The organism is Mycolicibacter virginiensis (genome assembly GCF_022374935.2).
GTDB classification, from domain to species: domain Bacteria; phylum Actinomycetota; class Actinomycetes; order Mycobacteriales; family Mycobacteriaceae; genus Mycobacterium; species Mycobacterium virginiense.
In genome coordinates, this window is the sequence record NZ_CP092430.2 from 4219204 (window position 1) to 4334546 (window position 115343).

Annotated in this window: 97 protein-coding genes (3 of these 97 cut by a window edge); 45 read left to right on the forward strand and 52 right to left on the reverse strand. The window is 67.1% G+C overall.

All coding sequences use genetic code 11. From position 1 onward, the window contains the following. Position 1: a 1-nt sliver of an MCE family protein gene (locus MJO54_RS20510; RefSeq protein ID WP_047320551.1), read on the reverse strand. It extends 1187 nt beyond the left edge of the window; a 1-nt sliver of its 1188-nt coding sequence is all that appears in the window; the start codon is cut by the window's left edge — 1 of its three bases falls inside, at position 1; its stop codon lies beyond the left edge, outside the window. After that, positions 1-1332, reverse strand: the 5' portion of a protein-coding gene (locus tag MJO54_RS20515) for an MCE family protein (RefSeq protein ID WP_047320552.1). 3 nt of this gene lie to the left of the window's left edge; 1332 of the gene's 1335 nt are visible here — the first part of the coding sequence; its start codon is at positions 1330-1332; its stop codon lies off the left edge, out of view. The genes MJO54_RS20510 and MJO54_RS20515 overlap by 4 nt, the downstream gene beginning before the upstream one ends. Continuing rightward, on the reverse strand, positions 1329-2387 hold the full coding sequence (locus MJO54_RS20520) for a virulence factor Mce family protein (protein ID WP_047320620.1): 1059 nt from the start codon (positions 2385-2387) through the stop codon (positions 1329-1331). Before MJO54_RS20520 ends, MJO54_RS20515 begins: the two co-directional genes overlap by 4 nt. Further along, positions 2374-3411, reverse strand: a complete 1038-nt coding sequence (locus tag MJO54_RS20525; RefSeq protein WP_047320553.1) for an MCE family protein — start codon at positions 3409-3411, stop codon at positions 2374-2376. The genes MJO54_RS20520 and MJO54_RS20525 overlap by 14 nt, the downstream gene beginning before the upstream one ends. Further along, positions 3411-4583: an MCE family protein gene (locus MJO54_RS20530; protein WP_275564473.1), complete on the reverse strand. Its 1173-nt coding sequence runs from the start codon at positions 4581-4583 to the stop codon at positions 3411-3413. Before MJO54_RS20530 ends, MJO54_RS20525 begins: the two co-directional genes overlap by 1 nt. A gap of 40 nt (positions 4584-4623) precedes the next feature. Continuing rightward, positions 4624-5466: an MlaE family ABC transporter permease gene (locus MJO54_RS20535; RefSeq protein WP_240175394.1), complete on the reverse strand. Its 843-nt coding sequence runs from the start codon at positions 5464-5466 to the stop codon at positions 4624-4626. Further along, a complete protein-coding gene (locus MJO54_RS20540; RefSeq protein WP_046286802.1) occupies positions 5463-6227 on the reverse strand; it encodes an MlaE family ABC transporter permease in 765 nt (254 codons plus the stop codon). Before MJO54_RS20540 ends, MJO54_RS20535 begins: the two co-directional genes overlap by 4 nt. 241 nt (positions 6228-6468) lie before the next feature. Next, a complete protein-coding gene (locus MJO54_RS20545) occupies positions 6469-7389 on the reverse strand; it encodes a 3-oxoacyl-ACP reductase (protein ID WP_085264624.1) in 921 nt (306 codons plus the stop codon). A gap of 80 nt (positions 7390-7469) precedes the next feature. Further along, entirely contained in the window at positions 7470-7664 is a 195-nt protein-coding gene (locus MJO54_RS20550) for a ferredoxin (RefSeq protein ID WP_024442226.1), read from the reverse strand. Between the two features lie 193 nt (positions 7665-7857). On the opposite strand from MJO54_RS20550, the gene MJO54_RS20555 reads away from it, so the two are divergent. After that, positions 7858-9036 carry an acyl-CoA dehydrogenase family protein gene (locus MJO54_RS20555; RefSeq protein WP_046286804.1) on the forward strand — a complete coding sequence of 393 codons (1179 nt, stop codon included), beginning with the start codon at positions 7858-7860 and terminating at the stop codon, positions 9034-9036. A 33-nt stretch (positions 9037-9069) separates the two neighbouring features. Continuing rightward, positions 9070-10167, forward strand: a complete 1098-nt coding sequence (locus MJO54_RS20560) for an acyl-CoA dehydrogenase family protein (RefSeq protein WP_046286805.1) — start codon at positions 9070-9072, stop codon at positions 10165-10167. 128 nt (positions 10168-10295) lie between these two features. Here MJO54_RS20560 and MJO54_RS20565 read toward each other — a convergent pair whose 3' ends face one another. Next, a complete protein-coding gene (locus MJO54_RS20565) occupies positions 10296-10760 on the reverse strand; it encodes a nuclear transport factor 2 family protein (protein ID WP_046286807.1) in 465 nt (154 codons plus the stop codon). Between the two features lie 74 nt (positions 10761-10834). On the opposite strand from MJO54_RS20565, the gene fadD17 reads away from it, so the two are divergent. After that, positions 10835-12352, forward strand: a complete 1518-nt coding sequence (fadD17, locus tag MJO54_RS20570) for a long-chain-fatty-acid--CoA ligase FadD17 (protein ID WP_105295677.1) — start codon at positions 10835-10837, stop codon at positions 12350-12352. Between the two features lie 12 nt (positions 12353-12364). On the opposite strand, the gene MJO54_RS20575 is transcribed toward fadD17, so the two are convergent. Beyond that, positions 12365-12853 carry an Rv1419 family lectin gene (locus tag MJO54_RS20575; RefSeq protein ID WP_240175395.1) on the reverse strand — a complete coding sequence of 163 codons (489 nt, stop codon included), beginning with the start codon at positions 12851-12853 and terminating at the stop codon, positions 12365-12367. Positions 12854-13090: 237 nt separating this feature from the next. Between MJO54_RS20575 and MJO54_RS20580 the strand changes: the two genes are divergently transcribed. Both MJO54_RS20580 and MJO54_RS20585 read left to right on the forward strand, forming a co-directional pair. Then, positions 13091-13822 carry a hypothetical protein gene (locus MJO54_RS20580; RefSeq protein WP_046283419.1) on the forward strand — a complete coding sequence of 244 codons (732 nt, stop codon included), beginning with the start codon at positions 13091-13093 and terminating at the stop codon, positions 13820-13822. Between the two features lie 43 nt (positions 13823-13865). Then, the gene (locus MJO54_RS20585) at positions 13866-15419 is read left to right on the forward strand and encodes a succinic semialdehyde dehydrogenase (RefSeq protein ID WP_046283376.1); all 1554 of its coding nucleotides are present in this window, start codon (positions 13866-13868) and stop codon (positions 15417-15419) included. A gap of 3 nt (positions 15420-15422) precedes the next feature. Here the strand turns inward: MJO54_RS20585 and MJO54_RS20590 are convergent, their stop codons facing one another. Both MJO54_RS20590 and MJO54_RS20595 read right to left on the reverse strand, forming a co-directional pair. Beyond that, a complete protein-coding gene (locus tag MJO54_RS20590; protein ID WP_046283377.1) occupies positions 15423-16838 on the reverse strand; it encodes a WS/DGAT/MGAT family O-acyltransferase in 1416 nt (471 codons plus the stop codon). A gap of 63 nt (positions 16839-16901) precedes the next feature. Then, complete coding sequence (locus tag MJO54_RS20595) at positions 16902-18554, reverse strand: medium/long-chain-fatty-acid--CoA/3-oxocholest-4-en-26-oate--CoA ligase (protein WP_046283378.1); 1653 nt, start codon at positions 18552-18554, stop codon at positions 16902-16904. Between the two features lie 69 nt (positions 18555-18623). Here MJO54_RS20595 and MJO54_RS20600 point away from each other — a divergent pair, with 69 nt between their 5' ends. From MJO54_RS20600 to MJO54_RS20610, 3 genes are all read left to right on the forward strand, one after another. Then, a complete protein-coding gene (locus tag MJO54_RS20600) occupies positions 18624-19424 on the forward strand; it encodes a crotonase/enoyl-CoA hydratase family protein (RefSeq protein WP_046283379.1) in 801 nt (266 codons plus the stop codon). Continuing rightward, positions 19424-20419, forward strand: coding sequence for an NAD-dependent epimerase/dehydratase family protein (locus MJO54_RS20605; protein ID WP_064889689.1), 996 nt, complete (start codon positions 19424-19426; stop codon positions 20417-20419). Before MJO54_RS20600 ends, MJO54_RS20605 begins: the two co-directional genes overlap by 1 nt. A gap of 107 nt (positions 20420-20526) precedes the next feature. Continuing rightward, on the forward strand, positions 20527-21405 hold the full coding sequence (locus MJO54_RS20610) for a type IV toxin-antitoxin system AbiEi family antitoxin (protein WP_240175396.1): 879 nt from the start codon (positions 20527-20529) through the stop codon (positions 21403-21405). 21 nt (positions 21406-21426) lie between these two features. Here MJO54_RS20610 and MJO54_RS20615 read toward each other — a convergent pair whose 3' ends face one another. After that, on the reverse strand, positions 21427-22656 hold the full coding sequence (locus MJO54_RS20615) for a cytochrome P450 (protein WP_105295670.1): 1230 nt from the start codon (positions 22654-22656) through the stop codon (positions 21427-21429). Between the two features lie 28 nt (positions 22657-22684). Here MJO54_RS20615 and MJO54_RS20620 point away from each other — a divergent pair, with 28 nt between their 5' ends. From MJO54_RS20620 to MJO54_RS20635, 4 genes are all read left to right on the forward strand, one after another. Next, the gene (locus MJO54_RS20620) at positions 22685-23410 is read left to right on the forward strand and encodes an acetoacetate decarboxylase family protein (RefSeq protein ID WP_064889683.1); all 726 of its coding nucleotides are present in this window, start codon (positions 22685-22687) and stop codon (positions 23408-23410) included. Positions 23411-23505: 95 nt separating this feature from the next. Continuing rightward, positions 23506-23820, forward strand: a complete 315-nt coding sequence (locus MJO54_RS20625; protein ID WP_064889681.1) for a DUF2563 family protein — start codon at positions 23506-23508, stop codon at positions 23818-23820. Next, the gene (locus MJO54_RS20630) at positions 23802-25634 is read left to right on the forward strand and encodes a putative alpha/beta hydrolase (RefSeq protein ID WP_240175397.1); all 1833 of its coding nucleotides are present in this window, start codon (positions 23802-23804) and stop codon (positions 25632-25634) included. The genes MJO54_RS20625 and MJO54_RS20630 overlap by 19 nt, the downstream gene beginning before the upstream one ends. A gap of 1 nt (position 25635) precedes the next feature. Continuing rightward, positions 25636-26049: a hypothetical protein gene (locus MJO54_RS20635; protein ID WP_082957398.1), complete on the forward strand. Its 414-nt coding sequence runs from the start codon at positions 25636-25638 to the stop codon at positions 26047-26049. A 529-nt stretch (positions 26050-26578) separates the two neighbouring features. Here the strand turns inward: MJO54_RS20635 and MJO54_RS20640 are convergent. Beyond that, positions 26579-28129, reverse strand: coding sequence for an acyl-CoA synthetase (locus tag MJO54_RS20640; protein ID WP_064889675.1), 1551 nt, complete (start codon positions 28127-28129; stop codon positions 26579-26581). A 66-nt stretch (positions 28130-28195) separates the two neighbouring features. Beyond that, positions 28196-29227 carry an LLM class F420-dependent oxidoreductase gene (locus tag MJO54_RS20645; RefSeq protein ID WP_046283388.1) on the reverse strand — a complete coding sequence of 344 codons (1032 nt, stop codon included), beginning with the start codon at positions 29225-29227 and terminating at the stop codon, positions 28196-28198. Positions 29228-29285: 58 nt separating this feature from the next. On the opposite strand from MJO54_RS20645, the gene MJO54_RS20650 reads away from it, so the two are divergent. The 4 genes from MJO54_RS20650 to MJO54_RS20665 are packed head-to-tail and all read left to right on the forward strand — an operon-like array spanning position 29286 to position 32959. Then, on the forward strand, positions 29286-30278 hold the full coding sequence (locus MJO54_RS20650) for a Zn-ribbon domain-containing OB-fold protein (protein WP_064889290.1): 993 nt from the start codon (positions 29286-29288) through the stop codon (positions 30276-30278). Positions 30279-30286: 8 nt separating this feature from the next. Next, positions 30287-31351, forward strand: coding sequence for a thiolase family protein (locus MJO54_RS20655; protein ID WP_064889291.1), 1065 nt, complete (start codon positions 30287-30289; stop codon positions 31349-31351). Beyond that, positions 31351-32535: a thiolase family protein gene (locus MJO54_RS20660; RefSeq protein WP_046283391.1), complete on the forward strand. Its 1185-nt coding sequence runs from the start codon at positions 31351-31353 to the stop codon at positions 32533-32535. The genes MJO54_RS20655 and MJO54_RS20660 overlap by 1 nt, the downstream gene beginning before the upstream one ends. Positions 32536-32548: 13 nt before the next feature. Continuing rightward, positions 32549-32959, forward strand: coding sequence for a nuclear transport factor 2 family protein (locus MJO54_RS20665; protein ID WP_046283392.1), 411 nt, complete (start codon positions 32549-32551; stop codon positions 32957-32959). Between the two features lie 114 nt (positions 32960-33073). Here MJO54_RS20665 and MJO54_RS20670 read toward each other — a convergent pair whose 3' ends face one another. After that, positions 33074-33607, reverse strand: coding sequence for a gamma carbonic anhydrase family protein (locus MJO54_RS20670; RefSeq protein ID WP_046283393.1), 534 nt, complete (start codon positions 33605-33607; stop codon positions 33074-33076). Between the two features lie 112 nt (positions 33608-33719). Here MJO54_RS20670 and MJO54_RS20675 point away from each other — a divergent pair, with 112 nt between their 5' ends. Both MJO54_RS20675 and MJO54_RS20680 read left to right on the forward strand, forming a co-directional pair. Beyond that, positions 33720-34892 (forward strand): 3-ketosteroid-9-alpha-monooxygenase, oxygenase component, encoded by a 1173-nt coding sequence (locus MJO54_RS20675; RefSeq protein ID WP_046283394.1) that lies wholly within the window; start codon positions 33720-33722, stop codon positions 34890-34892. A gap of 10 nt (positions 34893-34902) precedes the next feature. Then, complete coding sequence (locus tag MJO54_RS20680; protein ID WP_046283395.1) at positions 34903-35370, forward strand: hypothetical protein; 468 nt, start codon at positions 34903-34905, stop codon at positions 35368-35370. 55 nt (positions 35371-35425) lie between these two features. Here MJO54_RS20680 and MJO54_RS20685 read toward each other — a convergent pair whose 3' ends face one another. The 3 genes from MJO54_RS20685 to MJO54_RS20695 are packed head-to-tail and all read right to left on the reverse strand — an operon-like array spanning position 35426 to position 38483. Next, the gene (locus MJO54_RS20685; RefSeq protein WP_046283396.1) at positions 35426-36571 is read right to left on the reverse strand and encodes a sulfotransferase family protein; all 1146 of its coding nucleotides are present in this window, start codon (positions 36569-36571) and stop codon (positions 35426-35428) included. After that, positions 36571-37353: an SDR family oxidoreductase gene (locus MJO54_RS20690; RefSeq protein ID WP_046283397.1), complete on the reverse strand. Its 783-nt coding sequence runs from the start codon at positions 37351-37353 to the stop codon at positions 36571-36573. Before MJO54_RS20690 ends, MJO54_RS20685 begins: the two co-directional genes overlap by 1 nt. 2 nt (positions 37354-37355) lie before the next feature. Next, entirely contained in the window at positions 37356-38483 is a 1128-nt protein-coding gene (locus MJO54_RS20695) for a hypothetical protein (protein WP_240175398.1), read from the reverse strand. Positions 38484-38579: 96 nt separating this feature from the next. Here MJO54_RS20695 and MJO54_RS20700 point away from each other — a divergent pair, with 96 nt between their 5' ends. The 4 genes from MJO54_RS20700 to MJO54_RS20715 are packed head-to-tail and all read left to right on the forward strand — an operon-like array spanning position 38580 to position 41647. Continuing rightward, positions 38580-39515, forward strand: coding sequence for an IclR family transcriptional regulator (locus MJO54_RS20700; RefSeq protein ID WP_046283399.1), 936 nt, complete (start codon positions 38580-38582; stop codon positions 39513-39515). Then, positions 39512-39979: a nuclear transport factor 2 family protein gene (locus tag MJO54_RS20705; RefSeq protein ID WP_205843460.1), complete on the forward strand. Its 468-nt coding sequence runs from the start codon at positions 39512-39514 to the stop codon at positions 39977-39979. The genes MJO54_RS20700 and MJO54_RS20705 overlap by 4 nt, the downstream gene beginning before the upstream one ends. Continuing rightward, positions 39976-40917 (forward strand): TIGR03619 family F420-dependent LLM class oxidoreductase, encoded by a 942-nt coding sequence (locus tag MJO54_RS20710; RefSeq protein ID WP_240175399.1) that lies wholly within the window; start codon positions 39976-39978, stop codon positions 40915-40917. The genes MJO54_RS20705 and MJO54_RS20710 overlap by 4 nt, the downstream gene beginning before the upstream one ends. Before the next feature lie 10 nt (positions 40918-40927). Further along, entirely contained in the window at positions 40928-41647 is a 720-nt protein-coding gene (locus tag MJO54_RS20715) for an EthD domain-containing protein (RefSeq protein ID WP_240175400.1), read from the forward strand. Here MJO54_RS20715 and MJO54_RS20720 read toward each other — a convergent pair. The 6 genes from MJO54_RS20720 to MJO54_RS20745 all read right to left on the reverse strand — a co-directional run bounded on the left by MJO54_RS20720 (position 41622) and on the right by MJO54_RS20745 (position 48221). Beyond that, positions 41622-41891, reverse strand: a complete 270-nt coding sequence (locus MJO54_RS20720; RefSeq protein WP_046283402.1) for a hypothetical protein — start codon at positions 41889-41891, stop codon at positions 41622-41624. The genes MJO54_RS20715 and MJO54_RS20720 overlap by 26 nt on opposite strands. Before the next feature lie 21 nt (positions 41892-41912). Continuing rightward, on the reverse strand, positions 41913-43988 hold the full coding sequence (locus tag MJO54_RS20725; protein WP_240175401.1) for a RecQ family ATP-dependent DNA helicase: 2076 nt from the start codon (positions 43986-43988) through the stop codon (positions 41913-41915). A 52-nt stretch (positions 43989-44040) separates the two neighbouring features. Continuing rightward, positions 44041-45069 carry a 4-hydroxy-2-oxovalerate aldolase gene (gene dmpG, locus MJO54_RS20730; protein WP_240175402.1) on the reverse strand — a complete coding sequence of 343 codons (1029 nt, stop codon included), beginning with the start codon at positions 45067-45069 and terminating at the stop codon, positions 44041-44043. After that, on the reverse strand, positions 45069-45998 hold the full coding sequence (locus MJO54_RS20735; RefSeq protein ID WP_065153197.1) for an acetaldehyde dehydrogenase (acetylating): 930 nt from the start codon (positions 45996-45998) through the stop codon (positions 45069-45071). Before MJO54_RS20735 ends, dmpG begins: the two co-directional genes overlap by 1 nt. 20 nt (positions 45999-46018) lie before the next feature. Further along, positions 46019-46804: a 2-keto-4-pentenoate hydratase gene (locus tag MJO54_RS20740; protein ID WP_064889299.1), complete on the reverse strand. Its 786-nt coding sequence runs from the start codon at positions 46802-46804 to the stop codon at positions 46019-46021. Positions 46805-46961: 157 nt separating this feature from the next. Further along, on the reverse strand, positions 46962-48221 hold the full coding sequence (locus tag MJO54_RS20745) for a cytochrome P450 (protein ID WP_082108119.1): 1260 nt from the start codon (positions 48219-48221) through the stop codon (positions 46962-46964). Positions 48222-48476: 255 nt separating this feature from the next. Between MJO54_RS20745 and kstD the strand changes: the two genes are divergently transcribed. The 3 genes from kstD to MJO54_RS20760 all read left to right on the forward strand — a co-directional run bounded on the left by kstD (position 48477) and on the right by MJO54_RS20760 (position 52594). Next, positions 48477-50168: a 3-oxosteroid 1-dehydrogenase gene (kstD, locus tag MJO54_RS20750; protein WP_205843459.1), complete on the forward strand. Its 1692-nt coding sequence runs from the start codon at positions 48477-48479 to the stop codon at positions 50166-50168. A gap of 2 nt (positions 50169-50170) precedes the next feature. Beyond that, positions 50171-51031 carry an enoyl-CoA hydratase ChsH3 gene (locus tag MJO54_RS20755; RefSeq protein ID WP_240175403.1) on the forward strand — a complete coding sequence of 287 codons (861 nt, stop codon included), beginning with the start codon at positions 50171-50173 and terminating at the stop codon, positions 51029-51031. 81 nt (positions 51032-51112) lie between these two features. Continuing rightward, the gene (locus MJO54_RS20760; RefSeq protein WP_240175404.1) at positions 51113-52594 is read left to right on the forward strand and encodes a PPE family protein; all 1482 of its coding nucleotides are present in this window, start codon (positions 51113-51115) and stop codon (positions 52592-52594) included. A 70-nt stretch (positions 52595-52664) separates the two neighbouring features. On the opposite strand, the gene ltp2 is transcribed toward MJO54_RS20760, so the two are convergent. From ltp2 to MJO54_RS20790, 6 genes are read right to left on the reverse strand one after another with little or no spacing between them, the layout of a single operon-like run. After that, a complete protein-coding gene (gene ltp2 / locus MJO54_RS20765; protein WP_046283408.1) occupies positions 52665-53822 on the reverse strand; it encodes a 17-hydroxy-3-oxo-4-pregnene-20-carboxyl-CoA lyase in 1158 nt (385 codons plus the stop codon). Continuing rightward, entirely contained in the window at positions 53822-54223 is a 402-nt protein-coding gene (locus tag MJO54_RS20770) for a MaoC family dehydratase (protein WP_046283409.1), read from the reverse strand. The genes ltp2 and MJO54_RS20770 overlap by 1 nt, the downstream gene beginning before the upstream one ends. Further along, on the reverse strand, positions 54220-55203 hold the full coding sequence (locus tag MJO54_RS20775; protein ID WP_240175405.1) for a bifunctional MaoC family dehydratase N-terminal/OB-fold nucleic acid binding domain-containing protein: 984 nt from the start codon (positions 55201-55203) through the stop codon (positions 54220-54222). Before MJO54_RS20775 ends, MJO54_RS20770 begins: the two co-directional genes overlap by 4 nt. Positions 55204-55217: 14 nt before the next feature. Further along, positions 55218-56381: an acyl-CoA dehydrogenase FadE29 gene (fadE29, locus tag MJO54_RS20780; RefSeq protein WP_240175406.1), complete on the reverse strand. Its 1164-nt coding sequence runs from the start codon at positions 56379-56381 to the stop codon at positions 55218-55220. After that, positions 56382-57386, reverse strand: a complete 1005-nt coding sequence (locus MJO54_RS20785) for an acyl-CoA dehydrogenase family protein (RefSeq protein ID WP_046283412.1) — start codon at positions 57384-57386, stop codon at positions 56382-56384. 37 nt (positions 57387-57423) lie between these two features. Continuing rightward, a complete protein-coding gene (locus MJO54_RS20790) occupies positions 57424-58674 on the reverse strand; it encodes a cytochrome P450 (RefSeq protein WP_046283413.1) in 1251 nt (416 codons plus the stop codon). A gap of 179 nt (positions 58675-58853) precedes the next feature. Here MJO54_RS20790 and MJO54_RS20795 point away from each other — a divergent pair, with 179 nt between their 5' ends. From MJO54_RS20795 to MJO54_RS20805, 3 genes are read left to right on the forward strand one after another with little or no spacing between them, the layout of a single operon-like run. Further along, on the forward strand, positions 58854-60005 hold the full coding sequence (locus tag MJO54_RS20795; RefSeq protein WP_065153194.1) for a steroid 3-ketoacyl-CoA thiolase: 1152 nt from the start codon (positions 58854-58856) through the stop codon (positions 60003-60005). Continuing rightward, positions 60005-60394: a DUF8021 domain-containing protein gene (locus MJO54_RS20800; protein ID WP_064889302.1), complete on the forward strand. Its 390-nt coding sequence runs from the start codon at positions 60005-60007 to the stop codon at positions 60392-60394. Before MJO54_RS20795 ends, MJO54_RS20800 begins: the two co-directional genes overlap by 1 nt. 9 nt (positions 60395-60403) lie before the next feature. Beyond that, complete coding sequence (locus tag MJO54_RS20805; protein ID WP_046283416.1) at positions 60404-60892, forward strand: nitroreductase family deazaflavin-dependent oxidoreductase; 489 nt, start codon at positions 60404-60406, stop codon at positions 60890-60892. Between the two features lie 87 nt (positions 60893-60979). Here the strand turns inward: MJO54_RS20805 and MJO54_RS20810 are convergent, their stop codons facing one another. Continuing rightward, positions 60980-72202 carry a hypothetical protein gene (locus MJO54_RS20810; protein ID WP_240175407.1) on the reverse strand — a complete coding sequence of 3741 codons (11223 nt, stop codon included), beginning with the start codon at positions 72200-72202 and terminating at the stop codon, positions 60980-60982. Positions 72203-72954: 752 nt separating this feature from the next. Between MJO54_RS20810 and MJO54_RS20815 the strand changes: the two genes are divergently transcribed. Next, the gene (locus MJO54_RS20815) at positions 72955-76206 is read left to right on the forward strand and encodes a helix-turn-helix transcriptional regulator (protein WP_434085453.1); all 3252 of its coding nucleotides are present in this window, start codon (positions 72955-72957) and stop codon (positions 76204-76206) included. A 9-nt stretch (positions 76207-76215) separates the two neighbouring features. Here MJO54_RS20815 and MJO54_RS20820 read toward each other — a convergent pair whose 3' ends face one another. The 3 genes from MJO54_RS20820 to MJO54_RS20830 form a co-directional block, all read right to left on the reverse strand. Beyond that, positions 76216-77181, reverse strand: coding sequence for a fatty acid desaturase (locus tag MJO54_RS20820; protein ID WP_064888538.1), 966 nt, complete (start codon positions 77179-77181; stop codon positions 76216-76218). 401 nt (positions 77182-77582) lie between these two features. Beyond that, the gene (locus tag MJO54_RS20825) at positions 77583-78488 is read right to left on the reverse strand and encodes an SDR family oxidoreductase (RefSeq protein ID WP_064888539.1); all 906 of its coding nucleotides are present in this window, start codon (positions 78486-78488) and stop codon (positions 77583-77585) included. Between the two features lie 17 nt (positions 78489-78505). Then, positions 78506-79270 (reverse strand): SDR family oxidoreductase, encoded by a 765-nt coding sequence (locus tag MJO54_RS20830; RefSeq protein WP_064888540.1) that lies wholly within the window; start codon positions 79268-79270, stop codon positions 78506-78508. A gap of 79 nt (positions 79271-79349) precedes the next feature. On the opposite strand from MJO54_RS20830, the gene echA20 reads away from it, so the two are divergent. From echA20 to ipdC, 4 genes are read left to right on the forward strand one after another with little or no spacing between them, the layout of a single operon-like run. Continuing rightward, a complete protein-coding gene (gene echA20, locus MJO54_RS20835; RefSeq protein ID WP_046286003.1) occupies positions 79350-80108 on the forward strand; it encodes a (7aS)-7a-methyl-1,5-dioxo-2,3,5,6,7,7a-hexahydro-1H-indene-carboxyl-CoA hydrolase in 759 nt (252 codons plus the stop codon). Beyond that, a complete protein-coding gene (gene ipdA, locus MJO54_RS20840; RefSeq protein ID WP_240175409.1) occupies positions 80105-80983 on the forward strand; it encodes a cholesterol ring-cleaving hydrolase subunit IpdA in 879 nt (292 codons plus the stop codon). Before echA20 ends, ipdA begins: the two co-directional genes overlap by 4 nt. After that, positions 80980-81732 carry a cholesterol ring-cleaving hydrolase subunit IpdB gene (gene ipdB, locus MJO54_RS20845; RefSeq protein ID WP_240175410.1) on the forward strand — a complete coding sequence of 251 codons (753 nt, stop codon included), beginning with the start codon at positions 80980-80982 and terminating at the stop codon, positions 81730-81732. The genes ipdA and ipdB overlap by 4 nt, the downstream gene beginning before the upstream one ends. Beyond that, a complete protein-coding gene (ipdC, locus tag MJO54_RS20850) occupies positions 81729-82799 on the forward strand; it encodes a (3aS,4S,5R,7aS)-5-hydroxy-7a-methyl-1-oxo-octahydro-1H-indene-4-carboxyl-CoA dehydrogenase (protein ID WP_240175411.1) in 1071 nt (356 codons plus the stop codon). Before ipdB ends, ipdC begins: the two co-directional genes overlap by 4 nt. Positions 82800-82808: 9 nt before the next feature. Here the strand turns inward: ipdC and MJO54_RS20855 are convergent, their stop codons facing one another. The 3 genes from MJO54_RS20855 to MJO54_RS20865 all read right to left on the reverse strand — a co-directional run bounded on the left by MJO54_RS20855 (position 82809) and on the right by MJO54_RS20865 (position 84976). Next, entirely contained in the window at positions 82809-83726 is a 918-nt protein-coding gene (locus tag MJO54_RS20855) for a type IV toxin-antitoxin system AbiEi family antitoxin (RefSeq protein ID WP_240175412.1), read from the reverse strand. 139 nt (positions 83727-83865) lie between these two features. Next, a complete protein-coding gene (locus tag MJO54_RS20860; RefSeq protein ID WP_350355693.1) occupies positions 83866-84255 on the reverse strand; it encodes a VOC family protein in 390 nt (129 codons plus the stop codon). 34 nt (positions 84256-84289) lie between these two features. Further along, on the reverse strand, positions 84290-84976 hold the full coding sequence (locus MJO54_RS20865; RefSeq protein ID WP_064889280.1) for a DUF899 domain-containing protein: 687 nt from the start codon (positions 84974-84976) through the stop codon (positions 84290-84292). An 86-nt stretch (positions 84977-85062) separates the two neighbouring features. On the opposite strand from MJO54_RS20865, the gene MJO54_RS20870 reads away from it, so the two are divergent. After that, a complete protein-coding gene (locus MJO54_RS20870; RefSeq protein ID WP_105295067.1) occupies positions 85063-85668 on the forward strand; it encodes a TetR/AcrR family transcriptional regulator in 606 nt (201 codons plus the stop codon). A gap of 18 nt (positions 85669-85686) precedes the next feature. Here the strand turns inward: MJO54_RS20870 and MJO54_RS20875 are convergent, their stop codons facing one another. From MJO54_RS20875 to ipdE1, 5 genes are read right to left on the reverse strand one after another with little or no spacing between them, the layout of a single operon-like run. After that, complete coding sequence (locus MJO54_RS20875; RefSeq protein ID WP_064889278.1) at positions 85687-86361, reverse strand: TetR/AcrR family transcriptional regulator; 675 nt, start codon at positions 86359-86361, stop codon at positions 85687-85689. Positions 86362-86372: 11 nt separating this feature from the next. Beyond that, entirely contained in the window at positions 86373-87551 is a 1179-nt protein-coding gene (gene fadA6 / locus MJO54_RS20880) for a steroid 3-ketoacyl-CoA thiolase FadA6 (RefSeq protein ID WP_064889277.1), read from the reverse strand. 1 nt (position 87552) lies between these two features. Then, the gene (gene kstR2, locus MJO54_RS20885) at positions 87553-88131 is read right to left on the reverse strand and encodes a TetR family transcriptional regulator KstR2 (protein ID WP_046285774.1); all 579 of its coding nucleotides are present in this window, start codon (positions 88129-88131) and stop codon (positions 87553-87555) included. Positions 88132-88135: 4 nt separating this feature from the next. Then, positions 88136-88924, reverse strand: a complete 789-nt coding sequence (gene ipdF / locus MJO54_RS20890; RefSeq protein WP_046285773.1) for a (5R,7aS)-5-hydroxy-7a-methyl-1-oxo-2,3,5,6,7,7a-hexahydro-1H-indene-carboxyl-CoA reductase — start codon at positions 88922-88924, stop codon at positions 88136-88138. Beyond that, positions 88921-90075 carry an acyl-CoA dehydrogenase IpdE1 gene (gene ipdE1, locus MJO54_RS20895; RefSeq protein ID WP_046285772.1) on the reverse strand — a complete coding sequence of 385 codons (1155 nt, stop codon included), beginning with the start codon at positions 90073-90075 and terminating at the stop codon, positions 88921-88923. The genes ipdF and ipdE1 overlap by 4 nt, the downstream gene beginning before the upstream one ends. A 106-nt stretch (positions 90076-90181) precedes the next feature. On the opposite strand from ipdE1, the gene fadD3 reads away from it, so the two are divergent. Genes fadD3 through MJO54_RS20940 form a run of 9 tightly spaced genes read left to right on the forward strand, consistent with a single transcriptional unit; the run spans position 90182 to position 99874 of the window. Next, positions 90182-91726, forward strand: coding sequence for a 3-((3aS,4S,7aS)-7a-methyl-1,5-dioxo-octahydro-1H-inden-4-yl)propanoate--CoA ligase FadD3 (fadD3, locus tag MJO54_RS20900; protein WP_240175414.1), 1545 nt, complete (start codon positions 90182-90184; stop codon positions 91724-91726). Then, the gene (locus MJO54_RS20905; protein WP_046285770.1) at positions 91727-92860 is read left to right on the forward strand and encodes an acyl-CoA dehydrogenase family protein; all 1134 of its coding nucleotides are present in this window, start codon (positions 91727-91729) and stop codon (positions 92858-92860) included. Then, entirely contained in the window at positions 92857-93822 is a 966-nt protein-coding gene (locus MJO54_RS20910; RefSeq protein WP_046285769.1) for an acyl-CoA dehydrogenase family protein, read from the forward strand. The genes MJO54_RS20905 and MJO54_RS20910 overlap by 4 nt, the downstream gene beginning before the upstream one ends. Continuing rightward, positions 93823-94770, forward strand: coding sequence for an acyl-CoA dehydrogenase IpdE2 (ipdE2, locus tag MJO54_RS20915; RefSeq protein ID WP_046285768.1), 948 nt, complete (start codon positions 93823-93825; stop codon positions 94768-94770). A 19-nt stretch (positions 94771-94789) separates the two neighbouring features. Continuing rightward, complete coding sequence (locus tag MJO54_RS20920) at positions 94790-95776, forward strand: bile salt hydrolase (protein WP_046285767.1); 987 nt, start codon at positions 94790-94792, stop codon at positions 95774-95776. Further along, positions 95773-96969, forward strand: a complete 1197-nt coding sequence (locus MJO54_RS20925) for an alpha/beta hydrolase family protein (RefSeq protein WP_082108366.1) — start codon at positions 95773-95775, stop codon at positions 96967-96969. Before MJO54_RS20920 ends, MJO54_RS20925 begins: the two co-directional genes overlap by 4 nt. A 4-nt stretch (positions 96970-96973) precedes the next feature. Continuing rightward, a complete protein-coding gene (locus MJO54_RS20930) occupies positions 96974-98149 on the forward strand; it encodes a pyridoxal phosphate-dependent aminotransferase (protein ID WP_240175415.1) in 1176 nt (391 codons plus the stop codon). 45 nt (positions 98150-98194) lie between these two features. After that, positions 98195-98590 carry a heme-binding protein gene (locus MJO54_RS20935; protein ID WP_046285765.1) on the forward strand — a complete coding sequence of 132 codons (396 nt, stop codon included), beginning with the start codon at positions 98195-98197 and terminating at the stop codon, positions 98588-98590. A 9-nt stretch (positions 98591-98599) separates the two neighbouring features. Continuing rightward, positions 98600-99874: a hypothetical protein gene (locus MJO54_RS20940; RefSeq protein WP_046285764.1), complete on the forward strand. Its 1275-nt coding sequence runs from the start codon at positions 98600-98602 to the stop codon at positions 99872-99874. Here MJO54_RS20940 and MJO54_RS20945 read toward each other — a convergent pair. The 4 genes from MJO54_RS20945 to hsaA form a co-directional block, all read right to left on the reverse strand. After that, a complete protein-coding gene (locus tag MJO54_RS20945) occupies positions 99869-100339 on the reverse strand; it encodes a hypothetical protein (protein ID WP_065153019.1) in 471 nt (156 codons plus the stop codon). The genes MJO54_RS20940 and MJO54_RS20945 overlap by 6 nt on opposite strands. Before the next feature lie 96 nt (positions 100340-100435). Further along, entirely contained in the window at positions 100436-100987 is a 552-nt protein-coding gene (hsaB, locus tag MJO54_RS20950) for a 3-hydroxy-9,10-secoandrosta-1,3,5(10)-triene-9,17-dione monooxygenase reductase subunit (protein ID WP_174549777.1), read from the reverse strand. A gap of 20 nt (positions 100988-101007) precedes the next feature. Next, positions 101008-101907 (reverse strand): iron-dependent extradiol dioxygenase HsaC, encoded by a 900-nt coding sequence (gene hsaC / locus MJO54_RS20955; RefSeq protein WP_046285761.1) that lies wholly within the window; start codon positions 101905-101907, stop codon positions 101008-101010. 15 nt (positions 101908-101922) lie between these two features. Further along, positions 101923-103113 carry a 3-hydroxy-9,10-secoandrosta-1,3,5(10)-triene-9,17-dione monooxygenase oxygenase subunit gene (gene hsaA, locus MJO54_RS20960; RefSeq protein WP_046285760.1) on the reverse strand — a complete coding sequence of 397 codons (1191 nt, stop codon included), beginning with the start codon at positions 103111-103113 and terminating at the stop codon, positions 101923-101925. A 173-nt stretch (positions 103114-103286) separates the two neighbouring features. On the opposite strand from hsaA, the gene MJO54_RS20965 reads away from it, so the two are divergent. Continuing rightward, positions 103287-104375 (forward strand): ferredoxin--NADP reductase, encoded by a 1089-nt coding sequence (locus tag MJO54_RS20965; protein WP_240176015.1) that lies wholly within the window; start codon positions 103287-103289, stop codon positions 104373-104375. Between the two features lie 23 nt (positions 104376-104398). Then, positions 104399-104956, forward strand: a complete 558-nt coding sequence (locus MJO54_RS20970) for a hypothetical protein (RefSeq protein WP_046283509.1) — start codon at positions 104399-104401, stop codon at positions 104954-104956. On the opposite strand, the gene MJO54_RS20975 is transcribed toward MJO54_RS20970, so the two are convergent. From MJO54_RS20975 to glgX, 4 genes are all read right to left on the reverse strand, one after another. Further along, a complete protein-coding gene (locus MJO54_RS20975; RefSeq protein WP_240175416.1) occupies positions 104953-109107 on the reverse strand; it encodes a bifunctional nitrate reductase/sulfite reductase flavoprotein subunit alpha in 4155 nt (1384 codons plus the stop codon). The two genes, MJO54_RS20970 and MJO54_RS20975, sit on opposite strands and share 4 nt — an antisense overlap. Positions 109108-109282: 175 nt before the next feature. Further along, positions 109283-111004, reverse strand: a complete 1722-nt coding sequence (gene treZ, locus MJO54_RS20980) for a malto-oligosyltrehalose trehalohydrolase (protein WP_065153016.1) — start codon at positions 111002-111004, stop codon at positions 109283-109285. Further along, on the reverse strand, positions 110997-113294 hold the full coding sequence (gene treY, locus MJO54_RS20985) for a malto-oligosyltrehalose synthase (RefSeq protein WP_046283512.1): 2298 nt from the start codon (positions 113292-113294) through the stop codon (positions 110997-110999). The genes treZ and treY overlap by 8 nt, the downstream gene beginning before the upstream one ends. A gap of 3 nt (positions 113295-113297) precedes the next feature. Further along, positions 113298-115343: the 3' portion of a glycogen debranching protein GlgX gene (gene glgX / locus MJO54_RS20990; RefSeq protein WP_434085420.1), read on the reverse strand. The gene runs 87 nt beyond the window's last position; 2046 of the gene's 2133 nt are visible here — the last part of the coding sequence; its start codon lies beyond the right edge, outside the window; its stop codon occupies positions 113298-113300.

Below are 115343 nucleotides of genomic sequence, written 5' to 3' on the forward strand. Positions count from 1 at the left end.
TCCGCCCTCCCGTGGTGCACCGGCACCGGGCTGAGCCGGACCCGTCGGGCCGGGCGCCTTGCCCAGCTGCCCCGGCGCGGGCGGCGGCAGGAACAGGGCCGCGACATCTTCGGTGCTCGGCGGCGTGACACCGGGAGCCGGCAGCCACTTCAGGTACGGCACCGGCGTCTGAGACTTCGCCTCGGTGGCCGGGGTGTCGTAGATGATCTGGCCCTTGTAGGCGGTGATCGAGTTGACCGGGTGGAACAAAAACGGGATAAAGTTCATAGACCAGCGCCGCATGACCGGTCCCATCCGCTCCTTGCAGATCTCCGCCCGCTTGAAGTTGTCGGGCACCGAACCGACGTCGAAGACGCCGCCGCAGATGAACTGCACCGGATTGGCGAAGTCGGGCAGCGACAGGAGCCCGCTCAAGGTCCCCTGCGCAGGATTGTAGATGTTGTAGAAGTTCACCAGGCCGTGCGGGGTGATGTGCAGCGCCTGTTCGAGGTTGTCGCTCTGGTCGGACAGCACCTTGGTGAACTCCGCCAGCTTATTGACCTGGGCGATCAACGCGTCATTGTTGTTGTGCAGGAAACCGCGAACGTCGCGCAGTGCCTGGCTCAGCGTGCCCAGCGTGACATCCAGGTCGACCGAACTCTCGGCCAGCACTGCCGACACCGCCGCGACATGGTCGGTGAACTGCACGATCTGCTCGTTGCTGCCGGAGAGCGCATCGACCAGTACCTGCAGGTTCTTCACGGTGCCGAACAGGTCGGTGCGCGAGTCCCCGAGGCGCCCGGTGATCGCCGACAGTTCACGCAGCGCGTTGCGGAACGAGTCGCCGTTGCCGTCGAAGGTGTCGGCGGCCTGGTTGACGAAGGCGCTCAGTGCCCCGTTGAGCTTGCCCTGCTCGGGTGCCAACTGGGAGCTGAGCTGGGTCAGCTCCTGCTTGACCTCGTCCCATTCGACCGGGACCGCGGTGCGGTCTTCACTCAGTACCGATCCGTCGGCGAGCTTGTCACCTTCGGTGTAGGCCGGGGCCAGCTGAATGACCCGCGCGGAGACGATGTTCGGTGCCATGAGCACCGCATGCACGTCGGCCGGCAGCGGCACATCCTTGCTCACCGACATGGTGATCTTGACGTTCTCGGCACGCGGCTCGATGGACTCGATGCGGCCGACCGGAACCCCGACCACCCGGACGTCGTCACCCGGGTAGAGGCCCACCGCCGAGGCGAAGTAGCCGGTGATGCGGTAGCTGCGCTGCGCGGGCAGCACCACGTATGCCGCGGCGGCCAACAGTACCGCCAGCAGGCCGGCGAGGACGAGGCGTGAAGTTCGGCGTGTCATGGTGACTTCGGCTTAATGATCGTGCGCTCGGAGATCATCCCGCGCAGGTAATCGGCCAAGCTGTCGGGCAGCTTGCCCGGCTGGAAGAACATGTCGACCATGACCTCCGACATCGTGGGCGGCGGTAGGCCGTACAGGTTGATCTGGAAGCCCGGACCCGAGGCCACCACCTCACCGAGTGTGGTGGCGTATCCGGGCAGCCGCTCCAGGGCGCCGGCGATCCGATCCTTGCGCTCGATCACGTTGTCCAGCACCAGGTTCAGCTTCTTCAAGGTCGGACCGATCCCTTTCTCGTTATCGGTCACGACTCCGGAAAGCTGTTGCGACACATCGTCGATGCCGCCGATCAGCGCGCCGAGCGCCTGCCGGCGCTCATCAAGCGCAGCGAAGAGCTGGTTACCGTCGAGCACCAGCCTGTTCACCTGGGCAGCGCGCTGGTTGAGCACACCGGTGACAACCTGGGCGTGCGACAACAACTGGCCCAACGCCTCATCGCGACGGTTGAGGCTGCGCGACAGGGAAGCCACCCCGTCCAGCGCTCCGCGCAGCTGCGGGGTCGCCTCGCGCATGGAGTCGGTGAGCACCTGCAGCGCTTCCTCGAAGCGCGGCTTGTCCAGATCGCGGACGTTGCCGCCGAGGTCCTGCAGTGCGTTGTTGAGGGTGTACGGGGCACGCGTGCGCTCGAGCGGGATCGAGGTCACCGAACCGCCGCCGGCAGGAGTGATCGACAGGGCCTTCTCACCCAGCACGGTGTCGGTGCGGATGGCGGCCAGCGACTGGTCCCCCACCCGGACCTTGCGGTCGACGGTGAAATCCACTTTCGCGCTGGCTCCGGCCAGTCCCACCGATTTGACCTTGCCCACCCGGATACCGGAGACCGTCACGTCGCTACCGGGGATGATGCCGCCGGCGTCGGCGAAGTAGGCGTGGTAGTTCTTGCCCTGGGGCCAGAACGGCAGGCTGGTGTAACCGAAGGACACCAAGACCAGGCATGCCACCAGTGCGATGCCCAACGTACCCGTGCGAACCGGGTTTACGCCGTCAATTTTTGACAGGAGAGCACCTCCCCTTGCTCGTGTCGTTCTGGCCGCCCATGGGCAAGGTGATGTCACTGCCGGCGGGGCCGTTGAGCTTCAGGGCGACGGTGCAGTAGTTGATGTTGAAGAAGGAGCCGTAGGCGCCAAGTGCGTTGAGCCGCAGGTAGTTCTCTTCCAGCGGGTCGATGACGTCGTTCAGCTCCTGCCTGCGCTTGTCCAGCACGGTGGCCAGCGGCCGCGCGTTCTCGAGCACGCCCTGCAGTGGCCGACGGGTGCGGCGCAGCGTGTCGGTGAGGTCGTTCTCCACCGAGGCCAGCGGCCCGATCGCGCCGGCGATCGCATCCTTGCCCAGGGCCAGGCCGGTGATCAGCTGCTGTAGCCGGTCGACGGTGGCGTCGAACTGTTCGCTCTTGTCGTCGACTGTGGTCAGCACCGTGTTCAGGTTGTTGATCACGTCGCCGATGAGCTGGTCGCGGGAGGCCAGCGTGGTGGTGAACGAGCTGGTGCTGGCCAGCATCTGCGACAGCGCACCGCCCTGGCCCTGCAGCAGCTCGATGAGGGCGTTGCTGATCTCGTTGATCTTTCCGCCGTCCAAGCCCTTGAGCAGCGGGCGCATCCCGCCCAACAGTGCATCCAGGTCCAGGGCGGGCTGAGTGTGGTCGCGGGCGATGGTGCCGCCGGGCGGCAGCTTGTGCAGTTCCCCGGCGCCCGAGGCGATCTCGAGATACCGGTCGCCGACCAGGTTTTCGTAGCGGATGAGCGCGCGGGTCGAGTCGTAGATCTGGTAGCGCTTGTCCACGTCGAAGGTGACACTGACGTTGTTGTCCGGCGTCAACTCGACGCGTTTCACCGTACCCACCGGAATACCGGCGATCCTCACGTCCTCGCCGCCTTTGAGCCGGGAAGCGCTGGCGAAATCGGCGTGGTAGGTGTGGTTCGAGGCAAACCGGAATTCGCCGAACACCACCACCAGACCGGCCGATACCAACAGCATGGCGACGGCGAAGATGGTGACCTTGACCAGGGTGCTGCGCGGACTCATCAGTATTCATCCCGTTCCGCGAAGGCGCCGTTGAAGAGGAACTGCGCGGTGGAGGGTGCGTCGAACTGGACCTCGGTGTTGGGCTGGAACGGGATGTAGGCGCTGTCGGTCACCAGGAACGGTGAGCGGAACCAGGAGCCGCCGTACTGCTTGCTGGGGATGTCCGGCAAGCCGCGGCAGTTCGGTCCGCCGGTCGCGTTGGCCACCGGTAGGCTCTCCGGGTAGGTGTAGGCCGGTACGCCCGGGATGAAGCTGGACTGCACATACAAAGCCGGCTTGGTGCCGCCCAGCGACGGACCGAATCGCTCCATGGCATTTTGAATTCCCTTGAACAGGCAGCCGAACTCCGGCGAGTATTCGGCGAGCAGGCTGGTCATGGCGCGGAAGCGCTGGATCCCGGCGATGAAGTCGTCGGCGGCCGGGGCGAAGGTGTCGTAGCCGTTGTTGGCCAGCCCGGTGGTCGCCAGCAATGCCTTGTTCAGGTTCTCCCGCTGATCGACCAGGGTCTTACTGATCGCCGGGACGTTGTCGATGGTCGTCGCCAGGTCCGGGGCGGCATCTCCGTAGATGTTGCCGACGACCGCGGTCTTGGCGAAGCCCGACTGCAACTGGGGCAGTTTCGGATTGAACTTTCCGAGGTAGCTGTTCAGCCCGGAGAGCAGCCCGCCCAGGTTGTCACCGTTGCCCCGCAGGCCCTCGGCCAGCGCGCTGACCGACCCGTTGAGCTGAACCGGGTCGATCTTGTCCAGCACGTCGGTCAGCTTCTGGAACAGGGTGTTGACTTCCAGCTGCACGTCGGATGCCTGCACGTTCGCGCCGTTGCGCAGCGTCGCACCCGAGGGCACCGGCGGCGGAACGAACTCCACCGACTTGGCCCCGAAGATGGTGTTGCCGGCGATATGCACCGCCGCGTTCGACGGGATCTGGCGCATCGCGGAGCTGTCGATGGCCAGGAACAGCTTGGCCTGGTCGCCGGAGTACTTGATCGACTTGACCTTGCCGACCTGAATACCGCGGTACTTGACCTTGGCGTCCTGTTCCATCACCAGGCCGGCGCGCGGCGAGGTGACGGTGACCTTATCGGTGGAGCTGAACACCGACACATACGACAGGTAGGTGAAGACGGTGGCGGCAAGCAGGATCGCACCAAGGACTGCCGCGGCAATCCGCACCTGGGTACGCCTCGAACCCGTTTGCACGTCCACTTCCTTGCTATCCCGAGAGGTTGAAGTTGCCGGACCCGCCGTAGACGGCGAGTGAAACGAACAGCGTAATGACTACGACCACAACCAGCGACGTGCGGACGGCCTGACCGACCGCGATGCCGACCCCGACGGGACCGCCGGCAGCGTTGAAGCCGTAGTTGGTGTGCACCAGCATCACCGCGACCGACATGATGATCGCTTGCAGGAAGGACCACAGTAGATCTGTGGGGATCAGGAACGTGTCGAAGTAGTGGTCGTAGAGGCCCGGTGACTGCGAGTTGATGAACACCGTGGTGGACCGGGCAGCGAAGAACGCGGCCAGCACTGACAGGGAATACAGCGGGATGATCGCGATCAGGCCGGCCACCAGTCGAGTGGACACCAAATACGACACCGCATGGACGGCCATCGATTCGACGGCATCGATCTCCTCGGCCACGCGCATGGCGCCGAGCTGGGCGGTGGTGCCGGCTCCGATGGTGGCGGCCAGGGCGATCCCGGCAACCACGGGTGCCACGATTCGCACGTTAAGGAAAGCGGACAGGAAGCCGGTCAACGCCTCGATTCCAATGTTGCCCAGCGAGGAGAAGCCCTGGACCGCGATCACGCCACCGGAGGCCAGGGTGAGGAAGGTGGCCACGCCGACCGTGCCGCCGATGATGGCCAGCGCGCCGGTGCCCATGGTGATTTCGGCGATCAGCCGGACGGTTTCCTTGCGGTATCGGGTCAGCGCGTTGGGGACGTAGCGGATCGATTCGGCGTAGAACAGGGCCTGCTCACCGAAGTTGTCGACAGCCTTGGGCACCCCGCGGAATATCCGCCGGAACCGCAACGTGGCGTCGTAGCTCATTTGACCAACACCCGGACGCTGATCGCGGTCATGACGACGTTGATGACGAACAGACAAATAAAGGCGTAGACGACGGTCTCGTTGACCGCGTTGCCCACGCCCTGGGGGCCGCCCTTGGCGGTCAGTCCGCGGTAACACCCGATCAGGCCGGCCGCCGTGCCGAACAGCAGCGCCTTGATCTCGGCCATCACCAGCTCGCCGAGCCCGGTGAGGACGGTGAGCCCGTTGATGAAGGCCCCTGGGTTGACACCCTGCAGAAAGACTGAGAACACATAGCCGCCGACCAGGCCGATCGCACACACCAGGCCGTTGAGCAGCAACGCGACGAACGTCGACGCCAGGGCTCGCGGCACCACCAGGCGCTGAATCGGGTCGATGCCGAGCACCCGCATCGCGTCGATCTCTTCGCGGATGGTTCGGGCGCCCAGGTCTGCGCAGATGGCGGTCGCGCCTGCGCCGGCGACCACGAGCACGGTCACCACCGGGCCCAGCTGGGTGATGGTGCCGAACGCGGTTCCGGCGCCGGACAGGTCGGCAGCACCGATCTCGCGCAACAGGATATTGAGGGTGAACGCCACCAGCACGGTGAACGGGATCGCGACCAACACCGTTGGCAGCAGCGACACCCGGGCGATCATCCAGGTCTGGTCGAGGAATTCGCGGTACTGGAACGGCCGGCGGAACATCGCCCGGAACGTCTCCAGGGACATCTCTACGAAACCGCCCACGGCCCGAGCCGGAACCGTGAGTTGTTCGATCAAGACGCGTCCTTCCCTCAGGTCGAGCTAGCAGGGGCATCGGTGGTCGCAAAACTGTATCCGGCAACCTCGCGCGAACGGCGTCATCCGTGCAATTCAGACGCCGCCCCACGTGAGCCGGATCATATTAACTAGAACACGTTCTCAGTGTCAAAGAACACGTTTCAGCGAGATTCCTGAGATATCCGCCCTGGTCACAACACATTGTGACCTACGCCTCGCTGTAACGCGTTCTAATTTTGTTCTAATCGCCGGACATCAGTTCGGACGCGGAGAAAGTCCGGGCCGGGTCCCGGCCGGCGAAGTAATTCGCCAGCGTGTCCGACAGCCCGGCCGGGTCCCAAGCCTGCCCATCGGCGCTGAACTTACGTTCCACCGTCGGCGCGGCCATCAGGGTTACCTCAGGTCCGTAGACCACGAAAACCTGACCGCTGACAGCAGCCGAGGCCGGGGATGCCAAGAACCGGACCAACGTCACCACGTGCTCGGGCGACAGCGGGTCGATCTCGCCCTCACCGACCTTGGCCTCACCGAACACATCGGCGGTCATCGCGGTGCGGGCCCGCGGGCAGATGGCATTGGCGGACACGCCGTAGCGGCTCAGCGCCCGGCTGGCCGACAGCGTCAGCGCGGTGATTCCCGCCTTGGCCGCTCCATAGTTGGCCTGTCCGACCGGGCCCATCAGGCCGGCCTCCGACGAGGTGTTGATGATGCGGCCGTACACGGCGTTTTCGCCGCCCTCTGTGCCACTCTTGGCCTTCTGCCGCCAGTAAGCGGCCGCGTTGCGGGTCAACAGGAAGTGTCCACGAAGGTGGACCGCGATCACGGCGTCGAAGTCGTCGTCGGACATGTTGAACAACATCCGGTCGCGGGTGATCCCGGCATTGTTGACGACGATGTTCAGCCCGCCCAGGCCGTCGGCGGTGCTGACGAGTTCGTCGGCGGTGGACCGCTGACTGATGTCGCCGGCCGCCGGCACACCCTTGCCGCCGGCCGCGGCGATCTCGTCGATGACGTCGGAGGACTCCAGCGCCGGCGCGATGTCGTTGACGACCACCGTCGCCCCGGAGCGGGCCAACCCGATCGCCTCTGCTCGGCCCAGGCCGGCGGCCGCGCCGGTCACCACTGCGACCTTGCCGGTCAGGTCGATCGTGTTGTCAGTCATTTACGCCGCTCCTTATGCATCACCGGCGCACTCGTCGTCACCGGCGGTTATGAATACCTCTAGTCGTTGCCCGTGGGAGGCTAGTCGTCGACGCGGCGCAGCGCGGCCCGCGGGCACTCGGCGATGGCCTGCTCGGCGTGGGCTTCCCGGTCGGCCGGGACGGGGGCGAGCTTGACCTCTGCCTGCTCGTCATCGTTCAGATCGAACAGGTCGGGGTCGATTCCGACGCAAATCGCGTTGCCCTCGCAACGATCCAGATCTACCTCAACTCGCATGACATTCTCCTGTAAAAGCCCTGCGCCGACCGAGCGTTTCCGGCCGTCGTCATCCACTAGTGTCACCATACGATCCGACAGCTTCCCCACACGAGCCGCTAGGGCCGTTGGACCCCGGGACTAGAACGTGTTACAACGGGCTGTCGAACCAGAATCTTATCGTGACACCGATCACCAGCGAAGGACTCCCCCGATGCAGATCAGCTACACGCCGGCCCAAGAAGAGCTGCGCAGCGAACTGAGGTCCTACTTCACCACGCTGATGACGCCGGAGCGTCGTGAGGCCCTCAGCTCGACCCAGGGCGAGTACGGCACGGGCAACGTTTACCGGGAGACCGTGGCCCAGATGGGCAAGGACGGCTGGCTGACGCTGAGCTGGCCGAAGGAGTACGGCGGCCAGGCGCGTTCGCCGATGGAACAGCTGATCTTCACCGACGAGGCCGCGATCGCCGGCGCCCCGGTGCCGTTCCTGACCATCAACAGCGTCGCCCCGACGATCATGGCGTTCGGCACCGAAGAGCAGAAGAAGTTCTTCCTGCCCAAGATCGCCGCCGGCGAGCTGCACTTCGCGATCGGCTACTCGGAGCCGGGCGCAGGCACCGACCTGGCCTCGCTGCGTACCACCGCGGTCCGTGACGGCGACGACTACGTGATCAACGGCCAGAAGATGTGGACGTCGCTGATCGCCTACGCCGACTACGTGTGGCTGGCGGCCCGGACCAACCCGGAGGCCAAGAAGCACCGCGGGATCTCGATGCTGATCGTGCCGACCACCGCCGAGGGCTTCTCCTGGACCCCGGTGCACACCATGGCCGGCCCGGACACCAGCGCTACCTACTACCAGGACGTGCGGGTGCCGGTGACCAGCCTGGTCGGCGAGGAGCACGCGGGCTGGAAGCTGGTGACCAACCAGCTCAACCACGAGCGCGTTGCCCTGGTCTCGGCGCAGCCGATCCTCCTGGCCCTCGAAGAGGTCCGCGAGTGGGCGCAGAACACCAAGGATGCTCACGGCAACCGGATCATCGACTCGCAGTGGGTGCAGCTCAACCTGGCCCGGGTGCTGGCCAAGGCCGAAGTGCTCAAGCTGATCAACTGGGAGCTGGCCTCCACTGACAAGGCCGCCCCGTCTCCGGCGGACGCCTCGGCGGCGAAGGTGTTCGGCACCGAGCTGGCCACCGAGGCCTACCGCCTGCTCATGGAGGTGCTCGGCACCGCCGCCACGGTGCGCCAGGACTCTCCCGGCGCACTGCTGCGCGGTCGGGTGGAGCGGATGCATCGGGCCTGCCTGATCCTGACCTTCGGCGGCGGCACCAACGAGGTGCAGCGCGACATCATCGGCATGGTCGCCCTGGGCCTGCCCCGGAACCGCTGACCACACACCCAAGGACTTTGGAGGCAAGGACTCATGGACTTCACCACTACCGAAGCATCTGACGACCTTTCGGGTCTGGTCGGCACCATCGTGGACGCGGTGTGCACACCGGAGCGTCAGCGTGAGCTCGACGCGTTGGAGCAGCGCTTCGACACCGAGCTGTGGCGCAAGCTGATCGACGCGGACGTCGTGTCCAGCGCGGCGAGCGAGACGCTGGGCGGCGGCGGGTTCGGCGTGCTGGAGCAGACGGCGATTCTGACCGCTCTCGGCCGCCAGCTAGCCGCGGTGCCCTACCTCGAGTCGGTGGTGCTGGCCGCCGAGACGCTGGCCAAGTTCGGCTCGGCCGAGCTGCAGCAGGCCTGGGGTGCCCCTGCCGCGGCCGGCGAGAAGATCCTCACCATCGCCCTCGACGGCGAGATGGGCGAAGGCCCGGTTCGGGCTGCCGCCGCTGGTGATGGCTTCCGCCTCACCGGTACTCGCACCCAGGTCGGTTTCGCTTCGGTGGCTGACGCGTTCCTGGTGGCTGCCGAAACCGATTCGGGCGCAGCGGTGTTCCTGGTCGCAGCCTCCGACCCCGGCGTGACGGTGACGTCGCTGGCCACCACCGGACGGGGCAGCGTGGGTCACCTGGAGCTCTCCGGGGTCGAGGTGGAGGCCGGCCGCCTGGTCGGTGGCGCCGACGTGCTCGACCACCTGGTCAGCGTGGCGGCCCTGGGCCACAGCGCCTACCAGCTGGGAGTGTTGGAGCGCGGCCTGGCCATGACCGCCGAATACGCCCGCGAGCGTGAGCAGTTCGACAAGCCGATCGGCAGCTTCCAGGCGGTGTCGCAGCGGCTGGCCGACGGCTACATCGACGTCAAGGGCCTGCGCCTGACGCTGACCCAGGCGGCGTGGCGGGTCAGCGAAGGTCTGCCGGCGACCACCCAGGTGGCCACCGCCGCATTCTGGGCGGCCGAGGCCGGCCACCGGGTGGCGCACAGCATCGTTCACATCCACGGCGGAGTCGGTATCGACATCGACCACCCGATCCACCGCTACTTCCTGGCCGCCAAGCAGACCGAGTTCGCGCTTGGCGGCGCCACCGGACAGCTGCTGGCGATCGGCCGCGAACTGGCCGAAACGCCGGCGTAGCGGCGATCGCAAGCGCGACGAAGTCACGCGCCGCGGGTCGCCGCCATGTACCTAGCGGCGATCGCAAGCGCGACGAAGTCACGCGCCGCGGCTTAGCCGCCATGTACCTAGCGGCTAAGCCGGACCGCTCAGCGGTTCAGCGCATCCCCGAACGTCACCTTGAACCCGGGCAGGTCTGTCAGGGCCACGGTCGCGTCATACGTCCGGTCGTATCCGGTGTGGCTGAGCTTCCAGCCGTCGGCGGTACGGCGGTAGGTGTCGTGATAGAAACCTGCCCCGATCAGCATCAGGTTGACGTCGGGAACGATCACCCGGTCCTGCAGGTACCAGATGCCGGTGGCGGTGTCCGGGCCGGTGAGGGTGATCTCGGGATGGTTGACCCGGTGCTCAGTGATGACATTGCCGGGAAGCGAGTTCCGCATGAACTCCACCAACGAGTCACGGTCGGCGAACGTGTGGTTGCTGCCCATCGACTGGCCGTAGGCGGCGGTGACGTCCTCGGCCAGGGTGGCCGCGAAGTCGTCCCAGTGCTTGGTGTCCAATGCCCGCATGTAGCGGTACTTGACCTGCTTGATCTCGTCGATGTCGGCGATATTCTTCAGAGCTGCGATGGCGTCGAAAGCCTGCGAATCAGTCACCGCTCTATTGCATCACTAATCTGATCACCATGTCAGTACCCGCCCAGATCGACCAACAGTCCACCGTCACAGCACTGCTGGCGCAAGTCGCCGAGGTGGACGACCGCGGTGTCTTCTACGAGGACACCTTCGTCAGCTGGCGAGACCACATCGCCGCGGGCGCCCGGCTCGGTGCCGCGTTGCGGGCCCGCCTCGATCCGGACAAACCACCACATGTCGGTGTGCTGCTGGGCAATACGCCGTTCTTCTCCACGATGCTGGTGGCGGCGGCACTGACCGGCATCGTGCCGGTGGGCTTGAACCCCACCCGCCGGGGCGCAGCTCTGGAACGCGACGTGGCCCACGCAGACTGCCAGCTGGTTCTGGCCGACAACACCGCAGACGTCACGCTTCCCGGCATGATCGATGTCGAATCACCCTCGTGGCAATCGGAATTGGCCGGATATGACGGCACACCGGTGAGCTTCCGGGAGGCCGACCCCGACGAGCTGTTCATGCTCATCTTCACCTCGGGCACCAGCGGCGACCCAAAGGCGGTGCGCTGCACGCAGTGGAAGGCGGCGTTCCCGGGGGTGATGCTCTCGCAACGGTTCGGGCTGGGGACCTCCGACGTCTGCTACCTGTCGATGCCGCTGTTTCACTCCAACGCGGTGATGGCGGGCTGGTCGGTAGCGGTGGCCGCCGGTGCATCAGTCGCGTTGCGCCGCAAGTTCTCCGCCTCCGGGTTCATTTCCGACGTGCGCCGCTTCGGCGCCACCTACGCCAATTACGTCGGAAAACCACTGTCGTACGTGCTGGCCACCCCGGCGCAGCCCGACGACGCCGACAACCCGCTGCGACTTCTTTACGGCAACGAGGGCGCACCCCGGGATCTGGAGCGGTTCGCGGCTCGGTTCGGCTGCACCGTGATCGACGCCTTCGGCTCCACCGAGGGCGGGGTGGCGATCGGGCGCACCCCGGACACCCCGGCCGGCGCGCTGGGGCCGCTGATCGACGGGAATACCATCATCGACGTCGAGACCGGCGAAGAGTGCCCGCCTGGGGTGGTCGGCGAGCTGGTGAATGCCAGTGGGCGCGGCCAATTCCGCGGCTACTACCGCGATCCCGAGGCCGAGGCGCAGCGGATGGCCGGCGGGATCTACCACTCCGGCGACCTGGCCTACCGTGACGAGGCCGGCTACGCCTACTTCGCCGGCCGTCTCGGCGACTGGATGCGGGTGGACGGCGAGAACCTGGGTACCGCACCGATCGAGCGGATCCTGCTGCGCCACAACGCCGTCGCCCAGGTCGCGGTGTATCCCATTCCGGACCCCGCGGTGGGTGATCAGGTGATGGCCGCGCTGGTTCTGGCCCGCGGCGCGTCGTTCGACGCCGACGACTTCCGCGCGTTCCTGGCCGAGCAGCCCGATCTGGGCCCCAAGCAGTGGCCGTCGTATGTGCGGGTAGCCGAGGAATTGCCGCGCACCGAGACGTTCAAGGTGCTCAAGCGGGTGTTATCCGCCGAGGCCACCGAGTGCGGCGATCCGGTGTTCCGGATCTCCCGGTAGCAGGCTGTCCTTTCACGAGATGACATCCCAGCCTTGGCTCGGATCGCCGTTGCAGTAGCGGGAGGACACCCATGTCCCCGGCGCCGGACCGCCCAGGACAGTGAGGCAGTACCAGCCGGTGTCGTTCTTGACCTGGCCGTTGGGATCGATGTTCCAGTTCTGGGGCCACAATCCGGCACACGGTCCTAGGTGCGCGAACATACCGCCGGTGGTCGAAGCCACCGCCTGATTGATCAGGCATCCCCCGGGGAAGGCCACGTTCTGCAACTGCCTGCCGTTGAGGTACCACCGCTGGGAGTCCGAACCGTCGCACGGGTTGATCACCACCGCGGCGAAATAGTTCGCGCTGGGGGCGTCCAGACAGAAATCGCCCAGCCGGCTACCCAACCCGACCGGGCCATCGGCGGCCGCCACGCCGGCGATACCCACCGCGACGCACAGCACCGTACCGGCCACAGCAAGGACCCGGCCGACACCGCCTATCACGCGCAACCGATGCATTGTTGGCTCCATCTTCTCGGCCCCGTCCAGCCCCGTCACCCCAGGTGATCAGCAACTCCTACCACCATGGCCGCCGTCGACGAGCCGCAAATGACGAATTGCCCACTCCGGTTCCGGCGGGGCGCGCGGTGTGGCCACCGCCGTTTCGAGCCCCAAGCGCGCAATACTGAATCAATGCCTGCTGCCCGCCGCATGCTCGTCGCAGTCCTGGCCGCCGCCCTGGCCTTACCTCTGGCCCTGGCCTCCCCCGCCTCCGCAGAGTCCCTGCAGGCCAGCTTCGCGCAGCTGGCCAACACCATTCCCGCCAACATCGGCATCGCCTACGCCCCGGCCGGCCAGAACGGAGCGGGCACACTGGGCAGCCTGCAGAACGGGGTGGCGTGGTCGTCGATCAAGGTTCCCCTGGCTATCGCGGCGATCCACGCCAACGTCGCGAACGCCAAAGACCTGGCGGCGCGTGCTGTTACCGCGTCCGACAATGACGCCGCCGAGAAGTTGTGGTCAGAGTTGGGGCCCGCACCGCAGGCAGCCCAGCAGGTTCAGGCTGTCCTGCGGGCAGGCGGCGACGCCGGTACCGCCGTGGAATCCCGACGATTGCGGCCTGAATTCAGCGCGTTCGGTCAGACCCAGTGGCCGCTGGCCCGCCAGGCCGTGTTCGCCGCCCACCTGCCCTGTATGGCAGTTGCCTCACCCGTTGTCAGCTTGATGCGCAACACGGTTCCCGACCAGCGCTGGGGGCTGGCAAGCCTCAACGTCCCCAGCAAGGCGGGGTGGGGTCCTGGTCGGGGCGGGGGCTATCTGGTGCGCCAGTTCGGCGTGGTGCATGCGCCGGCCGGCGACCTCGGGGTGGCGCTGGCCGCCGAACCCAAGGACGGCAGCTTCGAATCCGGGATTGCGGCGCTCAACCAGATGACCCAGTGGCTCAGTGCCCATGCCGCCGAGCTACCGGGTGGCCGCTGCGCGGGGTAGTTTGGCGGCTAACCACGTGTTACCCGCGAGTAGGAGATCACCCATGCCCGCCCCATCCGCCGCAGATTTCGACCGGCTGCGTCAACTGTCCGCCATCGACGACATCGATGCGCGGCAGTCGAAGACCATCGACGAGGTCTTCACCGGTAAGCCGCTGACCACCATTCCGGTCGGCAACGCCGAGGACGTGACGGCGGCATTCGCCAAGGCCCGCGCGGCGCAGCGCACCTGGGCGGCGCGCGGCGTCAAAGAGCGCAGCGCGATCATCGAGCGCTACCGCGATCTGGTGATCGCAAACCGGGACTTCCTGATGGACGTCTGCCAGGCCGAGACCGGCAAGGCGCGGTCGGCGGCCCAGGAGGAGATCCTCGACATCATGCTCAACGCGCGCTACTACGCGCGCCAGGCCACCAAGTTGCTGGCCTCCAAGCGAGTGCCTGGGCTGCTGCCCGGCATCGTCAAGACCGTGATCAACCACCACCCCAAGGGCGTGGTGGGCGTGATCGCGCCGTGGAACTACCCGATGACGTTGTCGATCTCCGATGCCATCCCCGCGCTGCTGGCCGGCAACGCAGTGGTGGTCAAGCCGGACAGCCAGACCCCGTACTGCACGCTGGCCAACGCCGAACTGCTGTATCAGGCCGGTCTGCCGCGCGACTTGTTCGCGGTGGTGCCCGGCCCGGGTTCGGTGGTCGGCACCGCGATCGTGCAGCAATGCGACTACCTGATGTTCACCGGTTCCAGCGCCACCGGCCGCACCCTGGCCGAGCAGTGCGGCTCCCGGCTGATCGGCTTCTCCGCCGAACTGGGCGGCAAGAACCCGATGATCGTCACCAAGGGCGCCAACCTGTCCGAAGTCGCCAAGGCCGCCACCCGCGCCTGTTTCTCCAACGCCGGGCAGTTGTGCATCTCGATCGAGCGGATCTACGTCGAGCGTGACGTCGCCGACGAGTTCGCCACGAAGTTCGCCGAGCAGGTGCGCGCCATGAAACTGTCTAGCAGCTACGACTTCACCGCCGACATGGGCAGCTTGATCTCCGAAGACCAGATCAAGACGATCTCCAACCACGTCGACGACGCGAAGGCCAAGGGCGCCAAGGTTATCGCCGGCGGAAATGCCCGCCCGGACATCGGGCCGCTGTTCTACGAGCCCACGGTGCTGACCGACGTCACCGACGAGATGGAGTGCGGGCGCAACGAGACGTTCGGCCCGGTCGTCTCTATCTACCCCGTCGACAGCGTCGAAGAGGCGATCGCGAAGGCCAACGACACCGAATACGGGTTGAATGCCAGCGTGTGGGCCGCTAGCAAGGCCCAGGGTGAGGCGATCGCCGCGCGCATCAAGTCCGGCACCGTCAACGTCGACGAAGGCTACGCGCTGGCCTTCGGCAGCACCGCCGCGCCGATGGGCGGCATGAAGGCCTCCGGGGTGGGGCGTCGCCACGGCGCCGACGGCATCCTGAAATACACCGAGTCGCAGACGGTCTCGACGGCCCGGGTGCTGAATCTGGACCCGCCGCTGGGGATCTCGGCTCCGGTGTGGCAGAAGTTGCTGACCCCGATGATCCGCATGGTGCAGGCGCTACCGGGCCGGTAGCGCTCAGCGCCGGCCGGTGCGGTTCTTCCCCCGGTCGATATCGCGCTCCAACTCGGCCAGCGCCGGCTCGATCGCATCGGCCATCTTGTGGATGTCCTCGGCGACCTCCGGCGTGGTCACGAAACCGAAGTCGAGGTGGTCGCGGTAGGAGAAGCAGGTGATGTTCAGCGCCACGTCCATGACCGGCGGGCCGAGCGGCACCAGTGACTCCAACTCCGCCCCGGCCATGTAGATCGGAATCGGCGGGCCTGGCACGTTGGAGACGACGAGGTTGATCGGGGCCAGCCGATTCGACAACCCGGTCGCGGTGTAGGCACGGGCGGCCAGCTGCAGCAGCCCGGGCGGGGTGGTATCGGTCAGTCCCATGATCTGGTGCGCCGACAACGCCTTGGCCATCTGCTTGGCGCTCTGGGTGCTGGCGTGAATCGTCTTGAGCCGCTGGGCAGCTCCCTCGATGTCGGTCCCCATCGACACCGTCATCGAACTGACCTTGTTGCCGACCTCGCCCTGACTCTCCTCGGTGCGGGTCGATACCGGGATCTGCGCGACGAGTGGCTTGTCCGGCAACTCCCCGCGCTCACCCAGATACTGCCGAACTGCGCCGGCGACCATGGCGAGCACGACGTCATTGAGCTTTACCCCGTAGGCGTCCTTGACGGCCTTGATCCTGGCCAGCTCGACCCGGGCGGCACTGATCCGCCGGTGCGGCGAGACGCTGGCGTTGAACCGTGTCACCGGGGCGTCGAAGTAGCGCGGTGGTTTGCGGGGAAGTCCCAGTCCCACGGTGGCAATCTGCTGGCGAACGGTCTGCTGCAGCAGTCGGCCGATGCGGTACGGCGTCTTGACCGCGACGTTGACCAATTCCTCGACGACCCGGCGCTCGTAGCTGGGCATCGTGGATCCATTCGCGGACCCGATCGTTTCCGGTAGTGGCGGCCGCGGCTCGGGCGTGATGTCCAGCATGATCTCGAACAGTCCTGCGCCAGAGACACCGTCGACGATGGCGTGATGCATCTTGGTCAGCGTCGCGACCCGCCCGCCGCTGACACCTTCGATCACCCACATCTCCCACAGCGGGCGGGAGCGGTCCAGCTTGTAAGACATCAGCCGGCCCACGAGCTCCTCGACCTCGCGCCGCCCGCCGGGAGCGGGAACGCCGATGCGCCGCAGGTGGAAGTCGATGTCGAGATGCTCGTCTTCGACGAACCACGGCCGGTCCAGCCCCATGGGGGAAGGACTGACCCGCCAGCGCAGCTGCGGCAGTTGCGGTAATCGCTCGATCAGAAGCTGGCGAACCCGCTCAAAGCTGTAGTTCGGCGCATTGGTGGTGTCGCAAATCGCCAACCCACCGATGTGCATGTGCCAGCCCGCCGTTTCGGCAGACCAAAACGCCGCGTCGACGCCCGAAAGTCGCTGCATCGACAGAGACTAGCCCGGGCACCGGTTCACTGGGAGCGGCTCACCGTCAAAAGATTCGGTGAATTAGCTCTCTGCCGCCACATGCTTGGCGTGCACCTCGTCGGCGGGACGGGCTTCGGTCTGCTCCTTGGCCCAGCGGTAGTCGGGTTTGCCGGCCGGGGAACGCTTGACCTCGTCGACGAACCACAGGCTGCGGGGCACCTTGTAGCCGGCGATCTCGGTACGCGCGCAGGCGTTGATCTCCTCCAGCGAAGGCCGTGCGTCGCCGCGCGCCTGCACCACCGCCGCCACATGCTGGCCGTAGCGGGCATCGGGCACCCCGACCACCAGCGCGTCGAAGACGTCGGGGTGGGTCTTGAGGGCGGCCTCGACCTCTTCGGGGTAGATCTTCTCGCCACCGGAGTTGATCGACACCGAGCCGCGGCCCAGCATGGTCACGCTGCCGTCGGCCTCGACCTGCGCGAAGTCGCCGGGGATCGCGTAACGCACGCCGTTGATGGTGCGGAACGTCTCGGCGGTCTTCTTCTCGTCCTTGTAGTAGCCGACCGGGATGTGACCGCGCTTGGCGATGATGCCCCGCACGCCCGAGCCGGGCTGGACCTCGTTGCCGTCGTCGTCGAGCACCACGGTGGTCTTGTCGATGGTGACCCGCGGCCCGCCGGTGTGCGCTTCACCCTTGGCGACGATGCTGGTGCCGCCGAAACCGGTCTCCGAGGATCCGATGGAGTCGGTGATGATCCGGTTGGGCAGCAACTCCAGCAGGCGTTCCTTGATGCTCGGGCTGAACAGCGCCGCGGTGGACGCCAGCAGGAACAGCGACGACAGGTCGTACTCGTTTCCAGCGTCCTGGTGGGCCAACAGCGCGTCCAGCAGCGGGCGCGCCATCGCGTCGCCGGTGAAGAACAACAGGTTGACCTTGTGGTCGTGAATGGTGCGCCACACCGCGTCGGCGTCGAATTCCGGTGCCAGAACCACGGTCTGGCCGCTGAACAACGACATCCAGGTCGCCGACTGGGTGGCGCCGTGGATCATCGGCGGGATCGGGTGGCGGACCATCGGCGGGTTGGCGACGGCCTGCTTGGCCAGGTCGTATTCGTCGGCGATCGGCTCGCCGGTGGCGAAGTCGGTGCCGCCGAACAGCACCCGGTAGATGTCCTCGTGGCGCCACATCACGCCCTTGGGGAAGCCGGTGGTGCCACCGGTGTAGAGCAGGTAGATGTCGTCAGCGCTGCGCGGTCCGAAGTCCCGCTCCGGCGAGCTCTGCGCCAGTGCGGCCTCGAACTCCACGCCGCCGTAGCGCTGGTAGTCCAGATCGCTGCCGTCCTCGACCACCAGGATGGTCTTGACGTTCGGGGTGTCGGGCAGCACGTTGGCGACCCGGTCGGCGTACTGGCGCTCGTGAACCAGAGCGACCATGTCCGAGTTGTCGAACAGGTAGCGCAGTTCGCCCTCGACGTAGCGGAAGTTGACGTTGACCAGGATGGCGCCGGCCTTGATGATGCCGAGCATCGCGACGACGATCTCGTTGCGATTTCGGCAATACAGGCCGACCTTGTCGTCCTTCTTGACGCCCTGGCTGATGAGGTAGTGGGCCAGCCGGTTGGCCTTCTCCTCCAGCTGCCCGTAGGTCAGCTCGTCAGGCCCACAGATCAGGGCAACCCGATCCGGTACGGCGTCGATGGCGTGTTCGGCTAAGTCGGCGATGTTGAGAGCCACAACACACAAACTAGAACGTGTTACATTTCGATTTCAAGTCGAGGTTCCAACCCGGAAAGGCGGACGCCGGTGAGCGAGTCGTCAGAACAGCCCCACGCCCTCGTTGAGCAGCGCGGACACACGCTGATCGTCACCCTGAACCGGCCGGAGTCCCGCAACGCTCTTTCCGGCGAAATGCTCGCGATCATGGTCGAGGCCTGGGACCGCGTCGACAACGACGACGACATCCGCTCGTGCATCTTGACCGGCGCCGGTGGTTATTTCTGCGCGGGCATGGACCTCAAGGCGGCCAACAAGAAGGCGCCGGGCGACTCGTTCAAAGACGGCAGCTACGACCCGTCACGAATCGACGGCTTGCTCAAGGGTCGCCGGCTGACCAAGCCGTTGATCGCCGCGGTGGAAGGCCCGGCCATCGCCGGAGGCACCGAGATCCTGCAGGGCACCGACATCCGCATCGCCGGCGAGAGCGCCAAGTTCGGCATCTCCGAGGCCAAGTGGAGCCTGTACCCGATGGGCGGCTCCGCGGTGCGGCTGGTCCGCCAGATTCCCTACACCATGGCCTGTGACCTGCTGTTCACCGGTCGCCACATCACCGCCGCCGAGGCGCTGGAGATGGGCCTGATCGGGCATGTGGTGCCGGACGGCTCCGCGCTGGACAAGGCGCTGGAGATCGCCGAGCAGATCAACAACAACGGCCCGCTGGCGGTGCAGGCGATGCTGCGCACCATCCACGAGACCGAAGGCCTGCACGAGAACGAGGCCTTCCAGATCGACACCAAGATCGGCATCAAGGTGTTCTTGAGCGAGGACGCCAAGGAAGGACCGCGGGCGTTCGCCGAGAAGCGCAAGCCCGAGTTCAAGAACCGCTGATGCGGATCGCAGTCACCGGCGGCACCGGCTACCTCGGCGCCCACACGGTCAAGACCCTGCTGGAAGCCGGGCACTCGGTGCGGCTACTGGTCGCACCGGGCTGCGGTGACGAGCCGGTCATTCCCCGGCTGCGGGAACTGGGCGCGCTGGAGGTGCTCGACGGCGACATCCGCGACACCGCCGTGGTGGCTGCGCTGTTGGATGGCTGCGACTCGGTGCTGCATGCCGCCGGGGTGGTCGGCACCAACGACCGCCAGGAAAAGTTGATGTGGGACATCAACGCCTACGCCACCGAAGCGATCCTGACCCGCGCCGTGGCCGCCGGCCTGGACCCGGTGGTGTCGGTCAGTTCCTACAGCGCGCTCTTCCCGCCGCCGAACGGGATCATCGGCCCGGACTCGCCCACCGTGCCCGGGCGCAGTGCGTATGCCCGTACCAAGGCCTACGGCGAGCGGGTGGCCCGCCGACTGCAGGACGAGGGCGCTCCGGTCGTGGTCACCTATCCCTCCAGCGTCGTCGGACCGGCGTTTCACACCGCGCCCGGGGTCACCGAGCGAGGCTGGGCGCCGATCGTGAAGTACCGGGTGGCGCCGGTGGTGCGCGGCGGCATGGCGATGGTCGACGTCCGCGACATCGGGTTGGTGCACGAGGCGCTGATGCGTCCCGGACGCGGTCCGCATCGCTATCTGTGCGGTGGCATCATGGTCAGCTTCGACGAGATGATCGCCGCGGTGGAGCAGGGTTTGGGTGCGCCGGTGCGGCGAATCCCTATTGCTCCCAGCCTCTTCAAGGGCATCGGCCGGGTCAGCGACCTGGCCAGCAAGCTGCTGCCGCTGCCCGAGTCGCTGAGCTACGAGGCGGCCTGGCTGCTGACCTCGGCCACCCCGACCGACGACTCGGCCACGCTGGCCGATCTGGGCCTGGCGTGGCGGTCGCCTGTGGACGCGATCGTGGAGTCGCTGCGGGCACCCCTCCCCTCCCCGCCGAACGTGTAATCAGCCCCTCTTTCGCCGAACGTGTAACCACTGCGAAATTCCGGCCGGATTTTCGCAACCAGTGCGCGTTCGGCGTTCGTGTCAGAGGTCGTTGGCAGAATCCCGCCATGGTGACACCGTTCCTGGGCAGCGAAGCCGTGCGGACCGGGCGGCTGACGCCGTACGCCTTGCGGAGCCGATTCACCGCGATCCATCCGGACGTCTACGTCCCGGCCGGACCGGAGCTCACCGCCGTGTCGCGAGCACGCGCCGCATGGCTGTGGTCACGTCGGCGCGCGGTGATCGCCGGCCAATCCGCTGCCGCGCTGCACGGTGCCAAGTGGGTTGACGATCGCGCCCCAGCCGAGTTGCTCTACGACTGCCGGCGCCCGCCCCGGGGTGTCCGGAGCTGGTCGGACCGAGTACAGGCTGATGAAGTGCAGCTGATCGGGGGCTTGCCTGCCACCACGCCGGCCCGCACCGCCTTAGATCTCGCCTGCCGCTATCCGTTCGGGCGGGCCGTCGCGGCCATCGACGCACTCGCCCGCGCAACCCGCCTCACGATGGCCGATGTCGAGGTATTGGCCGAGCGCTACCGCGGCCGCCGAGGGATCCGCCGTGCACGGATGGCGCTGGAACTCGCCGACGGCGGCGCCGAGTCACCCCGCGAAACCTGGTTGCGACTCTTGCTGATTCGGGCAGGATTTCCCCAGCCGCAAACCCAGATTCCGGTCTACGACGAGTACGGCCAGCTTGCTGCCGTCGCGGACATGGGTTGGGAGGACATCAAAGTCGCTGTCGATTACGAAGGTGAGCACCACCGGATCACTCGCGCGGCATTCAACAAGGGCATCAGGCGCCACGAAACCATGGCCCAACTCGGCTGGATCGATATCCGGATCACCGTCGAAGACACCGAAGCCGGGATCATCGGCCGAGTCAGCGATGCCTGGACTCGCCGAACGTGTACTGAGCCCGAGATTTCCGCGGCGAAATATCCGGCCTGATTACACGCTCGGCGAAGACGACTACGTCAGCACCGGTTTGCTCGGGGTGAATACCACCGGCATCGATTCCAGGCCACTAACGAAGTTCGCCGGGCGCAGCGGCAACGCGTCACCGGACGCCAACCGCAGATCCGGCAGCCGCTGCAAGATCCGCTGTGTCATCAGCCGCAATTCCAGCCGGGCCAGCTGGTTGCCCAGGCAGAAGTGCGTGCCGAAGCCGAATGCCACGTGACTGTTGGGGTCTCGGGTGACGTCGAAGTGTTCCGGCTCGTCGAACACCGACTCGTCGAAGTTGGCCGACTCGAACAGCAGCAGCATCTTCTCGCCCTCGCGCAGCTGCGTGCCGTGGAACTCGGTGTCGCGGGTCAGGGTGCGGCACATGTTCTTCACCGGCGAGGTCCACCGCAGCATCTCCTCGATCGCCACCGGCAACCGATCGGGCTCGCGCTGCAGCAACTCCCACTGATCGAGGTGGCGTAACAGCTGCGCCGTGCCACCGGACAGGGTGTGCCGAGTGGTCTCGTCACCGCCGATCAGGATCAACAGCGTCTCGAAGATGATCTCGTCGTCGGTCATCTGTGCGCCGTCAACCTCGGCGTTGACCAGCACGGAGAACAGGTCGTCGGTGGGCTCGGCCCGCCGTTTCGTGATGGTGTTCCTGGTGAATTCGGTCCAGCCGGCGAACGCCGCCATGACCGCCTGAGCCGTCGCCGATTCCGGATCCAGGTGTGAACTCAGCCCAGCCACCAGGTCGTCTGACCACCGCAGCAGCATCGATCGTTCTTCGGGCAGTACGCCGAGCATGTCACCGATCACCGCCATCGGTAGCGGGGCGGCGATGTCACGGACGAAGTCGCATTCACCGCGCTCGCACACCGCATCGATGAGGGTGTCGCACAATGTCTCGATCGACGGCAGCTGGGCGTGCACGCGTTTGCGGGTGAATCCGGCGTTGACCAGCTTGCGACGCAACAGGTGCGCGGGGTCGTCCATGTCGATCATGTACGGGAAGCCCGGTTGATCGGGACGGATGCCGCCGGCATTGGAGAACACCTCGGGCGTGCGTTCGGCGTCGATCACCGCTTGATAGGTCGACGCCGCGGCCAGCCCGTTGCGGTCCCGGAACACCGGCTCGTTGGCCCGCATCCAGCCGTAGGCGCCACGAGCACCCCCGTCGGCGTAGAACGTACCGTCGGTCAGATCGACATCAGGCTTGGTGGCCGGCTTCGCATCGGCCATTACCTCGGTCATTGGCGTCCTCCGGATTACAGTGGGAGTCATGGCTCTTTCACAGCACACCATCGCTGGCACTGTGCTTACCATGCCGGTCCGCATCCGTCATGCGGATGTGCATTCCGCAATGTTTTCGGTGCCCGCGGACGCCGCGCAGGCGATGATCGACTACAGCGGCCTACAGGTCTTCCAGCAGCAGCCGGGACGCGCGGTGGTCAACTTGATGCTGGCCCGCTACATCGACGGCGACCTGGGTAAGTACCTGGAGTTCGGGACCGCGGTGATGGTCAACCCGCCGGGGACCGAGGCCAGCGGCTGGCGGGCATTGGGCTCGGCCGGCGCGTTCATCCACCACCTGCCGGTCGACCAGGAGTTCACCCTCGAGGCCGGACGCACCATCTGGGGATTCCCGAAGATCATGGCGGACTTCACCGTTCGCGACGGCCGGCAGTTGGGTTTCGATGTCGCCGCTGACGGCCAGCACATCGCCACCATGGAATTCGGTCGCGGGCTGCCGGTTCCGGGGCTGTTCACGTCGAAGCCCCGGGTGCTCCAAGCATTCAGCCACCTCGACGGCGTTACCCGCCAAGTGCCTTGGGAGATGCGGATTTCGAAAGTGCGTGGGTCGCTGGGCGGCACCACGCTGCGGCTGGGCACCCACCCGTACGCCCGCGAGCTGGCCGCACTAGGCCTGCCCAGGCGGCCAATGATGTCGTCGACCGTGGGCCGCGTCGAGATGACCTTCGGCGACGCGCAGGTGATCGGCAGCTAACGCTCCACGAACTTCGGCCATTCTCCTCGGTGAATTGACGCCCGCACGACCGGCTGTCAACGTTGATTCACAGCTGACGCAATAGAGGAGTCACGATGTTCGTCGATCCGGCGATGCTGACCGACGGGGCAACCCATTCTCACAGCGCCGCGGACCTCGCCCAGGCGGGCGCGGCGTCGTTGGATCAGACTGCGGTGGCAGCGGGAATCTTCGGCAGTTTCGGCGCAGCCGACGCCTTTCATCAGGCAATTTCGACCCGCCATAGCGACCACGTCACCACCCTCAACGATCAGCGCCGGGTCTTGGCCGATGTCGCCGACAAGGCACATCACGCCCGGCGGGCATTTGTCGGTATGGATCAGCACAACGCGGCCGAACTTCGTGCGGTGCGGTGCAACTCCGCTACATAAGCCTGCCGCTGCTCATCGATGCCGCCGGCGGTGACCCGTGGCAGGCCAACAACACCCTGCGAAGTGGTAACCCGGCCGCTGTCGATGAGCTCGCGCAGGCATTCCACAACGCCGGCGCGTGTACCGCCGCGTCCAGCGCGGCGTTCGCCCAAGCCCGCCAACGCTTCCAGACGGCTTGGAACCGGGAGAACGGCGAGCACCCGATCAACGACTCACGCGAAGTACAACGCGCCACCGACACCTTGCACCTGCAACAAACCCAACTCACCGCGATCGGCACCGACCTGGAAATGATCGCAGCCGCGCTGGCCGAGGCACAGAAGTCCGCGGCCGCGAAGATCAACGCGCTGGAGATCCAGCTTCAAGACATCGACAACCGCATCGGCATGTACCGGGAAGCCCACCTCGACACCGCCGAATTGGAACAGGTGGCCATCGACGACACCGCCGGCATCTTGCATCAGATCGAAAAGCTCCGCGACGACTACGCCGGAATACTTCAGATTTCGACAACCAAGCTGCTCTCCCACGGCTACGACCGGGCACCGCTGGGTGGCCCCCTCAGTCCCGCCCCGAGCGCGCCGGGCGACCAGTCCGCGTTCGAGGAGCTGTTGCGCGCCAACGACCAAGCGGTGCTCGATGCCATGGCCCGGGTCCGGGCCGCCCAAAAAGCCGTCGACGACGCCACGGCCAAGGCTTACCAGCAGGGTGCCGGCAGCGACGCGGCCCAGGAGGCGATGACGCGGCTGCCGGCCTTGAAGAAGAACCTCGCCGATGCCCTCGATGACCTGGGCAAGATCCCCGACTACTCGACCATCGATCCCGCCTCGGTGCACCTTGGTCCCGACGGCGCCGTGTCATTCGCCTACACCCTCGAGGGCCAGAAGATGGTGGTGACCGGCACCCTGAAAAACGGCAGCGGCGAGATCTACGACCAAGGCGCCGGCGCCGGCAGTGGCGCCTACTTCAGCTATCAGGACGGCAAGCTGGCCGCCTCCCGGTTCCTTGACCCGGGCCGCGTCACCCCCGACGACGCGCTGCTGCAGAACGTCATCTTCACCGCGGTGGGCGCCGGGCCCGCGGTCACCGCAGGCAAGGCCGGCGTCGAAGCCGGCTGGCAAGGCATGCGGTCCCTGCTCGCCCGCGAAGCCCTCGAAACCAGCGGCGGTAGCGCTGCCGGCCTGAGCGCCGACAACGTGCTGCCGCGCGCGATCACCCAGGCCGAAATCCGTGCGCAGGCCGCCGTCGACGATCTCGCCATCCACCACCCCGGCGTGCACGCTCCGGTCACCACCAGTGGCGATCACATTCCACCCGCCGCTACCGCCGAACACAGCCCAGCGCCCATCCACGAACACCCGCTGCCGGACGCCGGTCCGCACGTTCCTCATCCACTTCCGTCCGAACCGATGACATCGTGGCCGGCGTTCACCTTGGAAAGCCCGCTCGATCACATGAGCCCGGAGCTTCGGGTCTTGTCCGAACAGCACCTCACCGGCAGCGGTGAAACCGTCCTCGGACCATTTCGGCCAATCAGCGGCCCGTCCTACATTGACGTCGCACGGGCACACGGCGCCAGCTACTTCGACATAGGGCAAGAAGCATGGAACGCAGCGACCGAAACGGAGCGACTCGCCGCAAACCAGCACGTACTTGATGCCGCCATCGCCAATCGCGATAGAATTACGTTGTCAGTCCCATTTCGCATGATCCGGCAAGACAGCTACACTGGCGCCGAGATCAGGTATCTCGAATCTCACGGATATGTGCGCAGCGGTAATACCTTGATTCGACCAGGCCTAGGGAGCGGGTAAAATGACGCGGTTACTCGAATTATTCCTAAAGCACCTTCAAGCGCTGTATCTGGATCCCAAATACCGAATCACCAACTCCATGACCACCGGCTCTCCTGCCGAGAATGCGTCGTTACGGATGACTGGTGACACAACCAGCTGGCAGCTAATTAACGATAGAGGGCAGGTCTACGTAGCGGTCGCCCCAACCCGCCTTGATACCGCAGAAAATTGGTTTAGACTCACGACGATTCGACAGTATCTGGACGGCGTGGAAGAGCGCAGCACGCTACTCACTGATGAGCTTGCAACTTGGCTGAGTCACAATAAGGAACGAGTGGAAGCACTGTTCGTTGATGCACGCGTAGAACCTTCTTGCAAAGCCCTAATCGGCTTGGAAGAAATGAAGGCTACGGAGCTATTCGGACCGCCTTAAAGGAAAACCACGACAGACTTTGCGCGCCTCACGGCAACGTGGATTGAATGGGCACCAAGGGCAACCCTCGCTGACGTGGCAGTGTCGGTGACCTGCGACGATTGTGAGCTCTTGTTCACGTCCAATGACTATTCGGTACATGTGTACCGGGACGGCCGCTGGTGGTTGATCGATACCGCCAATGACCGTCGACAGCGGTCACGCGGAGTAGCCAAGTTTCGTTTAACCTGGCAGAGAAGTACCTGATCGTGCGTTGGATATCCACGGCGTGCCCCAGGCTTGCCTCCAGAGCACTGGGCGCCGGGCTGTACAAGATGGGGTTCAGCAGTGAGGTCACGGTAGCGCCGACCGAAAACCAATAGAGAACAGAGATCAAATCGCCTGCCGGGAGTGCGATTCTAGGACAGCCTTACAGCACCATCTTCAGTCATGTGATGTCGAGATCTGTTGACGAGATCGAACAGATGGGCAGAGCAGAGCTTCTGCGATAAAGGCGACCGCGTCGGCCAGCGGCGTAGAGGAACCACCCCTAAATCTTGGCGTCCCGCCCCTCCCAATACGGGTCGCGCAGCTTGCGCTTGTACAGCTTGCCGTTGGGATCACGCGGCATCTCCGCGATGTAGTCAATCGACTTGGGCAGCTTGAACTTTGCCAGCCGTGCCGCCGCGTACTCCATCAGCTCGGCGGTCAGCGCGTCATCTCCGGTCACGCCCTCGGCCGGCTGGACGACGGCCTTGATCGCCTCGCCCCATTCCTCGTCGGGCACCCCGAACACCGCGACGTCGAGCACCTTCGGGTGGATGATCAGCTCGTTCTCGATCTCGGCCGGGTAGACGTTGACCCCGCCGGAGATGATCATGTTGGTCTTGCGGTCCTGCAGATACAGATAGCCGTCCTCATCCAAATAGCCGACGTCGCCGACGGTGAACAGGTCACCGGCACGGTTCTCCTCGGTCTTCTTCTGGTCGTTGTGGTAGGCGAAGGTGGAGCCGCCCATCTGCATGTAGACGGTGCCGACCTCGCCGGACGGCAGCTCGTTGCCTTCGTCGTCGAGCACCTTGACCACCGAATACGGCCAGGCCTTGCCCACCGAACCCGGGTGGGTCAGCCACTCGGCGCCGCTGATCTTGGTGCCGCCGCCCTCGGTGGCGGCGTAGTACTCGGTGATCACCGGACCCCACCAGTCCAGCATCTGACGCTTGACCTCGGGCGGGCATGGTGCCGCGCCGTGGATCATGTTGCGCAGCGAGGACATGTCGTAGCGCTCGCGCACCTCGGCGGGCAGCGCCAACAGCCGACGGAACTGGGTGGGCACCATGTGGCTGTGGGTGACCTTGTGCTCGGCGATCAGCGCCAGCATCTCTTCGGGGTCCCACTTGTCCATCAGCACCACCTTGTGGCCCAGCTGGATGGAGATCGACGAGAAGTTCAGCACCGCAGTGTGATACAGCGGCGAGCCACAGATGTGTACGTGGTTGTCGAACGGCAACAGGTCATAGAGCGCGAAGAAGCCGGCCGAGGCAACCGGAACCGCATCCGGGTCGGCGCCGGTCAGCGGACGCTTGACGCCCTTGGGCTTGCCGGTGGTGCCGGAGGTGTAGAGCATCGCGGCGCCCATGGTGCGGACGTCGGGCCGAGTCGCCGGCTCGTCGGCGCCCAAGGTGGACAGCGGGGCGAACCCCTCGATGTCGCCGACAGCGAAGCGCCCCTGCGCGGGCAGGCCGGCCTCGTCCGCGGCGATCTTGGACGCCTCGGCGAACCGCTCGTGGGCGACAACAACTTTCGCACCGCTGTCGGAGAGGATGTAGCCGATCTCCGGACCGGTGAGGTGCCAGTTGATGGCCACGATGTAGAGCCCGGTCTGCATGGCGGCGAAGTACACCGCGAGCGTGTCGACGATGTTCGGCAGCACCATCACCAGCACGTCGCCAGGCTCCAGGCCCATCGCCTGCAGGCCGCGGCCGTAGCGGTCGGCACGGGCGGCCAGCTCCCCGTAGGTCAGCTGACCACCGTGGACGTCGACCACGGCGACGGCGTCGGGGGTGTCACGGGCAATGTTCCACAGGCCGGCTTCACTCATTCGGCCAATCTAGAACGCGTTCTAGTCTGCCCGCAAGGTGGGAACGGCGCCGCACGCCGAACCGTACTAAACCAGCGAGGCCAGCTGCTGAATCTGCTCGGTGCTGCGTCCAGTGACCACCATCATGGTGACGCCGGCGGCCTCCCAGACCTTGATCTGCTTACGGACGTAGTCGACGTCGCCCACGATCGCGGCGTCGTCCACCAGCTCGTCAGGGATGATCTCGCCGGCCTTGTCCTTTTGCCCACTGCGGAACAACTTGGTCACGTCGTCGACGACCTCGCCGTAGCCCATCCGGCGGTAGACCTCGGCGTGGAAGTTGGTGTCCTCCGAGCCCATGCCGCCCATGTAAAGCGCCAGGTAGGGCTTCATCGCCGCGAACGCCGCGGCACGGTCCTCGGTGATGACGATGTTGGCCGTCGCGCAGATCTCGAAGGTTTCCCGGGTACGCCGCGCGCCCGGTCGGGCGAAGCCCTCGTCGAGCCACTCGTTGTACATGTCGGCCAGCCGCGGCGCGTAGAAGATCGGCAGCCAGCCGTCGGCGATCTCGGCGGCCATCGCGATGTTCTTCGGGCCTTCGGCGCCCAGCATCACCGGGATGTCGGCCCGACGCGGGTGGGTGATCGGCTTGAGTGCCTTGCCCAGCCCGGTGCTGCCCTCGCCGCTGATCGGCAGCGGGTAGTGCGGGCCGGCGCTGGTCACCGGGGCCTCGCGAGCCCACACCTGGCGCAGGATGTCGATGTACTCGCGGGTGCGCGCCAGCGGCTTACCGAAGCGCTGGCCGTACCAGCCCTCCACCACCTGCGGACCGGACACGCCCAAGCCCAGGATGTGGCGGCCACCGGAGAGGTGGTCCAAGGTCAAGGCAGCCATCGCACAGGCGGTCGGGGTACGTGCCGACAGCTGAACCACCGAGGTGCCCAACCGAACCCGTGATGTCGACGAGCCCCACCAGGCCAGCGGCGTGTAGGCATCGGAGCCCCACGCCTCGGCGGTGAAGACCGCGTCAAAGCCGGCGTCCTCGGCTGCGCCCACCAGTTCGGCGTGGTTGGTCGGCGGCTGCGCGCCCCAATATCCGAGTTGCAGTCCCAGCTTCATCCTTGGCTCCTCGATTGCCTGCTTGCCACCATTGTTAGAACCTGTTCTACTCGATGCCGTGACTGCCAGCCAAAGCAACCGCGCGCAGATCGATGAGCATGAGCCACCCCTCTCTGCGCCGCTGAAGTTGTCCTTCGACTACACACGTTCAGTCGGCCCCGTTCTGGGCGCGTTCTTCACCGCTCTGCGTGAGCGCCGCATCGTCGGCGTACGTGGCTCCGACGGTCGGGTGTACGTGCCGCCGGCCGAGTATGACCCGGTCAGCTACGAACCGCTCACCGAGATCGTACCGGTGAGCAGCGTCGGCACCGTGGTCTCGTGGTCCTGGCAGCCGGCCCCGTTGGAAGGCCAACCGCTGGACACCCCGTTCGCCTGGGCGCTGATCAAGCTCGACGGCGCCGACGTGCCGCTGCTGCACGCGGTGGCGGCCGAGAGCGCCAAGGACATCAGTGTCGGCACCCGGGTGCACGCGCACTGGGCCGACGAGACCGTCGGCGCGATCACCGACATCGCCTACTTCGCGATCGGTGAGGACGCCGAACCGGTGGCCGACACCCCCGATGAGCGCGACCCGGTGACCATGGTGGTGATCCCGTCCAGCCTGGAGATCCAGCACACCGCCTCGCTGCCGGAGAGCGCCTATCTGCGCGCCTTGCAGGAAGGCAAGTTGCTCGGGGCGCGCACCGGCACCGACGGCAAGCTGTACTTCCCGCCCAAGGAGGCCGACCCGGCCACCGGTCTGCCGCTGGACAACTTCGTCGAGCTGCCGGACAAGGGCACCGTGACGACCTTCGCCATCATCAACATCCCGTTCGCCGGGCAGCGCATCAAACCGCCCTATGTGGCCGCCTATGTGTTGCTCGACGGCGCCGATATCCCCTTCCTGCACCTTGTTTCGGACATCGACGCCCACGAGGTACGGATGGGCATGCGCGTCGAGGCGGTGTGGAAGCCCCGCGAGGAGTGGGGCCTGGGCATCGACAACATCGAGTACTTCCGGCCTACCGGCGAACCGGACGCCGACTACGACACCTACAAGCACCACCTGTGAGGGGCAGCATGACGCAACGCGATGTCGCGGTGGTGGGCTTCGCCCACGCCCCGCACGTTCGCCGCACCGACGGCACCACCAACGGCGTCGAGATGTTGATGCCGTGTTTCGCTCAGTTGTACTCCGAGCTGGGAATCGCTCAGACCGACATCGGCTTCTGGTGCTCCGGTTCATCGGATTACCTTGCCGGACGCGCTTTCTCGTTCATCTCGGCGATCGACTCGATCGGCGCGGTTCCGCCGATCAACGAGTCGCATGTGGAGATGGACGGCGCGTGGGCACTGTATGAGGCCTACATCAAGGTGTTGACCGGCGAGGTCGACACCGCGCTGGCCTACGGCTTCGGCAAGTCCTCGGCCGGCCAACTGCGCCGGATCCTGGCCCTGCAGACCGACCCCTATACCGTTGCGCCGCTGTGGCCGGACTCGGTCTCGATCGCAGCTCTGCAGGCCCGGCTTGGCCTGGACGGCGGCCAATGGACCGCCGAGCAGATGGCGCGGGTGGCACTGGATTCGTTCGCGGTCGCCGACCGGGTGGATTCGGTGGAGCCGTCGGCCAACCTCGACGACTTGCTGGGGCGCCCGTTCTTCGCCGACCCGCTGCGCCGCCACGACATCGCACCGATCACCGATGGCGCTGCCGCGATCGTCCTGGCCGCCGGCGACAAGGCCCGTGAACTGTGCGAAAACCCGGCCTGGATAACCGGTTTCGAGCACCGCATCGAGTCACCGGTGCTGGGAAGCCGGGACCTGACCCGGTCGCCGTCGACCACCGCCTCGGCGCGCGCGGCGAGCGGCGACGACATGCCCGCGGTGGACGTCGCCGAGATCCACGCGCCGTTCACCCATCAGCACCTGATCCTGACCGAGGCGATGCGGTTGCCGTCGAAGACGAAGGTGAACCTGTCCGGTGGGGCCTTGGCGGCCAACCCGATGTTCGTCGCCGGACTGGAGCGCATCGGCTTCGCCGCGCAGCACATTTTCAACCGTTCGGCCGGCCGCGTGCTGGCGCATGCCACCAGCGGCCCGGCGCTGCAACAGAACCTGGTCGCGGTGATGGAAGGACGCAACTGATGGGCCAACTCGCTGCGGTGCTGGGCACCGGGCAGACCAAGTACGTCGCCAAGCGCCAGGACGTCTCGATGAACGGCCTGGTGCGTGAGGCCATCGACCGTGCGCTGGCCGATTCAGGCTCGACGTTCGACGACATCGACGCGGTGGTGGTCGGTAAGGCACCGGACTTCTTCGAGGGCGTGATGATGCCCGAGTTGTTCATGGCTGATGCTGTTGGCGCCACCGGCAAGCCGCTGATCCGGGTGCACACCGCCGGTTCGGTGGGCGGGTCGACCGCGGTCGTGGCGGCCAGCCTGGTCAAGTCCGGCAAGTACCGGCGCGTGCTGACCATGGCCTGGGAGAAGCAGTCGGAGTCCAACGCCATGTGGGCACTGAGCATCCCGGTACCGTTCACCAAGCCGGTCGGGGCCGGCGCCGGCGGCTACTTCGCCCCACACGTGCGCGCATACATTCGCCGCTCCGGCGCGCCGACACATATCGGCGCGATGGTCGCGGTCAAGGACCGGCTCAACGGTGCCCGCAACCCACTGGCGCACCTGCATCAACCGGACATCACCCTCGAGAAGGTGATGGCATCCCAGATGCTGTGGGATCCCATCCGTTTCGATGAGACCTGCCCGTCATCCGACGGTGCCGCTGCAATGGTGATCGGCGACGAACAGATCGCTGACGCGCGGATCGCCGAAGGGCATCCGGTGGCCTGGATCCACGCCACCGCGCTGCGCACCGAGCCACTGGCTTACTCCGGTCGCGATCAGGTCAATCCGCAGGCCGGCCGGGACGCTGCAGCCGCACTGTGGAAGGAAGCCGGTATCACCAGCCCGATCGACGAGATCGACTGCGCCGAGGTGTATGTGCCGTTCTCCTGGTTCGAGCCGATGTGGCTGGAGAATCTGGGGTTCGCTCCCGAAGGCGAAGGCTGGAAGCTCACCGAGGCCGGCGAGACCGCGATCGATGGCAAGATCCCGTTCAACGCCTCCGGAGGGGTGCTGTCGTCCAACCCGATCGGCGCCTCGGGCATGATCCGGTTCGCCGAGTCGGCGATCCAGGTGATGGGCAAGGCCGGCGACCACCAGGTTCCGAACGCCCGCAAGGCGCTGGGCCACGCCTACGGTGGCGGCTCGCAGTACTACTCGATGTGGGTGGTCTCCTCTGACAAGCCAGCCGACAAACCCGCCAAGTGAGAGGCACACCCGCATGAATGCAGATCACCCCGCCCACCTCGCCGGCAAGCGCTCCCGTGACGCGGTAGCAGCCCGCGACAAGGACGCCTGGCTGGCAAACTTCGCCGACGACGCGATCGTGCAAGACCCGATCGGACCGTCGCACTTCGACCCCGAGGGCAAGGGCCACCGCGGCCGTGACGCGATCTCGAAGTTCTGGGACAACGCGATCGCCAGCACCGACAAGATCGAATTCAACTTCTCCGACACCTTCCAGTGCGGTGACGAGGAAGCCAACACGGGAAACATCACCATCACCATGGGTGGCCACCAGATCGTCACCGAGGGTGTATTCACCTACCGGGCCAACGAAAAGGGTGAACTGGTGGCGCTGCGCGCCTACTGGGAGCTGGACCGCGCAGCCAAGACGGCCCGCAAGCTCTAGGCGCGGCAGCGTCCGTCGTCGAGATTTAATCTCACGACGCGACACGCCGATTCAGCGTCGTGGATTTCCCACTCGCCGCACGGGCTCGGCACAGCGGTGCGCCGTAGGAGCCGATCACTCCGGCGTAACCGGCTCCATGCCTTCGCGATAACGCTGCGCGAGATCGCGGTAGTACGGCGGGTTGGCGTTGATCCACATCTCGGCGCCGGTTCCCGCGATCGGGCCCTTGACGACGGCAGGCGAGCCGGTCACCAGCACCCCGGCCGGGATCTTTGTGCCGGCGAGCACCGTCGCGCCGGCCGCAACCAGACTGCGACTGCCGATCACCGCGCCGTCGAGCACCGTGGCGTGGTTGCCGATCAATGCCTCGGCACCGATGTTGGCGCCATGGATCAGGCACATGTGGGCGATCGTCGCGCCCGGGCCGATGTCCACCGGGACGCCCGGCGGCACATGCAGCACCGAGCCGTCCTGCACGTTGGCCCCCTCGCGGACCACGATGGGGGCGTCGTCGGCGCGCAAGATGGCGCCGAACCACACCGAGGCCCCGGCTTCGATGGTGACGTCGCCGATGAGCGTGGCGGTGGGAGCGACGAAGGCGGTGGGGTCGATCCGCGGCGAGCGACTATTGAAGGAGAACAGCTGCATTGTTCAGGTATATACCAGGGACCAAAGACCCCGAACCAACAGGGCTTATTGCGCAAACAGGCGTCAAAACTGTAACGTGTTCTAGTTAGAAGCGAAGAGTTGGAGGCAACAGGTGAGCACTGACAACGCCGAGGTCGGCGTCCGCCACATCGATACCGGAACACTGCCGGACCGCTATGCGCGTGGCTGGCACTGCCTGGGCCCGGTGAAGGACTTCCAGGACGGCAAGCCGCACTCCATTCACGCGTTCGGCGCCAAGCTGGTGGTTTTCGCCGACTCACAGGGCGAGCTGCACGTGCTCGACGCCTACTGCCGCCACATGGGCGGGGACCTGAGCCGCGGTGAGATCAAGGGCGACGAGGTCGCCTGCCCGTTCCATGACTGGCGCTGGGGCGGCGACGGGCGCTGCAAGCTGGTGCCCTACTCCAAGCGGACCCCGCGCGTTGCGCGCACCCAGTCCTTCCCGACCGATGTGCGCGGCGGGCTGCTGTTCATGTACAACGACCCGGAGGGCAACCCGCCGCCGGACGAGGTGCGAATCCCGGAGATCCCCGAGTGGTCCAGCGGCGAGTGGACCGACTGGCGCTGGAACTCGATGGTGATCGACTCCAACTGCCGCGACATCATCGACAACGTCACCGACTTCGCACACTTCTTCTACATCCACTACGGGCTGCCCACCTCCTTCAAGAACGTCTTCGAGGGCCACATCGCCTCGCAGTACCTGCACAACGTCGGGCGCTCCGACGTGCCCGGCCTGGGCACCAGCTACGGCGGTTCGGAATTGGACTCCGAGGCCTCCTACTTCGGTCCGTCGTTCATGATCAACTGGCTGCACAACAGCTACGGCGGTTTCAAGGCCGAGTCGATCCTGATCAACTGCCACTACCCGATCAGCCAGGACCAGTTCCGGCTGATGTGGGGCGTCATCGTGCAGAAGCCCAAGGGCCTCGACGACGCGACCACCGAGAAGATCGCCGACGCCATGACCGACGGCGTCAGCAAGGGCTTCCTGCAGGACGTCGAGATCTGGACACACAAGAGCCGGATCGAGAACCCGCTGCTGGTCGAGGAAGACGGTGCGGTCTACCAGCTGCGCCGGTGGTACTCGCAGTTCTACGTCGACGCTGCCGACGTCACCTCGGAGATGACCGATCGCTACGAGATCGAGATCGACGCGACGGTGGCCAACGAGAAGTGGAACGCGGAGGTCGCCGAGAACCTGCGGGTGCAGGAAGAGGAAGCGAAAGCCGCAAAGGCTTCCGAAACCGTTAACGCAGAGTAGGACTGGCGCCATGGCCCGCGAGGTTCCCGACGCCGGCGAGCTGGCCCGGTCCATGCTGATGTTCTACGGCCCGCACGACGATCACGGCGAGCACGGCGACTCCGATGACGACGGGCCCGACACCCGCTACTCACGGCAACCGCTGTTTCCGGTCGATCCGGAGCGCTACGAGGCGATTCGTGCTGCGACCGAACGGGATACCGACCGCTACCTGCATTCGGGTCTGATGCCGGTGGAATGCCGGCACTGCACCGCCACCGTCGAGGTAAAGAAGCTGGGGCCCGGATACACCTCGGTGCAATGGAATTCGGCAGCGGTGAAGCAGTGCGCCCATTTCGCCGCCGAACGCGAGGCCGGCCACGGCAGCAGCCGTAGCCGGGGGTGCCCGAAGCTGTCGAAGAGCATTGCGCACGCGGTTGCCGAGGGCCATCTGGAGGAGCGGTCCAGCGCTCCCCCGCCCGGCGACGGCATCGACTGAGCTACGCGAAAGCCCCCTCCGACGGCATCGGAGGGGGCTTTCGCGTAGGCCCGTCTCACAGGCCGGCGAAGCGCTCCCGGACCTGCTCGGCGGTCAATCCATAGTCGGCCAGGGAGTACTCGTGCTTCGGTGCGCGCGGGCCGGTCTTGCTCGCGGCGTAGTCGTCGGCCATGGCCTGGCGTGCCTCGTCGGAGAGCGGCAAGCCGAAGCGTTCGTAGATACTCGCGGCGGTGGCCAGCGGGTCGGCGACGAACTCCTTGTAATCGATATCGCAGAACTGCGCCTGGTCATAGTGGGCGCGTTGAGTGTTGAACAGCTCCAGACCGCGAGCCCAGGTCTCCATCTCGTCGGCGCCGATCCGGGCGCCCACGAAGGTGTTCGACTGGCCTTCGGTGGTGTGCCGGGCCAGCGAACACATCGACGCCATGATGGTCTCGGCTGGCCGATGGCACTGCACGATAAGCGCATCGGGGTAAACCGCCATGATCGCGTCCAGCGCGAACAGGTGACTGGGGTTCTTGAGCACCCAGCGCTTGCCCGGGTCGTTGAGCCCGATCAGTTGCAGGTTTCGGCGGTGCCGTTGGTACGACGGGATCCAGTCCTGTTCGGAGAGCCAGCGCGAGTAGCTCGGCAGGTGCGCCAGGGTCTCGTACGACACCGAGTGCAGCGACTGGCGCAGCAGCTGCCAGCACTCTTCCAAGCCGTCGGCGGTCATGAAGTGCAGCCCGGTGTAGTCCGGATTCTCGTCATGGTGCCGGGCGAACTGGTCCTGCATCTGGGTGAAAACCGGGTTGCTGTCCCAGGTTTCGCGTGGCGGCCGCGGCTGCGGGAACTCTGCCAGCCACATCTCCAACCCCTGGTGCACCGGGTCGGCGCCCAGCAGCCGGTGCAACGCGGTGGTTCCGGTGCGGGGCAGCCCGGTGACGAAGATCGGCCGCTCGATGCCGACCTGGGTGTACTCGGGGTTCGCATTCCAGCCGGCCTGCGACAGCAACCGGGCCACCAGCGCACTACGCAGGAAGAACCGATTCATCTTGCTGCCCAGCTCGGTGAGGTCGGCCTCGGTCTGATACGAGTCCAGCAGCACGCCGAGCGCTTCGCGGTAGTTGTCGTCGTCGGGGCCGAAGTCGTCCAGACCCACCATCTTGATGGCCGAGGCGTGCAGATCCTCGACGGTGCCGACGTTCGTACGAGCGGTCATCAGTTGTGGTACTCCCCGCAGTTGACGTCGATGACCTGGCCGCTGATGCCACTGGCCAGATCGCTGGCCAAGAACAGCACCGCGGAGGCCACCTCGTCCTCGGTGGGCAGCCGCCTCAGGTCGGAGTTCGCGGCGGTGGCCGCATAGATCTGCTCGACGGTGGTGCCGTACTTGCCGGCCTGGTGGGCGAAGTAGCTCTGCAAAGTGTCGCCCCAGATGTATCCGGGTGCAACGGAGTTGACGCGGATGCCCTGCTCGCCCAGTTCGGATGCCAGCGACTGCGACATCGCCAGCAGCGCGGCCTTGGCCATCTTGTAGGCCCCGTACTTGGGCTGCGAATGCCGGATCACCATCGAGTTCAGGTTGACGATCGAGCCGTTAGCTGCGGCCAGCGCCGGCGTGAAGCCCTGGGTCAGGCGCAGCGCGCCGAGCCCGCTGAGCTCGATGGCGTCGCGGATGTGCTGAAACGTGGTCTGCGCCAATGGCTTCATCGATGGCACCCGGAAGGCGTTGTTGATCAACACGTCGATGTGGTCGAACTCGGCCGAGGCGGCCTCCACCAGGTGCGCTACCTGGTCGTCCTCGGTGATGTCGGCCGGGACCACCAGGGCGCGACGCCCGGCGGCCCTGACTTGCTTGGCCACCTCTTCCAGGCGATCGGCGCTGCGCGCGACCAGCACCAGATCGGCGCCCTCGGCCGCGAACCGATTGGCCATCGTGCTGCCGAGCCCCGGCCCGACACCGCTGATCACCACGACTTTGCCGTTGAGCAATCCGGTCATCTCTACCCCAGCATCCTGTTAGCGATTTGCCGCTGCCGCAGCGCGATACGCGCTCGCCAGTCCTCTTGTGAAATTTTGTTGTGCTCGTAGAACGGCAGCGCCGCCGCAACGTTGTCCACGTCGATCAGCTCCACGGTCGGGCCGTCGGCCTCGGTCAGTTGCCGCGACACCCGCTGCCAGCGGAACTGCAGGAAGCCGCGCCGATGACCCAGGGTCTCGACCCAGTTGGTGACCCCGGGATCGGTGTCGGAGACCACGATCCGGATCTTGCCGTCCGGATCGGCTTGCGCCTGAGTGCCGTTCAGCGAGGTCTGGTGGTTGATGTAATCCAGCGAGATGTACCACAGGCTGCCCAGCTGGAACCCCAGGTACGGCGCATCCGACACCGGCAGGGTGATGACCAGGGCCTGCCCGGGTTCCAGGTCGTAGTGCCCGGCCGACGAGTACTGAGTGGCCAGACCGCCCGGCGTGAGGCGCGGCGCCACCATGGTGTTGACCGGGAGGTTGAGGTAGAACCACTGGGGGAAGGCCAACCAGGTCTTGATGCGGTTGATCAGCTGCTTTCCCGCTGCCGCATAACGCTTCTCGATGAGCCGCGGGGTCAACACCGGCGGGGCGGTGCCTTCGGTGTCGGTCCGGGCGATCGAGAGGGTTCCGCGCTGAGCGGACCAGTCGTTGTAGACCTCGCGGATCACCAGTTGCGCCGGCTTCGTCGGCTGGAAGCGCCAGGTGAAGGTGCCGTCGGCGGCAACGTCGAGTTCGCGGTCGTCGAAGGCGGCCTCACTGGCAGGGACGTTGTCGTCGGTGTATTCGCCGCCGAGCAACTGGAAACTGAGGTCGGTCGTGGTTCCCCGGGTGCCCTGCACGATGTAGTCGTTGCCGGGACGCACGACGGTGCCGAAGTACAGCGTGTCGGGGTTGTCCAGGCCCATCTTGGTGAACGGCCCGGTGCCCGACAGCAAGAACGGATGGTCGCGCTCGCTGTTGAAGGCAGCGTGTACGCACGCCTCAACGCCGCCGGCCAGGTACTGCAGGCCCTCGAGCAGATCGGCCTCGGTCTCGATGTGCGGGGCGGCGGCGACCAGCTTCTCCGCCTCGGCGATCGCGGCCGAAAGGGGTTCGGAGTACATCGCTGCAACACCTCACAGATCGTCGATTGGTTCAATATTGGACCGAGATGGTAGATATCTCGAACCGACTTTAGACGGTCGCGGTAGCATGCTGCAATGGCTGTGCCTGAACAAGCGGCGCCCCAACGAGTTGTGCGGTCGTCCCCGCCGACCGAGCGGGTGGTGACGATCCTGGACTTTCTGGCCCGCCACCCCGACCAGAGCTTCGGGTTGTCCGAATTGGCCCGGCGCACCGAGCTGTCCAAGCCGACCTGCCTGGGCATCGCCAACGCCCTGGCCGACGCGGGTTACCTGACACGAGACGACCCCCACAAGACCTACCGGCTCGGGCCGGGCCTGATCTCGCTCGGTCGCGCGGCCCAACAGGCGCTGCGGGTCGGCCCCGAGGCACGCGAGCAACTGCAGCGGCTGTCCGCGGATTTCGCCACCTCCGCGGCGCTGAGCGCGGTGGTCGACGACCGCATCACGGTGCTGGAGCTGGTGGCGGCGCCCAACGCGCACCTGGGAGTCCAAGCCGGCCAGAGTTATCCCTTCGCCCCGCCGGTCGGGCTGATGTTCGTGCTCTGGGACGACCACGCCCTGCGGGACTGGCTGGCCCGCCAGCCCACCATCCCGCTGCGATCGGAGAGCGAACGACTGCAACGCGTCGTCGACGAATGCCGCGCCGACGGCTACCTGGTCGAGCGTCTGACACCCGGCGGCCAACGGCTCTACGGGTTGATGGCGGGCCTGTCCAGCGATCTGCCCGACGAGCTGCGGGCCCTGCTCGGTGAGCTGGTCTCCGACATCGGCGAGCGGGTGTATCTGCGTGGCGAAGCCGGCAGCCGGGGCCGCCACGACATCAGCGTGATCTCCGCGCCGGTCTACGACCACCATCAACGCCAGGCAATGGTGGTGTCGCTGCACGCCCAGCGCGCACTGACCGACTCCGAGATCACCAAGTGGGCGCGCGGACTGTTGCGGACCGCAGAGGCCCTCACCGCGCAACTCGGCGGAAGTAAGCCCGCCTGGCTGTTAGGTTCGGCGACATGACCGCGCTGGTCTTGTCGGCCGCTTCGCGACTGGAGTTGTCCGAGCTCGTGCACCGCTACGCCGGCTATGTCGACGCGCGACGATTCGACGAGCTAGCCGAATTGTTCACCGCCGACGCCGAACTCGTGCTGCCGGATCCGCCGGATCACCTGGAGCCATGCGTGCGCCACCACGGCCACGCCGGCGTGCGGGACGCAATGTCAGCACTGGCCGGCCTGACCCGCACCCAGCACGGCATCCTCGGCGAGGTCTACACCGCCGCGACCTCGACTGACGTCGCGACCGGAGAGATCACCGGGGTGGCGCATCATTGGATCGAGCACGACGGCAAGCTCACCGACCACGTCTGGTACCTGCGCTACCGCGACGCCTATCACCGCCTCGAGCAAGGCTGGCGAATCGCCCAGCGGCAGTTGACCATCGACGCGATCGAGTCGCGACCGCCCCGGCAGGTGCGCTCATGACCACAGCCCAAAGGCCGCAGATTTCGTTGCAGCTGAAAACTTTCACCGATGATCCCAGCCACGACTGGGCCACCACCCTGGCCCTGGGCGCGGCGATGGACGCTGCGGGTGTCGATCGGGTGGTGGTCTCCGACCACGTGGTGTTCGGCGAGAATCCGGATGCGTACGCCGACCCGCGGCTCGGCGGGATCACCGGAGGACGCCAGCCGACCGGGCCCGACGGCCAGTGGCTGGATCCGCTGATCGTGCTCACCGCGCTGGCCGCCACCACCACCCGCATCCGGTTGGGCACTGCAGTGTTGCTGGCGGCACTGCGCCGCCCGGCGGTGCTGGCCAAAGAGCTGGCCACCCTGGATGTGCTGTCGGGAGGGCGACTGGATCTTGGCGTGGGCGTCGGCTGGCAACGCGAGGAGTACGAGGCCGCCGGACTGTCATTCGAGCGTCGCGGGCGACTCCTGGACCACACCCTGGAGGTGTGCCAGACACTGTGGACTCAGCAGCGCAGCAGCTACACGTCCCCGGAGTTGTCCTTCGAAAACATTCACCAGATGCCCAAACCCGTTGCCCCCGGCGGGGTTCCGATCTGGGTGAGCGGCACCGTCAACGACGCGGTGGCACGCCGGCTGGCCCGGTTCGGGTCCGGCTGGATCCCGTGGGGCCCGGCAATGCGCGACCCGGCCGGGGCCATCGCGGCGATGAAGGACCGCATCGCCGCACTGGGCGGCGACCCCACCGGCCTGCAAATCCTGGGCCACGCGAGCACCGCTAAGAACCCGGACGGCTCCCTGGACACCGCGGCCACCGCGGCCACCGCGCCGGCACTGGTAGCCGCCGGTGTCACCGATGTGCGGGTCACCTGCTCGCTGCCCAAGGACATCGGCCAGGCCACCGAACTGCTCAGCGAACTCGTCTCGGCGTTCCGCGCCGCAACCGGTTAAGGAGACATCGATGGAAAAGGTCATGATCGTCGCGCGCACAGCAGATTTCAGCGACCAATGGTGCCAGAATCTGCGCGGTCCGATCGCAGCGAAACTACTGGATCTGGGCCTGCCGGGCGTCGTGGTCAACGTGCGCGACGAGCAGGTGCGCGACTCCATGATGACCCTGACGACGCTGGACCCGCCGGCGGCGGCCGTCATCAGCCTGTGGACCCAGCAGTACTACGGCGAAGCGACGCGAGCCGCCATCGCCCTGATCGAAGCCGAATCTGATTCGGCGGCAGCGTATCTGGTGACCGAATCGATGCCCATGCCGCCGCCTGACCTCGGCGAGGGCCGCCGCACCCCGGGTCTGGCCAATGTGGCGTTGCTGCGCCGGCCGGCTGATTTGGACGAGGCGACCTGGCTGCACCGCTGGCACATCGACCACACCCAGGTCGCGATCGACACCCAGGCCACCTTCGGCTACACCCAGAATGTCGTGATCCGCCCGCTCACCGAGGACGCACCCCGCATCGACGCCATTGTCGAGGAGAACTTCCCCGACGAGGCGGTGTCAGACCCGTACGCGTTCTACGGCGCGGCCGACGAAGCCGACCTCACCGATCGGGTGGGCCGGATGATCGCCAGTGTCAGCGCGTTCGGCGCGCACCTGAATATCGACACCGTACCCACCAGCCGCTATGTGTTCCGGACGCCGTTCGTCACACACACTGCTGAGACAGCGTGATCAACGCCTCCCGTACATGCGGGTGCCGTTCGAGGTAGGACAGCACCGGGTTCGGGGCGCCGGGATCCTCCTGCCGTCCCTTCTCGTCTAGTTCAGCCCGGACGTCCGGATGCCGGTTCAGGTACGAGTCGATGGAGTTGCCGAAGGTCTGGTCGCATTGCTGCGGTGCGGCGTTGGCCACCGGTGTCAGTACCGCGGCCAGGCTGAGCAGGCCGACCGCGATCGCTCGAGTAATACCGCTCATCACTCGACGGTACCCGCGTTTCTAGTTCACGCTGGCCAGGGCGAACGGCAGCACCTGCGGTGCGCCCGCAGCCCGCAACACCCGGGCCGCCATCGTCAACGTCCACCCGGTGTCGGTGACGTCGTCGACCAACAGCACCGGGCCGATATCGGCCGGTAGTTCCACCGGCGGCAGCCAGCAGCCCTGCAGCGCGGCGACCCGGTAGGCCGAGTTCGCCGCCGTCGTCGCGCGGCGCTGCGGCGCATACCGCAAAGTGTCCAAGCGGGTCAGGCGGCCGAGCTGCGCCAGCCGGTCGGTCAACGAGCCGATCAGAATCGGGTGCGTGGCCGAGTCCAGGCCCAGCACCGCGGTCGGCCGGGTCTGCCAATCCCAGTCGGCCAGCACGCTCACGGCCGCGCGCACCACCTCGTCGGGCACTTCGCGGTCCGGCTCGTCGAGCAGCCGCCGCAGGCGCGCACCCCAGCCCAGGTCGGTGAGCCGGCCGATGACCCGGCCCGGCTCCGGCCCGTCGGAGATCCGGCCGGACAGTGTGACGCCGAGCTGCGCCAGCCCCGACGGCCACTGTCGCCGCGGCGTGATCTCCACGCCGGGTCGCATCAGCCGCTCACGCGTGGCTGCGGCAACGCTGGGATCCACCGCGGCGTCAAACCGCGGCCCGGCACAGTTGTCGCATCGCCCGCAGCGCTCCCCCGGCTGCAGCTGGGGGTCGTTGAGTTGGGCCCGCAGGAAACTCATCCGGCAGCCGTCGGTGGCCTGGTAGTCCAGCATCGCCTGCTGCTCGGCCCGCCGCAGCTCGTCGAGCTTGCGGTAGCGCTGCTCGTCGTAGGTCCACTGGGCTCCGGTGCCTAACCAACCGCCCTTGACTCGGCGTACCGCGCCGTCGACGTCGAGAACCTTGAGCACCATCTCCAGCCGCGACCGGTTCAGGTCCACCCGGGCTTCCAGTGCCGGCGTTGACAGCGGCTGATCGGGTGACAGTTCGCCGATCACCTTGCGCACCAAGGACTCCGCGGGGAAGGCCAGCGACGCAAAGTAGTGCCAGATGTCGGAGTCCTCGGTGCCGGGCAGCAGGATCACTTCGGCGCTGGCGGTGGCGCGCCCGGCCCGGCCGACCTGCTGGTAGTAGGCGATCGGCGAGGACGGCGCGCCCAGGTGGACGACGAATCCCAGGTCGGGTTTGTCGAATCCCATGCCGAGCGCCGAGGTGGCGATCAGCGCTTTGACCCGGTTAGCCAGCAGATCAGCCTCAAGCTGCTCGCGATCGGCCGAGTCGGTCGAACCGGTGTAGGCGGCCACCGCGAACCCCTGCGCGCGCAGGTCGGCAGCCACATCGTGGGCTTGAGCCACGGTGAGCGTGTAGACGATCCCGGATCCCGGAAGCTTCTCCAGGTGAGCGCCGATCCAGGCGGCCCGCGCAGCCGGGCCCCCGGCTTGGACCACCGACATCCGTAGCGATTCGCGGTCCAGGCCACCGCGCAGCACCAAGGTGTCGCCACCGCCGACCCCGAGCTGGCCGGCGACATCGGAGACCACCCGGTCGTTGGCGGTGGCCGTGGTCGCCAGCACCGGGATGTCGGCGCCGAGTTCGCCGATCAGGGTGCGGATGCGCCGGTAGTCCGGCCGGAAGTCGTGGCCCCAATCCGATACGCAGTGGGCCTCGTCGACCACGACCAGCCCGGCCCGGGCGGCCAGCGCCGGCAGCACCTCGTCGCGGAAGTCGGGATTGTTGAGCCGCTCCGGGCTGACCAGCAGGACGTCGAGTTCGCCCGCGGCCACCCGGCGTTGCACGTCGGCCCACTCGGTCACGTTCGACGAGTTGATGGTGGCCGCGTGCACGCCGGCTCGTTCCGCGGCGGCGACCTGGTTGCGCATCAACGCCAGCAGCGGCGACACGATCACCGTCGGGCCGTGCCCGCCAGCCCGCAGCAGTTTCGCCGCGATGAAGTACACCGCCGACTTGCCCCAGCCGGTCCGCTGCACCACCAGCGCGCGGCGGCGCGCCACCACCAGTGCCTCGATCGCAGCCCACTGGTCGTCCCGCAGCCGCGCCTGTGGTCCGGCCAGTTGCTCCAGAATCGCCTGGGCTTGATTTTTCATGCGATTGCGGCGCGATTCTGCCCGCTCAGCGGGCAATACCGCGCCGAAATCACTACTTCGCAGCCCGCTCCCGCTGGATCTCCAGCGCGATGTCGATGAGCTGGTCCTCCTGGCCGCCGATCAGCTTGCGCTGCCCGGCCCGGTGCAGCAGCTCGTGGGCGGGCACGCCGTAGCGCTCGCCCTGGCGCACCGCGTGCTTGAGGAAGCTGGAGTACACCCCGGAGTAGCCCATGATCAGCGCGTTGCGGTCCAGCACGCACTCGGCGGGCATGGCCGGACGCACCACTTCCTCGGCGGCATCCGCGATGTCGAAGAAGTCGATGCCGGTCTTGATCCCGACCTTGTCGAACACCCCGATCAGCGCCTCGACCGGGGCGTTGCCCGCACCCGCGCCGAACCGGCGCACCGACCCGTCGATCTGCTTGGCACCGGCGCGCACCGCCTCCAAGGAGTTGGCGACGCCGAGCCCGAGGTTCTCGTGGCCATGAAAACCAACCTGGGCGTCGTCACCGAGCTCGGCGACCAACGCGGCCACCCGGTCACGCACACCTTCGAGCACCAGCGCGCCGGCCGAGTCGACCACGTACACGCACTGGCAACCGGCGTCAGCCATGATGCGGGCCTGGGCGGCCAGCTTCTCCGGGGACACGGTGTGGGCCATCATCAAGAACCCGACGGTCTCCAGACCGAGCTCGCGGGCCAGGCCGAAGTGCTGGATGGAGACATCGGCCTCGGTGCAGTGGGTGGCGATCCGGCAGATCTCGCCGCCGTTGCCCTGCGCCTCCTTCATGTCTTCCTTGGTAGCCACGCCGGGCAGCATCAGGAAGGCGATCTTGGCGTCCTTGGCCGTGGCCGCCGCGAGCTTGATCAACTCCTGGTCGGGAGTCTTGGAGAACCCGTAGTTGAAGCTGGACCCGCCCAGCCCGTCCCCGTGGGTCACCTCGATCACCGGTACCCCGGCGGCGTCGATCGCGGCGACGATCGCCGAGACCTCTTCGGGGGTGAACTGGTGACGCTTGTGGTGCGAACCGTCGCGCAGCGAGGTGTCGGTGATCCGCACATCGAAGATGTGGTCGCTCATTACGCTCCTCCAGCCTTTGCTGCCGCCATCTCGCGGGCGATCTCCTCGCCGACCTTGGTGGCGGCGGCGGTCATGATGTCCAGGTTGCCCGCATAGGGCGGCAGGTAATCGCCGGCGCCCTCGACCTCGACGAACGTGGTGACCACCGCACGCCCACCGGAGTTCAGCGACGGCTCGTCGAACTGCGGCTCGTTGAGCAGCCGGTAGCCCGGCACGTAGGTCTGCACCTGGGCGACGACGTCCTTGATCGACGCGGTGATCGCGTCACGGTCGGCGTCCTCGGGGATCTGGCAGAAGATGGTGTCGCGCATGATCATCGGCGGGTCGGCGGGGTTCAAGATAATGATCGCCTTGCCGCGCTCGGCACCACCGATGGTCTGCACACCCGCCGAGGTGGTCTTGGTGAACTCGTCGATGTTGGCGCGAGTGCCCGGACCGGCCGACACGCTGGCGACGCTGGCCACGATCTCCGCGTACGGCACGGTGCCGCCCTGAGCTTTGACCGCGCGGGTGACCGCGTACACGATCGGAATGGTGGCCTGACCACCGCAGGTGATCATGTTGACGTTCGGTGCGTCGACGTGTTCGTGCAGGTTTGCCGGCGGAATCACCGCCGGACCCACCGCGGCCGGGGTCAGGTCGATGGCCCGGATGCCGGCGGCCTCGTACTTGGGCGCGTACGCCTTGTGCACGTAGGCGCTGGTGGCCTCGAAGACGAAGTCCGGCTTCTCATCCAGGGCCAGTAGCCAGTCCGCCCCCTCGGCCGAGGTCTCCAGGCCGAGCTTGCGGGCTCGGGCCAGGCCCTCGGACTCCGGGTCAATACCGATCATCCAGCGCGGCTCCAGCCACTCCGAACGCAGCAGTTTGTACAGCAGGTCGGTGCTGATGTTGCCCGACCCGACAATCGCGACTGAGGCTTTAGCAGCCATGAACGCTCCTCTATTGGAATCTATGCGAAAACCAGCCGGACTGAACCCAGCCCGGTGAAGTCGGCGACACAGTCGTCACCGGCGTGTACGTCGATGGCCCGGGTCGCGGTGCCCGGCAGGACGATGTCGCCTGCCTTCAACCGCACCCCGAAGCTTTCCACCTTGCGAGCCAGCCAGGCCACCGCGGTGACCGGGTTGCCCAGCACCGCGTCACTGCGGCCCTGCGCGACCACCTCGCCGTTCTTGGTCAGCGCCGCATCGATGTTCTTGATGTCGATGTCACCGGGCTTGACGCGCTGCGTGCCCAGCACGAATCCCGCCGACGATGCGTTGTCGGCGATGGTGTCGCAGAGTTTGATCTTCCAGTCGCTGATCCGGCTGTCGATCAGTTCGATCGCCGGGGCGAAGGCCTCGGTCGCGGCCAGCACGTCCTCTTCGGTGCAGTCCGCGCCCGGCAGATCCGCGGCCAGGATGAAGGCCACCTCGACCTCGATCCGCGGGTAGAGGTAGTTCGACGCCTTGACCGGCTTGTCCTCGAACACCTGCATCTCGTTGAGCAGGTGCCCGTAGTCCGGTTCGTCGACGCCCATCATCTGCTGCATCGCCTCGCTGGACAGGCCGACCTTGTGGCCGACCACGCGGGCGCCCTCGGCGATCCGCTGGCGGATGTTGATCAGTTGGATCTCGTAGGCGTCGACGACGTCGATGCCGGGCTGAGCCGCCGTCAACGGAGAGATCGGAACCCGACTCCGCTCCGCTTGCGCCAACTCGGCAGCGAGTTCCTCACGGATCTGGGCGCTGAGCATCTTCGATGGTCCCCTCGGGTGGTGTTGAGCGGATGAAACGAGCCGTTCAGCGGCAATTCTATAACGTGTTCTAAAACGCCAACACCGAGACGAGGCCTAGCCTCGTAGCTAGCCCGTCTGCCCTACTTCGCCCGCTGCGACACCGGCGGCCTGTAGATCACCGGCCGCCGGTGTAGTCGACATGCCAGTGTTTGATGCCGTTGAGCCATCCGGAGCGCAGCCGCTGCGGGCGGTCCAGGGGCTTGAGGTCCGGAATGTTGTCGGCGATCGCGTTGAAGATCGACCCGATCGTCATCCGCGCCAAATGCGTGCCGATGCAGTAGTGCGCGCCAGTGCCGCCGAAACCGACATGCGGGTTGGGGTCACGCAAGATGTTGAACTCCTGCGGGTTGTCGAACACCGTCTCGTCGAAGTTGGCCGCGCGGTAGAACATCACCACTCGCTGACCTTCTTTGATCAACGTGCCGTTCAGGTTGTGATCACGGGTCGCGGTGCGCTGGAACGACGTCACCGGAGTGGCCCAGCGCACCACCTCGTCGGCAGTGGTCGCCGGGCGCTCCTTCTTGAACAGCTCCCACTGCTCGGGATGCTCGGTGAACGCCATCATCCCCTGGGTGATCGAGTTGCGAGTGGTCTCGCTGCCGGCCACCGCCAACAGGATGATGAAGTAGCCCAACTCGTCATCATTGAGCTTCTCGCCGTCGACGTCGGCCTCGACCAGTGTCGTGACGATGTCCGGGCCGGGGTTCTGGCGCTTGAGCTCGGCGAGCTTGAGCCCGTAGGTGATGATCTCCAGCGCTGAGGCCGCCGGGTCGTAGTGCGCGAACTCCGGGTCGTCGTACGACGTCATCTGGTTGGTCCAGTCGAACAACTTGCCGCGGTCCTCCTGCGGCACCCCCATCAACCCCGCGATCGCCTGCAACGGCAACTCCGAGGCCACTTCCACCACGAAGTCGCCGCTGCCTCGAGCCAGTGCTTCCTTGGTGATCGCCTGCGCCCGCGCCTGCAGGTCATCGTGCAGCGGCAAGATGTGCCGAGGAGTGAAGCCACGGGAGATGATCCGGCGCTGCCGGGTGTGCTTCGGCGCATCCTGGTTGAGCATCAGGATCCGTTGCGCGTCGAGCTGTTCGCGGGTTGTTTCGTCGTGGAACCTGGGGATGGCGCCGTTGCGCTCGCTGGAGAACACGTCGTCCAGCCGCGAGATCTCCTTGACGTCCTCGTGCCGGGTGATGGCCCAGTAGCCGCCGTCTTTGAAGCCGCCGCTCTTGTCGTCGGGCTGCGCGATCCACTTGATCGGCTCGCTGCGCCGCAGTGCGGCGAACTCCGCGTCGGGTAGTCGCTCGGCGTAGATCTCCGGGTCGGTGAGGTCGAAACCGGCCGGAATGCCGGTGGCTGACGCGATAGTAGGGCTGGCCACGATGACAACTCCTCACTACTGATCCGCAGGAGAAAGCGATACGTTCTCGCGCCAGTAAAGCATGCCTTCACCTTGGACGGAAGGGCAGAAAGGCCCTGCATATGAGGCAAAACTGGAACACGTTCTACTACGCCGACCAGTCGGCGTGACCTGGCCGGAACCGAGGGGTTACCAGCAGGGTAGGGAACGAACGCGCGGGGGGCGCCGGAGCAATAAGGCCAGCCAACTGGCGCCCGGGCGGGGCAATTCTATAACGTGTTCTACATGGCCGAACAGGAGTACGACGTCGTCGTGGTCGGAAGCGGCGGCGCCGGGATGGTCGCCGCCCTCACCGCCGCCCACCAGGGACTGTCCACCATCGTCATCGAGAAAGCCGCCCACTACGGCGGCTCGACCGCTCGCTCCGGTGGTGGCGTGTGGATCCCCAACAACGAGGTGCTGCAGCGCGCGGGCGTCAAAGATGACGCCCAAGCCGCTCGCACCTATCTGCACACCATCGTCGGCGACGTGGTTCCGGCCGAGAAGATCGACACCTACCTGCAGCGTGGGCCGGAGATGCTGTCGTTCGTGCTGAAGAACTCGCCGCTGAAGATGTGCTGGGTTCCCGGCTACGCCGACTACTACCCCGAGCAGCCCGGCGGAAAGCCCACCGGCCGTTCGATCGAGCCGAAGCCGTTCAACGCCAAGAAGCTGGGCGCCGACATGAATGGCCTGGAGCCGGCTTACGGCAAGGTGCCGCTGAATGTCGTTGTCATGCAGCAGGACTACGTCCGACTCAACCAGCTCAAGCGCCACCCCCGCGGAGTGCTGCGCAGCCTGAAGGTGGGCGCCCGCACCATGTGGGCCCAGGCCACCGGCAAGAACCTGGTCGGCATGGGCCGGGCCCTGATCGCGCCGCTGCGCATCGGCCTACGCAACGCCGGCGTTCCGGTGGAGCTCAACACCGCGCTGACCGACCTCTACGTGGAAGACGGCGTGGTGCGGGGTGTCTACGTTCGTGGGGCGAGCGACTCCGAATCGAGTGAGCCGCGCCTGATCCGCGCCCGACGCGGGGTCATCCTGGCCAGCGGCGGATTCGAGCACAACGAACAGATGCGGGTGAAGTACCAGCGCGCGCCGATCACCACCGAGTGGACCGTGGGCGCGAAGGCCAACACCGGCGAGGGCATCGTGGCCGGCGAGAAGCTCGGCGCCGCCCTGGACATCATGGAGGACTCCTGGTGGGGGCCGACGGTGCCGCTGCCCGGGGCGCCGTGGTTCGCGCTGTCAGAGCGCAACTCGCCCGGATCGATCATCGTGAACATGGCCGGCAAGCGGTTCATGAACGAGTCGATGCCCTACGTCGAGGCCTGCCACCACATGTACGGCGGCGAGTTCGGTCAGGGCCCCGGCCCCGGTGAGAACATCCCGGCCTGGCTGATCTTCGACCAGCGCTACCGCAACAACTACATCTTCGCGGGATTGCAGCCGGGCCAACGGATCCCGAAGAAGTGGCTGGAGTCCGGTGTGATCGTCTCCGCCGACACCCTGGACGAGCTGGCGACCAAGACCGGCGTGCCGGCCGCCGCACTGGCCGCGACCGTCGAGCGGTTCAACGAGTTCGCGCGGACGGGTGTGGACGAGGACTTCCACCGCGGCGAGAGCGCTTACGACCGCTACTACGGTGACCCGACCAACAAGCCGAACCCCAACCTGGGCCAGATCGCGCAGGGGCCGTTCTACGCGGCCAAGATGGTGCCGGGCGACCTGGGCACCAAGGGCGGGATCCGCACCGACGTGAACGGCCGGGCATTGCGCGACGACGGCAGTGTCATCGCGGGCCTGTACGCGGCAGGAAACGTGAGTGCGCCGGTGATGGGCCACACCTACCCGGGACCGGGCGGCACCATCGGACCCGCCATGACGTTCGGCTACCTGGCCGCCCTCGACATCGCCGGAAAGGCCTAGCTATGGCGATCGATCTCGACGTCGCACTGGGAGCAGAGTTCGGCCAGGTCGAATTCTCCTGGACCGCGACCAATGTGCAGCTCTACAACCTGGCGCTGGGAGCCGGGTCGGACCCGATGGATCCGCGTGAGCTGAGCTACGTGGTGGACGGCAAGCCACAGGTGCTGCCGACCTTCGGCTGCGTCGCGGCCTCGTTCAACGAGGTGGACCCGCCGAAGGTGAGCTGGCCCGGGATCGAGATCGACCTGGCCAAGATCCTGCACGCCTCGGAGAAGGTCACTGTGCCGGCGCCGCTGCCGCCGTCGGGCAGCGCCCGCGCGATCAGCCGGATCGTCGAGGTATGGGACAAGGGCAAAGCCGCGGTGGTGGTGCTCGAGACCTCGGTGACCGCCACCGACGGCACGCCGCTGTGGACGCAGCACCGGTCCATCTTCGCTCGCGGCGAGGGTGGCTTCGGCGGCGAGCGCGGACCGTCGACCGCCACCGAACTTCCCGACCGGGCACCGGATTTCGAAGTCGACATCCCGGTGTCCCCGCAGCAGGCACTGCTCTACCGGCTCTGCGGCGACCGCAACCCACTGCACTCCGACCCGGCGTTCGCAGCCGCGGCGGGCTTCGACCGGCCGATCCTGCACGGGCTGTGCACCTACGGCATGACCTGCAAGGCGGCGGTCGACACCGTGCTCGACGGTGACGCCGGTGCGGTCCGGTCCTTCGGCGCCCGGTTCGCCGGCGTGGTTTTCCCGGGCGAGACGCTGCGGGCCCGGCTGTGGAAAGACGGCGCTCGCCTGGTGGGCAATGTCGTGGCGCCCTCGCGTGAGGACGCCGCCATCCTCAACGATGTGGAGCTTGTTACGGCCTAGCCAGCCCCCGGCGTCCTCGTCGACCGCCCGTGCGGCGGCCCCTAATTGAAAATGACTTTCATCTTCGATATGGTGATCGTCATGACGGCGCCGGTATGGATGGCATCTCCTCCAGAGGTGCATTCGGCGGCGCTGAGCAGCGGCCCGGGGCCCGGCCCACTGTTGTCTGCCGCCGGCGCATGGTCATCGCTGAGCCTTGAGTACACCGCGATCGCAGAGGCATTGCGGGAGGTGCTGGGAGCTACCCAGGCAGCGTCGTGGCAGGGACCCAGCGCCGAGCGCTATCTCGCCGCACACCTGCCGTACCTGGCCTGGTTGGCGACGGCCAGCGCGGACAGCGCCGCACGTGCATCTCAGCACGAAACGGCGGCCGCCGCCTACGTCAGTGCGTTGGCGGCCATGCCCACCATGCCGGAACTGGCGGCCAACCATGCCATCCACGGAGTTTTGGTCGCTACCAACTTCTTTGGGGTCAATACCATCCCCATCGCGATCAACGAAGCCGACTACGTACGGATGTGGGTCCAGGCCGCCACCACGATGGCGACCTATGAAGCGGTGTCCGGCGCAGCGCTGGCCTCGACCCCACGGCTTGCCACGGCACCGCCCATCGTCAACCACGCCGAGGCTGACCACGATCACGACCACGACCACGACCACGACCACGACCACGACCACGACCACGGGGGAATCCACGACGGGGACGCAGACCTTCTCGACCCGGAGTTCTGGAAGCATCTCTTCGGCGAGCTGGGCGAATACGCCGAGACCATCATCAACGATCTGCTGACGGATCCCGCCGCCCTGCTGACCGATTTGCCAGTCATCATGGCCGACCTGACCTTCCACGCCACGCAGATCGCCTCGGCGCTGAGTCAATTCGCTCCAGCGCTGTTGCAACCCGCGCTGGCCCTGGCGATCGGCAACCTGGGGTGGGCAGCCGGCTTGGCCGGTCTCGCCGGAATTCAGCCCGCCCCGGCCGTTCTGCCCGCCGAGGCCCTGCCCACAGAGAATCCGTTGGCCTCCGTGGGCTCGGCGAATCCGTCCACCACCGTCGCCAACACGGCCGCGGCACCGGCCACCGGCGGCTCGGTATCGGCGCCGACGACCAGCGCCGCGCCCGCGCCGGCACCGCCTGCTGCTCCCCCGACGGGCGGTAGCCCGGCGTTCTTCCCGCCCTATGTGATCGGGCCTCCCGGCGCGACCAGCCGGATCCCCGCCGCGGCCCGCGCCCATGCCGTCAAGAAGGCACAGAATCCGGAAGCAGCCGCCGAGGCGGCGGCCGCAGCTGCGGCCGCACGGGACCGGTCCAGGGCCCGCCGACGCCGAAGTGCTCGCGGGCATGCGGACGAGTTCATCTACGTCTACGCCGACGACACCCCCGATGCGGGGCCAGACGTCGCGACTCGCGCCTCCAACAGTAGTGCCGGGCCGTTGGGATTCGCTGCGGCACAAGCCAAGCCGGGTCTGCCAGCAACAGGTTTGACCAGGTTGGCGAGCGGCGGTTTCAGCGACGGGCCGACCCTTCCGCTGTTGCCCGAGAGCTGGGGCGAGGGCGGGTAACCCAGCGCGAAAAGACGCGGAAGCCCCCAAAAATGTCGATTTTTGGGGGCTTTCGCGTCTGCTCGGCCTATTAGCCGAGGATCAGGCCCGATGTAGGCACACCGGTCCCGGCGGTCACCAGCACGTGCTCGACGCCATCGACCTGGTTGACCGAAGTGCCGCGCAGCTGGCGCACGCCCTCGGCGATGCCGTTCATGCCGTGGATGTAGGCCTCACCGAGCTGACCACCGTGGGTGTTGATCGGCAGCCGGCCGCCGAGCTCGATGGCGCCGCCGGCGATGAAGTCCTTGGCCTCGCCCTTGCCGCAGAATCCCAACTCTTCCAACTGGATCAGCGTGTAGGGGGTGAAGTGGTCGTAGAGCACCGCGGTCTGGATGTCGTCGGGCGTCAGACCCGACTGCGACCACAGCTGCTTGCCCACCAGACCCATCTCGGGCAGCCCGAGCTCCTCACGGTAGTAGGAGTACATGGTGAACTGGTCGGCCCCGGCGGCCTGCGCGGCTGCCTCGATGATCGCCGGACGGTGCTTGAGGTCGCGAGCCCGCTCCGGAGTGGTGACGACGATCGCCACCCCGCCGTCGCTCTCCTGACAGCAGTCCAGCAGCCGCAGCGGTTCGGCGATCCACCGCGAGTTCTGATGATCCTCGATGGTGATCGGCTTGCCGTAGAAGAACGCCTTCGGGTTGGTCGCCGCGTGCTTGCGGTCGGCCACCGACACCGCACCGAAATCCGCACTGGTGGCGCCGTATTCGTGCATGTAGCGCTGGGCGATCATCGCCACCGACGCCGCCGGGGTGCTCAGGCCGTGCGGGTACGACCAGCTGTACTCCACGCCGCGCGAGTCGGCGTTGACCGTCAAGCCGGTCATCACCTGTCCGAACCGGAACTCCGAGCGCTCGTTAAAAGCGCGGTACGCCACCACGACTTCGGCGACTCCCGTGGCCACCGCCAGGGCGGCCTGCTGCACCGTCGCGGCGGCGGCACCGCCACCGTAGCCGATCTGGGAGAAGAACTTCAGCTCACCGATCCCGGTGGCACGCGCGACGGCGGTCTCCAGGTTGGAGTCCATGGTGAAGGTGACCAGGCCGTCGACATCGGAGGGCTTCAGGCCCGCGTCGTCGAGAGCGTCGAGCACCGCCTCGGCAGCCAAGCGTAGTTCGCTGCGCCCGGACTCCTTGGAGAAGTCGGTCGCGCCGATTCCGGCGATAGCCGCCTTACCGGACAACATCAGGCCTCCCCGAGGGTGAGTGTGGCGGTGGCGATGACGTGGTCGCCAAGACTGTTGTTGCCCACGACTTTCACGGTGACCAGGCCGTCGTCCACCGCCGTCACCTCACCGGAGAAGGTGACGGTGTCGTAGGCGTACCACGGCACACCCAGCCGCAGCCCGATCGAACGGATCACCGCGTTGGACCCGGCCCAGTCGGTGATGTAGCGCTGCACCAGACCGGTATCGGTCAAGATGTTGACGAAGATGTCCTTGGAGCCCTTGGCCTGCGCCTTGTCCCGGTCGTGGTGCACGTCCTGGTAGTCGCGGGTGGCGATCGCCGTGGAGACGATGAAGGTCGGGTCCCCGTAGATCTTCAGCTCGGGCAGCTTGGTGCCCACGTCGACAGTCGCAGCGCTCATGCCCCGTCTCCTTCCACAGGCTCCCAGGCGTACAGAGACCACGCCGGACCGACATCGCTGGCAGGGAAATCGAGGAAGGTTGCGCGAACCGGCATTCCGATCTTGACCGCGGCAGCGTCGACGCCACGGAGCTCACCGAGCATCCGCACGCCCTCCTCCAGCTCGACCAGCGCGATCACGAACGGCAAGCTGCGGCCGGGAACCTTGGGCGCGTGGTGCACCACGTAGCTGAACACCGTTCCCTTGCCGCTGGAGACGACATAGTCGGTGGTCTCGGTCTTGTCCTTCCAGACCGCCGGGACGGGCGGGTGCTGCAGGCTGCCGTCCGGGCGGAGCTGGATGCGCAGCTCGTGTGCGGCCACCCCGTCCCAGAAGTACTGGGAGTCCCGCGACCATGACGGGCGCATCATCTTGTCGGGGTCGAGGTCCTCGGGCACCGCGGCTGAGGAGCCCGCGCTTTCCTTATCGGCGGGCAGGAACTTCAGGATGCGCCAATTCATGTCGGCCACGCATTCCGTGTCTTCGTCGCCGTTTACCCACCAACGGATCTTCTGGGTGACGAAGTAGCCCTCACCCAGGCCGGTCTTCTTGGGGCCGACGATGTCGGTCACCTCGGCGGTGACGCTGACTTCCTCGCCGGGACGCAGGTAGCGGTGGTAGGTCTGCTCACAGTTGGTGGCCACCACGCCGACATAGCCTGCGCCGTCGAACAGTTCCATGACTTTGCCGAGCGGGTCGTCGGCGGGGCGCTCCCCGCCCAGTCCCATCATGGTCCAGACCTGGATCATGGCCGGCGGAGCGACGATTCCGGGATGGCCAGCCGCCTGCGCGGCCGCCTCGTCGGTGTAGATCGGGTTGGCGTCGCCGATCGCGTCGACCCAATGCCGAATCATCGGCTGGTTCACCGGATCGCGGCCGGACCGTGGCTTGCTGCGGCCAGACGCCAGTATCTGCTCGATCCCGGAGGAAATGTCGGTCATCACCTCTCCTCGACTCATCGTGACACCCGCGGAACCTTCAGCCCAGAAGCGGCGATCATCTCGCGCATGACCTCGTTGACGCCGCCGCCGAAGGTGATCACCAGGTTGCGCTTGGCCATCTTGTCCAGCCAGACGAGGACTTCGGCGGTCTCGGGGTCCGCCGGGTTGCCGAATCTGCCGACGATCTCCTCAGCGAGGCGATTGACTTCCTGGATCCGTTCGGTGGAGAACACCTTGGTGGCCGCAGCGTCGGCGACGGCGATGTTCTCACCAGAGGCCGCCACCTGCCAGTTGAGCAACTCGTTGATACGCCAGATCGACTTGATCTGCGCCAGCAGGTGTTTCACGTCGTCGTGTTCGATCGGCGTAACGCCGTCCGAACCAGGCTTGGACGCCCAGCGGTGTACTTGGTCGTAGATGCCGGCGATGCGACCAGCCGGACCCAGACCGACGCGCTCGTGGTTGAGCTGAGTCGTGATGAGCTTCCAGCCACCGTTCTCCTCACCGACAAGCATGTCGGCGGGTACGTGCACGTCGTTGTAGTACGTCGCGTTGGTGTGATGGGCCCCATCGGACAGGATGATCGGAGTCCAGGAGTATCCGGGATCCTTCGTGTCGACGATGAGAATCGAGATGCCCTTGTGCTTGGCAGCGGCCGGGTCGGTTCGGCAGGCCAGCCAGATGTAGTCGGCGTCGTGGGCGCCCGTGGTCCACATCTTCTGCCCGTTGACGATGTATTCGTCACCGTGCTTGACCGCGGTGGTGCGCAGCGAGGCGAGATCGGTGCCGGCATCGGGTTCGGAGTAACCGATCGCGAAATGCACTTCGCCGGAAAGAATCCCAGGCAGGAACTTCTTCTTCTGCTCTTCGGTGCCGAGCAATTGCAGAGTCGGGCCGACGGTCTGCAAGGTGACCATCGGCAGTGGGAGGTCAGCCCTATTGGCTTCGTTGATGAAGATCTGCTGCTCGACGGGACCGAATCCCAGGCCGCCGTACTCCTTGGGCCAGCCGACGCCCAACTTGCCGTCGCTGCCCATCCGCTTAATCACGGCACGGTAGGCCTCGTTGTGCCGATCCGACTCCATCGCCTGCGCCTCTTCGGGCGTGATGAGGGTCGAGAAGTACTCGCGCAGTTCGGCTTGCAGCGCCCGCTGCTCGGGTGTCAGGTCGATGAACATTTACGCTCCCACCAAATCGAGGCGGTGCACGGGACCACCCAACAGCCGGGTCAAGTCTTTGATCGAGGAGTAGTAGCGGTCCATCGGGTAGGTGATGTCCATGCCCATACCGCCGTGCAGGTGGTGGCAGAGTCGCATGGCCGGTGCAGCCTGCGATGTCAGCCAGTAGCCCAGGATGCCGAGGTCTTCGCCGGCGTCCAGACCTTGAGCCAACCGCCAAATCGCTGATGTCGCCAGCAAGTCAATGGTCCGCGAAGCGATGTAGACCTCAGAAAGCTGAGCGGCCACGGTCTGGAACGTCGACAGGGGACGGCCGAACTGCTCGCGGGTGGCGACGTAGTCGGCGGTCAACCGCAGGGCGCCAGCCACCAGCCCGGCCGCGAACGCCCCGGTGGCGGCCAGCGCCAACTGGTTGACTCGGGCAACGCTGGCGCCGTCGAGAACGTCGGCGTCCTCAACCGCGACGTCGGCGAACGTCACCACGTATTCGTCGGATCCGTTGGAGGCCGGTGTCTTGGTGACCGTGACGCCCTCGGCGTCCGGGGCGACGACCACCACCGCCTTGTCAGCGGTGACGACCAACCACGTCGCCGTCTGCGCATAGGGGACACCGGTCTTGGTGCCGTTGAGCTTCCCGCCGGCAAAGCTGGTCGTGGGGTGCTCCGGCAGCTGTCGGCCAGGTTCGTTCAGCGCGGCCGAGAGCACCGCACCGGTGGGCACCCCCGCCAGATACCGGTCCTGCTGGCTCTCGGACGCCAGGTCCAGCAGCGGGATCAACCCCAGGCCCAACGTCGCCAGCGCAGGACCGATGGTGCCATGACGGCCGATCTCGGTCAGCGCGGTGGCCAACTCCGAGAGGCCCAGACCATCGCCGCCGAGTCGCTCCGGCACGCCGAGCGCCGCGACTCCGCCGGCTACCAGCGCATCCCAGTTGTTGTCTCGGTCGAGCACCGACGTCACCACATCGGCGACAGCCTGCTGCTCCGGGTTCGGTGTGAAATCCACCCGAATCCTCCTTGATTCGTCTAGGCCGTCAGTGTGCTCAGTGCGCGACCGGGCACGCACCCGAGTAGTCGACCGGCCAGTGCTTGATGCCGTTGAGCCAGCCGGACTTCAGCCGCTCCGGCTCTCCCATCGGCTTCAGGTCGGGCATGTGGTCGGCGACCGCGTTGAAGATCAGGTTGATGGTCAGGCGGGCCAGGTTGGCGCCGATGCAGTAGTGCGCCCCGGTGCCGCCGAAGCCGACGTGCGGGTTGGGGTCGCGAAGGATGTTGAAGGTGAACGGGTCGTCGAACACCTCCTCGTCGAAGTTGGCCGAACGGTAGGACATCACCACGCGGTCACCGGCCTTGATCTTGACGCCGTCGATCTCGGTGTCTTCGCTGGCCGTGCGCTGGAATGCCGAAACCGGGGTGGCCCAACGAATGATCTCGTCGACAGCGGTCTGCGGCCGTTCCCGCTTGAACAGCTCCCACTGGTCGGGGTTCTGCGAGAACGCGACCATGCCATGCGTAATCGAGTTGCGGCTGGTCTCGTTACCGGCAACCGCCAGCATGATGACGAAGAAGCCGAACTCGTCATCGCTGAGCTTCTCGCCGTCGATGTCGGCCTGGATCAGCTTGGTCACGATGTCGTCGGTGGGGTTCTTGCCCCGTTCCTCGGCCATCTTCATGGCGTAGGTGATGACCTCGAACGACGACATCGCCGGGTCGACGTCGGCGTACTCCGGGTCCTCGCCGGCGGTCATCTCGTTAGACCAGCGGAACAACTTGTCCCGGTCGTCCTGGGGCACACCGAGCAGTTCGGCGATGGCCTGCAGCGGCAGCTCGCAGGACACCTGCTCGACGAAGTCGCCGGTGTTGGACGCCGCGGCGGTCTGGGCGATCTTCTGCGCCCGCGCCTTCAGCTCGTCCTCCAGCCGCGAGAGCGCGCGGGGGGTGAAGCCCCGGGAGATGATCTTGCGCAGCCGGGTGTGGTGCGGCGCGTCCATGTTCAGCAGGACCGCGCGCTGCAGGTCGACGGCCTCGCGGGTCATCTCCTGCGGCCAGACCGGGATCGCGCCGTTCATCGCACTGGAGAAGACGTCGCTGCGCAGCGAGACGTCCTTGACGTCCTTGTGCTTGGTCACCAGCCAGTAACCCTTGTCGCCGAAGCCTCCGGTTCCGCCGGGAACGTCGACCCAACGCACCGGTTCGGACTTACGCAGCTCGGCGAGCTCCTTGACCGGGAGGCCCTTCAGGCTCATCTCGGAATCGAGGAAGTCGAAGTCGCTGGGGATGGCGGGGCAGCCCATGTGTCTACTCCTTGGGTGTTCTGTAGGTAACTGTGTGGGTTCGACGTTTGAACGATGAAGCGCTGAACAACGCCGTCTAGTGCCTGATTGCGACCATTGAAACACGGCCCGACCGCAGATCAAAGGCGCTGTCGCATCGTCGCTTGTCAGACTAATGAAACGTGTTCTAGCCTGGCCGCATGGGTAATCCTGTCATCGTCGAAGCCACACGCAGCCCCATCGGTAAACGTAATGGCTGGTTGTCCGGCCTGCACGCCACCGAACTGCTCGGGGCGGTGCAGAAGGCGTTGGTCGCGAAGGCCGGCATCGACCCGGGCAGTGTCGAGCAGGTCATCGGCGGCTGCGTCACGCAGTTCGGCGAGCAGGGCAACAACGTCACCCGGCAGTCCTGGCTGGTGGCCGGGCTGCCCGAGCATGTCGGCGCCACCAGCATCGACTGCCAGTGCGGCAGCGCCCAGCAGGCCAACCACCTGATCGCCGGCCTGATCGCGACCGGCGCCATCGACATCGGCATCGCCTGCGGCATCGAGGCGATGAGCCGCGTCCCGCTGGGCGCCAACGGCGGCGGCGCCCGCGCAGCGTCCTGGGACATCGACCTGCCCAACCAGTTCGAGGCGGCCGAGCGCATCGCCAAGCGCCGGGGCATCACCCGCGCCGACGTGGACGCACTGGGGCTGCGGTCCCAGCAGCTGGCCAAACAGGCCTGGGCCGAGGGCCGGTTCGACCGGGAGATCTCCCCGATCGAGGCCCCGGTGATCGACGAGAACAAGCAGCCCACCGCCGAGCTGAACACCGTCAGCCGCGACCAGGGCCTGCGCGACACCACGGCCGAGGGCCTCGCGGCGCTGAACCCCGTCATGGAGGGCGGCATTCACACCGCCGGTACCTCGTCGCAGATCTCCGACGGCGCGGCCGCGGTGCTGTGGATGGATGAAGACAAGGCGAGGGCCTTGGGCCTCAAGCCGCGCGCGCGCATCGTCAGCCAGGCCAACGTCGGCTCCGAGACCTACTACCACCTGGACGGCCCGGTGCAGTCCACCGCGAAGGTGCTGGAGAAGGCCGGCATGAAGATCGGTGACATCGACCTGGTCGAGATCAACGAGGCGTTCGCCTCGGTGGTGTTGTCCTGGGCAGCGGTGCACAAGCCGGACATGGATCGGGTCAACGTCAACGGCGGGGCGATCGCGCTGGGCCACCCGGTGGGTTCCACCGGCAGCCGGCTGATCACCACGGCGCTGCACGAGCTCGAGCGCACCGACAAGTCGACCGCGCTGATCACCATGTGTGCCGGCGGAGCGCTGTCCACCGGCACCATCATCGAGCGCATCTAGTGGCTTCGGTTCCGGAGAACGACCGCATCGCGGCGGCCCAGGCCTACATCGACGCGCTGGTCAGTCACGACGCTTCGGCGGTCCGATTCAGCCCGGACTGCGTCCGGATCGAGGTCGGACTCAAGACCGGTTTCTCGGGAAATCATCTGCGCCGCAGCCTCAACCGCGGTCCGCAGTTCCGGTTGATCTCGGCGGCCACGTTGCCGAAGTACAGCATCGACGGCGACGATGTGCGGGCGGTCTACGACATCATCACCAAGCCGTCGCTGTTCGGGGTCCGGGTCTGCTCGCATGTCGACGAGGTTTTCCGGATCCCCGCTGACAGCCCGGACGGCACCGCCGTGATCCACCACATCCGCGCGGGGATTCGTCCGTTCATCCACCGTTAGAGTGAGCCAGTGAGCAACCCAGACACACCAGAGAAGCCGAAGTCGCTGGATTCGCCGGTCACCGGGACGGTGATCAAGTGGATGTCGCGGGCCAACACCTGGGCCTACAAGGCAACCGGCGGCCGGGTGGGCGGTAAATGGCGGTTGGGCACCAAGCACTTCGGCGAGGTTCCCGAGGTCGGCATTCTCACCACCACCGGACGCAAGTCGGGTCAGCCGCGGGAATCCCCGCTGTTGTTCCTGCGCGAGGGTGACCGGGTGATCCTGGTGGCTTCCCAGGGCGGGCGCGCCACCAACCCGATGTGGTACCTGAACCTGAAGGCCAACCCGCAGGTGTCATTCCGGATCCGCAGCGAGGTGCTGTCGTTGCGTGCTCGCGACGCCAGCGAGGCCGAGCGGGCCGCCTATTGGCCCAAGCTCGACAAGATGTACCCCGACTTCGTCAACTACCGGGCCTGGACTGATCGGGAGATCCCGATCGTCATCTGCGAGCCCTAACAGCGATCTCGCGCAGGCTGCGCGCCAAACCAGCCGACGACGAGAGCCCCGCACACCCGGCGTGCGGGGCTCTCGTCGTCGGAACGCCTAGGGCGTCTTGCCGTTCGTACCGGTCGCACCGTTGGTGCCGCCGGTTCCACCGGTGGCGCCGGCACCGCCGTTGATTGCACCGGCATTGGTGCCGATGGACCCCGGACCGGTCGGCAGGTTCGGGGTGACGACCGTGCCACCAGAGCCGCCGCTACCGCCGACACCGCTGGTCGTGCCGGTGCCACCATTGCCGCCGTTGCCGCCCTTGCCGCCCTGCACGTTGTTGACCGCGCCGGAGGTGCTGGTGGTCCCGTTGCTGATCGACGACGGAGGCGCTCCCTTACCGGTCCAGCCCCAGCGGATGTTGCTGCCGTCACCGCCCTTGCCACCGGCACCGCCGTCACCGCCGGTACTGCCGGCCCCGACACCCGCGCCACCATTGCCACCGGTGCCGCCCGCACCGCCGTTGGAGCCGGCGGCGTACTGATCGCTGCCACCCCTACCGCCAGCACCACCGTCGCCGCCAACGAATCCGGTGCCACCGTTGCCACCGGCGCCACCGGCACCGGTGACGTTGGCCGGCGCGCCCGCGTTGGAGTTTCCGGCGGAGTCGACGTAGCCCAGCGGGCTGAGGTTGCCGCTGCTGCCACCGTTGCCGCCGGCACCACCGTCGCCGCCGTTGCCCGCGTGGCCAGCAGCTCCCAGCGTCGTACCGGCGCCAGCCGCGCCGCCGTTGCCGCCGACGCCACCGGCACCACCGGTTGCCCCGACGCCGATGTTGTGACCCTGCAACGGGTAACCCTCGGCTCCGTGGGTGGTGTAGCCGCCGTTGCCGCCATCGTTGCCGGCGCCGCCCTTGCCGCCGTTGCCGCCGTTGGAGCCCATGCCGGTGGTACCGCCACCGGCCCCACCTGCGCCACCGTTACCGCCGGTGCCGCCGGCCCCGCCGACAGTTCCGTTGCTGGCAGCGGCGTTGTACTCCGTGGTCGCCTTCCCGTCGGTGCCCCGGGCGCCGTTGCCCGCGTCACCGCCGTTGCCGGCCACACCGCCGTTGCTGTCGGCGCCCGCCGTTCCGTTGGCCGCGCTACCGCCCGCCCCGCCGTTGCCGGCATTGCCGCCGGCCCCGCCGTTGCCGCCCTTGCCGCCCGCAGTCGTGGCGTTGGCTCCGGTACCGCCGTTGCCGCCGGAGCCGGCCTTACCGGCGTTGCCACCGGTGTCGGTCGCGCCCGCACCGGCCTTGCCGCCGTCACCGGCGTTGCCGCCGTTGCCGCCGGCAGAGCCGCTGGAGCCACCGGTAGTCGCGTTGTTGCCGGTACCACCGTTGCCGCCACTACCACCGGCACCGCCGTTACCGAGCGCACCGGCGCTGCCGCCCTTACCGCCGGCACCGCCGTTCTGGCCGATGCCGCTGGCCAGAGTGGTTCCGGTGCCGCCGTCGCCGCCCTTACCACCGTTGCCACCGGCTGTACCGGCCGCACCCGCCGCACCGTTGGCGGCCGACTGCCCGCCGCCGCTGTCGCCACCGGCGCCTGCGGTGCCCGCTGCACCCCGGTTGCCGCCGGCGCCGCCGGCGCCACCGACGCCCGCGGTCGCTCCGGTGCCGCCACCGAGGCCCTTACCGCCGGCACCGCCGTTACCGGCGTTACCGCCGCTGCCGGCGTTTCCACCGACGCCACCGGCACCGTGGTGGTTGGCCGTTCCGTTGCTGGCGGTGCCGCTCGCACCACCGGCGCCACCGGCGCCGCCATTGCCGCCCTTGCCGCCGCTCGTGCCGTCACCGCCGGTACCGCCGGCGGCACCGGCCACCGTGGCATCCGCGCCGGCCTTGCCGTCCGCGCCACTGCCACCGTTGCCGGCGTTGCCGCCCTGGCCGCCGACGCCGCCGCTGGCCGCCACCGCGCCGCGGTCACCACCGGCGCCACCGACGCCACCCTGGCCACCGTTGCCGCCGCTGGCCGAGCTGCCGTCCGCCTGGGTGAAGCCATTGCCACCCCGACCACCGGCACCACCGTCAGCACCCTGGCCATCGGCCGCTCGCGTGGAACCGTCGGCCTGCAGACCTCCGACGCCACCGCTGCCGCCCTTGCCACCGTTACCACCCGTGCCGCCGTTGGGGTTAGCCGAGCTGCTGGCATCGGTACCGGCGGCACCCTGACCGCCCTTGCCGCCGGCGCCACCGACACCGGCGTTGCCGTTGGTCCCGCTGCTGGCCGATCCGGTGCCGGTTCCGGCCTTGCCGCCGATACCGGCGTTGCCGCCGTTACCGCCGTCATGGCCCGCTCCGCCGGCGCCGTTGTTCACACCCGAAACCCCGGCACTGCCTGCGGCACCGGTAGCACCCGCGCCACCGTTGCCGGCGTTGCCGCCCGCGCCGGCAGCACCCACGCTGCCCGTCGAGGAACCGGTACCACCGACACCGCCGTTACCGCCGACGCCACCGTTGCCACCGTTACCGCCGTTGCCGTCACCGGTGGCAAACGACCCGGCCGCACCGTCAATACCGTTGCCGCCCTTACCGCCGGCACCGCCGTTGCCACCGGCCCCGGTGGCAGCCCGGTCAACACCGTTGACCTCCAAGCCGCCCAGGCCACCGTTGCCGCCCTTGCCGCCGTTGCCACCGGCGACACCATTGACGTCAGCGGCGGTGCCGTCGGTACCATCGGTGCCCCGGGCGCCGTTGCCACCGTTACCACCGATACCGGCTGAACCGTCGGTGCCGTTGTCGGCGTGCTGGCCGCCACCGCTGTCGCCACCGGCTCCGCCCTTACCGGCGTTGCCACCGGCGCCGCCGTTCTGCCCGTCGCCGCCACCGGTGCTTCCGCTGGCACCGTCGGCGCCGTTGCCGCCGTTGCCGCCGTTGCCACCAAGCCCGCCGACACCGTGGTCACCTGCCGTGTGTCCGGTACCTGCGACACCGCCGTTGCCGCCGGCGCCACCGTTACCGCCGTTGCCACCGTCGGCACCGGGCGTCGAGCCGTTGAGACCGTTGTAGCCGTTACCACCGGCGCCACCGTCACCACCGCTGCCGCCGTCGCCCTGGTTGAGCTGCGTTCCGTTGCCGGCGAAACCACCGGCACCGCCGTTACCGCCGGCACCACCGTTACCGCCGGCTGTTCCGTCGATGTTGCCGGCCTTGCCGTTACCACCGATGTAGCCGCGGCCACCGTCGGCACCGTCGCCACCGATGCTGCCGTTGCCGGCCTGCCCGGCGGCACCAGTCGTGCCATCGCCGTTGTCGCCACCGGCACCTGCCGCGCCGGCGTTACCGCCGGCGCCACCGGCGCCACCGTTACCGCCGTCGAGGTGGCTCGCGGTCCCGTTAGCGCCCTTGCCGCCGTTACCGGCGCTACCGGCGTTGCCACCGTTCCCGCCGGTACCGCCAGCGCCGTGCACGCCGTCAGTCGCACCGTTGAGGCCGATACCGGCGTTGCCGCCTGCCGCACCGGCGCCGCCGGCGCCGCCGTTTCCGGCGTTGCCGCCTTGGCCACCGTCACCGTTGTCGCCACCGGCGAAGGTGCCGGTAGCGCCCTTGGCGCCATCGCCGCCGTCACCACCGTTGCCACCGTTGCCGCCTAAGCCACCGCTGCCGGCGTGGTAACCGACTCCGCTGCCGGCACCGCCGTCGCCGCCCTTACCGCCGGCTCCACCGGCCTGGCCGTCGCCGCCGGCCTCACCGGGCTGGGTTCCGCTGCCGCCGTTGGCGCCGTTGGGGCCGTTCGGGCCCGGCAGGCCATCACCGCCGTACCCACCGTTGCCACCGTTGCCCTCACCCGTGGCGCTGCCACCCTGGCCGCCGTCCCCGCCGTGCTGGCCGCCGTCGCCGCCGTTGCCGGCGTTACCGCCGTCACCGGTCTGCGTGCCACCGGCACCACCGTCACCGCCGTTGCCGCCGTCACCGGTCTGGCCGTTACCGCCGTCGCCGGCGTTACCGCCGTCGCCGTTGGCGCCAGCGTCGCCGCCACCACCGCCGGCGCCGCCGTTGTGGTCGCCGTTGCCGCCATTGCCGCCGTTGCCGCCGTTGCCGGTGTCGGTGCCACCGGCACCACCGGTACCACCGGACCCACCGTTGGAGTTGTCGCCGTGGCCGTCGCCACCGTTACCGGCGTTGCCGCCGTTGCCGTGGCTGCCGGCGTCGCCACCGTTACCGCCATTGCCGCCGTCGCCGTTGGGGTTGGTGTAGCCGTTACCGCCGTCACCGCCATCTCCTGACGGCGAGCCTTCGGCGCCGTCGCCGCCGTCGCCGCCGGCAGTGCCAGTACCACCGGCACCACCGGTTCCGGCGCCACCACCGGACCCACCGGATCCGGCGTTGCCGGTGTCGCCACCCTTGCCGCCGTTGCCACCGTCGGGGTTGGTGGCGTCGCCATCGGCGCCCTTGCCGCCGTTGCCGGCCGAACCGGCGTTACCGCCGGCGCCGCCGTCGCCGCCATTGCCGTTGTTGCCGGCGTTGCCGTTGCTGGCACCGCCGCCGCTGCCGCCGGTACCGCCGGCGCCGCCGGTACCACCCGAGCCACCGTTGCTACCGATCCCGCCGTCGGCGCCGGGCGTGGTGGCGTCGTCACCGTCCGCTCCGGAACCACCGTTACCGGCGCTGCCTCCGCTGCCGGCGTTACCACCGCCACCACCGTTGCCCACGACCGAACCACCGGCACCACCAGCGCCACCGTTGCCACCGGCACCACCGTTGGTGCCGTCGCCACCGGCCTGCGACGGGTCAGTGCTGTTGCTGCCGTCGGTGCCGTCAGAGCCCGAACCACCGTTGCCGCCCTGTCCACCGTTGCCGTGGTCACCGGCGTTGCCACCGGCGCCACCGTTGCCACCGGCGGTGCCGGGAGCCGCGTTCGGGTCGGTCGAGGCGTCGTAGCCGTTACCGCCGGCGCCACCGTCACCACCGGCGCCCGATGTGCCGTCGGCGCCGTCGGTGCCGGCCGTGCCTCCGGTACCGCCGCTGCCCGCCGAACCGCCGGTCGCGCCCTGGCCGATGGCGCCGTTGTTGCCGCCGGCACCACCCGTGCCGCCGTCGGGGCTTTCGGCGTCGCCGTCGGCGCCCTTGCCGCCATTGCCACCGACGCCGGCGTTGCCGCCATTTCCGCCATTACCGCCGTCGCCGTTGGCGCCCGCGGAACCATTGGTGGCCGAGCCGCCGTTGCCGCCGGTGCCGGCCTTGCCGCCGGCTCCCGCGTCGCCACCGACGCCGCCGTTACCACCGTCCTGGCCGGGGTCGGTTGCGTCGGCACCGTTGGCGCCCGAGCCGCCGGAGCCACCGTTGCCACCGTTGCCGGCCAGGCCTCCAGCGCCGCCGTCACCGGTGACGGAGCCGCCCTTGCCGCCGGCACCACCGTTGCCGCCGGAGCCGCCGGCCGTACCGGCGCCACCGCCGTTGCCGTTACCGTCACCGTCGGTGCCACTGCCGTTCGCACCGGCGCTGCCGTCGGTGCCGCTACCGCCGTTGCCGCCCAGACCGCCGTTGCCGTGGTCACCGGCGTCACCACCGGCACCACCGTTGCCACCAGAGGTCCCCGGTGCCGCGTTCGGGTCGGTGGAGGCGTCGTAGCCGTCGCCGCCGGTGCCGCCGTTGCCCTGGGAGCCGGAGGGAATGCCCCCGTCTTGGCCGTCCGAACCGTGGGTCAGGCCGCTGCCGCCAGTGCCACCGGCACCACCGGTGGCGGCGTTACCGCCCTGGCCACCATTGCCACCGTCGGGGTTTTCCGCGGTGCCGTGCGCACCGGCGCCGCCGTCTCCGGCCTTGCCGGAATCGGCGCCATTGCCCGCGTTGCCGCCGGCACCCTCGGTGCCCGCCTTGCCGTGGGCGGAGCTACCGCCGGCACCGCCAGCCCCGCCGTCGCCACCGGAACCACCGGTGCCGGCGCTGCCACCCGCACCGCCGGTGCCGTCTCCGCCGTTGTCGAACGTGCCGTCCGCACCGTTGGCGCCATTGCCACCGACACCACCGTCGGCGCCGCCACCACCGGCTCCACCGTTACCGCCGTCACCGGCGATCGATCCGCCGGCACCGCCGGCACCACCGGTGCCGCCTTTACCGCCCGACCCGCCGGCCTGACCGGCGTCGCCCGGGTTCTCACCGTTGTCTCCGGCACCACCGGCGGCACCGTTGCCGGCGTTGCCACCGTTACCGCCGTTGCCGTGGTCACCGGCGGCACCACCGGCACCGCCGTTGCCGCCGTTCGTGCCGGGTGCGGCGGTCGGGTCGGACGCGGCGTCGTAGCCGGCTCCACCGTTTCCTCCGTTACCGCCGCTGCCGGGGGTGTTGCCGGCCTGCCCGTTGTTGCCCGTGGTCGCACCGGATCCGCCGGTTCCGCCGCCGCCGCCGACACCGACGTTGCCGCCGTGGCCGCCCGCGCCGCCGTCGGGGTGGGCCGCTGTGCCGTCGATACCATCGCCGCCGTCGCCGGGAGCACCGCCGTTGCCGCCGTTGCCCGCATTGCCGCCGGCCCCGGTGGTGCCGCCACCGGCACCGCCGTTGCCACCGGTTCCGCCGCCACCGCCGTTACCGCCCGCGGATCCGTCCGCGTGGTCGATGTAGCCGTTGCTGCCGTCGAAGCCGGCACCGCCCTTACCGCCATTACCGCCGAGGCCGCCGTTGCCATCGGTCGCGTGGCCGCCACCGACTTCTTGGCCGCCGGCGCCACCCGCACCACCGGTACCGCCGTTGCCGCCGGCGGTGCCGTCGACGTTGTCCCGGTCGCCGTTGGCGCCATCCATGCCGGCGCCACCCGCGCCACCGTTACCGCCGGTGCCGGCAGCACCGTTGCCGCCGTTGACACCCTGCTGACCGCCGCCGGAGTCACCGCCCTTACCGCCGGCCCCGGCGTTGCCGCCGTTACCACCGGCGCCACCGTCGTAGCCACCCACGTGCTCGGCGTCTCCGTTGGCACCGTTGGACCCGTCGGCACCGTTACCGCCGTTACCGCCGTTGCCGCCGGCACCGCCGACGCCGTGATCACCGGTGAGCGCGCCCGTGCCGCCGACACCACCGGAGCCACCGTCACCACCGGTACCGCCGGATTGGCCGTTGCCGCCCGGGTTGGTGCCGTTGGCACCGTTGAAGCCGCTACCACCACGGCCACCGGCACCACCGGCGCCGCCGTTGCCGTCGGTCGCCTGTGTGGAGCCGTCAGCCTGCAGGCCGCCCTTGCCGCCGTTGCCGCCGGCACCGCCGGCTGCGCCCGACGTGCCGTTGATGTTGCTTGCGGTGCCGTTGACGCCGTCCAGACCGGTGCCACCAGCACCCCCGTTACCGCCCTGACCTGCGATACCGGAACTTCCGCCGGCAGCGGTGTTTCCGCCGCCGCTGTCGCCGCCGGCACCACCCTTGCCGGCGTTGCCACCGGCACCGCCGTCCTGCCCGGCGTAGCCGGCCTGGTGCTGTGCGTCGCCGTTGGCACCGTTTGCGCCGTCCGCGCCGGCACCACCATTGCCGGCGTTGCCACCGACACCACCGGCGCCGTGGGCGCCGGTCTGGGTGCCGGTGCCGCCGACGCCGCCGGCCCCACCAGTACCACCGTTGCCACCGCGGGTGCCGTCAGCACCCGGCTCGTCACCGTTGGTGCCGTTGATGCCGTTGCCGCCGCGACCGCCCTGGCCACCGGCACCACCGTTGCCGGTCGTGGCGTGTGAGCCGTCGGTGTTCAGACCACCAGCGCCGCCGGTTCCGCCGGTTCCGCCGGCACCGCCGGCGGTGCCGTCGGGGTTTTGGGTGGTGCCGTTGGTGCCGTCGAGTCCGGTGCCGCCTGCCCCGCCGTTGCCGCCAACACCGGCGGTGCCGTCGCTGCCGTGGGCGGCGGTGGTGCCGTTACCACTGTCGCCGCCGGTACCGCCGGTGCCGGCGTTGCCGCCCTTGCCGCCGTCTTGTCCGGCATATCCGCTGGTGTGGTTGGCATCGCCGTTGGCGCCGTTAGCACCATCAGCGCCGGCACCACCATTGCCCGCGTTGCCACCGACACCACCAACACCGTGGACACCAGTGCTCGAGCCGGTCCCGCCGACGCCACCAGCGCCACCGGCGCCACCATTGCCACCGCGGGTGCCATCAGCACCCGGGGTAGCCCCATTAGTGCCGTTAAAGCCACTACCACCACGGCCACCAGCACCACCAGCACCGCCAGCACCCTGCTCAGCGCTAGTCACACCATCGGCTTGCAGGCCACCTTGACCACCGTTACCGCCCGCACCCCCGGCACCACCAGCAGTCCCATCAGGGTTTTGGGCGTTGCCGTTGAGACCATCGAGGCCGGTACCACCCAGGCCCCCGGCACCGCCCTTCCCGGCGGCCCCATCGCTACCGTTGGCGGCGGTGGTGCCGCCACCACTGTCACCACCAGCACCACCGATACCGGCGTTGCCGCCGGCGCCACCGTCTTGCCCGGCATACCCGGCCGTGTGCTCGGTGGTGCCGTTCGCGCCGTTGGCCCCGTTAGCGCCGTTGCCACCATTGCCGGCGTTACCACCGACCCCGCCAGCACCGTGAGCACCCTCGATCGTGCCGGTACCCCCGGCACCGCCGGCACCACCAGCACCGCCATTGCCACCACGGGTGCCCTCAGAGCCCGGGTCATCACCGTTAGCGCCGTTGAGGCCGTTACCGCCGCGGCCACCGGCGCCACCGGCACCACCATTACCGGTCGCGGCTTGCGTGGTGCCGTCGGCCTCTAGGCCGCCCTGGCCGCCGTTTCCGCCGGCGCCACCGGCGGCGCCGGCCGTGCCATCAGGGTTCTCGACGGTGCCATTGACCCCATCAAGACCCGTACCACCGCGGCCACCGTGACCACCAATCCCGGCGACCCCATCAGCACCACTGGCCGAGGCGCTGCCACCACCACTGTCACCGCCGGCACCACCTTTGCCGGCGTTGCCACCATGGCCGCCGTCTTGGCCGGCGAACCCGCCCGCATGCTCGGCATCACCATCGGCGCCGTCGCCACCATCAGCACCGTGACCACCATTACCACCATTGCCGCCCAGGCCACCGACACCGTGAGCACCGTCGATCGAGCCGTGCCCACCGGCACCGCCGTTGCCGCCGGTACCCCCATCACCCGCATGGGTGCCGTCCCCACCCGGGACCGCACCGTTGACACCGTTGAACCCATTACCGCCGGCGCCACCATCACCACCAGCACCACCCACACCTTGGGCGGCCTGCGACCCATCCGCGAGCACACCCCCGACACCACCATCACCACCGGCACCACCGTGGCCACCCGCAGTGCCATTAATAGCCTCGGCGACACCATTAGTGCCCAAGAAACCGTTACCACCGGCACCACCATTGCCGCCGGTACTGCCCGCACCATCGAGCCCGTCAGCACCCGTGCCGGTGCCGTCACCGTTGGTGCCGCCGATGCCGCCGGCACCGAAGTCCCCACCCTTGCCGCCGGCACCACCATCACCGGCATCCGGGTGCTCGGCGCTGCCGGCCGCACCCGCACCACCGGCACCCGCGGTCCCGGCGTTGCCACCATCACCAGCCGCCCCGCCCGCACCCGCGCTACCGGCGGTGCCATGCGCCGCAGTACCGGCCGCACCCCCGGCACCACCATTACCGCCGGCCCCACCACTACCGGCGTCACCACCGGCACTACCCGTGCCATCACCGCCATTAGCGAACGAACCGGTGGCGCCATCAGCGCCGGAGCCCCCGCCTCCCCCGGCCGCGCCCTTACCCCCAGCACCACCGTTGCCGGCGTTACCGGCCACCGCACCACCGGAGCCGCCGGCACCACCATTGCCGCCATGGCCACCATTGCCACCGGAGATCCCCGAGCCACCCGCCGTGCTGGCATCAGCACCAGCAAGACCGGTGAAGCCATTACCGCCCACACCACCAGTGGCGCCGTTGCCGTGCGCACCACCATCACCACCGGCACCGGCATTACCCCCGGCGGCGCCATCACCATTAGCCAACACCCCGGTGCCGTTGCCGCCGTTACCGCCGACCCCACCATGGCCACTGATCCCCGTCGGGACCAGACCATCAGCACCCGGACGCCCGGCGTTGCCCCACATCCAGGACATGAACTTCTCACCGGCAGCACCACCAGCACCGGCGATCGTGCCGACCTGCCCACCCGCGCCACCATCGCCACCATTACCGCCACCAAGGGCACCGTCACCACCAAGGCCACCAGCACCACCATCACCAGCTAAGCCCGCATTACCGCCCACACCGCCATCACCGGCAGCACCGAAATGCCCACCCACACCCCCAACACCACCACGACCCCCGACGCCACCATCGCCACCCGCCCCACCGACACCACCATTGCCCCCCAGAGCATCGACACTGACCCCGCCGCCACCACCGGCGCCACCGGTGCCACCAGTGCCCCCGACACCACCAGCACCCCCGAGACCACCAATACCCAGCACGAAGCCGGCCGCACCCCCGGCGCCACCATTGCCACCCAGGCCACCAGTGAGGCCCTCGGCGCCCGCAGTGCCATTAAGGGCACCCAGCACCCCATCAACCCCGGCCACACCGGTCGTGCCCGCCGCGCCCGCACCCCCAGCACCACCAGTGCCACCAAACCCGAACAGGCTGATCACATCACCGCCGGCACCACCATTACCGCCAGCAACCAACACATCCAGTGACGCCCCACCCGCACCGCCGGTGCCGCCATCACCGAACAACCAACCCCCCGCACCCCCAGCGCCACCATCGCCACCATCGGCACCCACACCACCAGTGCCGCCATTGCCGAACAAGCCCGCAGCACCACCGGCACCCCCCACCCCGCCAGCGATCCCAGCCACCCCCGCAGCACCAGCACCACCATCACCAAACAAAAACCCGCCATCACCAAGGTTGCCGAACCACCCCGACGACCCCAACAACGAATCATTGGCCCCGGCGAAGCCATCAACACCGTTACCGATCAACTCCCGACCGAACAAGTCCACAAACGGCTGATTGATCAAGTCCAAAAACTGCTGGTTACCAGCAATAAAGTCCTGCGTCAGGTTGTACAACGGCAGATACAAGTCATCGTGATAGAACGACGCCACCGCCAGATCGAACTGCTCAAACGCGTCGAACAAGAAGTTGCCCGCATCCGCCGCCCCCGGATCGGCCCACCCCGACCACAACACCGAACCCGGATCGGTCAACTCCGACCAAAACACCGGATCCAACAAATCAAAACCATCCGCCGACGCCACCGGCACCGTCGGCCCCACCCCAACCCCCAAAAACGCCGCCACAACACTCGACGCACCCACCACACCCCGACCCGACGAACGAACAAATTTGCTAGACATCCGACGGCTCATGGCGACCCTCTCATAATTTCCACTAAGCATTCGCGCAGGTTCGAATTATGGCCGTCTGTTCACTTATCGCAAACTCAGGCATTGCCTATGTGGCCGAAACCGCATCTTGATGGATCTCATAGCGGGTGCCGACACACTATAGGCGCAGGTCAAAGCGGCACAGGTGAGGCTTCCCGCGGCACGAGTGACGTTCGTCACAGTCGAAAAAGGTGAACGATTGGCACGAAATTAGGATTTACTTCATAGGGAACAGCACCCCATCCACGCCTTTTACGCGTAGGCCTGATAGGCCTACGCGTGCAGTGAATTTGCTATTTTGTTTTGGTTTGCTGGCATCACGAATTCAGCAGAAGGAGACACCCACGAGGGGCACCCAGCGACACGTCCCGACCGGTGCAAAGCGCACCCTGGGCCTCCGTGCCGCCGCTGCGTTCGATAGGAGATCGCGATCAGGTGAAGATCGGCGAAATACGTCCGCTGCGAGGCGGCGGACTGAGCGAGCGCAGCTCTGCCACTCACACTGTGCGGCAGGGCACCCGCCCACAGCATCGGCAAAAGTGCCGAAATCGCGCTGGTATCGTGGCCGAGACTGGCCGATAACTTAGCGGTAAAAGTACCTAGATGACGGGAAGCGAGCCTTACGACTGCACAACTGCACGGATGCACAGCCGATCCATCCGGGGGGAATGGAGAACTTGCCCGCTAGCGCGAGCATCCTTGCCTCGGAGAGACGGTAGATGATGTCGAATGCGGATGTGGCAGATTCGCCACCTTCCCCACCAACAGTCCTCGTGGTCAGCCCCGGAGACTCCCGGCCGCAATGGCAGCCCCCGACGGAGTCGTCGACCAGCGGACTCTCGTGGCTGAAAAGCACACTCGCAGAAGTGGTTACCGCCCACCGTGGTACACGGCTGGTGGAGCAGGACCACAAAGACAAGTTCGCTGTCGGGTTCGTCGATGCCAGCGATGCGGCCGCTTGTGCCATCGCCTTGCAGCACGCCCCGTCGGCGCCGATCCGTCCGCGGATAGCCGTGCACGCCGCCCAGGTCTCGGTGGCCGAGCCCGGTGCGCACCCGCAGTCGCTGGTGAATCGCGCCGCACGCCTGTGCGATCTGGCCCATAGTGGTCAGACATTGTTGTCGGAGACGGCCCAGCCGTTGCTGGCTGATCGACTCCCGCCAGGGGCTTGGCTGATCGACCTGGGCATGTTTCGACTGCGCGGCATACCGTATCCCGAACGGGTGGCGCAGCTCTGCCATCGCGAACTTCCCACCGATTTTCCGCCGCTTCGAACCGGAAATGCGGTGCACGAGCCTTACTTTCCGACGCCCCTGACGAGTTTCGTCGGACGCCATGCGGAGCTGACCGAGCTACGCCAGCTGGTTGACGGCAATCGCCTGGTGACGCTGACCGGTTCCGGCGGAGTCGGCAAGACGCGGCTCGCACTGCAACTGGCCGAAGAGTTTGTCGACCGATTCCGCGACGGGGCATGGTGCGTGGATCTGGCGCCGATCACCGACCCGGATCTGCTTCCGGAACGCGTGACACACATGTTGGGCCTACCTGATCGACCGGACCGCTCACCGGTCGACACCCTGGCGCGCTTCATCGCAGACCGGCAATTGCTGCTGGTGCTCGACAATTGTGAGCATCTACTGGACGGGTGCGCGCAGTTGACCAGCACGCTGTTGGCCACCGGTGCAGACCTGACCATCGTGGCGACGAGTCGCGCACCAATCGGGGTGGCCGGCGAGGTGACCTGGAAAACCCCGTCGCTCTCGCTCGTCGATGAGGCTGTCGAGTTGTTCCGGCAGCGCGCTCGGCTGGTCCGGCCAAGTTTCACCGACACCGATGGTGACGCCGCTTTGGTGACCGAAATCTGTCGGCGCCTAGACGGGGTGCCGTTGGCCATCGAACTCGCCGCGACGCGAGTTCGGGCGATGTCACTGTCCGAGATCGCCGACGGGCTCGACGAGCGCTTCCAACTGTTGACCGGTGGTGCACGCACGGTGGTTCCGCGCCAGCAGACCCTGCGGGCCTCAGAAGACTGGTCGCATGACTTGTTGAGCGAACCCGAGCGGGTGGTGTTCCGCCGTTTGGCGCCATTTCGGGGCGGCTTCGACCTTGACGCCGCCCATGCGGTCGCCGGCGGAACTGACCTACCGCGCGGACTGATCATCGACAAACTCACCCAGTTGGTGGACAAATCGCTGGTGATAGCCGACAGCACCGGGGAGTCAACGCGCTTCCGGATGTTGCAGACCGTGCAGCAATATGCCTCGGAAAAGCTTGAGAAGGCCGGGGAATCCGATGCAATCCGGGCCCGCCACCGGGATCACTACACAGACCTGTTCGGCTCCGAGGTGACCGCCGGATACGGCTGGCACATCGCGCAGGCGGAACTGGAGATCGACAACCTCAGGGCCGCCTTTACCTGGAGCCGCGACCATGGCGAACTGGAGCTTGCCGCGCGTCTCGCGTCGTCGCTGCTCCCACTGTGGATCCACAGCCGGACCTTGGAAGGACTGGCATGGTTTAACGCGCTGCTCGCCGTCGGAGCCACGATGGCGCCTGGCGCGCGTGCCCGCACGCTCGCGGACAAAGCGATCTTTGACGCGTTGATCGGACACTACGGGCAGGCTCAACAAGCAGAGGAAGCGGTCACGATCGCCCGCGATCTCGACGAGCCCGGCCTGCTCGCCTGGGCGTTGGCCGCCTGCGGCTTCACCTGTAGCTACAGCCCCGAACTCGCCCTGCCCTACTTCGAACAGGCCATCGCACTGTCGCCCGCATTGAACGACGACTGGCGGTTGAGCCAGATATATGGCGTACAGGCGTATTCGGCGTTCGTGGCCGGCGACCTCGACACGCTGCGGCTCGCCGCAGAAAGAGGAGCCGCCCTCGCCGATGCCGTTGGCGACTGGTCAGTTTCCCGGCTATGCCGCCTTTGCTTGGGAATCGCGCACCTTCATCGTGCAGAGCTCACGATGGCCGTCGAGCAGGCCCGAGCTGTGGCGACGGAAGCCGAGGCCGCGCACGACCCTTTGTTCAGCGCCCAGAGCCTGACGGTGCTCGCCGAAGCGCTGGGATGCCAGGGCGATACCCGCGGCGCGCGTGCGGCGGCGGACGCCTGCGTCGAGGCCGCCGCCGAACTGATCGACTTCCACCGCGCGTTCAGCTACGGCGCGCTGACCGACGCTTTGTTGGCCGCCGGCGATGTGCCCGGGGCGGCCAGGGCAGCTGATGCAGCGTGTGACGCGTGCGCACTGCCCCAACTGCTGGCCATCAACGGCAATCCGGTCGCCCGAGTGGCACTGGAATGCGGCGACGTAGCCGCGGCTCGCCGTTGGGCCGACGAGGCATTGTCCGTGGGTTCGGGTATCCACCGGATACTCCTGCTGGAGATACGTGGCCGAGTGGCCATGGCCGAAGGTGAGTTTGAACAGGCCGAACGAGACGCGCGTGAGGCGCTGACCATCGCGGCAGACACAGAGGCAGTTCTGGCCGCCCCGGATCTGCTCGAATCCCTGGCGACAGTGGCCACCGCCGCGGGGCGATACCACGATGCAGCACGGCTGTTGGGCTCAGCGGCTGGTGCTCGTAGTCGCACCGGCGCGGTCCGCGCTAAGGTCTATGACGCCAACTACGAAACCACTGTCAACACACTGCGAGAAGCAATGCCGCAGAACGACTTTGAGCGGCGTTGGGATCAGGGTGAGGCATTGTCCACGGCTGAGGCCATCACGTACGCCGCCCGAGGTGACGAAAAGGGCAAAGCCAAATCCAAACGTCCGTCCAGCGGTTGGGATTCGCTGACCGCGGCCGAACGCAATGTCGTCCGTCTCATCAGTGCTGGGCTCCGAGACAAAGACATCGCTGCGCAACTGAACGTCTCACCCCGAACGGTGCATTCGCACCTGAACCGGATCTACGCCAAGCTCAATATCTCGTCGCGCCTGCAACTCGCCCAAGTGGCGGCGCAACATAGCTGACTCGGCGTATCAGGCGATCCGTGACTGCGGCTCCACGTACGCCCACTTTTTCCAGTGCCGGTATTCCTCGGCGTCGAGCTCCCGGCCGAACAGGGTGCTGACGGCGACGTCGTGCTCCAGGTAGAGCTCCTCGTTGCGTCGCCATGCCTGCAGGTAGCGGTAGAACGGCAACCACGGGTGCAGATGGTGGACCAGGTGGTAGTTCTGGGACAGGCTCAGCGGGGCCATCAGCCATTCCATCCCGACCCGAAGCCGGCTGGCGCGATAGCGGTCCTCACGCTGCGTGGCCTCAAGCCCGTGGTGCGGCAGCCAGTCGAACGACCACCCGATGATGAAAATGCCGATGCGCTGCGGGATCAACACAACCACCGCGAGCAGCCAGAAGTGGTTGGTGACGATCGCACCACCGACGATCGCGGCCGTCAGAGAAAACATCAGCGCCGTTTCGGCGACCTCAGCCAGCGGACGCCGCCAGGAATGCTGAATCCGGCTCCACAGTCTGCGGGTGTACCAGGACGCGTAGAAGACATCCATCAACGCCCAGCGGAACGGAAGTTGCCAGGCCGGCGCGTGCGTCGCGAACATGTCCGGATCTCGGTCGGGATCGTTGGTGTGCCGATGATGCTCGCCGTGCACATAGCCGAAAGACGGCAACGAGAACGGCAGCACCACGAACAGCCAGGCCAACCGGCCGACCACCGCATTGACCCAACGCACCGAGCAGAATGAGCGGTGCAGGGCTTCGTGCGCCACCGAGAACATCACGTAGCTGACTGCGGTGCTCAGTGGAATGGCAGCCCAGGCCGGAAGCGATCCGCGAGCGGTGCCGATGGCCACCAGCACGAACACCACGAAGGCGCCGACCCCGAGACCGAAGGTGGGCCACGCGAAGGTCGGTACGCCCTCGCCGGGATGCGGATGGCGTCGGCGCCGGGCTGCCGCCGGCGGGCTTTCCGCCGCTTCGAGCACCGACACAGAATCCTCCAGCCTTAGAGGCACATGAAAAAGTAACGGACGCGTAAAACGAGAACGAGTACAGACTACGTTGCTTTCCGAGGGGGTTGGGGAGCAAAGCATCGATGTCCGGCTAAGTAACTATCACAATATTGACGCCCACAGATAACGCCGCAGGTCCGCGCTTCGGGACTTTATTCCCCTTGCTGCAGTCCCCCGCTAGAAGGTGACCAAGATCGCACGATGCCGTTAGCAGGCGTTGGCGGCGGGCCAGCGAATGGGTCTTAACGTCGCTCTGATGTCCGCACCAGCGGGCGCTAGAGTTCCTGCGCGGCAAGACCGCATGCTAAGCCCAGGTACCCCGGAACCTGCAGCGGCCACCGACACCGTCGTCCAGCGGACCCGCCCTCTGCCGCCGGGGCTTATGCCCCGTACACCGGCACCGGCGGCCGCGACTGGGCCAGCAGATCGGTGACGACGGGCCCCAGCTCGGCGGGATCCCAACGGGAGCCCTTGTCGGCCTGCGGCCCGTGCGCCCACCCCTCGGCGACGCGGATCTTGCCGCCTTCGACCTCGAAGACCTTGCCGGTCACATCACGCGACTCGACACTGCCCAGCCAGACCACGAGCGGGCTGACGTTCTCCGGGGCCATGGTGTCGAACGCTGCGTCCTGGGTGGCCATCATGTCGGCGAAGACGGTCTCGGTCATGCGGGTACGGGCCGACGGCGCGATGGCGTTGGCGGTGACGCCGTATCGGCCCATCTCGGCGGCGGCGACCAGGGTCAGCGCGGCGATGCCTGCCTTGGAGGCGCTGTAGGTGGCCTGCCCGACGCTGCCCTGCAGGCCGGCGCCCGAGCTGGTGTTGATGATCCGGGCGTCGACCGTTTCGCCGGCCTTGGACTTGGCCCGCCAGTACGCGGCGGCGTGCTTCATGGTGGCGAAGTGGCCCTTGAGGTGCACCGCGGTGACCGCGTCGAATTCCTCTTCGGTGGCATTGGCGAACATCCGGTCGCGGACGATGCCGGCGTTGTTCACCAGCACGTCCAGCGTGCCGTAGGTGTCGACAGCCTGCTTGATCAGCGCCTCGGCCTGGCCCCAGTCGGCGACGTTCGAGCCGTTGGCGACGGCTTCGCCGCCGGCTGCGACGATCTCGTCGACCACGCTCTGGGCAGCACTGCCTCCACCGGCCGGTGAGCCGTCCAGGCCGACACCGATGTCGTTGACCACGACCCGCGCGCCCTCAGCGGCAAACGCCAGCGCGTGTGCCCGCCCGATTCCGCCGCCCGCTCCGGTGACGATGACTACGCGGCCGTCAAGAAGTCCCATCAGTGCTGTCTCCTTTTTTACTTGTTCGCGCTGGATGCGTCGAGGTAGGCGGGGTTCTCTCCGCCACCGTGCACGGTCAGGCTGGCGCCAGTGACATAAGACGCCAGATCGGAGCTCAAAAATGCGGCTGTCCAACCGATTTCGGATGGCTTGGCCAGCCGACCCAACGGCACGGTGGCACCGACGGCGGCCACCGACTCGGCGTCGCCATAGAACAGCTCGGACTGCTCGGTCTCGACCATGCCGACCACGATCGAGTTGATCCGCACCTTCGGCGCCCATTCGACGGCCAACGATGTGGTCAGGCTGTCCACCCCGGCCTTGGCCGCGCCGTAGGCCGCGGTTCCCGGCGACGGCCGACGGCCGCTGACACTAGTGATGTTGACGATCGAACCGCCGCCGCCCTGGGTCTGCATGACCGCGTTGGCGTGCGTGGACACGAGCAGGGCGCTGAGCAGGTTCAGCTCGATGATCTTGCGACTGAAGTTGGCGGACGCATCGGCGGCCAGCGCGAACGGAGAGCCGCCGGCGTTGTTGACCACGATGTCGATCCGGCCGTGGGCGGCCACGATCGCTTCGATCAGACCCTTCACCGCGTCGTCGTCGCGGACGTCGCAGGAATGGAACTCATACGGGGAGCCCTCCACCGGACGTCGGGCGCAGGTCACCACCGTCGCACCCTGATCGGCGAAGACGGCGCTGATGCCCGCGCCGACACCGCGCACTCCGCCGGTCACCAGGACTACCTTGCCGGTCAATCCGAGGTTGATCGCATCACCCACTGTGCTAGCGTACCAAGCAAGTGCTTGCTTAGGTAGCTTAGGTACTCCAAGGCCCCAATACGACAGGGAAGTCCCGCCCATGCCGATCACATCCAAAACCGTCGAACCGGGGATCGTCGCGGTCACCGTCGACTACCCGCCGGTCAATGCCCTGCCATCGCGGGCCTGGTTCGAGCTCGGCGAGGTCATCACCGCCGCCGGCAACGACATGTCCACCCACGCGGTGATCCTTCGCGCCGAGGGCCGCGGCTTCAACGCCGGTGTGGACATCAAGGAGATGCAGAACACCGAGGGCTTCACCGCCCTGATCGACGCCAACCGCGGTTGCTTCGCGGCATTCAAGGCCGTCTACGAGTGTGCGGTGCCGGTGATCGCCGCAGTCAACGGCTTCTGCGTCGGCGGCGGCATCGGCCTGGTCGGCAACGCCGACGTGATCGTGGCTTCCGACGACGCCAAGTTCGGCCTGCCCGAGGTGGAGCGCGGCGCCCTCGGCGCGGCCACCCACCTCTCCCGATTGGTGCCGCAGCACATGATGCGCCGGTTGTTCTACACCGCGGCCACCGTCAGCGCCGCCACCTTGCACCAGTACGGATCGGTGCACGAGGTGGTGCCCCGCGCCGAGCTGGACGAGGCCGCGCTGCGGGTGGCCCGCGACATCGCGTCGAAGGACACTCGGGTGATCCGGGCGGCCAAGGAAGCCCTCAACCTCATCGACGTGCAGAAGGTCAACTCCAGCTACCGCATGGAGCAGGGCTTCACCTTTGAACTCAACCTCTCCGGTGTCGCCGACGAGCACCGCGACGAGTTCGCCGGTACCGAGAAGGGCGCCAAGAAATGAGCAAAGTAACGACTCTCGACGACGCCGTCGCCGAACTGCGCGACGGCATGACGATCGGTATCGGCGGCTGGGGCTCGCGCCGCAAGCCGATGGCGTTCGTCCGCGCCATCCTGCGCACCGACGTCAAGGATCTGACGGTAGTCACTTACGGCGGACCGGATCTGGGCCTGCTGTGTTCGGCGGGCAAGGTGCGCCGGGCCTACTACGGATTCGTCTCCCTGGACTCTCCCCCGTTCTACGACCCGTGGTTCTCCAAGGCCCGCACCACCGGGGCCATCGAGGCCCGCGAAATGGACGAGGGCATGCTGCGCTGCGGACTGCAGGCCGCCGCCCAGCGGCTGCCGTTCCTGCCGATCCGCGCCGGGCTGGGCAGCTCGGTGATCGACTTCTGGGAGGGTGAACTCAAGACCGTCACCTCGCCGTACCCGGTTGCGGGCGGTCACGAGACCCTGGTCGCGATGCCGGCGCTGAACCTGGACGCCGCGTTCGTGCACATGAACATCGGCGATGAGCGCGGCAACGCCGCCTACACCGGGATCGACCCGTACTTCGACGACCTGTTCCTGATGTCGGCGCAGCGCCGGTTCCTGTCGGTGGAGAAGATCGTGCCCACCGACGAGCTGATCGCCAGCACGTCGCCGCAGACCCAGGTGATCAACCGGATGATGGTGGACAAAGTGGTGGAGGCCCCGAATGGAGCCCACTTCACCATCGGGGCAGCCGATTACGGCCGCGACGAGAAGTTCCAGCGGCACTACGCCGAAGCCGCCAAGTCCGACGAGACCTGGGCGGAGTTCAAGGCCACCTACCTGTCCGGTAGCGAAGACGACTACCAGGCGGCGGTTAAGGCATTCGGAGCGGAGGCACAAGCATGACCGACTCACCCACTCGCGCCGAGATCTGCGCCGTCGCCTGTGCCGAACTGTTCCGCGACGCCGGCGAGATCATGGCCTCACCCATGGCCACGGTGCCCTCGGTCGGCGCCCGGCTGGCCCGCCTGACCTTCTCCCCCGACCTGGTGCTCACCGACGGGGAGGCCCGCATCCTGGCCGACACCCCGGCGATCGGCAAGGTCGGGCCGCTGGAAGGCTGGATGCCGTTCAACCGGGTCTTCGAGACCCTGTCGTGGGGCCGGCGCCATGTGATCATGGGCGCCAACCAGATCGACCGCTACGGCAACCAGAACCTGTCGGCGTTCGGTCCGCTGCAGCAGCCCACCCGGCAGATGTTCGGGGTCCGCGGCGCACCAGGCAACACCATCAACCACACCACCAGCTACTGGGTGGGCGCTCACTCGTCACGGGTGTTCTGCGAGGCCGTCGACATCGTCTCGGGCATCGGCTACGACAAGGTCGACCCGGCCAACCCGGCGTTCCGGTTCTTCAACCTGGGCGGCGTGGTGACCAACCTCGGGGTGTTCGACTTCAACGGCCCCGACCACCAGATGCGTGCGGTCTCGCTGCACCCAGGCGTCACCGCCGATGAGGTCGCCGAGAACACCTCGTTCGAGGTGCACGGCCTGGCCGACGCTGCGACGACCCGGCTGCCCGAGGTCGAGGAACTGCGGCTGATCCGCGAGGTCATCGACCCGAAGGCGCTGCGGGACAAAGAGGTAAGGGCGTGAGCCGCCTGCGCACCCCGCTGACCGAACTGGTCGGCATCGAACACCCGGTGGTGCAGACCGGGATGGGTTGGGTGGCCGGCGCCCGACTGGTGTCGGCCACCGCCAACGCCGGCGGACTGGGCATCCTGGCCTCGGCGACCATGACCATCGATGAGCTGGCTACTGCGATCGCCAAGGTGAAGTCGGCCACCGACAAGCCTTTCGGGGTCAACATCCGTGCCGACGGCGCCGATGCCGGTGACCGGGTGGACCTGATGATCCGCGAGGGCGTCAAGGTTGCCTCGTTCGCGCTGGCCCCCAAGGCCGAGCTGATCGCCAAGCTCAAAGAGGCTGGTTCCGTAGTGATCCCGTCGGTAGGCGCGGCCAAGCACGCCAAGAAGGTGGCGTCCTGGGGCGCCGACGCGGTGATCGTGCAGGGCGGCGAGGGCGGCGGGCACACCGGCCCGGTCGCCACCACGCTGCTTCTTCCGTCGGTGCTTGACGCAGTCGCCGGCACCGGCGTGCAGGTGATCGCCGCCGGCGGCTTCTTCGACGGCCGCGGCCTGGCCGCCGCGCTGTCCTACGGTGCGACCGGTGTCGCGATGGGCACCCGGTTCCTGTTGACCAGCGACTCCACCGTTCCGGATTCGGTCAAACAGCGCTACCTGGCCGCCGACCTGAGCGGCACCGTGGTTTCCACCCGAGTCGACGGCATGCCGCACCGGGTGCTGCGCACTGAGCTGGTGGAGAAGCTCGAAAGCGGTTCGCGGGCACGCGGTTTCAGCGCTGCTATCCGCAACGCGGCGAAGTTCAAGAAGATGTCGCAGATGAGCTGGCCGACCATGGTCAAAGACGGGCTGGCGATGCGGCACGGCAAGGAACTCACCTGGTCGCAGGTGCTGATGGCCGCCAACACCCCGATGCTGCTCAAAGCCGGCCTGGTGGAAGGCAACACCGAAGCCGGCGTGCTGGCCTCGGGTCAGGTGGCGGGCATTCTGGACAGCCTGCCGTCCTGCGCCGAGCTGATCACCTCGATCGTCGACGAGGCTGTTGAGCACCTGAAGGCCGCGTCGTCCCACATCGCCTGAGCGCCAATCTCACGACGCGACACCCCGCGGCGGCGTCGTGAGGTTGCCGCTCGCGGAGGGTCGGGCCCAGCTGGCGGCGTACATCGCGTGCTCGACCCGACCAATCAGCGTCGCCCGCCGGTAGCGCAGCAGCTCCGAGCTGGCCCGAATGATCACCCAGCCCGCCTCGGCCAGTGCCACGTGACGGTCGATGTCACGCTGCCGTTGCGTCGGGTCGGTCCAATGCTGCGCACCGTCGTATTCGATTCCGACCTTCAGCTCCCGGTAGCCCATATCGACCCGGCCCACGAATTGCCCGTAGTCGTCGCAGACCACGATCTGGGTCTCCGGGCGCGGCAACCCGGCGTCGATCAACACCAGCCGGACGTGGCTCTCCGGATAAGACTCGGCGCCGCTGTCTATAAGCGGCAGCACCGCGCGCAGCCGGTTCAGGCCCCGTGCCCCGCCATGCGCGGAGATGACTGCCTCGACGTCGGCGACTCCGATCCCGGTGGCACTCGCCAGCGCGTCAAGGCGCTGCACGGCAGCAGTCCGCGACCTGGTTCGCCGGCCGATGTCGAAGGCGGTGCGTGCCGGGCTGGTGACCGCAATCCCGTCGACCGTCGTCACCTCGTCCGGTTTGAGCGTGTCTCGGTAGACGACGAGCTTCGGCGGGGGCTGGCGGTTGTCGTGCACGAGCTCGGCGTTCAGCGCGTCACTCATCCACTTCGCGCCGAGGAGCGCAGCGGCGGAGTTGCCGGCGACCACGCCGCGGCGGCGGGACCACAGCCACGCCGCGACCGCCCGTTGTCGCGCCGTCAGCGTGATGCCCCATGGCGCGTAGACGCCCGGGTAGACCGGCTCGTAGAGCGCCCGCATCGCCCGCTCGGGGAGGGCCTTGGCAGCCAGCGCCTCCTGCCCCAGGAATGGCCAGGCCGGTTCCTCCATGGTCCGAAAGCATGCCGGAGGTCGCGCGCAGCACGCTGACACCCATCCACAGGGCGCGAGTGGCAATCTCACGACACGACACGCGGTGGCAGCGTCGTGAGATTGCCGCTCGGCGGAGGGGCGCGGGTTAGTCGGGTGGCTAGGCCTCGACCACCATCAGGGTGTGCCCGGTCGGGTCGCGGAACCAGAACATCGGCGGAACCGGGTCCCCCATCCGCGCCACTTGAGCGTCGACGTCGACCCCGAGTTCCTTCATCGCGGCATGTGTGGCGTCGATGTCATCGGTGGTCAGGGCGATACCGGTGTCGGTCGGCTCGACCGGCCCGCTCTCCGGCGGCGGCGGGGCCAGGGCGATGCCGGCCAAGCCGGTGGGCGGATAGACCTCGATCCAGTGGTAGCCGTCACCCATGTCGATGTCGGTACGTTTCTCGAAGCCCAGCGACTCGTAGAAAGCCACGGCCTTGGCCTGATCAACGGTCGGCACGCACACGAGGTTGATCGTCTTCAAGCCGATCTTGGCAGCGCTCATCATGCTCCTTCGGGGTTGGGATGGGTTGGGGAAACTACGAATTCGAGCCGTATAGCTGAGCGATCTCCGGCGAGCTGGCCCAGCGACTGTAGGTGGGACCCTGCGGCCAGCCGTCGGGCGAGTCCTGCCACTCTTCCTGACGCCCATAAGGCAGCACGTCGATCAGCGGAAACACGTGACTGAGCTGTTCAACCCCGCGATGGTTGGTGAACCAGGTGCGGTAGACGGCGTCATCTTGTCGCAGAAAGACATTCACTGCGAATTGGCCGCCCGGCGGTACCCCGACATCAGCTCCGAACGGGCTGTTGGCAGTGCTGTACCAAGCCATCTGATTGCCGACCCGCCGCTTGTAGGCGATCGCTTCGTCGATCGGCCCCTGCGTGACGATGACGAACCGTGCGTCATAAGCGTCGAGGAAGTCGAGTCGGGTGAACTGCGCGGTGTAGCCGGTGCACCCCGGGCACTGCCATTCCTGACCCGGGGACCACATGTGGTGGTAGACGATCAGTTGACTCTTGCCCTCGAACACCTCAGGCAGGCGCACGGGCCCCCGCTCACCCTCGAGCACATAGTCGTCCATGGCGACCATCGGCAGGCGCCGGCGCAGCGCCGCGATCGCGTCGAGTTCGCGGGTGGCCGCCTTTTCCCGGACGCGCAACGCGTCGATTTCTCGTTGCCAGGTCTGGTGATCCACGACCGGCGGCGCCTTGAAACCCGTCATCGGCGAAACCCCCCATTGGTATGTGTACGGCGTCTACATTGGCTATGTTCACACCGTACACTTGAACCCGAGGGGGCTGTCAAGAGGTGACTGCGACAAAGACCGGTTATCACCATGGCGACCTGGGAGCGGCGCTGATCGACGCCGGCCTGCAGCTGACTCGGCTCGGCGGTCCAGAGGCTCTCACGGTCCGGGAGGCGACCCGGCGCGTCGGAGTCTCCCCCAACGCCGCATACCGCCACTTCGCCGACCGCGAGGCACTGCTGAGGGCCGTCGCGATCGCCATCGGAGACCGGATGGCCGCACGCATGCTCCCACCGGTGAGCGGACGGGGCTCACCGCAGAACCGGGCACGCAACCAGCTCCGCGCAGTCGGACTCGGCTACATCGGGTTCGCGTTGGACGAGCCCGGGTGGTTCACCGTGGCCTTCTTCGGCTCCGGGGTCACCTCAGTCGACGACGACGGAGTCCCACCACCGTTTCGCGCGCTGGTCGACGCACTCGATGCGATGACCGATGCCGGTGTGCTGCACGCGAACCGGCGCGCCGGTGCGGAGTGGCCGTGCTGGTCGGCCGTGCACGGATTCGCCGAGCTGGCCCTGCGCGGGCCGCTGCGCGGCGCTCCTCGCCCCGACCTGGACGCGCTGGCAGGGCGAACGGTCGACGACATCATCGCCGGGCTGGTGGGGTGAGGCGGCGACTGCGCGGCTTCAGCTGGCTTGCGCGGGCAGATGGATCCCTTTGCTGACGGTGATCAGGAACGCGGTGAGGTCACGCGTGAGATCGTCGATCGACCGGGGCGGATCGGTCTGGTGCAGGAAATCGGCGACGATCTCGAAGAGCCCCCCGACGGTGGCCACCGCCATCGCCCGATAGTCGGCGGGCTCCCCGGGGTGAGCCTTGCTGCGCCAGAACGACTCGATAAAGTTCGCGGCCCACTTGCGGTTGGCCCGCCGTTGCGCCTCCACCCGCGGCGAGATTCCGGTGCTTTCCCGGAACGCAACGACGGCCACCCGGGGGTCGACCACCAGCTCATGGGCGAACACCGTCAGAACGCGACGCACCGTCGCCTCTTCGGTCTCGTCGGTGCCGGCGGGAGCGCCGTGGAGCAACTCCTCCTCGACCCTTGCCTCGATGCGGTCGCCGATCTCGTTCATCAGCGCCAGGTAACAGTCTTCCTTGCTGTCGAACAGCTCGTAGAACGCCTTGTTGCCGACGTAGGCGGTTTGGCAGATCTGCTCGATCGAGGTATTGACGTAACCGTCTCGGGCAAACAATTCGAACGCTGCAGTCAGGAGTTGCTCACGGCGCTGAGCCCGACGCTGATCAGCGTCGAGTCCGCGAATCCGGCGCCCCCCTGGTGCCGACGGAGTCGGTGTTTCCATGGAAACCGATTTTAGCCGCCAAGGCGCTCGATGATCGTGACGTTAGCGGTGCCCCCGCCCTCGCACATCGTCTGCAAACCATAGCGGCCGCCGGTGCGCTCCAATTCGTTGAGCATTGTGGTGAACAGCTTGGCACCGGTCGCCCCGAGCGGGTGGCCCAGCGCGATCGCCCCACCGTTGGGGTTGACCTTGGCCGGGTCGATCGGGAACTCCTTCATCCAGGCCTGCACCACCGGAGCAAACGCCTCGTTGATCTCAACAACATCAATATCGTCGATGCTCAGGCCGGTCTTCTCCAGCGCGTAGCGGGTGGCCGGAATCGGGCCGGTCAGCATGATCACCGGGTCGTCACCACGGGCGCTGATGTGGTGGATGCGGGCCCGCGGCTTGAGGCCGTGCTCCTGCACTGCGCTTTCTGAGGCCAGCAGCACCGCAGCCGAGCCGTCGCAGATCTGGCTGGAGAGCGCGGCGGTCAGCCGACCACCCTCGACCAACGTCTTGAGACCGGCCATCTTCTCCAGCGTGGACTCGCGCGGGCACTCGTCGGTGTGGAACGAGTTGCCGTCCACATCGACCGGGATGATCTCGTTGTCGAACCGGCCCTCGGCGATCGCGGTGAACGCACGCTGGTGGCTCTGCAGCGCGAAGCGCTCCATGTCCTCACGGGAGATGTCCCAGCGCTCGGCGATCATCTCGGCGCCGCGGAACTGCGAAACCTCCTCGTCCCCGTAGCGCTCCAACCACTTCTTCGACTCGTTGGTCGGCGAGGTGAAGCCGAACTGCTCACCGACGACCATTGCCGACGAGATCGGGATCTGGCTCATGTTCTGCACGCCGCCGGCCACGATCAGGTCCGCGGTGCGGCTCATGATCGCCTGCGCGCCGAACGAAATGGCCTGCTGACTGGAGCCGCACTGCCGGTCGACGGTCACCCCGGGAACCCCTTCGGGGAAGCCGGCCGCCAGCCACGCGAGCCGGCCGATGTTGCCGGCCTGGCCACCAACGGCGTCCACGCAGCCGGCGATCACATCATCGACGGCCGCCGGGTCGACGCCGACGCGGTCCAGCAGACCGCGAAAGGCCAACGCGCCCAAGTCGATCGGGTGAATGCCGGCCAGCGATCCGTTGCGCTTGCCGACGGCGGTGCGAACCGCGTCGATGACATACGCTTCAGAGACTTGTGCAGCCATTTCAGACTCCTTCTTTGGTGATACCACCCAGCACGATGGCGAGGTATTGTCTGCCGACTTGTTCGGCGGTCAGTGGGCCACCCGGCTGGTACCAGCGCACCGATACCCAGGTGGTGTCGCGGATGAAGCGATAGACCAGGTCGACGTCGAGGTCGGGTCGGAATATTCCCGCTTCAATGCCCTGCTGCAGCACGTCAAGCCACATCTTGCGTTGCTGACGGTTGCGTTCGTCGACGTAGGAGAACCGGTCGTGAGACGACAGCCGCTTGGCTTCGTCCTGATAGATGACGACCTGGGCGTGCCGATGCTCGATCGCGTCGAACGAGGCCAGGAACAGTCCCTTGAGGCGCTCCAGCGGATCGGTTTCGCTGTCAATGATCTGCTGGTAACGGGCGAACAGCCAGTCCAGAAAGTCGCGCAGCACCTCGTCGACCATCTCCTCTTTCGAGGAGAAGTGGTGATACAGACTGCCGGACAAGATCCCGGCAGCGTCGGCGATGTCACGCACGGTCGTGGCACGCAGGCCACGCTCGGCGATCATCGCCGCCGCCAGGTTCAGGAGTTCGTCACGGCGCGTCATGGCATCAGGCGCGCTGGCTGGAAACCGAGATGATTTCGCCGGTGAGGTAACTGGAGTAGTCGCTGGCCAGGAACGCGATAGTGGTGGCGATCTCCCACGGCTCGGCCGCCCGACCGAATGCCTCGCCGTCGGCGAGGCGGTCCAGCAGCTCGGCCGAGCTGGTCTTCTCCAGGAACTTGTGCCGGGCGATGGACGGCGAGACGGCGTTGATCCGCACTCCGTATTCGACGGCCTCGATCGCGCTGCACCGGGTAAGGGCCATCACGCCGGCCTTGGCCGCGGCGTAGTGCGACTGCGAATGCTGTGCACGCCAGCCCAATACGCTGGCGTTGTTGACGATCACGCCACCGTGTTCGACACCGCGGAAGTAGCGCAGCGCCGCCCGGGTTGCCCGCATCACCGAGGTGAGGGTCACGTTGAGCACGCGGTCCCACTCGTCGTCGGTCATGTCGATGACCGGGGTCTGCCCACCGAGTCCGGCGTTGTTGACCAGCACGTCGAGGCGGCCCATCTTTGCCACGGCCTCGTCGAACAGTGCGTCCACCGCAGCAGTGGAGGTGACGTCGCAGACCACCGCCTCGACCCGGCCCAGCCCGAGGCCGGCCAGTTCGTCGCGGGTCTCGCCGAGGCGGCGCTCGTGGTAGTCGGAGACCACCACATCAGCGCCTTCGAGCAGCGCGCGCCGCGCTGTGGTGGAGCCGATCCCGGTACCGGCGGCTGCGGTCACCAGAACCGTCTTGCCCGCCAGCAGGCCGTGGCCGGCGATCTCTTCCGGCGCTTGCGTCAGGTTCATCCCTTTGCCTCCCGGGGTAGGCCGAGAACCCGCTCGGCGATGATGTTGCGCTGAATCTCGTTCGACCCGCCGTAGATGGTGTCCGAGCGGGTAAACAGGTAGAGCCGCTGCCACTCGTCGAACTCGCCGTCGCGCAACACCATCGAGTCACGTCCGATGATGTCCATGGCCAGCTCACCCAGATCGCGATGCCAGTTGGCCCACAACAGCTTCGAAACGTTGTCCTGGCCGGGTTGCTCCACGTCCATGGTGGCCATGGCGTAGGACCGCATCGACCGCAGGCCGACCCAGGATCGGGTCAACCGCTCGCGAATCAACGGGTCTTCGGCGGCGCCGTTGCGCGCGGCGAGCTCAGCCAGCGAAGACAGTTCACGGGCGTAGCGGATCTGCTGGCCCAGTGTCGACACGCCACGCTCAAAGGTGAGCGTGCCCATCGCGACCTTCCAGCCGTCACCGGGCTCCCCGACCACCAGGTCGGCGTCGGTGCGGGCGTCGTCGAAGAACACCTCGTTGAACTCCGAGGTGCCGGTGAGCTGCACGATCGGCCGGATCTCGACGCCGGGCTGGTCCAACGGCACCAACAGGTAAGACAGTCCGTTGTGCCGCTTGGAGCCCTTCTCGGTGCGGGCCACCACGAAGCACCACTGCGACAGGTGCGCCAGTGACGTCCAGACCTTCTGGCCATTAATAAGCCACTGCTCACCCGCGCCGTCGAGCACCGCGGTGGTGGCCACATTGGCCAGGTCACTGCCGGCGCCCGGCTCGGAGTAGCCCTGGCACCACAGCTCGGTGACATTGCGGATGCCGGGCAGGAAACGCTGCTGTTGCTCGGGTGTGCCGAAGGCGATCAGGGTCGGCCCCAGCAGCTCTTCGCCCAGGTGGTTGACCTTGTCCGGCGCGTCAGCCTTGGCGTACTCCTCGTAGAACGCCACCCGGTGCGCCACCGACAGGCCGCGCCCGCCGTGTTCCACCGGCCAGCCCAGGCAGGTCAGCCCGGCGTCGGCGAGATGGCGGTTCCACGCCATCCGCTCCTCGAACGCCTCATGCTCCCGCCCCGGGCCCCCGAGGCCCTTGAGCTCGGCGAACTCCCCGACCAGGTTGTCGGCCAGCCATGCACGGACCTCAGCCCGGAACTCCTCGACTGCTTGCACCCTTGTAGGCTAACCTACCAAGCACTTGCTCGGCTACGAGCCGTCGAGCCCAGGGAGCCCGCGCTGACGGCGATGCCGAGTTCAGCGACGGGGAGGAGCAGCGCCTATGAGTACAGAACCGCAGACCACACCTGCGGCCCTGGACCACATCGCGCGTGCGCTGCCCGACCATGACGCCCTGGTCACCGAGGACAAGCGCTTCACCTACGCGACCCTGCGCGACGAAGTGCGGCGGGCCGCCGCGGCTCTGATCGCCCTGGGCGTGCAGCCCGGCGACCGGGTTGCGCTCTGGTCGCCCAACACCTGGCACTGGGTGATCACCTGCCTGGGCACTCACTACGCCGGCGGCGTGCTGGTGCCGCTGAACACCCGCTACACCGCCGCAGAGGCCACCGACATCCTGTCCCGCAGCAAGGCCAAGGTGCTGGTGGGCATGGGCCGGTTCCTCAAGACCGACCGGCTCACCGAACTGGACCGAGACCAGCTGCCCGACCTGCAGCACGTTGTCCGCGTGCCCGTAGAGGTGGCAGACGGCACCTGGGAAGAGTTCATCGCCGCCGGTGCCGCGGTGCCGGCCGCCGACGTCGACGCCCGCGCCGCCGCCGTCGGACCCGAGGATCTGTCCGACATCCTGTTCACCTCCGGCACCACCGGCCGCAGCAAGGGCGTGCTCTGCGCGCACCGCCAGTCGCTGGCCGGCCCGGCGGCCTGGGCGGAGTGTGGTCAGATGACCTCGCAGGACCGCTACCTGTGCATCAACCCGTTCTTTCACAACTTCGGCTACAAGGCCGGCATCCTGGCCTGCCTGCAGACCGGGGCCACCCTGATTCCGCAGGTCACGTTCGACCCGGCCGCTGCGCTGCACGCCATCGAATCCCACCGGATCACCGTGCTGCCCGGGCCGCCCACCATCTACCAGACCCTGCTGGATCACCCCGAGCGTGACCAACACGACCTGAGCTCGCTGCGGTTCGCAGTCACCGGAGCGGCCACCGTCCCGGTCGTGCTGATCGAGCGGATGCAGACCGAACTCGACATCGACATCGTGCTCACCGCGTACGGGCTGACCGAGTCCGGCGGGTTCGGCACCATGTGCCGGGCCGATGACGACGCCGTCACCGTCGCCACCACCTGCGGGCGTCCGATCGGCGACTTCGAGCTGCGGTTGGAAAGCACTGGCGGCGACTCGGATTCCGGTGAAGTGCTGCTGCGCAGCGCCAACATCATGCTCGGCTACCTCGATGACCCGGAGGCCACCGCCGCGGCGATCGACGAGCAGGGTTGGCTGCACACCGGCGACATCGGGACCGTGGACGCGGCCGGGAACCTGCGGATCACCGACCGGCTCAAGGACATGTACATCTCCGGCGGCTTCAACGTCTATCCGGCCGAGATCGAGCAGGCACTGGCCCGCCTCGACGGCGTGGCCGACGTGGCCGTGATCGGCGTTCCCGATGAGCGGATGGGCGAAGTGGGTCGCGCCTTCATCGTCCGCCGACCCGGATCGACGCTCGACGAACAAGCAGTGATCGCTTACGCCCGTGAACATTTGGCGAACTTCAAGGCACCGAGATCGGTGACCTTCACCGACTCCCTACCGCGCAATCCCGGCGGCAAGGTGGTCAAGCATGAATTGAGAGAGTGGGCCTAGATGGACTTGAACTATGACGAGGAGACCGAGGCCTTCCGGGCCGAGGTGCGCCAGTTCCTCCACGACAATCGGGACAAGTTCCCGACCGAGTCCTACGACACCGCCGAGGGTTTCGAGCAGCACCGTCGCTGGGACAAGGTGCTCTTCGACGCCGGCCTGTCGGTGATCGCCTGGCCGAAGAAGTACGGCGGGCGCGACGCCAGCATGCTGCAGTGGGTGGTGTACGAGGAGGAGTACTTCCGCGCCGGTGCGCCCGGCCGGGCCAGCGCCAACGGCACCTCGATGCTGGCGCCGACGCTGTTTGCGCACGGTACCCAAGAGCAGCTGGACCGCATCCTGCCGAAGATGGCCAGCGGCGAGGAGATCTGGGCGCAGGCATGGTCGGAGCCGGAGTCCGGCAGTGACCTGGCGTCGCTGCGTTCGACGGCCACCAAGGTCGACGGCGGCTGGAAGCTCAACGGGCAAAAGATCTGGAGCTCGCGGGCCCCATTCGGCGAACGCGGCTTCGGGCTGTTCCGCTCCGACCCCGAAGCCCAGCGCCACCACGGCCTGACCTACTTCATGTTCGACCTGAAAGCCGACGGCATCACCGTGCGTGCCATCGAACAGCTCGGCGGCGAGACCGGCTTCGGCGAGATCTTCCTCGACGATGTCTTCGTGCCGGACAACGACGTGATCGGTGTGCCGAACGAAGGCTGGCGCGCCGCGATGAGCACGTCGAGCAACGAGCGCGGCATGAGCCTGCGCAGCCCGGCCCGGTTCCTGGTGGGCGCTGAGAAGTTGGCGGCCATGTGGCGCCAGCACGGCAGCGATCCGGTGTTCACCGACCGCGTCGCCGACGCCTGGATCAAGGCGCAGGCCTACCGGTTGCAGACGTTCGGCACCGTGACCCGGCTGGAGGCCGGCGGTGAGCTGGGCGCGGAGTCCTCGGTGACCAAGGTGTTCTGGTCCGACCTCGACGTTGCCCTGCACCAGACCGGTCTGGACATCCGCGGCGCCGACGGCGAGCTCGCCGACGCCTGGACCCACGGTTACCTGTTCTCGCTCGGCGGCCCGATCTACGCCGGCACCAACGAGATTCAGCGCAATATCATCGCCGAGCGGCTGCTGGGCCTGCCCCGGGAGAAGAAATGAAATTCGATCTAGACCAAGAGCAGCGCGACTTTGCGGCCAGCATCGACGCCGCCCTGGGTGCCGCTGACGTGCCCGGCGCGGTGCGCGCCTGGTCGCAGGGCGACGCCGAACGGGGCCGTCAGGTCTGGAATCAGCTGGCCGAACTCGGCGTGACCGCGCTGGCAGTGCCGGAGGAGTTCGACGGCATCGGCGCCCATCCCGTCGACCTGGTGTTGGCCATCGAAGCGCTCGGCCGCTGGTGCGTGCCGGGGCCGGTGGTGGAGTCCATCGCGGTGGCACCGATTCTGCTGGCCGGCTCACCTGATGCCGGGTCACAGCTGTCCGGGCTGGCCGCCGGTGAGCTGATCGCCACCGTGGCACTGCCACCGCACACTCCGCGGGCCCTGGATGCTCAGGCCGCCGACGTGGTGCTGCTGGCCGAGAACGGCCAGGCCGGCACGGCACAGGCCGGCACCCGCCACGCCTCGGTAGACCCCAGCCGCGGCGTCTTCGACGTGACCGCGACCGGCGACTCCTGGAATGCCGACACCGCCCGCGCCTACGAGATGGGTGCCCTGGCCACCGCCGCGCAACTCATCGGTGCCGGGCAGGCGATGCTGAACACCGCCGTCGACTACGCCAAGCAGCGCACCCAGTTCGGGCGGGTGATCGGCGGCTACCAGGCCATCAAGCACAAGCTGGCCGACGTGCACATCGCGCTTGAGCTGGCCCGCCCACTGGTGTACGGGGCGGCTCTGTCGTTCGCGGACAACTCGGCCGACACCGCCCGCGACGTCAGCGCCGCCAAGGTGGCCGCGTCCGATGCCGCCCTGCTGGCCGCGCATTCAGCACTGCAGACCCACGGCGCGATCGGCTTCACCAGCGAGTGCGACCTGTCGCTGTGGCTGCTGCGGGTGCAGGCCCTGCGTCCCGCGTGGGGTGATGCGACCGCTCACCGGCGGCGAGTGTTGGAGGCGATCTAAGTGGCCCGTAACGACGAACGCGACCTGCTGCGCCAGACCGTGGCCGCACTGGTCGACAAGCACGCTACCCCCGAAGCAGTACGGGTGGCGATGGAATCCGAGCGCGGCTACGACGAGACCCTGTGGCGGCTGCTGTGCGAGCAGGTCGGCGCCGCCGCCCTGGTGGTGCCCGAGGAGCTCGGCGGCGCTGGGGGCGAACTGGGCGACGCCGCAGTCGTTCTCGAAGAGCTGGGCAAGGCATTGGTGCCCACTCCGCTGCTGGGAACCATTCTGGCCGAGCTGGCGCTGCTGGCCGCGCCCGAGCCCGATGCCGAAGCATTGGAACAGCTCGCAGAGGGCGGTGCGATCGGAGCGGTCGTCTTCGACGACGGTTACGCGGCTAATGGCGACATCGCCGACGTCGTTGTCGGCACCGACGGTAGCCAGCTCACCCGCTGGACCGAGTTCAGCACCGAGCCGGTGGCCACCATGGACCCCACCCGGCGCTTGGGCCGGATCACCGCCACCGCCACCGCGCCCATCGGCGACGATCCCGGGATCGCGGACTACGCGGCGATCCTGCTGGCGGCCGAGCAGATCGGCGCCGCCGCCCGCTGCCTGGACCTGACCGTGGAGTACACCAAGAGCCGGGTGCAGTTCGGCCGGCCGATCGGCAGTTTCCAGGCGCTCAAGCATCGGATGGCCGACCTGTACGTGGCCGTGTCGGCCGCGCGCGCCGTTGTCGAGGACGCCATCGCCGAGCCTTCGCCGACCTCGGCCGCGCTGGCGCGGGTGGTCGCCAGCGAGGCGTTTTCCAAGGTGGCCGGCGAGGCGGTGCAGCTGCACGGCGGTATCGCGATCACTTGGGAAAGTGACATCCAGCTGTACTTCAAACGCGCGCACGGCAGTTCACAGTTGCTCGGCCTGCCGGCACAGCATCTTCGCCGGTTGCAGGCCGAGGTGCTCTAGAGCCCCGTACGGTAGCCGCATGTGCACCCGACTGGTTTATCTCGGCCCGAACGGCAACATCATCACCGGCCGGTCCATGGACTGGAAGTTGGATCTGGCGACCAATTTGTGGTCGTTGCCGAGGGGTGTGAAACGCGATGGTCGAGCTGGGGCGAACTCCGCGACCTGGACCGCAAAGTACGGCAGTGTGGTGGCCACCGGCTACGACATCTGCACCACCGACGGCTTGAACGAAGCCGGGTTGTCCGCCAACCTGCTCTGGTTGGCGGAGTCGGTGTATCCGAAGTACGACGGAAGCCGGCCCGGACTGTGCATCTCGGTCTGGGCGCAATACGCCCTGGACAACTTCGCCACTGTCGCCGAAGCCGTCGCAGCGCTGAGCACCGGGGCGTTCGATGTGGTTACCGACGGCGTTCCCGGCGAGGACCGGCTGGCCACTCTGCACCTGTCACTGTCGGACGCGACTGGTGACAGTGCGATCGTGGAATACGTTGACGGCAAGCAGGTCATCCACCACGGGCGTCAGTACCAAGTGATGACGAACTCGCCACTTTTTGATCAGCAGCTCGCGGTCAACGCCTATTGGGAGCAGCTCGGCGGCACCGTCATGCTGCCGGGCACCAATCGGGCCGCGGACCGATTCGCCCGAGCTTCGTTCTACGTCAACGCGATTCCGAAATCCGACGATATGAAGATCGCACTCGCCTCGGTGCTCAGCGTGGTGCGCAACGTGTCGGTGCCATTCGGCATCTCTACACCGGGCGAACCGAATATCTCCTCGACCCGCTGGCGCACGGTCGCCCACCACACCCGCAAGCTGTACTGCTTCGAGTCTGCGCTGACGCCCAACGTGTTCTGGGTGGACCTGGCCAAGCTCGACTTCACCGAGGGCGCCGCGGTTCGCAAGCTCGACCTGGGCTCCGATGACAGCAACGTCTTCGCCGGGGAGACATCGTCGGACTTCGTAGTGGCCGAGCCGTTCTCATTCCTCGGCTTGAACCGATGAGTTCGATTCGCCGCGGCCGCCACCTGGCTGCCGCCTCGCTGTCAGCTGGGCTGATCGCCCTAGTGCTGGCCGCATCGGCAGCCGCTGAACCGGGGCCGCAGTGGTCCGGGCTGGACGCGCGCGCATACGCCGGTCCCATTCCCGCCGAAGGGGATCTGATCACCTCGGTGCCGCTCGACCCAGCGTTATCGGTGACCGGCGCCGCCAACGCCTTCCGGATCCTGTACGCCACACCCGATCAGCACGCCCGGCCCGCGGTGAGCACCGCCGCGGTCTTCGTGCCGCACGGAGCGCCCCCGGCCGGCGGGTGGCCGGTGATCGCGTGGGCGCACGGCACCGTCGGCCTCGGCGACGACTGCACCCCCTCAGCCCGGCCACGCAGTCCCCGCGACAACGAGTACCTTTCGCACTGGCTCGACCAGGGCTATGTGGTGGTCGGCACCGATTACGTCGGGCTCGGCACGCCAGGGCTGATGAGCTATCTCAACAGCGCCACCGAAGCGCACTCGGTGATCGACTCCGTGCGAGCCGTCCACCAGATGGACCTGCCGCTGTCCCCCAAGTGGGCGATCGTCGGCCAGTCCCAGGGCGGCGGCGCGGCGATCAACAGCGCCTGGTGGGCCAGCAGACTCACCGCCGGCACCGGCCTGGATTATCGCGGCGTGGTGGCCACCGGCACCCCGGCCAACATCGAACGACTGGTCATGGAGGCCGGCCCCGATCTGCCGCCGCAGGCGGTGCCCCCCGCGGCGATCAGCTACACCTCGTACATCGTGGCTGCCCTGCGCGAAGCGCATCCCGAGATTCCCCTCGATAGCGTGCTGACTCCACGCGGGCGCGAACTGGCAGACCGGGCCGAAACGGTGTGCAAAACGGAGCTGGATCAGCAGGTGGCGGGAACCACGCTGCACGAGCTGTTCAGCGCGCCGGTGAGTTCGCTGGACGGTATCGGCGCTGCCCTCGATCGGTTCATGGGCACCCCGACCGACGGGTATGACCGGCCGATATTTCTCGGGCACGGCCTGCGCGACACCGACGTGCCGCCCCGGTCCAGTCAGACGCTCTACCAGCAGCTGATCGACAACGGCGAGAATGTCGAGCTGCACATCTATCCCGACCAAGACCATTCGGGCACGGTGCTCGCCTCCATGCCGGACTCCACCCGATTCCTCCATCAACTGATGACAGGGTGATCGCATGACCAACCATCTCGACCGCACGGCACTACGCGCCGGTATCCCGCCGTTCCACGTGATGGACGTATGGCTGGCCGCCGCCGAACGCCAGCGCAGCCATGGCGATTTGGTGAACCTGTCGGCAGGCCAGCCCAGCGTGGGCGCGCCCGAACCGGTGCGTGCCGCCGCCGCGGCGGCCCTGCAGGCCAACGAACTGGGCTACACCGTCGCGTTGGGCATCCCGGAGCTGCGCTCGGCCATCGCCGGCTCATACGCCGACCGCTACGGACTGTCCGTCGACCCCGACGACGTGGTGGTGACCACCGGCTCGTCGGGCGGATTCCTGCTGGCCTTTTTGGCCTGTTTCGACGCCGGCGACCGGGTGGCGATCGCCAGCCCCGGCTATCCCTGTTACCGCAACATCCTGACCGCGCTGGGCTGCGAGGTGGTCGAGATCCCGTGCGGGCCCGAGACCCGCTTCCAGCCCACCGCAGCTATGCTCGCCGAAATCCCCGGGCCGTTGGCCGGGGTGATCGTCGCGAGCCCGGCCAATCCGACCGGGACCGTGATGGAGCCGGCGGAGCTGGCCGCGATCGCCGCCTGGTGCGACGCCGCCGGGGTGCGGTTGATCAGCGATGAGGTGTATCACGGCCTGGTTTACGAGGGCGCCCCGCAGACCAGCTGCGCGTGGGAGACCTCACGAAACGCGGTGGTAGCCAACAGCTTCTCGAAGTACTTTGCGATGACCGGCTGGCGATTGGGCTGGCTGCTGGTGCCGCCGGCACTGCGCCGCGCGGTGGATTGTCTGACCGGCAACTTCACCATCTGCCCTCCGGTGCTGGCCCAGTATGCGGCGGTCGCCGCGTTCACGCCGGAGGCGATCGCCGAAGCGCAAGGCCATCTGCGGCACTACTCCGCCAACCGGGAGCTGCTGCTGGGCGGGCTGCGGAGCATGGGCATCGATCGGTTGGCTCCCACCGACGGGGCCTTCTATGTCTATGCCGACCTCGCAGAGCACACCGACGATTCGCTGGCGTTCTGCGCGCGCCTGCTGGCCGACACCGGTCTGGCGCTGACGCCGGGGGTCGACTTCGACACCGAGCGCGGCAACACCTACGTCCGACTGTCGTTCGCCGGCCCCACCGCCGACATCGAGGAAGCATTGCGCCGACTCCGCGGTTGGCTGCCGCTCCGGTAGGTTTACCTTCCAAGCTGGAAATACCTGATCGAAGGGACCACTGCTATGCGCATCACCACGACTTCTGGCCTGGCGCTCGGCGCGGCAGCCCTCGGCATCCTCGGGGCGGTGGCCGCATCCACGCTGACGGCCAGCAACCCGGCCGACGCCGCACCGGGAGCCTGCACGGCCGCCGGGCTCGCCAACACTGCCAGTGGCGTGCTGAGCCAGGCCGGTGGATTCCTCAACGACCACCCGGAGACCAACGACGTGTTGACCTCGGCGGCCACCATGCCGGCGGACCAGGCCAAGTCTTCGGTGCAGGGTTACTTCATCGGCCACCTCGACCAGCTGGCCACCCTGCAGGGCATCGCCCAGCCGCTCACCGACCTGAAGAGTCAGTGCGGCATCGCGGTCTCTCCGACCCAGCTGGCCACCCTGCTGGAGACCGTCAGCAAGTAGGTCCGGGCCATGGCCCTGGCGATCAATGACCACGAAAGGGCCGCGCTGGCTCAGGCGGCCGGTTTCGGGCTGTTCGCCGCGATCACTGGACGCCGGTCGCGGCGGTTCCCCGTGGGCGGCGCCATTCCGGCCGGCGCGCTGGCCTACACCAGCCGCCGTCCGGTGCAGCCGTTGTCCGAGGTCGAACGGGCGCTGCTGCTGTCGCTGATGGCCGGCACCACCGGTTGGCACGACGGTATCGCGCACCATCCCGGGTACTCTCCGGCGCTGCCGAACTACCCCGGCAGCGCCACCGGGCGGGCCATGCCGTCGGCGGCGGGATTTCACACCAGTCAGCTGTTCTTCACCGACGACACCGGCTGCTACCTGCTGCCTACTCGCGACCAGCCGCCCCAGCCGTTCGCGACCGTCGAAGCGTGGATCAGCCACACCGCCGATTCCTATGTGCGCCTCTCGGATTCCCGCCTGCAACTGCCCGCCGAAGAGCCCTACATGGAGGGTCACAACACTTGGATCGGCAACCACCCGGGCAGTCTGCTGGCATTCAACGTGGCAGACCTGGCCGAACACCTGCTGGAGAATCTGTGGTTCTTCGCGGCCAACGGTTATCCGATCACCGATGACATCACCGGCCGCGACATCCCCGGCGTGCAGGCCTTTTCCGGCTTGGCGCACGCCGACGACCCGATTCCACTGTCCTTCGTGGAGCAGTACACCCTGACCGAGGCCAGCGCCGAGCTGTCCATCGCGGCCCACAATGGAGCACTCGGCTTGCAGGCAATGGGCTTGGGCGGCTGGATCTTCGACGGCCTGGACCGGTTGTCGGTGCTGGGCGGCTCCGGCGACCCGCGCGCCCCCGGACTGGGATTCGTCGCCGACACCGACCCTCGTTGGCCATTCCCGAATGTCACCGGATTACCCGGCTACTTCGAGACGCTGTGTCCCCCGCATGTCGCGTCGGTCGCCGAGGGTGTGCGCAAGCTGGTGGCCCGCAAGTTCGGACCGGGCGGGCCGTCGCACGCCGACACCCCGGGGCCGTGGTCGGACAGCGGGGCGGTGCGCGGTTCGGCACTGCCGCCGGACGGCATCGCCGAACTGGTCACCTGCGAGGCGTCCTACATTTATGACACCTTCGGGAAACTGCCGGGCACCGTCCCGACCGTGCACGTGCTGATGTACCTGCAGGCCCAGCACCTCGACACCGACTTCTATGACGAGTTCTACTCCCCCGGCGCGTATCTGCGCACCCACGCCGAGCACCAGCGATGCTGGCACGGCTCATGAGCGCCGGCGAACTCCCGCGATGACGGTGTAAGCCAGCCCCACCGCCAACAAGATGAACTTCGTCAGTGCCGCGCTACGCGCACGCCGGGCATTGGTGTCGACGTCGACGCCGTCGAGGGCCTTGAGCAGTGCCACCCCCTCGATCGCATCACCGGCGACTGCGCCGACCGGCAACAGCCGCAACAAGATCGGATGACCGTTGCGGGTACGGACACGCTCGATGAGCAACAGCGCCCAGGTCCCGTAGGTGAGCATGTAACCGAAGTCGAGCCACAGGGACCACCGTGCCCACCGCCGACCGTCGGCACCCCAGACCGCCACGATCTCCTGAACTCGTTCGGCATTGCCGGCCAGCTCAAAGCCGATGATGCCCGGGCCACCCGTCTGGCGCATCCCGCGCTCTGCCACCAGCATCACCGCGGCGTAGGCGAGAGTCGCCACCGCCGACCAGCCGAGTCGCTTCACCCGGTGCATGGTAGGCACCAGCGCGCCCCGCGAGTGTGAATCTCACGACGCGACACGCCGAGTCGGCGTCGCCGGATTCACACTCGTGGCGAGAAACTACAGCCAGGTGTCGTCGGTGGTGGCGGTGAGGAACGCCTCCAGGTCGTCGCGCCAGTGCGCCGGAGTGGTCTTGTCCGGCTCGATGCCGGTGTAGTCGCCCCGATAGAACAGCAGCGGCCGCGGCTTCACCTCCGGGACATCCGACAGCGACTGCACCGCGCCGAACACCACGAAGTGGTCGCCACCGTCGTGCACCGAGGCCACCGTGCAGTCGATGTGGGCCAGCGATCCGCCTAGGATCGGCGACCCCAGCGGGGACGGCTGCCAGTCCACACCGGCGAACTTGTCCGGTTCCCGCGAGCCGAAGCGGGCGCAGACGTCCTTCTGCTCCTCGGCCAGGATGTTCACGCAGAACTTTCCGCTGGATTCGATGGCCTGCCAGGACCGCGACTGCTTGGTCGGGCAGAACAGCACCAGCGGCGGGTCCAGCGACAGCGCGGCGAACGACTGACAGGCGAAGCCGACCGGCACATCCTCATCCACGGTGGTGATGATCGTGATGCCCGTGCAGAACTGGCCGAGTACGTTGCGGAACGCACGCGGGTCGATCGAGAGGTCGTCAGTCACTGCTACTGCATACCCACAGTGAAGTCATGTCCCCACAGGCTGACCGCGGTGCTCTCCCGCGCCACCCAGTCGTCGTCGTCGACCTCAAGGCCCTCGCAGCCGAATTCGATCTGGAAACCGCTGGGCGCCTTCATGTAGAACGACAGCATCTTGTCGTTGACGTGCCGTCCCAGGGTGGCGGCCATCGGCACCTTGCGACGGTAGGCGCGGTCCAGGGCGAGCCCGACGTCGTCGGCGCTCTCCACCTCGACCATCAGGTGCACGATTCCGGTCGGAGTCGGCATCGGCAGGAAGGCCAGGCTGTGGTGACGCGGGTTGCAGCCGAAGAACCGCAGCCAGGCCGGGTCGCCGTCAGCGGGACGGCCGACCATCTGCGGGGGCAGCCGCATCGAGTCACGCAACCGGAAGCCGAGCACGTCGCGGTAGAAGTGCAGCGCCTCGGCGTCGTCCTTGGTCGACAGCACCACGTGTCCCAGGCCCTGCTCTTCGGTGACGAACCGGTGGCCGTAAGGGCTGACCACGCGGCGGTGCTGCAGCGCCACCCCGTGGAAGACCTCCAGGTGATTGCCCGACGGGTCGTCGAACGCGATCATCTCCTGGACGTTGCGCTCGGCCAGCTCGGCGGCGGTGGCTTCCTTGTAGGGCGTGCCCTCGGCGTCCAGGCGCTGCCGAATCTCCTGCAGCCCTGCAGCATTGGCGCATTCCCAACCGGATACCAGCAGCCGGTCCGTGTCTCCGGGCACGACCACCAGCCGGGCGGGGAACTCGTCCATCCGCAGGTACAGCGCACCTTCGGTGGTACCGGATCCCTCGACCATGCCGAGGACCTTCAGCCCGAAATCCCGCCAGGCTGCCATGTCGGTGGCCTGGATCCGCAGGTAGCCCAATGATCGGATACTCATCGGCAGTACCTCCGATCAGACCATGGTGTCGCCGGGCGGCAACCCGAACTCGTGGTTACCGAAGATCATGTATGCGCGCTCCGGGTCGTTGGCGGCGTGCACCCGACCCGCATGCGCGTCACGCCAGAACCGCTGCACCGGAGCGTCGTTGGACAGCGCGGTGGCACCGGCCGCCTCGAAGAGCCGGTCGATGGAGGCGATGGCCCGGCCGGTGGCACGGACCTGGTCACGACGGGCCCGAGCACGCAGCTCGAACGGGATCTCCTGGCCGGCGGACAGCAACGCGTACTCGTCGCCGACGTTGCCGATCAGCTGACGCCAGCCGGCGTCGATGTCACTGGCGGCCTCCGCGATCCGGACCTTGGCGAACGGGTCGTCCTTGGCCTTCTCGCCGGCGAACGCCGCACGCACGCGCTTGCCCTGGTGCTCGACGTGTGCCTCGTAGGCGCCGTAGGCCATGCCCATGATCGGCGTCGAGATGGTGGTGGGGTGAATGGTGCCCCACGGCATCTTGTAGACCGGCGCCGTGTTGGTCTGGTAGCCGCCGGCGGTGCCGTCGTTCATCGCCCGGTAGGACAAGAAACGGTGCCGCGGCACGAAGGCGTCCTTGACCACGACGGTGTTGCTGCCGGTGCCGCGCAGGCCCACCACGTGCCAGACGTCGTCGATGCGGTAGTCGGAGATCGGGATCAGGAAGCTGCCGAAGTCGACCGGCTTGCCGTCCTTGATCACGGGACCGCCCAGGAACGCCCAGGTGGCGTGGTCACAGCCCGACGACCAGTTCCACGAACCGTTGACGATGTAGCCGTCGGCGGTCTCGGTGACGACACCGGCGCCCATCGGCGCGTAGGACGAGGAGATCCGGACGTTGGTGTCCTCACCCCAGACGTCTTCCTGGGCCTGCTGGTCGAACAGCGCGAGGTGCCAGTTGTGCACGCCGATGATGCCGGCGACCCAGCCGGTGGAACCGCAGGCACTGGCCAGCCGGCGCACTGCCTCGTAGAAGAGGGTCGGGTCGCACTGCAAGCCGCCCCACTGCTCGGGCTGCAGCAGCCGGAAGAAACCGATGTCCTCGAGCGCCTTGACGTTGGCGTCGGGGAGCTTGCGCAGGTCTTCGGTCTCCTGGGCACGCTCGCGCAACTGCGGCAGAAGCTCGTCGATGGCGGCCAACACCGACTGCGCGTCACGCTGTTGAATGGACGTCACTAGATTGCCTCCCAGAAGTGAACAGGTTCTTCCGGCCCGTTTTCCAACCAGCCTAGAGTGAGATTAGAACACGTTCCGTTTTGTGTCGAGCGGGGTGTTCCTGCAGTTGGTAGCAATACCGGACCACTTTTCTGTAACCTGTTCTAGTTATGACCGAAGATGAAGGGCGGCCCGTGACGGAGACCATTCCGGACGAACCACTCGGTGCTCACGTGCTGGAACTGCAGATCACCGAAGTCGTCACCGAGACCGACGACGCCCGTTCGCTCGTGTTCGGCGTGCCAGACGGACCGGACGACCCGGAGATCCCCGAGCAGCGGTTGAAGTACTCGCCGGGCCAGTTCCTGACGCTGCGAATCCCCAGCGACCAGACCGGCTCGGTGGCCCGCTGCTACTCGCTGTGCAGTTCGCCGTTCACCGACAACTCGCTGGCGGTCACCGTCAAGCGGACCGCCGACGGCTACGCATCGAACTGGCTGTGCGACAACGCCCACCCCGGCATGCGCATCCACGTGCTGGCGCCCTCGGGCACCTTCGTGCCGAAGTCCCTGGACACCGACTTTCTGCTGCTGGCCGCCGGCAGCGGGATCACCCCGATGATGGCGATCTGCAAGTCGGCGCTGTCGCAGGGCAGCGGCAAGGTGGTCCTGGTCTACGCCAACCGCGATGAGCGGTCGGTGATCTTCGGTGCCGCGCTGCGCGAGCTGGTCGACAAATACCCCGACCGGCTGACGGTCGTGCACTGGCTGGAGTCGGTCCAGGGCCTGCCGAGCCGCGCCGCGTTGGCCCAGCTGGCCGCCCCCTACACCGACCGCCAGGTCTTCATCTGCGGTCCCGGCCCGTTCATGCAGGCTGCCCGCGAAGCCCTGGATGCCTGCGGGGTGCCGGCCGAGCAGGTCCACCTCGAGGTGTTCAAGTCGCTGGACAGTGACCCCTTCGCCGCGGTCAAGATCGCCGACGCCCCCGAAGGCGAGCAGTCCGCCGCGCCGGCCACCGTCGTCGTCGAGCTGGACGGCGAGAAGCATGAGCTGGAGTGGCCGCGGCACGTCAAGCTGCTCGACCTGCTGCTTGACAAGGGCCTTGACGCCCCGTTCTCCTGCCGAGAGGGGCACTGCGGCGCCTGCGCCTGCGAGCTCAAGAAGGGCAAGGTCACCATGGAGATCAACGATGTGCTCGAACCCCAGGACCTGGCCGAAGGGCTCATCCTGGCTTGCCAAGCCCATCCCGAGACCGATTCGGTGGAAGTGACCTACGACGAGTGATGTCCGGTCTAAGTTGGTGCGACATGAAGCGGTTGCTGATGATCCCGGCAGCCTTGACGTTGTTAGCGGCGCTGATCCCGGCCGCGACCGCGTCGGCGGCCAGTGACACCAAGACCACGTTGTTTCCGGTGAACGACGCCGATCAACTGCAGACTCACAGCTGGGTCGACTGCAGCGCTCCGCCGCTGTGCCGGTTCACCGTCGGGGTGCAGTTGCAGACGCCCGGGGGCCTGACCGGGTTCCCGCCGGATCTGTGGGCCCGCCAGAGCACCGAGATCCGCTCGTCGAAGCGCACCGCCTATCTGGATGTGCACACCGACGGCGGTGAGGGTTGGTTCAAGGACCGCGGCGGCCCGGGCACCAAGGTGTTCAAGGATGGCACCGGCGCGGTGATCCAGTCGATGTACTACGGCGAGGGCCCGCCGGAGAAATACCAGACCAATGGCAGCATCGACGTCCTGGAATACTCCACCGGCCGTCCCAAGACCGACGCCAACGTGATCGTCTGCACCCATGTGCAGGTGGTCTACGCCGGGGTCAACCTGACCACGCCGTCCACCTGCGCCCAGACCGTCTTCTAGTACACGTCGCGCTGGTAGCGACCGGCGGACGATAGCGCCCGCACATGGGCTTTCGCGGCGTCGCGGGCGAGCAGCCCATGTCCCGCGGCGATATCGCAGATCGCGCGGTCGACCTCCTTGGCCATCTGGCTGGCATCGCCGCACACGTAGAGGTGCGCACCGTCCTGCAACCACTCCCACACTTCGGCTCCGCGCGCGCGAAGCAGGTCTTGTACATAGACCTTCTCGGGCTGATCGCGAGAGAACGCCAGATCGAGTTCGGTAAGAAAGCCGCTGGCGTGCATGTCCCTGAGCTCGTCGCGGTAGTAGAAATCGGTGGCGGCATTGCGTTCGCCGAAGAACAACCAGTTCCGCCCGCGATGCCCAAGCGCGCGGCGCTGCTGCAGAAACCCGCGGAACGGTGCGACGCCGGTACCCGGCCCGATCATGATCATCGGGGCGTTGGGGTCCGCCGGCGGCCGGAAATGGTTGGTGGGCTGCACGAATATGCCGATCTCGGCATCGTCGCTTCGGTCCGCCAGATATGTCGAGCACACGCCGCCGCGCGGCACCCCCCGACACTCATAGCGCACCGCGCCTACCGTCACGTGCACCTCGCCGGGGTTGTCGACGCACGCCGACGAGATCGAGTACATCCGCGGTGTCAGCGGTTTGAGCACGCCAAGCCAGTCGTCGACGGTGGCCCGGATCGGGATTGCGGCCAGCACATCCACCGACTGGCGACCCCACATCCAATCCGATAACGCAGTCTTGTTCTCCGGCCGCAACAGGTCGACGAGCTCGTGATCTTGGCTGCGCTGCGCCACGAACCGTAGCAAATCACCGGTGATACGGGCGATTTCGAATCGCTCGACCAGCGCCTGCCGCAATGGCATCGAACCGTGCTCGGCGAGCTCGACCACGTGCGTGCCATCGAGGCCGGTCAGCATCAGCCACTCGTCTACCAGCGCGGCGCTGTTGCGTGGCCACACCCCGAGTGCATCACCGGCCTGATAGCTCAATGTCGCTTCGGGAAGCGCGAACACCAGCTGTCGCACCTCTTTCGTCGAACCCGGGCCGCTGAGCACCGTGTTACGCATCAGCCTGGTGCGCAGTGGGTTCTTCCTGCTGTAGCGGCCCGATTCCCTCGACGAGCGGGCCGCGACGGGAGCCGCAACCGCTGCCACAGCCGGAGTCGACACGGCACCCAGGGCGCCGCGGAGCGTTCTGAACCATTCGTCGACGGCATCGTCGTAATCGGGCTCGCAGTCGACACGGTCCAGGATTCGGGTAGCGCCGAGCTCGGCCAGCCGAGTGTCGAGTTTGCGCCCGTAACCACAGAAGTCGTCGTAGTTGGAGTCGCCCAGCGCCAACACGGCGTAGCGGGTGTCGGTGAGTTGTGGTGTCCCGTCGGCGGACAACTCCTCCCATAGGACCGCGCCGTTGTCGGGCGGGTCACCGTCACCGGTGGTGCTGGAGACCACGATCAGCTGTCGGGTTGCCGACAGGCCGCTCACCGGGAAGTCGTTCATCGTGTGCAACGCGACCGGCAGTCCGGCCTCGCCGAGGTGGGCCGCGCAGCGGGCGGCCACCTCTTCGGCATTGCCGGTCTGCGAGGCCCACAACACCACGATGGACTCCGGGCGCGACCCATCGGCCTGAGATCGGCTCGGGGGAGCCGCCGGCGTGGGATGTCGGGAGTACAGCCCGGCCAGCAGGCCGTCGACCCACATTCGGGTGGCCGGCTCCAGAGGGGCATTGGCCGGCACCGTCGGCACCCCGGTTGCGCTGCGCCCCGCCTCGGTGCGAAGTGCGGTCAGCAATCCACTCAAATAGATGCGCTCCATGGGAGCGAATGAGGGCACGGTGGTCACGGATTCCCCACTGAGCCCGAATAATTCGATAAGGGTGTCCACCTGGTCCAAGCTGACCCCGCCGGCCTGCGGCGTCTCGGGCGTTTCCAGTTCGAGCGGCGATTCGACAACCACCTTGGCCAAGGTCACCGCACACGCCTTGTACTCGGGCTGTTGCGATGTCGGGTCGACGGCGTCATTGGTGACGGCGTTGATCGACAGGTACTCACCGAACGCGTCGTTCCAGTGAAACGGTGCGAAGCAGTTCCCCGGACGCACCCGGTCGGTGACCACCGCCGGCAGCACAGCCCGGCCCCGGCGCGAGGCGATCTCCACCGGGTCGCCGTCGACGATGCCCAGCCCGGCGGCGTCGTCGGGGTGAATCTCCACGAACGGGCCCGCGTTGAGCTTGTTGAGCTTGGCGACTTTTCCGGTCTTGGTCATGGTGTGCCACTGATGCGGCAGCCGCCCGGTGTTGAGCAGGAACGGATAGTCGTCATCGGGCATCTCGTCGGGCAGCAGATGCGGGCGGGCGAAGAAGACGGCTCGGCCGGACTCGGTCGCGAACGCCAACCGCGGCACGCTGCCGTCCTCGCGGACCAGCTGCGTCTGACTGGCCCCGTCGTTGAGGTAGCGGATGGGGTGGCGGTTCTGCCCGCTCTCCGGCGGGCACGGCCACTGGATCGGCGTCTGACGCAATCGCTCGTAGGTGATGCCGCGTAAGTCGTAGCCGGTCTTGGGGTTGGCGAATCGTTTGATCTCTTCGAACACGTCTTCGGCGCTCGAGTAGTCGAACGCCTTGGCGTATCCCATTTCTGCCGCGACGCGGGCGATGATCTGCCAGTCCGGCAACGATTGACCAACCGGGTCGACCGCCCGTTGAAAGAGCGTGAGATTGCGCTCGGAGTTGACCATCACTCCATCGCACTCAGTCCACAGCGCCGCCGGCAGCAGCACGTCGGCGTAGGCACTGGTCTCGTTCTCGGCGAACGCATCCTGGGCGATCACCAGCTCGGCCCGTTCCAGCCCCTCCAGCACGGTTTTTCGATTCGCCACGGTCGCAACCGGGTTGGTGCAGATGATCCAGCACGCCTTGATCTGGCCATCGGCCATCCGCGAGAACATGTCGATGGTGCCGGCGCCCACCTCGGTGCGCAGCGAGCCGCGTGGGATGCCCCAGATGTCTTCGACGAATTCACGGTCGTCGGCACAGACGACGCTCCGCTGGCCAGGTAGTCCCGGACCCATGTAGCCCATTTCTCGGCCACCCATCGCATTGGGTTGACCGGTCAGGGAGAACGGTCCGCTGCCGGTCTTACAGATGGCCCCGGTGGCCAGGTGCAGGTTACAGATGGCATTGGTGTTCCAGGTTCCGTGTGTGCTCTGGTTGAGCCCCATTGTCCAGCAGCTCATCCAGTTACCCGACTCGCCGATCCATGCTGCGGCCGTGCGAATGTCGGCTTCGGGGATTCCGGTGAGCTCAGCCACCGTCTCCGGCGTGAACTGCTCGAGGAAACTGGGCATGACTTCCCAGCCCTGCGTGTACTCGGCGATGAACTCGTCGTCGGTGTGGCCATTCGCGACGATCAGATGCAGCAACCCATTGAGCAGCGCCAGATCGGTTCCGGGCGCGATCTGCAAGAACAGGTCGGCCTTCTCCGCGGTGGCACTGCGGCGTGGATCGACGACGATCAGCTTGGCGCCGGCTTTGACGCGGTCCATCATCCGCAGGAACAGAATCGGGTGGCAGTCGGCCATATTCGCGCCGATCACGAAGAACACGTCGGCGTGATCGAAGTCCTGATAGGAGCCGGGCGGCCCGTCGGCACCGAGTGACTGTTTGTAGCCGCTGCCCGCGCTGGCCATACACAACCGCGAGTTGGACTCGATCTGGCTGGTGCCGATATAGCCCTTGGCGAGTTTGTTCGCCAGGTATTGCGCCTCGGTTGACATCTGCCCGGAGACGTAGAGCGCTACGGCGTCGGGCCCGTGCTCGTCGATGATCGCCCGCAACCGGCTGGCGCAGTAGGTGATGGCGGTATCGATGTCGGTCGGTTCGACGGGTTCGTCGCGCCCGGGCCGCATGAACGCCGACTCCATTCGGCCGGGCGCGGCGAGCAGATCCGCGGTGGTGGCACCCTTGGTGCACAACCGGCCGAAGTTGGTCGGATGGGATTGGTCACCGCTGGACTTGGCTACCCGGCGGCGCCCGGTGGCCGCATCGGTTTCGACCTGCAGCACCATCCCGCATCCGACCCCGCAGTAGGCACAGAGGGTGGAGACGGCCTCTGCACGCTGGCGGTCGTTTTGCGCTGGCATGGAAGGTCACCTCCTGCGGTTGCGGGCCTTGCCGCCACCCTGCCGCGCGCAGGTTTCAAGATCATTTCGGGACCATTACCACGCGTTGCGATATTCCGGCAGAGCCGCTGGCCATGCGTGATGCCGCCGTCAACCGCGAGAAACTGTTGCCTGAATCACTTCCCGGTCAGGGCTTCTAGGCCGGACGCAGAACCGCCAACGAATGCCCCGGCAACAGTGTGGCTCCGCCCTCAATCCGCGGTGACGCCCAAGCCAGTACCAGCTCGCCGCAGACCGGCACACTCACCGTGTCCTCGCTGAGATTGCAGACGACCACCAGCGGACCGCGGTGCATGGCGATCCATCGCCTGTCCTCGTCGTAGTCGATCATCAGTTGGCTCAACCAAGGACCGACCGGATCGATTTCAGCGCGTAGCCCGATCAGTGCCTTGTACAGGTGCAGCAGCCGTAGATGGTGTTGCTCCTCGAGCTCGCGCCAGGCCAGCTTGGAACGCTGGAAGGTTTCGGGATCCTGGGGGTCGGGGATCTCGTCGGCATTCCAGCCGTGCTCGGCGAACTCGGCTTTGCGGCCTTCGGCGGTGGCCTTCGCCACCTGCGGGTCCTCGTGTGAAGTGAAAAACTGAAAGGGCGTGAGCGCGCCCCACTCCTCCCCCATGAAAAGCATGGCGGTGTAAGGCGACAGCAGTACCAGTGCAGCCTTGATCGCGAGTTGCCCGGCCGTCAGATTCTGCGATGGGCGGTCACCGAGCGCTCGGTTGCCGACCTGGTCGTGGGTGCACGTGTAGGCCAACAGCCGGGTAGCCGGAATCTGCGAGATCGGCAGCGGCCGACCGTGACGCCGGCGGCGAAACGAGGAGTACGTGGCCGCATGAAAAAAGCCGTTACGCAAGGTGGTCGCCAAGGTGGCCATGCTACCGAAGTCGGCGTAATAACCTTGCCGTTCACCGGATACCGCGGTGTGGATGGCGTGGTGGATGTCGTCATCCCATTGCGCGGTGATCCCGTAGCCACCGCTTTCGCGACGGGTGATGGTGCGCGGATCGTTTCGATCGCTTTCCGCGATGAGCGACAGTGGACGGCCCAACCGCGCGGCAAGCGCGTCGGTTTCGGCCGACAGCTCTTCAAGGATATTGATCGCTGTGGTGTCCACCAGCGCGTGCACGGCATCCAGCCGTAGGCCATCGACGTGGAAGACCCGCATCCAGCGCAGCGCACAGTCGATGATGTAGCGGCGCACTTCATCGGAGTCCGGTCCATCGATGTTGATGGCATTGCCCCACGGGTTACGTACGTCCGACAGGTACGGTCCGAAGCGGGGAAGGTAGTTCCCGGACGGCCCAAGGTGGTTGAAGACGGCATCGATCAACACCCCCAGACCCCGGGCGTGGCAGGCGTCGACGAAGCGTGCCAACCCATTCGGGCCACCGTAGGGCTCATGCACGGCGTACCACAGCACACCGTCGTATCCCCAGCCGTGCACGCCGGAAAAGGCGTTGACCGGCATCAGTTCTACGAAATCGACGCCCAGATCGACCAGGTGATCCAGCTTGTCGATAGCGGAATCGAACGTGCCCGCAGGCGTGAATGTGCCCACGTGCAGTTCATAGATCACCGCACCTTCGACTGGCCTCCCCACCCAGTCGTCGTCAGTCCAGGTCAGGCTGGCCTCATCCCACACCGCCGAACGGGCGTGCACGCCGTCGGGTTGGCGGGCCGACCGCGGATCTGGGAGAACCTGCGGGTCGTCATCGAGCAGATAGCCGTACCGGGCATCGGGCGCTAGGTCGAGCGTCGTTCGCCACCACCCGTCAGCCGAACGGGCCATCGGGTGAGCCACCCCATCGACATCGAGGCCGACGATTGCCGGTGTTGGTGCCCAGACGGCAAAGTCAGTCATCGACGCGCTCCAGCAGCACAACCGGTAGTTCGGCGAACAACTCGACGGCCCGGACCGATCCGCTGTGCCGGACGCCGGAGAGCGCGTCGGCCCAAGTACCGGGAGGCAGTGCGACAACGGTATCGCCCCACCCGGTGCCCTGCAGGCGCACCGTCCAGCGGCTGACCGCCACCATCACGTCATCGCCCCGGCGAAAGGCCACCACGTGTTCTGACGCCGGTCCTGAGGCCAGCACCGGCTGGTAGCCGCCGTGTAGGAAGCTGTCGGGACGGTCCCGTCGCATCTGCAATGCCGCAGCGACCACCCGCATTTTCGGGCGATGCAAGGACTCCAGCGCTGCCCGGCGCGTGTCGTAGTCGACCGGCCGCCGATTGTCCGGGTCGACCAAACTGTCATCGCAGAGCTCGGTGCCCTGGTAGACGTCCGGAACGCCGGGGACGGTCAAGGACAGCAGTTTCTGGCCCAGAATGTCGCTTTCGATATGCGGAGCGAGTTCGGCGACGAACTCGGTCAATTCCTGCGCGATAGGACCATCCAGTATGTCGTCAAGCCACCGGTGCAGCGCGCCCTCGAACTCTGCGTCGGGGTCGTGCCACGATGTCCGCCGATCCGCCTCGCGCGCCGCCTTTTCGGCGTAGGCGTGCAGCCGCTCGCGCAGCGTGCTGGTCACAGGGGAGTCAAGTGGCCATACACCGAAGATGTTCTGCCACAGGAAAAGCCCGGTTGCCAGATCGCGTGAGGGCGCCTTGGATTCCCAACGAGCGACGAACTCCGCCCACAGCGACGGCACCTGCGACAACACGCCGATGCGCGCCCGCACATCCTCGCCGCGTTTGGTGTCGTGGGTGGACAGCGTGATCATCGTGTGCGGCCAGCGTCGCGCCCGGGTGGCGGCCCGGTGATGAAACTCGGCCGAACCCACACCGAAATACTGCGGATTGCCGCCGACCTCGTTGAGCGATACCAGTCTGGCATCCCGGTAGAACACGCAGTCTTCGGTTGCCTTGGCGGTCACCGCTCCGCACAGCTGCTGCAGCCGTGCAGCGGCTTCGGCACCGTCGGCGATCGCCGCCGCGAGCAGTTCAAGCGGCTCGTCCAGTTCCGGCCGCTGCGCAAGTGTGTGTGCCAGTGCCACCGGCAGTATCGCCGCCAACCCGTGATAATCGCTGCGATAGACACCGATGTTTCCGAGCAAGGCCACGATGGCGTCGGCCAGCAACGGATGATCAGCGCCGGCAGCGCCGGCCACACAGCGGCACAGCCGCGCCAGCTCGCTGCCCAATGTCTCAGCAGCCGCGATCCCCTTCTGCTCGGCAAGCAGGGCCGGCATCACGCGATAGTCGACGCCAGCGGTCTCGTACAGCTCGGTCAGCGCCGGCTCACCGTTCGGGTCGATGAACAGCCCGCCGATCTCCCGCAGGGCGTCGTACCCGGTGGAGCCGGCCACCGGCAGGCTCGGGTCCAGCGACTCGTCAACGGCCAGAATCTTTTCGACGACGATCCAGGCGTCAGGTCCGACCAGCGCACGCAGCCATTCCAGGTACCCCCGCGGATCCGACAGTCCGTCCGGGTGATCGACCCGCACGCCATCGACAAGACCAGCATCGAACCAGCGCGCCAGCTCGACGTGCCAGGCGTCGAAGACCGCTCGATCCTCTTGACGCAGGCCGGCCAGAGACGTGATCGAAAAGAAGCGGCGGTATCCGCAGCCGCCGTTGCGCCAGCCGACCAGACGATAGTGCTGGCGATCGTGGACTTGGTTGCCGCTGCCGCCGCCGGTTCCGGGCGCGATCGGAAACACCAGATCCCCTAGACGCAGCGCCTCACCGTCGACGGCCAGGTCGGCAACATCGTCGTCAGATCCCAGCACCGGCAGAATGATTCGCCCGTCACCGACGTCCCAATCGATGTCGAAGAATGCGGCATACCGCGAGGAGCGGCCATGCTTCAGCACATCCCACCACCACGGGTTCTGCTCCGGCCTTTGTACCCCCACATGATTGGGCACGATGTCGACGATCAGACCGATCCCGCGGGCACGTGCCGCCGCCGACAGCCGCGCCAAACCCGGCGCACCGCCCAGTTCGGCAGAGACCGTAGTCGGATCGACGACGTCATAACCGTGCGCCGATCCGTGCACCGCGGTCATGATCGGTGAGAGGTAAAGGTGCGAAATGCCAAGGGCATCGAAATAGTCGAGTAGTTTCTCGGCGTCGGCGAAGGTGAACGCGAAACCGCTTTCCGCGCCCCGCAGCTGTAACCGGTAGGTGGACAGCACCGGGCCGGCCATGCGTTAGCGTACTTTCCGCAGGACGAGCAGCGAGCGGCCCGGAACAGGCAGCGCGTCCCCGGCCTGCGCCCCCTGTTCAGCTCGGGATGTCGGCTCCGCGGTGTCCAATTCTTTCGTCCATTCTTGGGCGTAATCCTTGCCGGGAACGGCGAACTCGACCGTCTCCTCGTGCGCATTGAAGCACAGCAGGAACGAGTCATCCACCACCCGCTGGCCGCGCATGTCAGGTTCGCGGATCGCCTCGCCGTTGAGGAAGACCATGATGCACTTGTCGAAGCCGTTGTCCCAGTCGTCTTGGCTCATCTCCTGACCGGTGGAGGTGAACCATGCGATGTCGCCGATTTCGTCTTCGTGGCGTACCGGGCGGCCCTCGAAGAACCGGCGACGGCGAAACACCGGATGCTCTTTGCGAAGCTGCGTCACGTGGCGGGCGAAGGCCAGCAGATCGGCATTGGTATCGGCCAGTGACCAATCCATCCAGGCGAGTTCGGAGTCCTGACAGTAGGTGTTGTTGTTGCCCTGCTGCGTGCGCCCCAGCTCATCGCCGTGCCCGATCATCGGCGTGCCTTGGGACAGCAGCAGGGTGGCCAGGATGTTGCGCGTCTGGCGAGCCCGCAGTTCCTGCACTTCCGGATCGTCGGTGGGGCCTTCGATGCCGCAGTTCCACGACCGGTTGTGGCTCTCGCCGTCGGAGTTGTCGTCGCCGTTGGCCTCGTTGTGCTTTTCGTTGTAGGAGACCAGGTCACGCAACGTGAATCCGTCGTGGGCGACGACGAAGTTGATGCTGGCACCCGGCCGGCGCCCGGTGGCCTCGTAGAGGTCTGACGAGCCGGTGAGCCGCGAGGCGAACTCCCCCAACTTCTCCGGTTCGCCGCGCCAATAATCGCGCACGGTGTCGCGGTATTTTCCATTCCATTCGGTCCACAGGCCCGGAAAATTGCCGACCTGATAACCGCCCTCACCGACGTCCCACGGCTCGGCGATCAGTTTGACCTGGCTGACCACCGGGTCCTGCTGGATCAGGTCAAAGAACGCCGAAAGACGGTCCACATCATAGAATTCGCGGGCCAGAGTCGACGCCAGGTCGAAACGGAAACCGTCGACGTGCATCTCGGTCACCCAGTACCGCAGTGAGTCCATGATCAGCTGCAGTGCGTGCGGATTGCGCGCATTGAGGCTGTTCCCCGTTCCGGTGTAGTCCATATACCTGCTTCGGTCGTCGTCGACGAGCCGGTAGTAGGCGGCGTTGTCGATGCCACGGAAGTTGATGGTCGGGCCCAGATGGTTGCCTTCAGCGGTGTGGTTGTAGACCACATCCAGGATCACCTCGATCCCGGCTTCGTGCAAGGTGCGCACCATCGCCTTGAATTCCGCGACCGCAGCCCCCGGCTGCCGGCTTGCCGCGTACTGGCTGTGCGGGGCGAAGAAGCCGAAAGTGTTGTAGCCCCAATAGTTCCGTAGGCCCATCCGAAGCAAGCGGTCGTCGTGCATGAACTGGTGTACCGGCATCAGCTCGACAGCCGTGACATTGAGTGCCTGCAGGTGGTCGATGACGACCGGGTGCGCCAAACCGGCGTAGGTGCCACGCAGTTCCTCGGGGACGTCCGGATGCGTCTGCGTCATACCCTTGACGTGGGTCTCGTAGATGATCGTCTCGTTGTAGGGGGTCTTCGGCGGCCGATCGGTTGCCCAGTCGAAGTACGGGTTGATCACCACGCTGGTCATGGTGTGCCCGAGCGAGTCGACCCTTGGCAGCGTCTCGTCCCGCGGCGGATCGTCTCCGGCTGCCATGTCGTAGGAGAACAGCGCCTGGTCGAATTCGAAATCGCCGGTGAAGGCCCTGCCGTAGGGGTCCAGCAACAGTTTGCTGGAATCACAGCGATGTCCGGCCGGCGGGTCGAACGGCCCGTGCACCCGAAAGCCGTAGTTCTGTCCCGGCGACACCGTCGGCAGGTAGGCGTGCCAGACGTAGCCGTCCACTTCGTCGAGCGGTACGCAGGTCTGGTCACCGTCCTCGCCGATCAGGCACAGATCGACCCGCTCGGCGAT

Excerpts from the sequence above, each read along its gene's own strand:
- MJO54_RS20525 (WP_047320553.1), bottom strand. The coding sequence starts at position 3,411 with ATGAGTCCGCGCAGCACCCTGGTCAAGGTCACCATCTTCGCCGTCGCC.
- MJO54_RS20535 (WP_240175394.1), bottom strand. The coding sequence starts at position 5,466 with ATGAGCTACGACGCCACGTTGCGGTTCCGGCGGATATTCCGCGGGGTG.
- MJO54_RS20545 (WP_085264624.1), bottom strand. The coding sequence starts at position 7,389 with ATGACTGACAACACGATCGACCTGACCGGCAAGGTCGCAGTGGTGACC.
- MJO54_RS20550 (WP_024442226.1), bottom strand. The coding sequence starts at position 7,664 with ATGCGAGTTGAGGTAGATCTGGATCGTTGCGAGGGCAACGCGATTTGC.
- MJO54_RS20555 (WP_046286804.1), top strand. The coding sequence starts at position 7,858 with ATGCAGATCAGCTACACGCCGGCCCAAGAAGAGCTGCGCAGCGAACTG.
- MJO54_RS20560 (WP_046286805.1), top strand. The coding sequence starts at position 9,070 with ATGGACTTCACCACTACCGAAGCATCTGACGACCTTTCGGGTCTGGTC.
- fadD17 (WP_105295677.1), top strand. The coding sequence starts at position 10,835 with ATGTCAGTACCCGCCCAGATCGACCAACAGTCCACCGTCACAGCACTG.
- MJO54_RS20575 (WP_240175395.1), bottom strand. The coding sequence starts at position 12,853 with ATGCATCGGTTGCGCGTGATAGGCGGTGTCGGCCGGGTCCTTGCTGTG.
- MJO54_RS20585 (WP_046283376.1), top strand. The coding sequence starts at position 13,866 with ATGCCCGCCCCATCCGCCGCAGATTTCGACCGGCTGCGTCAACTGTCC.
- MJO54_RS20590 (WP_046283377.1), bottom strand. The coding sequence starts at position 16,838 with ATGCAGCGACTTTCGGGCGTCGACGCGGCGTTTTGGTCTGCCGAAACG.
- MJO54_RS20605 (WP_064889689.1), top strand. The coding sequence starts at position 19,424 with ATGCGGATCGCAGTCACCGGCGGCACCGGCTACCTCGGCGCCCACACG.
- MJO54_RS20610 (WP_240175396.1), top strand. The coding sequence starts at position 20,527 with ATGGTGACACCGTTCCTGGGCAGCGAAGCCGTGCGGACCGGGCGGCTG.
- MJO54_RS20615 (WP_105295670.1), bottom strand. The coding sequence starts at position 22,656 with ATGACCGAGGTAATGGCCGATGCGAAGCCGGCCACCAAGCCTGATGTC.
- MJO54_RS20620 (WP_064889683.1), top strand. The coding sequence starts at position 22,685 with ATGGCTCTTTCACAGCACACCATCGCTGGCACTGTGCTTACCATGCCG.
- MJO54_RS20625 (WP_064889681.1), top strand. The coding sequence starts at position 23,506 with ATGTTCGTCGATCCGGCGATGCTGACCGACGGGGCAACCCATTCTCAC.
- MJO54_RS20635 (WP_082957398.1), top strand. The coding sequence starts at position 25,636 with ATGACGCGGTTACTCGAATTATTCCTAAAGCACCTTCAAGCGCTGTAT.
- MJO54_RS20640 (WP_064889675.1), bottom strand. The coding sequence starts at position 28,129 with ATGAGTGAAGCCGGCCTGTGGAACATTGCCCGTGACACCCCCGACGCC.
- MJO54_RS20645 (WP_046283388.1), bottom strand. The coding sequence starts at position 29,227 with ATGAAGCTGGGACTGCAACTCGGATATTGGGGCGCGCAGCCGCCGACC.
- MJO54_RS20655 (WP_064889291.1), top strand. The coding sequence starts at position 30,287 with ATGACGCAACGCGATGTCGCGGTGGTGGGCTTCGCCCACGCCCCGCAC.
- MJO54_RS20660 (WP_046283391.1), top strand. The coding sequence starts at position 31,351 with ATGGGCCAACTCGCTGCGGTGCTGGGCACCGGGCAGACCAAGTACGTC.
- MJO54_RS20665 (WP_046283392.1), top strand. The coding sequence starts at position 32,549 with ATGAATGCAGATCACCCCGCCCACCTCGCCGGCAAGCGCTCCCGTGAC.
- MJO54_RS20670 (WP_046283393.1), bottom strand. The coding sequence starts at position 33,607 with ATGCAGCTGTTCTCCTTCAATAGTCGCTCGCCGCGGATCGACCCCACC.
- MJO54_RS20680 (WP_046283395.1), top strand. The coding sequence starts at position 34,903 with ATGGCCCGCGAGGTTCCCGACGCCGGCGAGCTGGCCCGGTCCATGCTG.
- MJO54_RS20685 (WP_046283396.1), bottom strand. The coding sequence starts at position 36,571 with ATGACCGCTCGTACGAACGTCGGCACCGTCGAGGATCTGCACGCCTCG.
- MJO54_RS20690 (WP_046283397.1), bottom strand. The coding sequence starts at position 37,353 with ATGACCGGATTGCTCAACGGCAAAGTCGTGGTGATCAGCGGTGTCGGG.
- MJO54_RS20695 (WP_240175398.1), bottom strand. The coding sequence starts at position 38,483 with ATGTACTCCGAACCCCTTTCGGCCGCGATCGCCGAGGCGGAGAAGCTG.
- MJO54_RS20700 (WP_046283399.1), top strand. The coding sequence starts at position 38,580 with ATGGCTGTGCCTGAACAAGCGGCGCCCCAACGAGTTGTGCGGTCGTCC.
- MJO54_RS20705 (WP_205843460.1), top strand. The coding sequence starts at position 39,512 with ATGACCGCGCTGGTCTTGTCGGCCGCTTCGCGACTGGAGTTGTCCGAG.
- MJO54_RS20710 (WP_240175399.1), top strand. The coding sequence starts at position 39,976 with ATGACCACAGCCCAAAGGCCGCAGATTTCGTTGCAGCTGAAAACTTTC.
- MJO54_RS20715 (WP_240175400.1), top strand. The coding sequence starts at position 40,928 with ATGGAAAAGGTCATGATCGTCGCGCGCACAGCAGATTTCAGCGACCAA.
- MJO54_RS20720 (WP_046283402.1), bottom strand. The coding sequence starts at position 41,891 with ATGAGCGGTATTACTCGAGCGATCGCGGTCGGCCTGCTCAGCCTGGCC.
- MJO54_RS20725 (WP_240175401.1), bottom strand. The coding sequence starts at position 43,988 with ATGAAAAATCAAGCCCAGGCGATTCTGGAGCAACTGGCCGGACCACAG.
- dmpG (WP_240175402.1), bottom strand. The coding sequence starts at position 45,069 with ATGAGCGACCACATCTTCGATGTGCGGATCACCGACACCTCGCTGCGC.
- MJO54_RS20735 (WP_065153197.1), bottom strand. The coding sequence starts at position 45,998 with ATGGCTGCTAAAGCCTCAGTCGCGATTGTCGGGTCGGGCAACATCAGC.
- MJO54_RS20740 (WP_064889299.1), bottom strand. The coding sequence starts at position 46,804 with ATGCTCAGCGCCCAGATCCGTGAGGAACTCGCTGCCGAGTTGGCGCAA.
- MJO54_RS20755 (WP_240175403.1), top strand. The coding sequence starts at position 50,171 with ATGGCGATCGATCTCGACGTCGCACTGGGAGCAGAGTTCGGCCAGGTC.
- MJO54_RS20760 (WP_240175404.1), top strand. The coding sequence starts at position 51,113 with ATGACGGCGCCGGTATGGATGGCATCTCCTCCAGAGGTGCATTCGGCG.
- ltp2 (WP_046283408.1), bottom strand. The coding sequence starts at position 53,822 with ATGTTGTCCGGTAAGGCGGCTATCGCCGGAATCGGCGCGACCGACTTC.
- MJO54_RS20770 (WP_046283409.1), bottom strand. The coding sequence starts at position 54,223 with ATGAGCGCTGCGACTGTCGACGTGGGCACCAAGCTGCCCGAGCTGAAG.
- MJO54_RS20775 (WP_240175405.1), bottom strand. The coding sequence starts at position 55,203 with ATGACCGACATTTCCTCCGGGATCGAGCAGATACTGGCGTCTGGCCGC.
- fadE29 (WP_240175406.1), bottom strand. The coding sequence starts at position 56,381 with ATGTTCATCGACCTGACACCCGAGCAGCGGGCGCTGCAAGCCGAACTG.
- MJO54_RS20790 (WP_046283413.1), bottom strand. The coding sequence starts at position 58,674 with ATGGGCTGCCCCGCCATCCCCAGCGACTTCGACTTCCTCGATTCCGAG.
- MJO54_RS20795 (WP_065153194.1), top strand. The coding sequence starts at position 58,854 with ATGGGTAATCCTGTCATCGTCGAAGCCACACGCAGCCCCATCGGTAAA.
- MJO54_RS20810 (WP_240175407.1), bottom strand. The coding sequence starts at position 72,202 with ATGTCTAGCAAATTTGTTCGTTCGTCGGGTCGGGGTGTGGTGGGTGCG.
- MJO54_RS20815 (WP_434085453.1), top strand. The coding sequence starts at position 72,955 with ATGTCGAATGCGGATGTGGCAGATTCGCCACCTTCCCCACCAACAGTC.
- MJO54_RS20825 (WP_064888539.1), bottom strand. The coding sequence starts at position 78,488 with ATGGGACTTCTTGACGGCCGCGTAGTCATCGTCACCGGAGCGGGCGGC.
- echA20 (WP_046286003.1), top strand. The coding sequence starts at position 79,350 with ATGCCGATCACATCCAAAACCGTCGAACCGGGGATCGTCGCGGTCACC.
- ipdA (WP_240175409.1), top strand. The coding sequence starts at position 80,105 with ATGAGCAAAGTAACGACTCTCGACGACGCCGTCGCCGAACTGCGCGAC.
- ipdB (WP_240175410.1), top strand. The coding sequence starts at position 80,980 with ATGACCGACTCACCCACTCGCGCCGAGATCTGCGCCGTCGCCTGTGCC.
- MJO54_RS20855 (WP_240175412.1), bottom strand. The coding sequence starts at position 83,726 with ATGGAGGAACCGGCCTGGCCATTCCTGGGGCAGGAGGCGCTGGCTGCC.
- MJO54_RS20860 (WP_350355693.1), bottom strand. The coding sequence starts at position 84,255 with ATGAGCGCTGCCAAGATCGGCTTGAAGACGATCAACCTCGTGTGCGTG.
- MJO54_RS20865 (WP_064889280.1), bottom strand. The coding sequence starts at position 84,976 with ATGACGGGTTTCAAGGCGCCGCCGGTCGTGGATCACCAGACCTGGCAA.
- MJO54_RS20875 (WP_064889278.1), bottom strand. The coding sequence starts at position 86,361 with ATGGAAACACCGACTCCGTCGGCACCAGGGGGGCGCCGGATTCGCGGA.
- fadA6 (WP_064889277.1), bottom strand. The coding sequence starts at position 87,551 with ATGGCTGCACAAGTCTCTGAAGCGTATGTCATCGACGCGGTTCGCACC.
- kstR2 (WP_046285774.1), bottom strand. The coding sequence starts at position 88,131 with ATGACGCGCCGTGACGAACTCCTGAACCTGGCGGCGGCGATGATCGCC.
- ipdF (WP_046285773.1), bottom strand. The coding sequence starts at position 88,924 with ATGAACCTGACGCAAGCGCCGGAAGAGATCGCCGGCCACGGCCTGCTG.
- fadD3 (WP_240175414.1), top strand. The coding sequence starts at position 90,182 with ATGAGTACAGAACCGCAGACCACACCTGCGGCCCTGGACCACATCGCG.
- MJO54_RS20905 (WP_046285770.1), top strand. The coding sequence starts at position 91,727 with ATGGACTTGAACTATGACGAGGAGACCGAGGCCTTCCGGGCCGAGGTG.
- MJO54_RS20910 (WP_046285769.1), top strand. The coding sequence starts at position 92,857 with ATGAAATTCGATCTAGACCAAGAGCAGCGCGACTTTGCGGCCAGCATC.
- MJO54_RS20920 (WP_046285767.1), top strand. The coding sequence starts at position 94,790 with ATGTGCACCCGACTGGTTTATCTCGGCCCGAACGGCAACATCATCACC.
- MJO54_RS20925 (WP_082108366.1), top strand. The coding sequence starts at position 95,773 with ATGAGTTCGATTCGCCGCGGCCGCCACCTGGCTGCCGCCTCGCTGTCA.
- MJO54_RS20930 (WP_240175415.1), top strand. The coding sequence starts at position 96,974 with ATGACCAACCATCTCGACCGCACGGCACTACGCGCCGGTATCCCGCCG.
- MJO54_RS20935 (WP_046285765.1), top strand. The coding sequence starts at position 98,195 with ATGCGCATCACCACGACTTCTGGCCTGGCGCTCGGCGCGGCAGCCCTC.
- MJO54_RS20940 (WP_046285764.1), top strand. The coding sequence starts at position 98,600 with ATGGCCCTGGCGATCAATGACCACGAAAGGGCCGCGCTGGCTCAGGCG.
- hsaC (WP_046285761.1), bottom strand. The coding sequence starts at position 101,907 with ATGAGTATCCGATCATTGGGCTACCTGCGGATCCAGGCCACCGACATG.
- MJO54_RS20970 (WP_046283509.1), top strand. The coding sequence starts at position 104,399 with ATGAAGCGGTTGCTGATGATCCCGGCAGCCTTGACGTTGTTAGCGGCG.
- MJO54_RS20975 (WP_240175416.1), bottom strand. The coding sequence starts at position 109,107 with ATGCCAGCGCAAAACGACCGCCAGCGTGCAGAGGCCGTCTCCACCCTC.
- treZ (WP_065153016.1), bottom strand. The coding sequence starts at position 111,004 with ATGACTGACTTTGCCGTCTGGGCACCAACACCGGCAATCGTCGGCCTC.
- treY (WP_046283512.1), bottom strand. The coding sequence starts at position 113,294 with ATGGCCGGCCCGGTGCTGTCCACCTACCGGTTACAGCTGCGGGGCGCG.